Annotated in this window: 111 protein-coding genes, 14 tRNA genes, 3 rRNA genes and 1 riboswitch (2 of these 129 only partly in view); of the genes, 28 read left to right on the top strand and 100 right to left on the bottom strand. The window is 42.0% G+C overall.

The window, feature by feature from the left end:
• The 13 genes from FLK61_RS06605 to FLK61_RS06545 form a co-directional block, all read right to left on the bottom strand.
• A protein-coding gene (locus FLK61_RS06605; protein ID WP_176008698.1) for a carbohydrate ABC transporter permease crosses the window boundary here: on the bottom strand, positions 1-11 show its beginning. It extends 814 nt beyond the left edge of the window; 11 of the gene's 825 nt are visible here — the first part of the coding sequence; it begins with the start codon at positions 9-11; the stop codon falls past the left edge of the window.
• Positions 12-33: 22 nt separating this feature from the next.
• On the bottom strand, positions 34-876 hold the full coding sequence (locus FLK61_RS06600) for a carbohydrate ABC transporter permease (RefSeq protein ID WP_430708813.1): 843 nt from the start codon (positions 874-876) through the stop codon (positions 34-36).
• Between the two features lie 125 nt (positions 877-1,001).
• Positions 1,002-2,255, bottom strand: coding sequence for an ABC transporter substrate-binding protein (locus FLK61_RS06595; RefSeq protein ID WP_176008697.1), 1,254 nt, complete (start codon positions 2,253-2,255; stop codon positions 1,002-1,004).
• Between the two features lie 66 nt (positions 2,256-2,321).
• A complete protein-coding gene (locus FLK61_RS06590) occupies positions 2,322-4,418 on the bottom strand; it encodes an amylo-alpha-1,6-glucosidase (RefSeq protein ID WP_176008696.1) in 2,097 nt (698 codons plus the stop codon).
• 89 nt (positions 4,419-4,507) lie between these two features.
• Complete coding sequence (locus tag FLK61_RS06585) at positions 4,508-5,524, bottom strand: LacI family DNA-binding transcriptional regulator (RefSeq protein WP_176008695.1); 1,017 nt, start codon at positions 5,522-5,524, stop codon at positions 4,508-4,510.
• A gap of 158 nt (positions 5,525-5,682) precedes the next feature.
• Positions 5,683-6,195, bottom strand: a complete 513-nt coding sequence (locus FLK61_RS06580; RefSeq protein ID WP_176008694.1) for an AAA family ATPase — start codon at positions 6,193-6,195, stop codon at positions 5,683-5,685.
• Between the two features lie 206 nt (positions 6,196-6,401).
• Positions 6,402-9,386, bottom strand: a complete 2,985-nt coding sequence (locus tag FLK61_RS06575) for an alpha-amylase family glycosyl hydrolase (protein WP_176008693.1) — start codon at positions 9,384-9,386, stop codon at positions 6,402-6,404.
• A 267-nt stretch (positions 9,387-9,653) separates the two neighbouring features.
• Entirely contained in the window at positions 9,654-10,268 is a 615-nt protein-coding gene (gene wrbA, locus FLK61_RS06570) for an NAD(P)H:quinone oxidoreductase (RefSeq protein ID WP_176008692.1), read from the bottom strand.
• A 212-nt stretch (positions 10,269-10,480) separates the two neighbouring features.
• A complete protein-coding gene (locus tag FLK61_RS06565; protein WP_176008691.1) occupies positions 10,481-11,548 on the bottom strand; it encodes an ethanolamine utilization protein EutH in 1,068 nt (355 codons plus the stop codon).
• 85 nt (positions 11,549-11,633) lie between these two features.
• Entirely contained in the window at positions 11,634-12,101 is a 468-nt protein-coding gene (locus FLK61_RS06560) for a hypothetical protein (RefSeq protein ID WP_176008690.1), read from the bottom strand.
• An 88-nt stretch (positions 12,102-12,189) separates the two neighbouring features.
• Positions 12,190-14,010, bottom strand: coding sequence for a PAS domain-containing sensor histidine kinase (locus tag FLK61_RS06555; protein ID WP_176008689.1), 1,821 nt, complete (start codon positions 14,008-14,010; stop codon positions 12,190-12,192).
• A gap of 302 nt (positions 14,011-14,312) precedes the next feature.
• Positions 14,313-15,215 carry a manganese catalase family protein gene (locus FLK61_RS06550; RefSeq protein WP_176008688.1) on the bottom strand — a complete coding sequence of 301 codons (903 nt, stop codon included), beginning with the start codon at positions 15,213-15,215 and terminating at the stop codon, positions 14,313-14,315.
• A gap of 140 nt (positions 15,216-15,355) precedes the next feature.
• The gene (locus FLK61_RS06545) at positions 15,356-16,231 is read right to left on the bottom strand and encodes a DUF1028 domain-containing protein (protein ID WP_176008687.1); all 876 of its coding nucleotides are present in this window, start codon (positions 16,229-16,231) and stop codon (positions 15,356-15,358) included.
• Positions 16,232-16,357: 126 nt separating this feature from the next.
• Here FLK61_RS06545 and FLK61_RS06540 point away from each other — a divergent pair, with 126 nt between their 5' ends.
• On the top strand, positions 16,358-17,005 hold the full coding sequence (locus FLK61_RS06540; protein WP_176008686.1) for an SDR family oxidoreductase: 648 nt from the start codon (positions 16,358-16,360) through the stop codon (positions 17,003-17,005).
• A 132-nt stretch (positions 17,006-17,137) separates the two neighbouring features.
• On the top strand, positions 17,138-17,365 hold the full coding sequence (locus tag FLK61_RS06535) for a hypothetical protein (protein WP_176008685.1): 228 nt from the start codon (positions 17,138-17,140) through the stop codon (positions 17,363-17,365).
• A 45-nt stretch (positions 17,366-17,410) separates the two neighbouring features.
• Here the strand turns inward: FLK61_RS06535 and FLK61_RS20065 are convergent, their stop codons facing one another.
• Both FLK61_RS20065 and yhbH read right to left on the bottom strand, forming a co-directional pair.
• Positions 17,411-18,043: a peptidoglycan recognition protein family protein gene (locus tag FLK61_RS20065; protein ID WP_176008684.1), complete on the bottom strand. Its 633-nt coding sequence runs from the start codon at positions 18,041-18,043 to the stop codon at positions 17,411-17,413.
• 60 nt (positions 18,044-18,103) lie between these two features.
• Positions 18,104-19,234, bottom strand: a complete 1,131-nt coding sequence (gene yhbH, locus FLK61_RS06525; RefSeq protein ID WP_176008683.1) for a sporulation protein YhbH — start codon at positions 19,232-19,234, stop codon at positions 18,104-18,106.
• A 216-nt stretch (positions 19,235-19,450) separates the two neighbouring features.
• Here yhbH and FLK61_RS06520 point away from each other — a divergent pair, with 216 nt between their 5' ends.
• Positions 19,451-20,953, top strand: a complete 1,503-nt coding sequence (locus FLK61_RS06520) for a glycine betaine uptake BCCT transporter (RefSeq protein WP_176008682.1) — start codon at positions 19,451-19,453, stop codon at positions 20,951-20,953.
• 117 nt (positions 20,954-21,070) lie between these two features.
• On the opposite strand, the gene lepB is transcribed toward FLK61_RS06520, so the two are convergent.
• Complete coding sequence (gene lepB / locus FLK61_RS06515) at positions 21,071-21,646, bottom strand: signal peptidase I (RefSeq protein WP_176008681.1); 576 nt, start codon at positions 21,644-21,646, stop codon at positions 21,071-21,073.
• Positions 21,647-21,847: 201 nt separating this feature from the next.
• Positions 21,848-23,740 (bottom strand): PrkA family serine protein kinase, encoded by a 1,893-nt coding sequence (locus FLK61_RS06510; protein WP_176008680.1) that lies wholly within the window; start codon positions 23,738-23,740, stop codon positions 21,848-21,850.
• 110 nt (positions 23,741-23,850) lie between these two features.
• On the opposite strand from FLK61_RS06510, the gene FLK61_RS06505 reads away from it, so the two are divergent.
• Entirely contained in the window at positions 23,851-25,716 is a 1,866-nt protein-coding gene (locus FLK61_RS06505) for a transglycosylase domain-containing protein (protein WP_176008679.1), read from the top strand.
• Between the two features lie 51 nt (positions 25,717-25,767).
• Here the strand turns inward: FLK61_RS06505 and FLK61_RS06500 are convergent, their stop codons facing one another.
• The 24 genes from FLK61_RS06500 to FLK61_RS06385 form a co-directional block, all read right to left on the bottom strand.
• Positions 25,768-26,325, bottom strand: coding sequence for a DUF5366 family protein (locus FLK61_RS06500; RefSeq protein WP_176008678.1), 558 nt, complete (start codon positions 26,323-26,325; stop codon positions 25,768-25,770).
• 135 nt (positions 26,326-26,460) lie between these two features.
• A complete protein-coding gene (locus tag FLK61_RS06495) occupies positions 26,461-26,766 on the bottom strand; it encodes an antibiotic biosynthesis monooxygenase family protein (RefSeq protein WP_176008677.1) in 306 nt (101 codons plus the stop codon).
• 268 nt (positions 26,767-27,034) lie between these two features.
• Entirely contained in the window at positions 27,035-27,508 is a 474-nt protein-coding gene (trmL, locus tag FLK61_RS06490; RefSeq protein WP_176008676.1) for a tRNA (uridine(34)/cytosine(34)/5-carboxymethylaminomethyluridine(34)-2'-O)-methyltransferase TrmL, read from the bottom strand.
• A gap of 94 nt (positions 27,509-27,602) precedes the next feature.
• Complete coding sequence (locus tag FLK61_RS06485; RefSeq protein ID WP_249777693.1) at positions 27,603-28,397, bottom strand: amidase domain-containing protein; 795 nt, start codon at positions 28,395-28,397, stop codon at positions 27,603-27,605.
• 53 nt (positions 28,398-28,450) lie between these two features.
• Positions 28,451-28,963, bottom strand: coding sequence for a methylated-DNA--[protein]-cysteine S-methyltransferase (locus FLK61_RS06480; protein WP_176008674.1), 513 nt, complete (start codon positions 28,961-28,963; stop codon positions 28,451-28,453).
• Positions 28,964-28,988: 25 nt separating this feature from the next.
• Positions 28,989-30,113: a tRNA epoxyqueuosine(34) reductase QueG gene (gene queG, locus FLK61_RS06475; protein WP_176008673.1), complete on the bottom strand. Its 1,125-nt coding sequence runs from the start codon at positions 30,111-30,113 to the stop codon at positions 28,989-28,991.
• Positions 30,114-30,231: 118 nt separating this feature from the next.
• A tRNA-Leu gene (locus FLK61_RS06470) sits at positions 30,232-30,317 on the bottom strand.
• 33 nt (positions 30,318-30,350) lie between these two features.
• A tRNA-Leu gene (locus tag FLK61_RS06465) sits at positions 30,351-30,439 on the bottom strand.
• Between the two features lie 32 nt (positions 30,440-30,471).
• Positions 30,472-30,545, bottom strand: a tRNA-Cys gene (locus FLK61_RS06460).
• A gap of 9 nt (positions 30,546-30,554) precedes the next feature.
• Positions 30,555-30,629 (bottom strand) — tRNA-Gly (locus FLK61_RS06455).
• A gap of 7 nt (positions 30,630-30,636) precedes the next feature.
• Positions 30,637-30,711 (bottom strand) — tRNA-Gln (locus tag FLK61_RS06450).
• Positions 30,712-30,735: 24 nt separating this feature from the next.
• Positions 30,736-30,811: transfer RNA gene (locus FLK61_RS06445), tRNA-His, on the bottom strand.
• Between the two features lie 12 nt (positions 30,812-30,823).
• Positions 30,824-30,907, bottom strand: a tRNA-Tyr gene (locus FLK61_RS06440).
• A gap of 53 nt (positions 30,908-30,960) precedes the next feature.
• Positions 30,961-31,036 (bottom strand) — tRNA-Thr (locus tag FLK61_RS06435).
• 9 nt (positions 31,037-31,045) lie between these two features.
• Positions 31,046-31,121 (bottom strand) — tRNA-Phe (locus FLK61_RS06430).
• A 4-nt stretch (positions 31,122-31,125) separates the two neighbouring features.
• Positions 31,126-31,202: transfer RNA gene (locus tag FLK61_RS06425), tRNA-Met, on the bottom strand.
• Between the two features lie 10 nt (positions 31,203-31,212).
• Positions 31,213-31,288: transfer RNA gene (locus FLK61_RS06420), tRNA-Val, on the bottom strand.
• Positions 31,289-31,339: 51 nt separating this feature from the next.
• Positions 31,340-31,414 (bottom strand) — tRNA-Glu (locus FLK61_RS06415).
• Between the two features lie 9 nt (positions 31,415-31,423).
• A tRNA-Ser gene (locus FLK61_RS06410) sits at positions 31,424-31,515 on the bottom strand.
• 3 nt (positions 31,516-31,518) lie between these two features.
• Positions 31,519-31,593: transfer RNA gene (locus FLK61_RS06405), tRNA-Asn, on the bottom strand.
• A 38-nt stretch (positions 31,594-31,631) separates the two neighbouring features.
• Positions 31,632-31,748: ribosomal RNA gene (gene rrf / locus FLK61_RS06400) — 5S ribosomal RNA — on the bottom strand.
• 244 nt (positions 31,749-31,992) lie between these two features.
• Positions 31,993-34,930: ribosomal RNA gene (locus FLK61_RS06395) — 23S ribosomal RNA — on the bottom strand.
• Positions 34,931-35,170: 240 nt separating this feature from the next.
• Positions 35,171-36,737 (bottom strand): 16S ribosomal RNA (locus tag FLK61_RS06390).
• The 16S, 23S and 5S rRNA genes sit together here with 14 tRNA genes alongside, the layout of an rRNA operon.
• 462 nt (positions 36,738-37,199) lie before the next feature.
• Positions 37,200-38,063, bottom strand: a complete 864-nt coding sequence (locus FLK61_RS06385) for a nucleotidyltransferase-like protein (protein WP_176008672.1) — start codon at positions 38,061-38,063, stop codon at positions 37,200-37,202.
• Between the two features lie 158 nt (positions 38,064-38,221).
• On the opposite strand from FLK61_RS06385, the gene FLK61_RS06380 reads away from it, so the two are divergent.
• Positions 38,222-38,569: a YgzB family protein gene (locus FLK61_RS06380; RefSeq protein ID WP_176008671.1), complete on the top strand. Its 348-nt coding sequence runs from the start codon at positions 38,222-38,224 to the stop codon at positions 38,567-38,569.
• 501 nt (positions 38,570-39,070) lie between these two features.
• Here FLK61_RS06380 and perR read toward each other — a convergent pair.
• The 4 genes from perR to FLK61_RS06360 all read right to left on the bottom strand — a co-directional run bounded on the left by perR (position 39,071) and on the right by FLK61_RS06360 (position 41,420).
• Positions 39,071-39,508: a peroxide-responsive transcriptional repressor PerR gene (gene perR / locus FLK61_RS06375; RefSeq protein WP_176008670.1), complete on the bottom strand. Its 438-nt coding sequence runs from the start codon at positions 39,506-39,508 to the stop codon at positions 39,071-39,073.
• Positions 39,509-39,689: 181 nt separating this feature from the next.
• Complete coding sequence (locus tag FLK61_RS06370; RefSeq protein WP_176008669.1) at positions 39,690-39,986, bottom strand: cyclic-di-AMP receptor; 297 nt, start codon at positions 39,984-39,986, stop codon at positions 39,690-39,692.
• A gap of 14 nt (positions 39,987-40,000) precedes the next feature.
• Positions 40,001-40,951, bottom strand: a complete 951-nt coding sequence (locus FLK61_RS06365) for a D-2-hydroxyacid dehydrogenase (protein ID WP_176008668.1) — start codon at positions 40,949-40,951, stop codon at positions 40,001-40,003.
• A gap of 40 nt (positions 40,952-40,991) precedes the next feature.
• Positions 40,992-41,420 (bottom strand): hypothetical protein, encoded by a 429-nt coding sequence (locus FLK61_RS06360; protein ID WP_176008667.1) that lies wholly within the window; start codon positions 41,418-41,420, stop codon positions 40,992-40,994.
• A 125-nt stretch (positions 41,421-41,545) separates the two neighbouring features.
• Here FLK61_RS06360 and FLK61_RS06355 point away from each other — a divergent pair, with 125 nt between their 5' ends.
• On the top strand, positions 41,546-42,322 hold the full coding sequence (locus tag FLK61_RS06355) for a hypothetical protein (RefSeq protein ID WP_176008666.1): 777 nt from the start codon (positions 41,546-41,548) through the stop codon (positions 42,320-42,322).
• A gap of 53 nt (positions 42,323-42,375) precedes the next feature.
• On the opposite strand, the gene bcp is transcribed toward FLK61_RS06355, so the two are convergent.
• Genes bcp through FLK61_RS06330 form a run of 5 tightly spaced genes read right to left on the bottom strand, consistent with a single transcriptional unit; the run spans position 42,376 to position 45,923 of the window.
• On the bottom strand, positions 42,376-42,843 hold the full coding sequence (gene bcp, locus FLK61_RS06350) for a thioredoxin-dependent thiol peroxidase (protein ID WP_176008665.1): 468 nt from the start codon (positions 42,841-42,843) through the stop codon (positions 42,376-42,378).
• 46 nt (positions 42,844-42,889) lie between these two features.
• A complete protein-coding gene (locus FLK61_RS06345; RefSeq protein ID WP_176008664.1) occupies positions 42,890-43,276 on the bottom strand; it encodes a potassium channel family protein in 387 nt (128 codons plus the stop codon).
• A 48-nt stretch (positions 43,277-43,324) separates the two neighbouring features.
• A complete protein-coding gene (locus tag FLK61_RS06340) occupies positions 43,325-44,110 on the bottom strand; it encodes an ABC transporter permease (RefSeq protein ID WP_176008663.1) in 786 nt (261 codons plus the stop codon).
• 3 nt (positions 44,111-44,113) lie between these two features.
• Positions 44,114-44,905: an ABC transporter permease gene (locus FLK61_RS06335; protein ID WP_176011156.1), complete on the bottom strand. Its 792-nt coding sequence runs from the start codon at positions 44,903-44,905 to the stop codon at positions 44,114-44,116.
• Position 44,906: 1 nt separating this feature from the next.
• A complete protein-coding gene (locus FLK61_RS06330) occupies positions 44,907-45,923 on the bottom strand; it encodes an ABC transporter ATP-binding protein (protein WP_176008662.1) in 1,017 nt (338 codons plus the stop codon).
• Between the two features lie 108 nt (positions 45,924-46,031).
• On the opposite strand from FLK61_RS06330, the gene FLK61_RS06325 reads away from it, so the two are divergent.
• Both FLK61_RS06325 and FLK61_RS06320 read left to right on the top strand, forming a co-directional pair.
• Positions 46,032-47,321 carry a glutamate-1-semialdehyde 2,1-aminomutase gene (locus FLK61_RS06325; RefSeq protein WP_176008661.1) on the top strand — a complete coding sequence of 430 codons (1,290 nt, stop codon included), beginning with the start codon at positions 46,032-46,034 and terminating at the stop codon, positions 47,319-47,321.
• 86 nt (positions 47,322-47,407) lie between these two features.
• Positions 47,408-48,487, top strand: coding sequence for an FUSC family protein (locus FLK61_RS06320; RefSeq protein WP_176008660.1), 1,080 nt, complete (start codon positions 47,408-47,410; stop codon positions 48,485-48,487).
• A gap of 422 nt (positions 48,488-48,909) precedes the next feature.
• Here FLK61_RS06320 and FLK61_RS06315 read toward each other — a convergent pair whose 3' ends face one another.
• From FLK61_RS06315 to mutY, 12 genes are all read right to left on the bottom strand, one after another.
• Positions 48,910-50,649, bottom strand: a complete 1,740-nt coding sequence (locus FLK61_RS06315) for an ABC transporter ATP-binding protein (RefSeq protein ID WP_176008659.1) — start codon at positions 50,647-50,649, stop codon at positions 48,910-48,912.
• An 88-nt stretch (positions 50,650-50,737) separates the two neighbouring features.
• Positions 50,738-51,265, bottom strand: a complete 528-nt coding sequence (ntdP, locus tag FLK61_RS06310; RefSeq protein ID WP_176008658.1) for a nucleoside tri-diphosphate phosphatase — start codon at positions 51,263-51,265, stop codon at positions 50,738-50,740.
• 18 nt (positions 51,266-51,283) lie between these two features.
• The gene (locus FLK61_RS06305; RefSeq protein WP_176008657.1) at positions 51,284-51,736 is read right to left on the bottom strand and encodes a DUF3939 domain-containing protein; all 453 of its coding nucleotides are present in this window, start codon (positions 51,734-51,736) and stop codon (positions 51,284-51,286) included.
• Positions 51,737-51,910: 174 nt separating this feature from the next.
• Positions 51,911-52,090, bottom strand: a complete 180-nt coding sequence (locus tag FLK61_RS06300) for a gamma-type small acid-soluble spore protein (RefSeq protein WP_176008656.1) — start codon at positions 52,088-52,090, stop codon at positions 51,911-51,913.
• Positions 52,091-52,168: 78 nt separating this feature from the next.
• Positions 52,169-52,918, bottom strand: a complete 750-nt coding sequence (gene fabL, locus FLK61_RS06295; protein WP_176008655.1) for an enoyl-[acyl-carrier-protein] reductase FabL — start codon at positions 52,916-52,918, stop codon at positions 52,169-52,171.
• A gap of 68 nt (positions 52,919-52,986) precedes the next feature.
• Positions 52,987-53,517 (bottom strand): chromate transporter, encoded by a 531-nt coding sequence (locus FLK61_RS06290; RefSeq protein ID WP_176008654.1) that lies wholly within the window; start codon positions 53,515-53,517, stop codon positions 52,987-52,989.
• On the bottom strand, positions 53,514-54,065 hold the full coding sequence (locus FLK61_RS06285; protein ID WP_176008653.1) for a chromate transporter: 552 nt from the start codon (positions 54,063-54,065) through the stop codon (positions 53,514-53,516). The genes FLK61_RS06290 and FLK61_RS06285 overlap by 4 nt, the downstream gene beginning before the upstream one ends.
• Positions 54,066-54,100: 35 nt before the next feature.
• Positions 54,101-55,720 carry a gamma-glutamyltransferase family protein gene (locus tag FLK61_RS06280; protein WP_176008652.1) on the bottom strand — a complete coding sequence of 540 codons (1,620 nt, stop codon included), beginning with the start codon at positions 55,718-55,720 and terminating at the stop codon, positions 54,101-54,103.
• Positions 55,721-55,798: 78 nt separating this feature from the next.
• Positions 55,799-55,894 (bottom strand): putative holin-like toxin, encoded by a 96-nt coding sequence (locus tag FLK61_RS20060; RefSeq protein ID WP_249777692.1) that lies wholly within the window; start codon positions 55,892-55,894, stop codon positions 55,799-55,801.
• 40 nt (positions 55,895-55,934) lie between these two features.
• Positions 55,935-56,126 carry a hypothetical protein gene (locus tag FLK61_RS06270; protein ID WP_176008651.1) on the bottom strand — a complete coding sequence of 64 codons (192 nt, stop codon included), beginning with the start codon at positions 56,124-56,126 and terminating at the stop codon, positions 55,935-55,937.
• A 146-nt stretch (positions 56,127-56,272) separates the two neighbouring features.
• Positions 56,273-57,031 carry an SDR family NAD(P)-dependent oxidoreductase gene (locus FLK61_RS06265; RefSeq protein WP_176008650.1) on the bottom strand — a complete coding sequence of 253 codons (759 nt, stop codon included), beginning with the start codon at positions 57,029-57,031 and terminating at the stop codon, positions 56,273-56,275.
• 1 nt (position 57,032) lies between these two features.
• On the bottom strand, positions 57,033-58,085 hold the full coding sequence (gene mutY / locus FLK61_RS06260) for an A/G-specific adenine glycosylase (protein ID WP_430708794.1): 1,053 nt from the start codon (positions 58,083-58,085) through the stop codon (positions 57,033-57,035).
• Positions 58,086-58,166: 81 nt separating this feature from the next.
• Here mutY and FLK61_RS06255 point away from each other — a divergent pair, with 81 nt between their 5' ends.
• Positions 58,167-59,153, top strand: a complete 987-nt coding sequence (locus FLK61_RS06255; protein ID WP_176008648.1) for a metal-dependent hydrolase — start codon at positions 58,167-58,169, stop codon at positions 59,151-59,153.
• Positions 59,154-59,418: 265 nt separating this feature from the next.
• Here the strand turns inward: FLK61_RS06255 and FLK61_RS06250 are convergent, their stop codons facing one another.
• Genes FLK61_RS06250 through recX form a run of 3 tightly spaced genes read right to left on the bottom strand, consistent with a single transcriptional unit; the run spans position 59,419 to position 60,896 of the window.
• Positions 59,419-59,685 (bottom strand): YfhJ family protein, encoded by a 267-nt coding sequence (locus FLK61_RS06250; protein WP_176008647.1) that lies wholly within the window; start codon positions 59,683-59,685, stop codon positions 59,419-59,421.
• Positions 59,686-59,712: 27 nt separating this feature from the next.
• On the bottom strand, positions 59,713-60,033 hold the full coding sequence (locus FLK61_RS06245) for a YfhH family protein (RefSeq protein ID WP_176008646.1): 321 nt from the start codon (positions 60,031-60,033) through the stop codon (positions 59,713-59,715).
• A 59-nt stretch (positions 60,034-60,092) separates the two neighbouring features.
• On the bottom strand, positions 60,093-60,896 hold the full coding sequence (recX, locus tag FLK61_RS06240; RefSeq protein ID WP_176008645.1) for a recombination regulator RecX: 804 nt from the start codon (positions 60,894-60,896) through the stop codon (positions 60,093-60,095).
• A gap of 84 nt (positions 60,897-60,980) precedes the next feature.
• Here recX and FLK61_RS06235 point away from each other — a divergent pair, with 84 nt between their 5' ends.
• The 3 genes from FLK61_RS06235 (at position 60,981) to FLK61_RS06225 (ending at position 63,128) form a co-directional block, all read left to right on the top strand.
• Positions 60,981-61,877, top strand: coding sequence for a TIGR01777 family oxidoreductase (locus FLK61_RS06235; protein ID WP_176008644.1), 897 nt, complete (start codon positions 60,981-60,983; stop codon positions 61,875-61,877).
• A 139-nt stretch (positions 61,878-62,016) separates the two neighbouring features.
• Entirely contained in the window at positions 62,017-62,220 is a 204-nt protein-coding gene (locus tag FLK61_RS06230; RefSeq protein ID WP_176011154.1) for a PLDc N-terminal domain-containing protein, read from the top strand.
• A 29-nt stretch (positions 62,221-62,249) separates the two neighbouring features.
• Positions 62,250-63,128 (top strand): hypothetical protein, encoded by an 879-nt coding sequence (locus FLK61_RS06225; RefSeq protein WP_176008643.1) that lies wholly within the window; start codon positions 62,250-62,252, stop codon positions 63,126-63,128.
• 45 nt (positions 63,129-63,173) lie between these two features.
• Here the strand turns inward: FLK61_RS06225 and treR are convergent, their stop codons facing one another.
• From treR to FLK61_RS06185, 9 genes are all read right to left on the bottom strand, one after another.
• Positions 63,174-63,887, bottom strand: coding sequence for a trehalose operon repressor (treR, locus tag FLK61_RS06220; RefSeq protein ID WP_176008642.1), 714 nt, complete (start codon positions 63,885-63,887; stop codon positions 63,174-63,176).
• Between the two features lie 22 nt (positions 63,888-63,909).
• Positions 63,910-65,583, bottom strand: coding sequence for an alpha,alpha-phosphotrehalase (gene treC / locus FLK61_RS06215; protein ID WP_176011153.1), 1,674 nt, complete (start codon positions 65,581-65,583; stop codon positions 63,910-63,912).
• A 1,261-nt stretch (positions 65,584-66,844) separates the two neighbouring features.
• Positions 66,845-67,852, bottom strand: a complete 1,008-nt coding sequence (locus FLK61_RS06210; protein WP_176008641.1) for a FecCD family ABC transporter permease — start codon at positions 67,850-67,852, stop codon at positions 66,845-66,847.
• Complete coding sequence (locus FLK61_RS06205; RefSeq protein WP_176008640.1) at positions 67,849-68,841, bottom strand: FecCD family ABC transporter permease; 993 nt, start codon at positions 68,839-68,841, stop codon at positions 67,849-67,851. Before FLK61_RS06205 ends, FLK61_RS06210 begins: the two co-directional genes overlap by 4 nt.
• Before the next feature lie 24 nt (positions 68,842-68,865).
• Positions 68,866-69,870, bottom strand: coding sequence for an iron-hydroxamate ABC transporter substrate-binding protein (locus FLK61_RS06200; RefSeq protein WP_176008639.1), 1,005 nt, complete (start codon positions 69,868-69,870; stop codon positions 68,866-68,868).
• Positions 69,839-70,663: an ABC transporter ATP-binding protein gene (locus tag FLK61_RS06195; protein WP_283811892.1), complete on the bottom strand. Its 825-nt coding sequence runs from the start codon at positions 70,661-70,663 to the stop codon at positions 69,839-69,841. Before FLK61_RS06195 ends, FLK61_RS06200 begins: the two co-directional genes overlap by 32 nt.
• A 91-nt stretch (positions 70,664-70,754) precedes the next feature.
• A complete protein-coding gene (locus FLK61_RS20190; protein WP_283811891.1) occupies positions 70,755-70,886 on the bottom strand; it encodes a hypothetical protein in 132 nt (43 codons plus the stop codon).
• Positions 70,887-71,257: 371 nt separating this feature from the next.
• Positions 71,258-72,127: a methyl-accepting chemotaxis protein gene (locus FLK61_RS06190; protein WP_176008637.1), complete on the bottom strand. Its 870-nt coding sequence runs from the start codon at positions 72,125-72,127 to the stop codon at positions 71,258-71,260.
• A gap of 124 nt (positions 72,128-72,251) precedes the next feature.
• Entirely contained in the window at positions 72,252-72,449 is a 198-nt protein-coding gene (locus FLK61_RS06185; protein WP_176008636.1) for a hypothetical protein, read from the bottom strand.
• Positions 72,450-72,544: 95 nt separating this feature from the next.
• Here FLK61_RS06185 and FLK61_RS06180 point away from each other — a divergent pair, with 95 nt between their 5' ends.
• Together FLK61_RS06180 and FLK61_RS06175 are read left to right on the top strand one after the other, a co-directional pair.
• Positions 72,545-73,537, top strand: coding sequence for a Gfo/Idh/MocA family protein (locus tag FLK61_RS06180; protein ID WP_176008635.1), 993 nt, complete (start codon positions 72,545-72,547; stop codon positions 73,535-73,537).
• Between the two features lie 44 nt (positions 73,538-73,581).
• On the top strand, positions 73,582-73,893 hold the full coding sequence (locus FLK61_RS06175) for a TIGR04104 family putative zinc finger protein (RefSeq protein ID WP_176008634.1): 312 nt from the start codon (positions 73,582-73,584) through the stop codon (positions 73,891-73,893).
• A gap of 37 nt (positions 73,894-73,930) precedes the next feature.
• On the opposite strand, the gene FLK61_RS06170 is transcribed toward FLK61_RS06175, so the two are convergent.
• The 5 genes from FLK61_RS06170 to FLK61_RS06150 all read right to left on the bottom strand — a co-directional run bounded on the left by FLK61_RS06170 (position 73,931) and on the right by FLK61_RS06150 (position 79,341).
• Entirely contained in the window at positions 73,931-75,067 is a 1,137-nt protein-coding gene (locus FLK61_RS06170; RefSeq protein ID WP_249777691.1) for a DEAD/DEAH box helicase, read from the bottom strand.
• Between the two features lie 97 nt (positions 75,068-75,164).
• Entirely contained in the window at positions 75,165-75,560 is a 396-nt protein-coding gene (locus FLK61_RS06165; protein ID WP_176008633.1) for a hypothetical protein, read from the bottom strand.
• A gap of 32 nt (positions 75,561-75,592) precedes the next feature.
• Positions 75,593-76,060 carry a flavodoxin domain-containing protein gene (locus FLK61_RS06160; RefSeq protein WP_176008632.1) on the bottom strand — a complete coding sequence of 156 codons (468 nt, stop codon included), beginning with the start codon at positions 76,058-76,060 and terminating at the stop codon, positions 75,593-75,595.
• Positions 76,041-77,072: a ribonucleotide-diphosphate reductase subunit beta gene (locus tag FLK61_RS06155; RefSeq protein ID WP_176008631.1), complete on the bottom strand. Its 1,032-nt coding sequence runs from the start codon at positions 77,070-77,072 to the stop codon at positions 76,041-76,043. Before FLK61_RS06155 ends, FLK61_RS06160 begins: the two co-directional genes overlap by 20 nt.
• A 28-nt stretch (positions 77,073-77,100) precedes the next feature.
• Positions 77,101-79,341, bottom strand: a complete 2,241-nt coding sequence (locus tag FLK61_RS06150; protein ID WP_176008630.1) for a ribonucleoside-diphosphate reductase subunit alpha — start codon at positions 79,339-79,341, stop codon at positions 77,101-77,103.
• Positions 79,342-79,466: 125 nt separating this feature from the next.
• Positions 79,467-79,650, bottom strand: a riboswitch (cobalamin riboswitch).
• A gap of 483 nt (positions 79,651-80,133) precedes the next feature.
• Here FLK61_RS06150 and FLK61_RS06145 point away from each other — a divergent pair.
• From FLK61_RS06145 to FLK61_RS06130, 4 genes are read left to right on the top strand one after another with little or no spacing between them, the layout of a single operon-like run.
• Entirely contained in the window at positions 80,134-80,913 is a 780-nt protein-coding gene (locus tag FLK61_RS06145) for a two-component system sensor histidine kinase NtrB (protein ID WP_176008629.1), read from the top strand.
• Positions 80,914-80,920: 7 nt separating this feature from the next.
• On the top strand, positions 80,921-82,207 hold the full coding sequence (locus tag FLK61_RS06140; RefSeq protein WP_176008628.1) for a hypothetical protein: 1,287 nt from the start codon (positions 80,921-80,923) through the stop codon (positions 82,205-82,207).
• Between the two features lie 5 nt (positions 82,208-82,212).
• Positions 82,213-82,782 carry an accessory gene regulator ArgB-like protein gene (locus FLK61_RS06135; protein WP_176008627.1) on the top strand — a complete coding sequence of 190 codons (570 nt, stop codon included), beginning with the start codon at positions 82,213-82,215 and terminating at the stop codon, positions 82,780-82,782.
• Positions 82,779-82,901: an AgrD family cyclic lactone autoinducer peptide gene (locus tag FLK61_RS06130; RefSeq protein ID WP_176008626.1), complete on the top strand. Its 123-nt coding sequence runs from the start codon at positions 82,779-82,781 to the stop codon at positions 82,899-82,901. The genes FLK61_RS06135 and FLK61_RS06130 overlap by 4 nt, the downstream gene beginning before the upstream one ends.
• Before the next feature lie 517 nt (positions 82,902-83,418).
• On the opposite strand, the gene rlmD is transcribed toward FLK61_RS06130, so the two are convergent.
• Both rlmD and FLK61_RS06120 read right to left on the bottom strand, forming a co-directional pair.
• Entirely contained in the window at positions 83,419-84,822 is a 1,404-nt protein-coding gene (gene rlmD, locus FLK61_RS06125; RefSeq protein WP_430708812.1) for a 23S rRNA (uracil(1939)-C(5))-methyltransferase RlmD, read from the bottom strand.
• Positions 84,819-85,685, bottom strand: a complete 867-nt coding sequence (locus FLK61_RS06120) for a DNA-3-methyladenine glycosylase family protein (RefSeq protein ID WP_249777690.1) — start codon at positions 85,683-85,685, stop codon at positions 84,819-84,821. The genes rlmD and FLK61_RS06120 overlap by 4 nt, the downstream gene beginning before the upstream one ends.
• Before the next feature lie 116 nt (positions 85,686-85,801).
• Between FLK61_RS06120 and FLK61_RS06115 the strand changes: the two genes are divergently transcribed.
• Positions 85,802-86,170: a GAF domain-containing protein gene (locus FLK61_RS06115; protein ID WP_176008624.1), complete on the top strand. Its 369-nt coding sequence runs from the start codon at positions 85,802-85,804 to the stop codon at positions 86,168-86,170.
• Positions 86,171-86,185: 15 nt separating this feature from the next.
• Here FLK61_RS06115 and pdaA read toward each other — a convergent pair whose 3' ends face one another.
• The 3 genes from pdaA to FLK61_RS06100 form a co-directional block, all read right to left on the bottom strand.
• The gene (gene pdaA / locus FLK61_RS06110) at positions 86,186-86,932 is read right to left on the bottom strand and encodes a delta-lactam-biosynthetic de-N-acetylase (protein WP_249777689.1); all 747 of its coding nucleotides are present in this window, start codon (positions 86,930-86,932) and stop codon (positions 86,186-86,188) included.
• Positions 86,933-86,994: 62 nt separating this feature from the next.
• The gene (locus tag FLK61_RS06105) at positions 86,995-87,594 is read right to left on the bottom strand and encodes a histidine phosphatase family protein (protein ID WP_176008622.1); all 600 of its coding nucleotides are present in this window, start codon (positions 87,592-87,594) and stop codon (positions 86,995-86,997) included.
• 84 nt (positions 87,595-87,678) lie between these two features.
• A complete protein-coding gene (locus FLK61_RS06100; RefSeq protein WP_176008621.1) occupies positions 87,679-87,852 on the bottom strand; it encodes an SE1561 family protein in 174 nt (57 codons plus the stop codon).
• A 140-nt stretch (positions 87,853-87,992) separates the two neighbouring features.
• On the opposite strand from FLK61_RS06100, the gene yfkAB reads away from it, so the two are divergent.
• Complete coding sequence (gene yfkAB, locus FLK61_RS06095; protein WP_176008620.1) at positions 87,993-89,108, top strand: radical SAM/CxCxxxxC motif protein YfkAB; 1,116 nt, start codon at positions 87,993-87,995, stop codon at positions 89,106-89,108.
• Positions 89,109-89,437: 329 nt separating this feature from the next.
• Here the strand turns inward: yfkAB and FLK61_RS06090 are convergent, their stop codons facing one another.
• The 4 genes from FLK61_RS06090 to FLK61_RS06075 form a co-directional block, all read right to left on the bottom strand.
• Positions 89,438-90,211, bottom strand: a complete 774-nt coding sequence (locus FLK61_RS06090; protein ID WP_176008619.1) for a YfkD family protein — start codon at positions 90,209-90,211, stop codon at positions 89,438-89,440.
• Positions 90,212-90,355: 144 nt separating this feature from the next.
• The gene (locus FLK61_RS06085; protein ID WP_176008618.1) at positions 90,356-92,542 is read right to left on the bottom strand and encodes a tetratricopeptide repeat protein; all 2,187 of its coding nucleotides are present in this window, start codon (positions 92,540-92,542) and stop codon (positions 90,356-90,358) included.
• Between the two features lie 80 nt (positions 92,543-92,622).
• Entirely contained in the window at positions 92,623-93,975 is a 1,353-nt protein-coding gene (locus FLK61_RS06080) for an MATE family efflux transporter (protein WP_430708793.1), read from the bottom strand.
• Positions 93,976-94,043: 68 nt separating this feature from the next.
• Positions 94,044-94,424 (bottom strand): OsmC family protein, encoded by a 381-nt coding sequence (locus FLK61_RS06075; protein WP_249777688.1) that lies wholly within the window; start codon positions 94,422-94,424, stop codon positions 94,044-94,046.
• Between the two features lie 135 nt (positions 94,425-94,559).
• On the opposite strand from FLK61_RS06075, the gene FLK61_RS06070 reads away from it, so the two are divergent.
• A complete protein-coding gene (locus FLK61_RS06070) occupies positions 94,560-95,756 on the top strand; it encodes an MFS transporter (protein ID WP_176008615.1) in 1,197 nt (398 codons plus the stop codon).
• 39 nt (positions 95,757-95,795) lie between these two features.
• Here FLK61_RS06070 and FLK61_RS06065 read toward each other — a convergent pair whose 3' ends face one another.
• Both FLK61_RS06065 and FLK61_RS06060 read right to left on the bottom strand, forming a co-directional pair.
• Positions 95,796-96,590 carry a VLRF1 family aeRF1-type release factor gene (locus FLK61_RS06065; RefSeq protein ID WP_176008614.1) on the bottom strand — a complete coding sequence of 265 codons (795 nt, stop codon included), beginning with the start codon at positions 96,588-96,590 and terminating at the stop codon, positions 95,796-95,798.
• A gap of 940 nt (positions 96,591-97,530) precedes the next feature.
• Positions 97,531-97,974 carry a hypothetical protein gene (locus tag FLK61_RS06060; RefSeq protein WP_176008613.1) on the bottom strand — a complete coding sequence of 148 codons (444 nt, stop codon included), beginning with the start codon at positions 97,972-97,974 and terminating at the stop codon, positions 97,531-97,533.
• A gap of 205 nt (positions 97,975-98,179) precedes the next feature.
• On the opposite strand from FLK61_RS06060, the gene FLK61_RS06055 reads away from it, so the two are divergent.
• Positions 98,180-99,700, top strand: coding sequence for a BCCT family transporter (locus tag FLK61_RS06055; RefSeq protein WP_176008612.1), 1,521 nt, complete (start codon positions 98,180-98,182; stop codon positions 99,698-99,700).
• Positions 99,701-99,718: 18 nt separating this feature from the next.
• Here the strand turns inward: FLK61_RS06055 and FLK61_RS06050 are convergent, their stop codons facing one another.
• Entirely contained in the window at positions 99,719-100,684 is a 966-nt protein-coding gene (locus tag FLK61_RS06050; RefSeq protein ID WP_176008611.1) for an MBL fold metallo-hydrolase, read from the bottom strand.
• 112 nt (positions 100,685-100,796) lie between these two features.
• On the opposite strand from FLK61_RS06050, the gene FLK61_RS06045 reads away from it, so the two are divergent.
• The gene (locus tag FLK61_RS06045) at positions 100,797-100,931 is read left to right on the top strand and encodes an FbpB family small basic protein (RefSeq protein ID WP_176008610.1); all 135 of its coding nucleotides are present in this window, start codon (positions 100,797-100,799) and stop codon (positions 100,929-100,931) included.
• Positions 100,932-101,000: 69 nt separating this feature from the next.
• On the opposite strand, the gene FLK61_RS06040 is transcribed toward FLK61_RS06045, so the two are convergent.
• The 5 genes from FLK61_RS06040 to FLK61_RS06020 form a co-directional block, all read right to left on the bottom strand.
• Positions 101,001-101,321: an SCP2 sterol-binding domain-containing protein gene (locus tag FLK61_RS06040; RefSeq protein ID WP_176008609.1), complete on the bottom strand. Its 321-nt coding sequence runs from the start codon at positions 101,319-101,321 to the stop codon at positions 101,001-101,003.
• Positions 101,322-101,804: 483 nt separating this feature from the next.
• Positions 101,805-102,566 carry a lysophospholipid acyltransferase family protein gene (locus FLK61_RS06035; RefSeq protein WP_176008608.1) on the bottom strand — a complete coding sequence of 254 codons (762 nt, stop codon included), beginning with the start codon at positions 102,564-102,566 and terminating at the stop codon, positions 101,805-101,807.
• Positions 102,567-102,610: 44 nt separating this feature from the next.
• Entirely contained in the window at positions 102,611-103,750 is a 1,140-nt protein-coding gene (locus FLK61_RS06030) for a glycerate kinase (protein ID WP_176008607.1), read from the bottom strand.
• A gap of 29 nt (positions 103,751-103,779) precedes the next feature.
• Positions 103,780-105,039 carry a GntP family permease gene (locus FLK61_RS06025; RefSeq protein ID WP_176008606.1) on the bottom strand — a complete coding sequence of 420 codons (1,260 nt, stop codon included), beginning with the start codon at positions 105,037-105,039 and terminating at the stop codon, positions 103,780-103,782.
• A gap of 112 nt (positions 105,040-105,151) precedes the next feature.
• The gene (locus tag FLK61_RS06020) at positions 105,152-106,237 is read right to left on the bottom strand and encodes a CdaR family transcriptional regulator (protein WP_176008605.1); all 1,086 of its coding nucleotides are present in this window, start codon (positions 106,235-106,237) and stop codon (positions 105,152-105,154) included.
• 135 nt (positions 106,238-106,372) lie between these two features.
• On the opposite strand from FLK61_RS06020, the gene FLK61_RS06015 reads away from it, so the two are divergent.
• The 3 genes from FLK61_RS06015 to FLK61_RS06005 all read left to right on the top strand — a co-directional run bounded on the left by FLK61_RS06015 (position 106,373) and on the right by FLK61_RS06005 (position 107,968).
• On the top strand, positions 106,373-106,642 hold the full coding sequence (locus FLK61_RS06015; protein ID WP_176008604.1) for an acylphosphatase: 270 nt from the start codon (positions 106,373-106,375) through the stop codon (positions 106,640-106,642).
• A 145-nt stretch (positions 106,643-106,787) separates the two neighbouring features.
• Positions 106,788-107,081 (top strand): transposase, encoded by a 294-nt coding sequence (locus FLK61_RS06010; RefSeq protein WP_176008603.1) that lies wholly within the window; start codon positions 106,788-106,790, stop codon positions 107,079-107,081.
• Positions 107,078-107,968 (top strand): IS3 family transposase, encoded by an 891-nt coding sequence (locus tag FLK61_RS06005; protein ID WP_176008602.1) that lies wholly within the window; start codon positions 107,078-107,080, stop codon positions 107,966-107,968. The genes FLK61_RS06010 and FLK61_RS06005 overlap by 4 nt, the downstream gene beginning before the upstream one ends.
• A 694-nt stretch (positions 107,969-108,662) precedes the next feature.
• On the opposite strand, the gene FLK61_RS06000 is transcribed toward FLK61_RS06005, so the two are convergent.
• The 3 genes from FLK61_RS06000 to FLK61_RS05990 form a co-directional block, all read right to left on the bottom strand.
• Positions 108,663-109,589 carry a hypothetical protein gene (locus FLK61_RS06000; RefSeq protein ID WP_176008601.1) on the bottom strand — a complete coding sequence of 309 codons (927 nt, stop codon included), beginning with the start codon at positions 109,587-109,589 and terminating at the stop codon, positions 108,663-108,665.
• A 144-nt stretch (positions 109,590-109,733) separates the two neighbouring features.
• Positions 109,734-110,726 carry an LLM class flavin-dependent oxidoreductase gene (locus FLK61_RS05995; protein WP_176008600.1) on the bottom strand — a complete coding sequence of 331 codons (993 nt, stop codon included), beginning with the start codon at positions 110,724-110,726 and terminating at the stop codon, positions 109,734-109,736.
• Between the two features lie 43 nt (positions 110,727-110,769).
• Positions 110,770-112,071 carry a lysine N(6)-hydroxylase/L-ornithine N(5)-oxygenase family protein gene (locus FLK61_RS05990; protein ID WP_176008599.1) on the bottom strand — a complete coding sequence of 434 codons (1,302 nt, stop codon included), beginning with the start codon at positions 112,069-112,071 and terminating at the stop codon, positions 110,770-110,772.
• Positions 112,072-112,146: 75 nt separating this feature from the next.
• Here FLK61_RS05990 and FLK61_RS05985 point away from each other — a divergent pair, with 75 nt between their 5' ends.
• Positions 112,147-113,577: a cryptochrome/photolyase family protein gene (locus FLK61_RS05985; RefSeq protein WP_176011150.1), complete on the top strand. Its 1,431-nt coding sequence runs from the start codon at positions 112,147-112,149 to the stop codon at positions 113,575-113,577.
• 2 nt (positions 113,578-113,579) lie between these two features.
• Positions 113,580-114,761, top strand: a complete 1,182-nt coding sequence (locus tag FLK61_RS05980; protein WP_176008598.1) for a GNAT family N-acetyltransferase — start codon at positions 113,580-113,582, stop codon at positions 114,759-114,761.
• A gap of 120 nt (positions 114,762-114,881) precedes the next feature.
• Here FLK61_RS05980 and FLK61_RS05975 read toward each other — a convergent pair whose 3' ends face one another.
• Positions 114,882-115,343, bottom strand: the 3' portion of a protein-coding gene (locus FLK61_RS05975; RefSeq protein ID WP_176008597.1) for an aldehyde dehydrogenase. Its footprint extends 912 nt past the window's final position; 462 of the gene's 1,374 nt are visible here — the last part of the coding sequence; its start codon lies off the right edge, out of view; the stop codon is at positions 114,882-114,884.

The raw sequence follows: 115,343 nt of genomic DNA, 5'->3' as shown, positions 1-115,343 counted from the left end.
ATTTTTTTCATAGTTAAACACCTTCTCTCTTCTTTAGTAAATAGTTTCTTCTTTCGATAGCTTTCGTTGAATAACGGTTGCGATTAAAATAATGAACGCTAATGCAAATGCCAGAGCCGCTGCATATCCCATTCTGCCAATACCGTCAAAAGCATATTGATAAATAAGTAACACGACGGTTAAGGTAGAGTTACTTGGTCCCCCTGAGCCTCCAGAGAAAATATACGACTGATCAAATAGCTGGAATGTTCCGATTATCCCCATAATGACAACAAAGGATGTAATAGGTCGTAATTGTGGAACGGTAATATAGCGGAATTTTTGGAACGGTCCTGCCCCATCTAATTCTGCAGCTTCGTAAAGGGAATCTGGTATATCTTGAAGGGCCGCTAAATAAATAACCATGAAGAATGGTGCTGTAGCCCAAATATTCATAATCATAATGGCAAATAAGGCAACGTTAGGGTCGTTGATCCAGTTGTACGTAGGTAAACCAAATAAATCTAAAAACTGGTTGAATGCTCCTTCAGGGTTGTACATCCACATAAAAATCAATGTAAGTACAGCTGAAGAAGTTAACGTTGGTAAGAAATAAACGATTCGAAAGAATTTCTCCCCTTTAAGCCCCGCATTAAGTGTCGCTGCGAGCACTAAAGCTAATAATGTTTGAGTAGGTACAACGATAATGACGTACTGGAACGTATTCCATAAAGCAATACCTGCTCGGTAGTCATCGATCATTCTAGCAAAGTTATCAAAGCCGACAAATTCTAAATTAGTACCGCCTAATAGCTCTACTTGATGAAAGGATAAGAAGATGGCGTAAATGATTGGTAATAATACGAACACACCGATAGTAAATAGTGTCGGTGTCATAAATAAGTATCCTTGTCCGGATTCTATTAAGGCTCGCTTTGAGTATGTTGGTTCCTTTCTCATCACGTTAACTTCCCTTCTAAAAAGATCAGGGCGCACGTATTCGCATTACGCCCTGACACTTATTATTCTACTTCTCTATTTGCTACGTCTTGCGCTTCTTGTAAAGCGTCTTCTAACGACTTGTTTCCTAAGAATGCACTTAAGAATTCGTTATTAAAGTTATTGTTGATGATCGGTAAGTTCGTGTCATCTGCCCATACCGTTGCGTAAGCAGCTGCCTCAGCAAATGGTGCACGAATCTCATCTTCAAACAGACCAAGCTCTTCCGATACAGAGTTACGTGTAGGTAATGCAAATCCTCCACCAGTCCACTCCGCCATACCTTCTGGACCTGTTAACCAAGAGATAAGCTCCCAAGCTGCATCCTTCTTCTCTGACTCTGCATTCATGACATATGCTACTGTATATGCCATCGATCCTTCTTGACCATCAATAGTTGGTAGTTCAGCAGTGTCCCAATTTAAGTTCGGGAATGTGTCCTCTAGGAAGGAAATTGTCCAGTTACCTTCCATCATCATAGCCGCGCGACCTTGGCCAAACATCTCTCCACCCCAGTCAGCACCAACGTCTGCAGGTACAGCTGCATAACCAGCATCCTTTAAATCAATGATCGGCTGTAGCGCCTCCACTACTTCAGGAGAAGCAAAGCTCGCTAAGTTATCAGTAGCGATTTGTCCACCCTTAGACTCTGCAATATAGCGAAGTCTTGCCAAATCAGCCACGACTCCAAGTCCGAATGCGTCCGTTGAGTCTGTTAAAATTTGCGCGTACTCCTCCATTTGCTCCCATGTTTCTGGAGGACCTTCTAGCCCTGCAGCTTCAAACATATCTACGTTATAAAACATCGCTAATGTAGATGTATCTTTAGGTAGACCATATGTCGCTCCGTCTCTCTGGAATGCTTCTAACAACGGATCTTCAAAATCATCTATATTGAAATCGTCTGTAATATAATCATCTAATGGCTCAAGCACTCCCGTTTCCATAAGAGCTGGTGCCTCAAAAGCATCTAAGAAAAATACATCGGCCGCATTCCCGCCAATTAATCGTGTGCGCGTTACATCCATATATTGATCAGCAATGACATCAAAGTTGACGGTTATATGCGGGTGCTCTTCCATAAATTTTTCGAGCGTTGCATTAAAAATCTCTGACTCTGCTGGGGACGAGCCCCATCCACTCAATGTAAGCTCAATAGGCTCTGCGCTCGATGCCTCCGAACCATCGTTGGTTGTGTTATTTCCATCCCCATTGTTACCTCCACACGCTGCAAGCAATAACGCGACTGCACTAAATCCTACTAAATGCTTTTTCATCCTTGTAAAACCCCTCTCCATTTTTACTCTATAGTGATGAGACATGTAGCCTAAAGGCTCCCCTCATTAGGGACTAACTTGTTCAAGCGTCGAAATCGTACATCCTGTTGTATTTAACAAAATATCTGTTTTAAACGAATTGTCTTCTCTCATTACCTTTATATTTAACACCCCATCAGATATAGCCATATCGGTTACCGTTAACTCGTCGATTCCATCAGGCAAGTATGGTGCTAGTTGAATCGATTTGTTTAACGCATCAGGGAATAATCCTAGCATGGCCTGTGTACACATGAGCGGTGTGCCTGCTGCCCAAGCCTGAGGGGAACAAGCAACTGGATATTTCACTGCCTTCTTTTCATATCCACAGAAAAGCTCAGGCAAGCGATCATATTCGAACGATGGCGCTACATCCATTAACCCTTTAATTGCAACTGCTGCTTCTTTAAAAAAGAAAGCTTTACTCATCCCTAAAATGATCAAGCTATTATCGTGCGGCCAAATGGTTCCATTATGATAGCTAATCGGGTTATAACCCGCTTCTCCTTTAGCCATTGTCCGTATGCCAAATCCAGAAAACATTCGATCAGAAAGGAGCATATTTACTATCTTTTTCGCTCTATCTTCTTTGACCATTAACGCTCTTAGTACATGACCTGGATTGGATGTAATTGTCCCAACCTGATCGTTATGACCATCTAAGGCAAGCGCATAGTAATCGTGTTCCTTCATCCAAAAGCTTTCTTCAAATGCAGCTGCTAATTTTGTGGCTTCATCCTGTAGCTTGTTTGATAATTCTTTCTTTCCAAGGTGGATATAGATACTGGCAAGAGACGTTTTCGCTTCGTATACATACCCTTGCACTTCTGCTAATGCAATAGGTGCGACTGCTAAATCTCCATTGCGATGTACGATAGAGTCTCCGGAATCCTTCCACCCTTGATTAGCTATACCTTTTGCAGCCTCTTGGTGGTATTCAACAAATCCATCCTCATCTCGATCCCCATAAGAATCTATCCATTCCAATGCACGAGACACGTTCTCTTCGAGTTCATTAAACAGCTCTAAGTCACCAGTCCACTTCACATAATCAGTGAGTAATAGGAGGAAAAGTGGTGTAGCATCTATCGTCCCGTAGTAAGGTGTAAATGGTACTTGGCCCGTATTAGCTAATTCTCCAAATCTCATCTCATGCATAATTTTTCCTGGTTCTTCGTCTCGCCAAGGGTCCTTCTGCTTTCCCTGTTCACTTGCCATCGTGCGAAGTGTTCCTTTCGCTACTTCCGGTCGGAACGGGATTAGTTGCATAGCTGCTATAAGGCTATCCCGTCCAAATGGGACACCAAACCACGGAAGACCCGCTACAGGAAATTTCCCGTAGCCCATATCTGTGAGTAGCACGCGCATATCGTCTACGCCACGCTTGATCAATCGGTTAAATACATCATTATTTGAATGTATTTTTGTTGTCGTCGCTTCCCACTCGGCATAGCTATCTTTTAAGGCTTGAAGAGCCTTATCTGCTTGAATTGGCGTTGATTTTTCATCGCCAATTTCCGGACATATAGCAAAAGTAACTGTTTCTGTTTCGCTATGCGAAAGGCTACATGTGAAGCCGATTTCCCCTTCTTTTACATAAGAAGGCACTTTGTCCCACTCAATTCTAGTCGCTCGCTCGATGCTATCTGCACCGCTATAATGAAACGTCATTGATGATGTCGATACATCGGTTTTATTCTTCGTCCCAATTTCCCCGTGCTGAAATCCTCTTATAATAAACATGTCTTTGAAGTCCGCTTCAAAGGTCATTTCGAAATTAAACACGATCGGTTTAGGTGCGAATGACGTTAACTGAATCTGTTCATATAAAACGCCATCATGTATAAAGCGCTTTCTTTTTATTTCGATCGATTCTCTCCACAACAACAATTCTTCCTCTGTCTCTTGATGAGGGTTCGTCATGATAATTTCTGCTATGTAGTTCTCATCCGCAGCAGAGGAGAGCATGATAGGCTTTTCTTTATTGATAGTTAAGGTCATTTCACTTAAAAATCGTGTGTCCTTTGTGTATAAGCCAGGTCCATACGTATGATCCTTCGGTATATCTCCATTCTCATCTGTTAATAAAAATAAATCGTCTTCTTTAATGACTCGATAGCTCATAGTAAGCCCCTTCCTTCTTCCCGAAACGTTTTGGTTTTTATCTAATATAATACCCGAAACGTTTCGGGTATCGTGTAAAGAAAAACTGCTTATCTTTTTACAGGAGCAGTTGATCCTCTCTTTATTAGTTGATTATCTAAAATCGTTTTTCTAGCTTGATCTGAGTTGGTTAACATCCCAATTAACAGCTTTGCAGCAACGTACCCCATCTGATATTTATCTTGAGATACCGTTGTCAAAGGTGGCGACGTATATTGTGCAAGTGTAATATCATCAAATCCTACAATCGAAATATCCTCTGGAATTCGCAGTCCCTTTTGCTGGATTGCTCGCATGGCGCCTAATGCCATAAGATCACTTGCGCAAAAGAATGCTGTGATGTCCTGGTGTTTAGTTAAAATATCCCGAGCAACTATTTCAGCCTGCAACTCATTAAACTCTCCGTTCGCTATGAGCGATTCATCGATCGTGATTCCAGCCGATGTGAGCTCTTTCTCATAGCCTTCTCGGCGCTTTTTACTTACTAGAGCTTGATCATGTCCATTAATAAAGCCAATCTTCTTATGACCAAGATTAACTAAATGTTTGACTGCCATCTGTGCTCCAAATACATTGTCTGTAGAAACATAGCCAACACTGTCACCTTCTAATTCTACATCAATTAACACACATGGGATTTGACTATCCATAATTTCAGTTAAATACGTGTCATTCATTCGGACACCTTGCATAATGACGCCCTCTACCTGTCTTTCTTGGCATAGCTGTGTATACGTTTTGACTTGTTGTTTATCATGATTAGTGCTAAATAAAATTAAATCATAATCCTCATCAGATACGGAATCATTGATCCCACACATGACCTCGTACGTGAACATATCCTTCGCGCCCGCTCGGTTTAAATCAGAGACAAGTAAACCAATTGTTTTGGACTTATTCATAACAAGAGTACGTGCAACAGCGTTCGGGCTATACTTCAGCTCTTTTGCTACTTGCTCCACGCGAGACCTTGTTTTTTCACTTACGTCACTGTAGCCATTAAGTGCTCTCGAAACGGTTGTCACAGAGACTCCAGCAATTTTCGCTATATCTTTTATCGTCGCCATGTCAACCTCCAAAACGTTTTGGTTATTGAGTACACTTTAACATGTAACCCTTTTCATGCGCAAGAGATTTCTTCAAAAGAGCCAATTATTAAAAATTCTACTGCACTTTTCTATTGAGATTAATGAGAAAGTTATTACTATTCCAGATTAAACTTTGCCTAGAATATATCATCAGCCTTAACCCTATCTGTTACATGAATGAAATTACATTTTTCCTGTTGAAACGCCTTTAAAATTTTAGGCTTACTATCTCTTTCAAATATTCTATTCCATTTAAACATATCAATAAGCATGTTAAAGGATGGGGTGTAGTTAGCAGTTTCTAGCCTCAATACTTGCCGTACAAATCGTTTTAAAATTCTCACCTGCCTTATTGTATAAGGAGTGTCTAAGAAAATGATTAAATCTGCCGCTTCGAAGCTTCTGTTTACCCAAGAATTACTATGAGCACCTTCAATTATCCAACTCTCTGTAGCAATAATTTCTTCTAAACATCTATCTCTATGTGGGTATGATCTTTTTCTATCTCCACACTTATGTCTTTCCCATACCACATTATCTAATTCATAATGCTTCGTATTATATTTTTTCTCCAAGGATCTAGCTAAAGTAGTTTTGCCACTTCCTACTGAGCCTATAATATGTATTCTATTAGGTATATGTCTAACCACTTAGAACCTCCGTATAAATGATTGGTACTTGCCATAAACTAGCCTCCACTACTTATTCTTTTCTATCGCCTTGAAATCCTGTTTTAATCGATCGATGTCATAAAAAAGCCGATCAAAAAAGCTCCTGAGGTTTAATGGGATCTTCTGTATCCATATTTAAAAGCCAGCATCCACAAAGTGGACGCTGGCTCTCTTCTTGCCAACTCTTACATTCTACTTAAAAGTAACGCTAGCTCCACACGAGTAATAGGTGCCTGTGGATCAAAGACTTCGTTAGTACGCCCTTGAGCCATGCCGTTGCCTACTAAAATCGCAATTTCTTCTTCGAATTGATGCCCGACTGTATCTGCGAAACTACCGCTTTCTTCTGTAGCCTCCAATTCAAACGCTCGTACTAAAATTGCCGCTGCTTCTCCGCGAGTAAGACCATTACTTGGTAAAAATCTACCTTGGTCATCCCCTAAAAAGATTCCTTCTGCTTTTAATGCATGCAGAGAGTTAACGTATGGATGCGAAGTCGAAATATCAGTAAATGGTGCTGAGGTATCTCCTTCATTTTCTAACCCAAGCATACGCTCTAAGAGTAGTCCTGCATGTAATCTAGTAATCGTGTTTGTCGGTTTAAATGATCCGTCCTCAAAGCCTTTGATGACACCAGCCGCAAGTAAAGAGCGAACATCATCGTAATACATGGAGTCTGGACCAAAATCTGTGAACGTGATTTGTTCTGTTTGAGCATCACCAAATGATGCTTCTCCGTCAATTACGTAAAGACCGAATGCTTTATCTGCTAACGAAATCTCTGATACGACTTGTCCAGTGAAGGCATCTCGGATCGTTGCATCTCCCGATACCATTGGAAGTGTAACAGTTTCCCCCACGCTTGGGCGCTTAAGGAAAGCTACAAGTGTCTCCTCTTCATTTGACCGTTCGAATGCTAGAATATCTTGCCCAGCATATAGCTCTTCATAGTCTCCAGTTGAAAGTACAGAAGCATAATCTGCACGTACATCAAGTAACGACTGGTAATGAGTAAATAGATCTCTATTTTGATCAGCTTCGTCCCATACCATCATTTCGCGGTACCAACGATCCTGCCATTCTGTGAATGGACGGTGATCCTCAGATTGCGACATTCCTACCTCCGTACCGTAATAAATAATTGGTGCACCAGGTAATGCGAATTGCGTAAAGCTTGCAAGCTTCAGGGCATCCGTATCCTCATTTAATTCAAATAGAATACGTGATTCATCATGACTATCTAAGAAGGTATTCATGATGTACTCAGGGTGATAGCTTGCTTCGTTTTCTTCGACGTAGCGCGTGATTCCTTCAAAGCTTCGCTCATTAGGACCAAACGCATCAATCATTGTTCCACGGATCGAAAAGTCTAATGCTCCATCAAGCTTTCCTTGGTACTCAGAAATAACGTCGCGGTTATCCCAAATCTCGCCAAATAGATATAAATCTTCGTCAATCTCTTTGACTGTATGTCTAAAGTCTACCCAAAAGCTTTGACTTGGTCCTTTTGCGTAATCTAGTCTAAATCCGTCAAAGCCAATATCTTCAAGCCAAAATGGAATGACTTCATCCATCATGTAAGCTCTTGTTTCCTCGTTATCATTGTTTAACTGTGGTAGTTCTCCAATACCATAGAATGTCTCGTACGAGCCATCCTCATAAAACGTATACCAATCATAGTATGGGCTCTCTTCCCCATTTTCTAACGCGTCCTGGAAGAAAGGATGTTGATTAGACGTATGGTTTGGTACGAAGTCATAGATGATCTTCATATCGCGCTCGTGTACTTCATCCACTAGGTTACGAAGCACATCGATATCGCCAAAGTTTCGATCAACTTCAAAGAAATCAGCAGGGTGATAGCCATGTGAATATGGACCATCAAACACTGGTGAAATCCAAAGAGTATTAACGCCTAGCTCTTCGATATAATCTAGCTCATCAATAATTCCTTGAAGATCTCCACCCATCCAATCCTTCAGAGCCTCTTCTAAAGGTAGATCTGAGTCTACGTCAAAGTTAATGGACTCATCGCCATCTTTAAAACGATCGACAAAAATATGATAGATCGACGCTTCTTTTGCCCAGTCTGGAGACGTATAATTTTCTACGTAGTAGGCAAATTCTGTCGCATCAGTAGAATTTAGCGCATTTGTATCGGCAAACTGTGAGCCTTCCCCATCAGCATCCCATACATCGATGACATACTTTACGCGTGTATTCTCCGTTTGAGCCGGAACTGTACCTTGAAGGGTCGATTGCCACTCGCCATTCTCTTGCTCTTCTGTCTCAGTTATAGTCAGCTCCACAGCGTTCCCGTTTTGTACAGCTCCGCGCGCACCATCTGGACGCGTGCCATCAACAGTTACATATGCCGCGCCATTCGTGATAGGGCCAAAGTGATCAACGGTTACCGTGATCTCTACCTCTTCCCCCGGACTTACAACATAAGGCTCATGCTGGTAGTTATGCACAACATTACTCGCAACCGGAAGACCTGTCCAAGCATCAACTTGATCTGTCACGACCGTACCTTCTTCAGAAAATACAGCCGATCGTCTTTCTTCAGATAACTCTTGAAAGCGCGAACTACCTAATCCATAACGATACTCTATCTCTTCTCCAGCTGGTCCTGCAATCGTTAACTCGAATAGTCCATCCTCGATCCTTTCCATGGGTGAAATGTCGTAGTTAAAACGATTTAACGATGATGCAACAGTTGGAACAACCCAATTTGGTGTAGCATCAGAAAGCTCTAACTGTAACGTAATCGAGCCATCATACTCTGTTGCTGGTCGTACTTCTACTTGGCGTTCATTTGTTGGGTGGAACACGAATTCATAGTCGCCAGACTGTGGCGTAGTAAATGTTAAATTATCTCCATCCATCCAGTTACCATCTCGGACAAACTTGTATTCAATAGTTACTCCACCTTGAAAGGTAATTGGTGCACTAACCCATACTTCATTTATTTCATCATAGGTAAGTGGATGATCTTCTCCATCCCATCTAAGTGGCGCCTCACTTCCTCTTACCACAACCTCTTCAAAAGACGGTTGTGCAAATGAAGGCGTGCCTGTGTTAGCTGCTACCGGTGTAACCGCTACCAAAAAAGTACTTACTAAAAGGACAACTGCCATCACTAATGATCCTAGTTTTCTCCCGTTCATCTTGTTTCCTCCCCATATTATGTAGTTGGTGAATCTACTTAGCGCTTGGTACTAATCAATGCAAACGATTGCGCAAGCGCTTACAAATACTATGATACAGGAAAGTATTTAGATTATCAAAGTAATCGTGAAACTTTGTTCAATATCCTTCTAAAGTCTCAATTCCTTTACCTTTGGTTTGCACCTTCGCTTCCTTCATTTACTCTTCTTTATTTTCATAAAAAAAAGACCGAGGATTTCGCCTCAGCCTTTTACGACATCATGATATTAGCCTTGTTTTCCAGCTTTTACCCAGCCAGCTACTTGTACAGTACGCTTCGCTTGGTACTTAACGCCTTCTTCTACGTCTTCTACCATTTTACCATCTTGTCCTTGAGTAACACTTACACCGTATGGGTTTCCGCCAGCTGCGAATGTTACAGGATCAGAGTAACCTGGTGAAGCGATTAATGCGCCCCAGTGGTGCATCGTATTGTAAAGTGCTAAGATTGTTGCTTCTTGTCCACCGTGTGGATTACTTGCAGATGACATAGCGCTAACTACTTTGTTTACAAGCTTGCCGTTAGCCCATAGTCCACCAGTAGTGTCTAAGAACTGCTTCATTTGAGCAGGAACGTTACCGTAACGTGTTGGCACACTGAAGATAATTGCGTCTGCCCACTCAAGGTCATCGGTTGTTGCATCAGGAACATCTTTCGTTGCTTCTGCATGCTCTTTCCATGCTGGATTAGCATCAATTGCAGATTGTGGTGCAAGCTCTGGAGCTTTAACAAGCTTTACTTCCGCGCCTTCAGCTTCTGCTCCTGCTTTAGCCCACTGTGCTAACTGATAGTTCGTTCCTGTTGAACTGTAATAAATGACTGCTACTTTTACATTTGCCATTGTATCCGACTCCTTTTTTTGTCCAAATAGTTTTTGTAGAAAACTCATCTACCTTCACCTACATTCCTTTAGTTACAAAAGAGAGCAAGCAAAAACTTACCTCTAGACACATACTAACATAAAGTAACTAATAATAAAATATTTAATCACTTTATTTTTGAAAGTTTATGTAGTAGGACGAATTTTCTAAAGCTGGACATATACGGTATACCCTATTTAGTCAGTTTGTATGCAAGTAATATTGCGCAAATTCCTGCAACTGCTTTGCCAACCATCATAGGGACGACATAAGTAGGTTCTACAGCAGCCGTAAAACCTAAATGACCTCCTAAGATAAATGCTCCACTTACGGAGAAAGCGATATTCATTACTTTAGCTTGATCATCGAGCTCAGATAATTTTGCATACATGGGAATACTGTGAGCTAGCTGCGTAATAAATCCTGTCCATGCTTCATGTGAGACAGGAGTTTTATTTAGTAGTGGAGCTACTCTTGGAATACATACTGTGGATATAAATCGTACCAGTGGAAATGCTCCAGCAAGCGCTAATACGATGACACCTACGATTTCCATTGACTCACGAAATGGAGTAAACCCATTGATAAGAACTACTGGTGTAAGCTCTTGAATAGCCACGATAATTAATACGATACTAATGACCGCTGTCAGTATTCGTGCAACTACTAAAAAGATAGCAACCGTTATATTTTCTAAAAATCGAATCCCTAAAAAGATTACTAGTACAAACAGAATGACGGGTAACAAGTTTGTTAGTAAAAAGAAGGTCGGGAATCCAGCAACTACCCCAGCAAAATATGCTCCAATAGGAATTGGAATGATTCCGTACATGATCCCTTTTGCAAAAACAGGGGTATCTGACTTTGCTATAATACCTAATGCGACTGGAATCGTAAAAACGATTGTTGGTCCGAGTAAAGTGGCAAGAAATATTCCGGAAAAAATGGCGGCTTCCTGCGACTGTGCCATTTCAGATGCTAAAGCGTAGCCACCCATATCGATTGCAAGGAACATCCCAGCTATCATGGCTGGATCTGCTCCAAGCAGTCGAAATAATGGCGACAAGGTTGGGGTTAATAGTTGTGCTAATAGAGGAGCTATGGAAATCATCCCAACCATGACAAAGGCTAATGAACCCATCGTTTTAAACCCATCATCAAACGCCTTACCGTAACCGTATTTATTATGTAAAAACTTATCGACGATCCCTACGATGAAAAAGAGAAGTATAATAGCAACAATAAAGTAGTTAATCCACAACGTATAAGGGCCTCCTAAACTTTAATTCAAAAAAAGTGCCATGACTTTACGTCGTGGCACGGAAAAAGCACGTATACACCTAAAATTACTCAAAAAGAGATGGATCAAGCTCTTGAATACCGATCATTAAAAGAGCCTCTCGCTCTTCTTCCGTCAGTCTATCCATAAGCTTTTGTTCTACCTCTTTCCTCTCTGACTCCGTCATTCCACGAGAAGCTTGTTGAACAACCTCTGTAATTTCTCCCATCGAAAACTTCGACATAACTAGTTGAGTAGCTTCCGCTTTTGATTGAACAGGTAGGTCCTCTCGCGGAGTGTTAGCTGCCTGTGCTTGAAGCCTTGCAACCTCTTCTCTAACTGTTGGATTCTCAAGGGCATAGGCAAGCGCACCACCAGGAGCAAGCTCTGCTTCTACCTCTTGGAATACAGTATCAGACGCAACATTCATTAATAGCTGATACCCAGCATAAACTCCCACACCTAAAACTACTAATATAGCGAGTGGAATAACAATAAGACGACTTTTTTTACGTTTTTTTCTTCTTGATTTCACAGGATTCACCAAACCTTAAAGTTCCATTTCCCTCATTATATGATACACCTAACCATGCCGCAATAAGAAACATTTGGCGATTCGACGCTTACGAAGAAGTAGGTAATGTGACGGCACAGATTGTTCCAACATTCTCTTCGCTTGTAATCCGAAGCTCCCCACGGTGATCTCGAATGATTTGACTAGAAACCATTAAACCAAGGCCCGTTCCCTTTTCCTTCGTAGTAAAAAATGGTTCTCCTACTTTTTTCAATAGCTCTTTTGGTATTCCAGTACCATTGTCTTCGAAAAATACTGTGACGTCATCCGTATTCTCTTCAGCGACAACTTTAATTTGAATCGTACCACTTTCCATCGCTTCTATAGAGTTTTTAATAAAATTTACAAAAACCTGCTTAATCTGATTCTTAATGCATCTAATGTACACTTTATGTTCAGGCATATCGGTTGTGATATAGATATTCTTAATAATTGCCTGCGTATTTAAAAGTGTCACTATATCATTAATAATGTCTTGAACAACGGAATCCGAATAATGCATAGACGGAGGCTTCGACAAAACGAGTAGCTCTGTTAAAATCTGCTCAATACGATTAAATTCCGAATTCATAATATCAAAATACTCTTGCTTTCTTACTCCACTCATTTCCATTAACTGTAGAAAGCCTTTTAATGCAGTAAGTGGGTTTCGAATCTCGTGAGCGATCCCAGCAGCTAATTGTCCTACAGCAGACAGCTTATCTGACTGGTGTATAATCTCTTCCGTTTTCTTCTTTTCAGTCACATCACGAAACGTACATACGTGACCATAGATCTTGCCATTTGTACGAAGTGGAGAAATCGTACAATCAACGATTGCTAGCGTGCCGTCCTTGCGTACAATCGTCACGTTATTACTATTAATTACGGTAGAAGACGTTTTATTGTCGGTTCTATTTAACATTTTATGTAGAGCATCGGCCTGCATAAGTAGTTGATCAAAGGTGTTTTTCGATAACTCCACACGCTTATATCCAGTTATATCTTCAGCAGCAGCATTCCAAATTATTACTTCATTTCGGTCGTTAAAGCCTGCAATTCCCTCATCAATAGAATTAACAATGAGCTCATTAAGAGAAGACAACTCATCATACATATTTAAACTATGACGCTCGTCTGTTTGATCTTTTACAATGCCATAAACGCCTATAATCATTTCATCAATAATAATAGGAATAAAGCTAATAGATAGGTGCAACGCATTTCCTACCAAATCAGGCAAAATAAACGTAGCGCTTTGCGGGTTTCCGTTTTTAGCTTCATCAAATAATACTCCTAGAGAGCGATAATGATCTTTCGACATATACTGGATAAACTGTTCTCCTAAAATTTCTTCTTCAGTTACCTTAAACAGTTTATTAAAAGCGTCGTTTACCGCTAACAAATGACCATCTAAATTGATTGAACAAACGGCGTCAGGGTGCTTAGAAAACAGCGTCCGATAGCTCTCCCTTATCACATCTGACGAAACAAACCGTTCTCCAATAGCTCGAACTGTGATGATTACTTCATAAGAGCGGGGACGAACTTGTATGCTTAACCAACTTTTAAAGCAAGTATCGTACTCTTCTACTTCTACTACTTTTTGCCTTGCCAACGCTTCTGAAATTGCTGCAATTAACGAAGACTCCTTAATATGGGGGTGAATATCCCATAGAGATTGTTCAGTAAGTAGATTTACATTCTCGCCAAGTAGATGAACGGCTGCTTGATTAGCATACGTAATATTCCACTTTTCAGAGACAATCAGAACTGCATCGGTCACAAAATCCAACGCTTCCAATATGGGAAGTGACGGCACACGGGGCGTCTCAGTATGCTGAAGTAAGGAATCGTAAAAATCCCTTTTGATGTCCCTTCCTAATTTCATAGAATCTCCACCTCTATATAAATTCAATTTTCTGTCACATTCTTTATCCCCTATTTTACCAAAAATATGCTCATCTGTACGAAAAATAATGAGAAGATCAGAAAATACTTATCGTCAAATGTCGAGAAAATTCGAACGAACTTTCTTAAAAAGGGGATTGCAGGAAATTTTGCAATCCCTTCACACTATATCCACTACTTTTATGCGCCAGGTATAAAGTATTACAATTACCAAATAATAGTCTAATTATCAATATAACCCTTTGTAATATATGCCTTAAGATGCAATTATAAGAAGAATACTTATTTTGTTTTAAGTCCAGCTGCCCTTTGTAACTTTTCCGCTATCTTTAGGTAGTCTTCATCTGAAACTCCTGGTGAAAATGACTCAGGTATTGGCACTAAATCCGGAATTGGACCTCCAGGTGGCGTTCCTACAACAACCTCAAGCGTTCCTCCGTCAGGATGCTGTCCCTTCCATATTTGAGCTATTTGCTTATAATCGGTCGCACTCCATGTATAAAGCTTACGTTGGCTTCCCATCGCCTCATATTTTCTCGCTGTGTCAAACCTTGCATTTGCAAGATCTGGTATTGGTAGCATCTTTTTAATATCGACTCCGGTGATGATCTCAAGCGCCTTGGCATAAGCTAAAATATGCACACCACCTCGGACAAGCAGATACCCTACCATCTCTCTCGCAACGGGGTGATCGGTCATCTCATACACCCTCATTTTATGCGTTCTAGCCCCACATTCTAAGAAAAAGTTATGCAGTAAATCAAGTACAAGGTTACCACTTGAGAATACATAGTCACCCGTCCATGGCTTGCCCATGGAGTCGACTGGCAAAGCGGTTTGGGCAGAAGCAATAAAATGATAGGAATTCCTTAAGTCTTTGGCGTTTTGCATGGGAGTAGTATCTGGGTCTCCTGGAACAGTCGTCCCTGCGATCATTTGGTTAATCGCGTTCGAAACGAGCTCCACATGACCAAGCTCTTCGGCTGTTATACTTGCAATTAAATCATAAAAAGGTCGAAACTTCGTTTTTTGTCTAAAGTTAAACGATTGAAACAAGTAGTTGTTTAACGTCGACATTTCACCAAATTTCCCACCGAGTAATTCTTGCACTGCTGCCGCTCCGTTTGGATCCGGCGACGAAGACATAGGCAAATCGATTTGAAGTTTGTTAATACGAGTAAACATTCGATCCCCCCTCCCTTATATGTATTCAGAGGGGAATCAAAATATTTCTTTAAGTTATGTAGATCCGTCATAAAGTAAGTTGTCGGTAGAATATTAAAAAACGAACGGCAGATAGCCATTCGTTTTTTTGTGAGTCATGCTTATTTAATTGTAGCTCTCATGTACGTTAAAATTGCTTGGTCTAATCGATCATCCTCTTGCCAGCGTTCTTCAAAATTTTCTCTCATAAAGTAGGTTTGTAATGCTTCTTGGACATGATCAGAATAAGATGTATCCCGCTCTGCTAAGATTCCCTCTTTTTGCAGTAAATCCTGTACTTCTGAGAGCACATCTCCCTCAAGCTTTAAAAGACTATCCTCTGATGGTCGTGAAAAATAGAGTGTATGAAGATCGTGCAGACGAATTAATTCCTTGATAGGCTCCTTATGGTCATCAACTCGAAGGTCGAGCTTTCGATCATTGTACCCACCATATCCTCCTTCTTCTTGAACAACCAGAATAGCAGCTGACTGCTTACCTCGTGAGTCACCTCCAGCATCTTGAGCTTTATCAAGAGCTTCTAAGAGTCGCTCAGCTAATGAACCTTCTGTCTGTTCAAAGGTTTCTACTAAAGCTGTAACCGTATCCTCACTTACTAAAATATTTCCTTGAGCACTACAGTATTTCCCTAACTTATGGCCTGCATAATCATAACACTCTTCCCCAGTAAACGCGTGCGCTTCCCCGTTAGCATTCATGACGGCAAATTGTCGTAGCGCTTGGTCTTCATCTGCTTCAACGAGCTTATGTACAACCGCTTCTGGAGAAAGCCCTTGTTCGAGTAAGGCTAATCCGTCTGGACCAAACGCAGTATTCGCGTAGGATTGTGTAGCAATTGCACCTACTCCTGCTTTAGCCCAAGGTACGACAGCACCAACTCCTAAAAATTTTGATTGAACTGCAATCCCTAACTCTTGTGTCTCTGGATCAAATGCTACTATTGAAAATGTGGCTACTTTTGCCTGTTTCTTCTTCATCTCTCATCACTCCTCTTAGTTAATATCTTAATCTTCTGAAAGAATCACCGTCAAGCAGGAGATGTTTAATCCAGGTTTCCCACGGGAAGATATTTCGTAGCGAGAATTAAAAAAGGAGTGTTTCATGTGAATGTTTTAGTTATAGGAGCAAATGGACAAATCGGAAAGCATATAGTGAAAATGTTAGGACTAAGCACGCAACATAACGTTAAAGCAATGATTCGCAAAGAAGAACAAATTAGTACAATGGAGGAATTAGGCGCAGACAGCATCGTTATTGGCGACCTGGAAGAGGATTTCTCTCACGCTTTTTCAGACGTTGATGCTGTGATATTTACAGCTGGCTCAGGCGGAGATACAGGCAAAGATATGACTGAAAAAATTGACCGCGAAGCTGCCATCAAATCCGTTGAATATGCAGAGAATAGTAATGTTAAAAGATATGTTATGATCTCTAGTATCGGTGCAGATGCACCAGAGAAAGCAGATGATAATATTCGCCATTATATAGAAGCAAAACGTGCAGCTGACGATGCATTAAAAGAGAGTGGTCTTACGTACACAATTTTAAGACCAGGTCCGCTATCTAATGATGATGGTCAAGGTACAGTAAAAGCGACGAAAAAGCTCGATTCTTACGACGGTTCTATCCCACGTGAAGACGTAGCGAACGTGGCTGTTAATGTGCTGACATTAGATGAGACATATAATGAAATCATCGAGCTACTTTCAGGAGACACTGCAATTGGAGAAGCTCTTAAAACGTTTAAATAATCGTGACATAGGGTGGTGCTTACAAAGCACCACCCTTCTCTTTATCTATTAGCAGAAAGCTAATTGAAAAAAACGTTGAATAGAGCTATAATAATACAACCGTGTACCATCATTCATAAAGGAGGTAAACGCATGATAGCAGCTTGGAAAGAAAAAGAAAAACATGAGCAAGTTCACTTAATTATTACGTTTGCGATTATTGGTGTTGCAGCTATTATTGGGTTAATTGTAGGTGGAAATGAAGAATGGTTTGCTTCACGCAACTTTTCTGCTGGCTACATGGCAGGTTCATTACTGTCAGCTCTAGTTTTATTCTTAATTTATGTTCTAATTAGTCCACTATTTATAAAGAACAAATAAAAAACGCGTCAGTAAGCGCATGCTTACCGAACGCGTTTTTTATTATTACATCAAAGCTCGCCATGTTAATGGACCGACGATGCCATCCTGCATGAGATTCCGCTTTCCTTGGAAAGCTTTCACCCCACTTTCCGTCCTTGGACCAAATACACCATCAACTGTAAGTCCTCCAACAAAATACTGAAGATGTCTAACCAGTATTCCTTTACTAGACAGCTTTAAAATCGGTACCTTCCCTACTAGTTTACTTACAGGTAAGCCAGGACAAACAGTTTGTTGATTTGCATGATCCTTGTGACCCTTCACATGTTTAATCGAATATCTTATTTGTAATATCTTTACAAGCAGGGTCAATACATCCGTTTGTTGAGTAGTAAAAGATCCATTTCCAACTAGACAAATACCAATATTATAGGTGTTATGCAATCTTGTATGAATTCCGACGTTTTCGACTCCAAGACTCCATTCGATCGTGCCATCTCTTAAAATAACATAGTGATATCCAATCCCAGGCCATTTATTAAATCTTACGTGGTGATTCGCAAAGCTCGCTGCGCTACCCTCATCTGTCGCACTATGATGAATCGTGATCATATTCCATGCAGTTTGGCGCTTATACGTCCCTCTCCCTCTTGCTAATACACTCCTCTTGTCCTCACACAAAATAAATTCACCCAATATTTACTGCCCCCTTTTAACTGGAAAGTACAGATGTACTTTTATAAAAGGGGAGAATACCTATTCGCTAAAAAAGCTTTTTAACGTCTTATAAATATCCGTTCGATCCTTCATCAATTCTGACCTAAATCTTTCGTGATTGACGTCTTTATATAAATTCATCAACGTTGTTTTTCGCCCATACTGATTCACTTCCCCATACCCAAACATATTACTAATTCCAAGTAATTCCTCAATATAGTTTAAACAACGCGGATTATCAGAGTGCAAATTATCTCCGTCTGAAAAATGGATCGGATAGCTGTTATACCTGCTTTTTGGATATCTATCTTTTAAAATTGATAATGCAAGCTCGTAGGCAGACGAACAAATCGTTCCGCCACTTTCTCCTTTAGTGAAGAAGGCTTCCTCATCCACTTCCTTTGCCTGTGTATGATGAGCGATAAAAACAACTTCTACATGCTCATAAGTGGTACGTAAAAATCGTGTCATCCAAAAGAAAAAACTACGTGCCATATATTTTTCAAACGAACCCATACTACCTGAGGTGTCCATCATGGCAATGACAACTGCATTGGATTCAGGTCTTGTTTCCGTGGTCCACGTTTTGTAGCGAAGGTCCTCTTTTGTTATAGGTTGGATAGAGGTAACTCCTTGCTGAGCATTACGCTTTAACGCGGCTTTAATCGTTTGTCTTTTATCAATGTTGCCTAGGAGCCCGTGTCGCCTTATGTCGGTAAATGCAATATCGTCGACTAATAACTCATCTTGTTGACGCTTTTCCAAATAAGGAAGCTCAAGCTCACTAAAAAGTAATTCCTCCATCTCCGCAATGGACACTTCAACCTCTTGGAAATCCTCGCCTGCCTGGTCACCAGCTTCTCCTTTTCCACTCTTTTGTTTTTGCTTCCCTTGAGCAACGACATCGCCTACCTCCGATTCACCATTTCCTTGTCCTACATGGTCACTTTGACGATACCTTATTTTATATTCCTCTAAGGAACGTATCGGTATTTTAATTTTTTCTTTTCCTTTCGACATCACAATAGCTTCCTCAGTAATCATCTCCGGAAGGCGGTCTTTAAGCACCTGCTTAATCTTTTGCTCATGGCGCATTTGCGCTTCATGTCCCTTCCGATGTAAAGACCAATCCTCGTGCGAAACAGAGACGACATTCTCTTCAGATGGCATCTGCCCTCCACCTCACTTTTCTCTTTATGTTAAGCTTATGCATGGGTCAAGAGAAGTTGTCTATAATAATGGATAATTGCTTCCGACTTGATTTTAGTGACCAATCACGCGTATAATACGAAATTGTGGTCTTTCACGCCCCTTTTGTCCTAAATTGTCGTTTTCAATGAAAAAATTAGGGTAAATAACAAAAGATAGAGAGAGGAGATGTAAAAATTGAATAAAGTAACTATTGTATTTTGGGTAGCATTAGGAATATTACTATTATTTATTGGTTACGGTGTAATTGCACCAGATTCATTTTCAGAAGTAACTGGAGACATGACTAGTTGGATATCTGATTCTTTAGGGTGGTACTATCTACTCGCAGTCACAGGATTTGTCTTGGTTTGCTTATTCCTTGCGTTCAGTCCGTACGGAAAAATCAAGCTAGGAAAGCCGGACGATAAGCCGGACTATAGCTATTTAACATGGTTTGCTATGTTATTTAGTGCAGGTATGGGTATTGGGTTAGTCTTTTGGGGTGCCGCTGAACCAATTTCACACTATGCAATCAGTCCTGCAACACAAGAAGCTGGATCAGATGCCGCTGTAACAGAGTCACTACGCTATGCGTTCTTCCACTGGGGTATTCACGCTTGGGCTATATACGCGATTGTAGCGATGTCTCTTGCATACTTTAAATTCCGTCATAACGCCCCTGGTTTAATTAGTGGTGCTTTAACTCCTGTTCTAGGTAAGTATGCTAAAGGCCCAACAGGTAATGTGATTGATATTTTAGCAGTAACTGCTACAGTTGTTGGTGTTGCTGGTACACTTGGATTTGGTGCATCACAGATTAATGGTGGTTTAGATTTCTTATTCGGTATTGGTAACAATATTACGATTCAAGTCATCATTATTGCAGTTGTAACAGTGCTATTTATGCTTTCGGCATACACAGGATTAAATAAAGGAATTAAGATTTTATCTAACGTAAATATGGTTTTAGCTGGTCTCTTACTTCTCTTTATGTTTGTATTTGGACCAACTATCTTCAACCTAAACCTATTAACAAACACGATCGGAACATATATTCAACAGCTTCCATCGATGAGCTTCCGTATTTCACCACTTTCAGAAGATGAGCGTTCTTGGATTAACGGTTGGACAATCTTCTACTGGGCTTGGTGGATTGCATGGGCTCCATTTGTAGGTTCCTTTATCGCTCGTGTCTCTAAAGGGCGAACAATTCGCGAATTCGTTTTAGGGGTTCTATTAGTACCAGCTACACTGAGCTTCATATGGTTCTCTGTATTTGGTGGGTCCGCCATTTACTTAGAGACAAACGGTATTGCAATGATCTCCGAATTAGCTACTGAAGAAGCATTGTTTGGAGTACTAGAACAATACCCATTAGGTACGATTATGTCCTTCCTTGCGATTGCCTTAATTAGTACATTCTTTATCACGTCTGCCGATTCAGGTACATTTATTCTTGGAATGCAGACAACAAACGGCTCATTAACACCACCTAAGATGGTGAAGCTAGTATGGGGTCTTATTCTTTCCCTAACAGCTGCTATTCTCTTATACACAGGAGGACTTCAGGCCTTAGAGAATGCGATGATTATCGCAGCTCTTCCATTCTCCGTTATTATGATTATGATGGCCGTATCGTTAGTGAAGTCTCTTCGAACCGAGAAGCACTTAGTTACTAAAAAGAAAAAGAACGCATAAAGCTAATTCTTTTTAAACGAGTTAAAGGGCAGAGATCAACATGGTCTCTGCTCTTTGTTACTTAAAAAAGTCCCTCTAACAAGTAGATTACTCAACCTGTTAGAGGGACTTTTTCGTTTAAAAGAATCGAACGCTTTTAGGTGGCCAAAAAGCCATATTAACCCTACCTACAATTTCTTCTAGTGGGACAAATCCGATATCTCTAGAATCGACGCTATTTTGTCTATTATCACCTAAAACAAACACATGTCCATCAGGTACTACTGTCTCTGATGTTACTTCCTCTAACGTAAAATCTTCCGTAAAAGGCTCTCCGTCATACTGTTCTCTGTGATAATCGAGATAATCCTCTGAAATTGGCTCATCGTTTACATATAAAATGTCGTCTTCGTAGTAAAGCTCATCACCAGGTAGTCCTACTACACGTTTAATATAGTCAGATTCTTCGTTTGCGTGAAATATTATGAGATCGAATCGATTAGGTTGGTTGATTTCGTAGTTGAATTTATTTACGATAATACGCTCACCATCATGAATAGTTGGCATCATTGATTTACCGTAAACAATGTAGTTTGTAAATAAGAACTCTCGAGCAACGAAGGACAAGACGACTACAACAGCAATGATCCGAGCAACATTCCATACAGTTCTCTTGACGCTTCTGGATGCTTTCGCCGATGTATCACTCTTCATATTAGGTTCCTCCATTTAATGTCACTTACATCCTTTCTTTATGTTCTATTAAATAATATAGCCCGAAAGGATCAGTTTTAAACGGTCATCCTATTATTTAATCATTCTGTAACATTGTCATATCAGTGTGATTGATCTAAAAATTTGTACAACGCAAAAAGCCTATACACCATTGTGTATAGGCTTTTTGCTAACAACCAATTAGCGGTTTAATAAACTTCCTACATATTTTAATAGATCATTCGCTGAACGTGATGTATAACCGTGCTCATCAACTAACCTAGCAATAACCTCATTAATTCGCTTTAGCTGCGATTCGTCTGGTGTAGCCGAGGATGTCGTAATCTTAACTACATCCTTTAAATCAGCAAACAGCTTTTTTTGTATAGCTTCCTTTAGCCTCTCATGCGACTCATACTCAAATCGCTTCCCTTTTCGTGCAAATGCTGAGATGCGTATAAGAATTTCTTCTCTAAAAGCTTTCTTTGCGTTTTCTGATACGCCAATTTGCTCTTCGATGGACCGCATTAGTTTCTCATCTGGATGCAACTCCTCTCCAGTAAGTGGATCATGGAGCTTATTTTTATTACAATACGCCTCTACGTTATCTAAATAATTATTAAGAAGTGTTTTAGCGGATTCCTCATAAGAGTAAACAAATGCTTTTTGAACCTCGCGCTTTGCAAGATCGTCATATTCTTTACGCGCTAATGTAATAAATTGGAGATAGTCTTCTTTATCCTCTTCTTTGATAGACGCATGCTGATTAAGGCCGTCTTTTAGTGAACGAAGAATATCTAGCGCATGAATAGACGTTAAATTGTTGCGAATAATTGCGGATGAAATTCTATTTATGACGTAGCGAGGATCAATGCCACTCATCCCTTCATCAGCAAACTCTCGTTTAAGTTCAACAACATCCTGTTGGTGAAAGCCCTCTATACTCTGACCATCATATAGCTTGAGCTTTTTCATCACATCGACTTTATGTTTTTTTGATTCCTTGAGTCTTGTTAGTACACTAAACATGGCTGCTATACGTAATGCATGCGGCGCAATGTGTACGGAGGCTATATCTGATTGCTTAATCATTTTCTCGTATATTTTTTCTTCTGCAGATACTTTTAGATTATAAGGTACTGGCATGACGATCATACGCGAGTGAAGCGCCTCATTTTTGTTATTAGCAATAAACGACCGGTATTCCGCTTCATTCGTATGAGCAATGATCAGTTCGTCTGCAGATATAAGTGCAAATCGTCCTGCCTTAAAATTCCCTTCTTGCGTTAAGGAGAGCAGGTGCCACAGGAACTTTTCATCACACTTAAGCATTTCTTGGAATTCCATTAATCCTCTATTAGCTTTGTTTAACTCTCCATCAAAGCGGTAAGCACGAGGATCTGATTCAGATCCAAATTCAGCTATAGTTGAAAAATCAATGGACCCTGTTAAATCAGCAATATCCTGAGATTTGGGATCTGATGGGCTAAATGTTCCGATTCCAATGCGATTGTCTTCGGAGAAGAAAATTCGTTCCACAATCACATCCTCGATCCTGCCATCATATTCTTGCTCTACTCGTAATCGGTTAAGCGGAGATAACGCCCCTTCTACTTTAATTCCATAGCTCTCAAAAAACTGCTCACGCAAATGGAATGGTATTAAGTGCAGCGGGTCTTCATGCATGGGGCATCCTTTAATCGCATAAACTGCTCCGTTATCCGTCCTTGAATATTCCTCTAGACCACGTTTAAGCATACTCACGATCGTTGATTTCCCTCCGCTGACCGGCCCCATTAATAATAAAATCCGCTTCTTTACGTCAAGCCTTTTTGCTGCTGAATGAAAATATTCTTCGATAAGTCTCTCTAGACTGTCTTCTAATCCGAAGATACCCTCCTCAAAAAACTGATACGATTTTTTGCCGTCTTCCTTTATCCCTGCATCTTTAATCATATTGTACACGCGAGCATGAGCGGTTTGAGCGACATGAGGATGTTCTTTTATGAGCTCTAAGTATTCAGAGAAGGTTCCTTCCCACTTCAGCTTCTCGTTTACCTCTCTATAGTGAGAAATTTGTTCAATAATATCCATATGTGCCTCCTTCTTAGACAAGTATAATTCAGCCTATGCGCGAGTTTTACTTTTCACGCACGAAAATAAGAAGTAAACTAAAACTAATAACTAAAAAGGTAGGAAATGCTATGAGGCTGTTTGCCGGATCACTTTTAACTGTCTTTTTTATAGGGACATTCTTTCTTTTATTTACTCAAACGTCAAAAGAACTCTCTTCTGCTCAGACATTACATGAGGTGTTAGATGAACAAATTCGTTTTACAGAGATTGATTTGCCCGCTAACAGCGTCATGACAGACCGTAATGGGAATATCATTTCCGACATTTATTCGGATCAAAATCGCGTATTTATTGAGTATGACGACATTCCACAATCCATGATCGACTTATTTATAGCCGTTGAAGATAAGCTTTTTTATGAGCATGAAGGCTTTGACGTAAGCGGCATTGCAAGAGCGCTCATTGTTAATTTGCAAAGTGATGGGATTGAACAAGGGGCAAGTACCATCACCCAACAGGTTGCACGCAACTTATATTTATCTCATGAGCAATCGTATGAGCGTAAAATTACGGAGCTTCTTTACGCGTATCAGTTAGAGCGTGAAATGTCGAAAGAGGATATTCTTGAGCTTTATATAAATACCATTTACTTTGCTAATGGCGTTTACGGATTTGAAGCTGCAAGTCAGTATTATTTCTCCAAGTCCGTGCATGATCTGACATTGGCAGAAACAGCATTTTTAGGTGCTATTCCAAATAATCCAACTGTCTATAACCCTCTTACAAACGAAGATAATACCCATTCCAGAAAAGAATTTATGTTAAATCGAATGCTAAACGAAGGTTTTATCGCTGAAGAGGAAAGAGACGCTGCGCTGCAGGAATCGATTGTATTTTCGTCAAAGGAGAAGGTTGATGAATACCCTGACTATGTGACCTATATTTATCATGAGTTAGATGCGTTGATTGCTGAGTCAGAAGGATATAGAGATCAGCTGAAGCAGGCAACAACTCCAGAAGCACGCGAAGCCATAAACGAAACAATCCGAGAACGCAGGCAGACAATCTTACGAGCAGGAGTAACGATTGAAACAGCATTAGATCAACAAATCCAACGTCATCTCGTGACGACAATTAATACCCGTTTGGATGGATCTCCTGTAGAAGCTGCCGCTTCTGTTGTCGACCACCAATCAAACGAAATCGTTGCTCTTACGGGAGGTAAAAACTATCGTAAATTTGATTTCCATCGAGGCTATCAGGCAAAAAGACAGCCAGGTTCTGCAATCAAACCACTTCTATCATTCGCACCTTTCATCGAGGCTACTGGCCAAACGAGAACATCCATTGTGGATGCTGGACCTTTTAGTCGCAATGGATATTCGCCTACAAACTTTGGAGGGGGCGTGTATGGACTTGTCACCATGGAACAAGCATTTGTCCAGTCCTATAATACGGCTGCCGTAAGAATGCTTGATTCAATTGGCATTGATAGTGGGTTCTCCTACTTAAATCAATTCGATTTTAGCTCTATTGTTAATGATGATTATAGATTACCAGCGGCGCTTGGTGGCTTCACAAATGGGATGAGTGTTAATGAAATGACGCAGGCTTATACCGTTTTTCAAACAGAAGGAAATTATCTCTCTCCAAGAGCTATTAAACGAGTCGTTGATTTAGAGGGGAATGAGCTATACAGCTGGTCAAAGTCTCCAAAAGCTGTTTATTCAGCCGATACGGCTACGCAAATTAAGCGAATGATGCAGGAGAATGTAAATAGAGGGACGGGTAGAGAGGCCGGTAGAGGCGTTGCAGGCTATGTAGGCGGCAAAACCGGTACAACTAACACCTATCATGACCTATGGTTTGTCGGGGCAACAGAGGCCCATACAGTAGGGCTATGGATTGGTCAAGATCAACCAACACCATTGCAGTCAGAAAGTAGCGGTCAACTCCATACGAGGCTTTGGAATCAGCTCGTTCGTGGATTTTAAAAAAAGCACCATAGGCTTCTCGTAAAGAGCCAATGGTGCTTTTTTATGTGGTCAGAGTGGCAGACTAGCAATAACGCTATTATATAGTCGTAAGACTGAATAGCCGATAGCTAGTACAAAGCTAAACCAAAAGAATAGATGGAAAAAAACAAGTCCAAATAATGCCATTGCGCCGAGTGAATCACTAACGCGATACAAGAAATAAATAAAGTATAAAAAGCTTGCTATCGTAAAAGTCGCAACTAATGCTAGTAAGTCCACTATTGCAACAAGAGAAGCGATACTGCCTATTAAAAAGAACCAAGAGCCTCGCCTAATACTTCTTAAACCAACACCCTCTTCGTCCTTAGAGAAAAACAATAAAGAAAGCTCGTTAATTGTATCTGCGATAAGCTTTAATGCTGCAAAGAGCATAAAGTAAAATAACCATAAAACAAATAATAGCGTTAGAAGAATACCTCTCTCCGAGAAAAATTCTACCATTCCACTATATAAGCCAATCTCTTGTAAGTATGCGGTAGACAGATTTACTGTATAGATAGAAAACGATAAACTAAAAAGAATAATCGATATAAGTGGAAAATGACTTGTTAAATAAGCATTACGCATGCGGTAAATCTCCTACCTTCTGTAAAGAATCTCTTTTATTATAGCAAGGATTCATCCATAATAGCAGAGACTTTTGTTGAACGAAGAAAGAAGACATGCCTTCTTTATCATGGCATGTCTTCAAAAAACCTTAGCTTAAATAGAATGCTTTACTTCATAAGCAAATATTTCATTACTTTGAGTAGGACTCTTATCTAAATTATCTCGACGCTGTTTATGCGAATTTACAAATTCATCACTATGTATCCAGGCAAGGTAATCTTCTTTCGACTCCCATTTTGTAAGAACGACTGGATAATGAGACTCGTCCTCTGGATGTAAAAACATGAAGTCTAAACAACCGTTTATTCCCTTCATCTTTTCTCCGCTGTTTGCAAAGCGATTAGCCACATTCTCTCTGCCCTCAACTGGTACGTGTAGCTGATTCATCACAACATACATACGAAAACCCCCTATGCGTTTATGCTGTCATTATACGATACGACACATTAAATTCAAAGTTACTCGCACTGTAGTGCTTTTTTTTATATAGAAATAATGGTATATTGAGTAAAGACAACCTTGAAGGAGGTAGCAATATGGGACTAGCTCTAATTCTCGGCGTTTGTGCCGTATTCCTATTAGCTATTTTTACTGCAGGATACGATTCAAATCCGCATAAAAATTAATAAAAAAAGCCCTTATGAACATCCGTTCACAGGGGCTTTTTTTATTTTGTTAATGGGGCAAAGCTTTGTTGTCTTAATGCTTCATAAACAATGATTGCAGCTGTATTGGACAAATTCAACGATCGTACATGTGATGTTTGAGGGATTAAGAGGCAACGATCTGCATACTTATCCGTTATAGCTGTAGGCAGCCCCTTTGTCTCTTTACCAAAAACAAAAAAGTAATCCTTCTCACTATCTGCTAATGATACGTCTGTATAATTAGTTTCGCCAATTGTTTCGATAAAATAGAACTCTCCGTCAGGATATTTAGCAGTGAGCTCTTCAAATGCATCATAATGATGAACGTCGACATTTGGCCAGTAATCACAGCCAGCTCTTTTTAACATACGATCATCTGTAGAAAAACCTAGTGGATGGATCAAGTGAAGTCCAGTATTTGTCCCTGCACACGTTCTAGCAATGTTACCGGTATTAGCAGGAATCTCCGGCTCATGAAGTACGACATGTAGCACAGTCTTACACCTCTATTCTAAATTTTAAACAGTTAAATTGTAGCCTATCGTATTGTACCACTATCAGGCAAGACGTGCACAGCTTAGTATGAACTTAATCTTCTATATGAAAAAATACATAGCGACAATTTTCGGTCCAAGCAGTCGAATCCTCGTAGCTCCAGTGTCTCATCCTACTATCAGAGGTATGCGCGTTTACTAACGCTTCCCCGTCGGCTGTAAAGGCGACAATAATCGTCGTATGCTGAAAGCGGCCATTTCCATCAAAATCATAACAAATGATATCTCCCTCTGAGAGCTCCCTAACATCTTGCTTCTCAGATGCCCTAAGACCAGTGCGTGAGCTCTTTAAATACCACATCATACTATGGGCTACTGACCAGCTAAAACTCCAGAGGTTGCCATCGTACCACCATCCCTGCTCACGAGAAGGCATCCCCCTCATCGGCGCACCACCAGCTCTTAAGCACTGCGAGATAAAGTTCGTACAGTCATTTGTAAAAGCATGGTACTGAGGATTTCGTCCATCCCACCACATCTCCGCATACTGAACTGCCTTCACTCGATCATAATAGACTCGTTCAAGTGGATCTTGTCTGTCTTTTGGCTCCATCTCTACCTCTATATTTGATGAAATGACTTCATAATCGTCCAGCACCTGATCCTTCTCTACAATAACCGCACGATGGATCTTTTGCTGTTCCATATAGACGTGATCATGTTCCATTCGAACCTTTACTTCATGTACAAGACATTCCACATACTCTCTATCTTCGATCAGGAGATGCTTAAGAACGTCTACATGGACATCATGCTTGATCCAGCCCTTGGACTCTACCTGCATCTGCCGCCTGTATTTATCTTTTAAATATGTCTCTAAAGAAAACATGGATGTGCCCTCCATCCTTCACGATATCTTCTTTAGAATATGGTGCCACCTCTCTAAATAGACCCTTCCATTTTTAAGAGGTGTTCTTTTATTGGTAACCCGCCTCCATAGCCTACCATAGAACCATTTGATCCAATAACTCGGTGACATGGAACAACTATTGGAATAGGATTTTTATTGTTGGCCCCTCCTACTGCTCGCACAGCCTTAGGAGCACCTATTTGTTGAGCAATGTCTTTATATGACCTTGTTTCCCCAAAAGGAATCGAGCTGACTGCCTCCCACACAAGCTTTTGAAATGGCGTACCATGATAGTGCAGTTCAAGCTCGAATGCTCTTAACTCATGATTAAAATAAGCCTCTAGCTGCTCTATACTGTTAGTTAACGCCTCTCTCGATTCGTATAAATCAATCCCTTCATTGCGAGCTCGACTCTTTCTAGTAATACTCTGATGAGCATCCTTCGCTTCTCCAAATTCAATATAGTGCAACGCATTGTCCGATCCGACAACCGTTAATACACCGATCGGCGATGAGATCTCTGTATAGGCGAGTTTGACTGACATAAACTTCTCTCCCTTTTACCCCTTTTTATGATGAAAATATAGCATCGAGCTCATCAATCATAATGGACTCATTACATGTTTCTCTAAGCTCTCGTAAAAATATCATCGTATTTTCAGATTGGTCAATTTGAGCGATGGACCATATAGCAGTTGCTCGAATATCAGGTCTTGGATCCTCCAAGGCAACTTTTTTTAAGTCTTCCAATGCATAGGCATCCTTAAAATTACCTAAAGCTAAAATAGCATTGCGCTGAATAGGTTTTTTCCCACGCCAAGAACCTGACATATACCCATACTTTGCCTTAAAATCTCGATTGGACATAGTAAGAAGAGGAATTAAAGATGGCTTCACTAACTCAGGATCTGGTTCTAGTTCTTCGTGCCTGTGCTCATCTACGCCTTTATTTTTAGGACACACTACTTGGCACGTATCACATCCGTATAACCTGTTACCAAGCTTTTTTCGGAACTCCACCGGTAATACATCCTTAGTTTGTGTGAGAAAAGCGACACATTTTTTTGCGTCAAGTTTCCCTCCCTCAAGAAGCGCTCCAGTCGGACAAGCATCTATACATTTATTGCAACTTCCGCACTGATCCTCCATTGCAACATCTGGTTCTAATGGAATCGTAGTGATCATGTCTCCTAAGTAGACATAAGATCCAAACTCAGGAGTAATAATAGCGCAGTTTTTAGCACTCCATCCTATACCTGCTCGTTCAGCTACGGCACGGTCAATTAGTTCTCCCGTATCAACCATAGAGGCGCATTTTGCATCAGGTACTTTAGATAAAATAAATTGCTCTAATTTATCTAAACGACGCCGTAACACATGATGATAGTCTTCTCCCCAGGAAGCTCGGCAAAAAATACCCTTTCGATCCCCGCGAACACTTTTAGGAGCATTCTTCATTTTAGAAGGGTAAGCAACGGCAATAGAAATAATTGTTTTCGCTTCTGGCAAGAGCTGCGATGGCTCCGTTCGCTCGTCGATGGTTCCTTTTTCAAATCCAGATTGAAGTCCAGATTCCTGTTGCGTTTTTAAACGTTCTTTCATAAGTTGAAACGGATCTGCAGTAGCAAAGCCAATTTTATCAATACCAATCTTTTTACTATATGCAACAATCTCTTGTTTGAGCGTTTCATTCATTTAATACCGTCCTCCCTTCTAAAATGTGATTTATGTTTTGTTGCTTCAGCTTTTCTATAAGTTATTATCTCAAAAAGACAATAAAAAAACGACCCAAAAGGTCGTATTAGTAGTAAAATGGTACCGGAGGCGGGACTTGAACCCGCACGCCCGTGAAGGCATCGGATTTTGAGTCCGACGTGTCTGCCATTCCACCACTCCGGCAAAGATATATGTAAAAGAAATTCAAGTTTTAATTGGTGCCGAGGGCCGGACTTGAACCGGCACGGTAATCACTTACCGCAGGATTTTAAGTCCTGTGTGTCTGCCAATTCCACCACCCCGGCATTTACAAACAGAAGCATAATCATAATTTAATTGGAGGCGACAACCGGATTCGAACCGGTGATAAAGGTTTTGCAGACCTCTGCCTTACCACTTGGCTATGCCGCCTAACTAAAATGGAGCGGAAAACGGGATTCGAACCCGCGACCCCCACCTTGGCAAGGTGGTGCTCTACCACTGAGCTATTTCCGCAAAAAAATGGCAGGGCTAGCAGGATTCGAACCTGCGAGTCACGGAATCAAAATCCGATGCCTTACCGCTTGGCTATAGCCCTATATAAATGATAGTAAGTTTAAAATGGGGCGACTGATGGGAATTGAACCCACGAGTGCCGGAATCACAATCCGGTGCGTTAACCACTTCGCCACAATCGCCACAAAAGAAACTGGTGGAGGGGGGCAGATTCGAACTGCCGAACCCGAGGGAGCGGATTTACAGTCCGCCGCGTTTAGCCACTTCGCTACCCCTCCAAAACATAGTATTCATATTAACAAATCCTGTGACAGAAAGTCAATATAAATAGTGGTGCTGGCCAGAGGACTTGAACCCCCAACCTACTGATTACAAGTCAGTTGCTCTACCAATTGAGCTAGGCCAGCAAAAAAACATGGTGGCTCGGGACGGAATCGAACCGCCGACACACGGATTTTCAGTCCGTTGCTCTACCGACTGAGCTACCGAGCCAATTTGGTTGCGGGGGGCGGATTTGAACCACCGACCTTTGGGTTATGAGCCCAACGAGCTACCAGACTGCTCCACCCCGCGATAATAATAATGGTGGAGGATGACGGGCTCGAACCGCCGACCCCCTGCTTGTAAGGCAGGTGCTCTCCCAACTGAGCTAATCCTCCATATTGGATAAATAAACTATGAATCTCTTCGTCATTATGTTAAATAAACAGTGGTGACCCGTACGGGATTCGAACCCGTGTTACCGCCGTGAAAGGGCGGTGTCTTAACCACTTGACCAACGGGCCAATAAATACTGGCGGAGAGCGAGGGATTCGAACCCTCGGTACGGCTTTGACCGCACACACGATTTCCAATCGTGCTCCTTCGACCACTCGGACAGCTCTCCATATGGCTCCACAGGTAGGATTCGAACCTACGACCGATCGGTTAACAGCCGATAGCTCTACCACTGAGCTACTGTGGAATAGTAAAAATAATCTTTTTGTATAATATGTATGTATAGCCCAGCAACGTCCTACTCTCACAGGGGGACAGCCCCCAACTACCATCGGCGCTAGAGAGCTTAACTTCCGTGTTCGGCATGGGAACGGGTGTGACCTCTCTGCTATCGTCACTAGACTATGATTTTTTCCTAATAAGCATCGAATCTCTGCGTCCATTGCCCTCATTCGAATCCTCACGTGTCCAAACACGCTCCGGTTCTCTTTCGGTCATGTCCTTGATCTTCTTGCTTCTTACGAAAAAATATTTCTTTAACAGGTTTTTGTCTGTCAAAGTAAAGGTCGTTGACCTTTCAAAACTGGATAGTGAACATGTAGAAGAAGAATCGTCTTAGTTGACGCCTTCTGTAAAACTATATATCTTGGTTAAGCCCTCGATCGATTAGTATCTCTCAGCTCCGCATATCGCTATGCTTCCACACGAGACCTATCTACCTCATCATCTCTAAGGGATCTTACTCACTATAAGTGATGGGAAATCTCATCTTGAGGGGGGCTTCATGCTTAGATGCTTTCAGCACTTATCCCGTCCACACGTAGCTACCCAGCTATGCTCCTGGCGGAACAACTGGTACACCAGCGGTGTGTCCATCCCGGTCCTCTCGTACTAAGGACAGCTCCTCTCAAATTTCCAACGCCCGCGACGGATAGGGACCGAACTGTCTCACGACGTTCTGAACCCAGCTCGCGTGCCGCTTTAATGGGCGAACAGCCCAACCCTTGGGACCTACTTCAGCCCCAGGATGCGACGAGCCGACATCGAGGTGCCAAACCTCCCCGTCGATGTGGACTCTTGGGAGAGATTAGCCTGTTATCCCCAGGGTAGCTTTTATCCGTTGAGCGACGGCCCTTCCATACGGTGCCGCCGGATCACTAAGCCCGACTTTCGTCCCTGCTCGACCTGTATGTCTCGCAGTCAAGCTCCCTTATGCCTTTGCACTCTGCGAATGATTTCCAACCATTCTGAGGGAACCTTTGGGCGCCTCCGTTACTTTTTAGGAGGCGACCGCCCCAGTCAAACTGCCCACCTGACACTGTCCCTGAACCGGATCACGGTTCGAGGTTAGAATGTCAAAACAGCCAGGGTAGTATCCCACCAATGCCTCCACCGAAGCTAGCGCTCCGGTTTCCAAGGCTCCTACCTATCCTGTACAAGCTGTTCCAACATCCAATATCAAGCTACAGTAAAGCTCCATGGGGTCTTTCCGTCCTGTCGCGGGTAACCTGCATCTTCACAGGTAATATAATTTCACCGGGTCTCTCGTTGAGACAGTGCCCAAATCGTTGCACCTTTCGTGCGGGTCGGAACTTACCCGACAAGGAATTTCGCTACCTTAGGACCGTTATAGTTACGGCCGCCGTTTACTGGGGCTTCAATTCAGAGCTTCTCCCGTAAGGGATAACCCCTCCTCTTAACCTTCCAGCACCGGGCAGGTGTCAGCCCCTATACTTCGCCTTGCGGCTTCGCAGAGACCTGTGTTTTTGATAAACAGTCGTTTGGGCCTATTCACTGCGGCTCTCTCGGGCTTGCACCCTAATAGAGCACTCCTTCTCCCGAAGTTACGGAGTCATTTTGCCGAGTTCCTTAACGAGAGTTCTCCCGCGCGTCTTAGAATTCTCTTCCCGCCTACCTGTGTCGGTTTGCGGTACGGGCACCAGCTTTCTCACTAGAGGCTTTTCTTGGCAGTGTAGGATCGGGAACTTCGCTACTAAATTTCGCTCGTGATCACAGCTCAACCTTACGGTAGACGGATTTGCCTATCTACCAGCCTCACTGCTTCAGCGCACACTTCCAATCGTGCGCATTCCCTACCTTCCTGCGTCCCCCCATTGCTCAAACAAAAGCGTGGTGGTACAGGAATATCAACCTGTTTGCCATCGCCTACGCCTTTCGGCCTCGGCTTAGGTCCCGACTAACCCTGAGTGGACGAGCCTTCCTCAGGAACCCTTAGGCTTTCGACGGAGGGGATTCTCACCCCTCTTTTCGCTACTCATACCGGCATTCTCACTTCCAAGCGCTCCACAAGTCCTTCCGGTCTTGCTTCGCAGCCCTTGGAACGCTCCCCTACCATTAACACCTAAGGTGTTAATCCATAGCTTCGGTGATACGTTTAGCCCCGGTACATTTTCGGCGCAGAGTCACTCGACCAGTGAGCTATTACGCACTCTTTCAATGATGGCTGCTTCTAAGCCAACATCCTGGTTGTCTAAGCAACTCCACATCCTTTTCCACTTAACGTATACTTTGGGACCTTAGCTGATGGTCTGGGCTGTTTCCCTTTTGACTACGGATCTTAGCACTCGCAGTCTGACTCCCGAGGATAAGTAATTGGCATTCGGAGTTTGACTGAATTCGGTAATCCTGTGGGGACCCCTAGTCCAATCAGTGCTCTACCTCCAATACTCTTCCCTCGAGGCTAGCCCTAAAGCTATTTCGGGGAGAACCAGCTATTTCCGAGTTCGATTGGCATTTCACCCCTACCCACACCTCATCCCCGCACTTTTCAACGTGCGTGGGTTCGGGCCTCCATCCAGTGTTACCTGGACTTCACCCTGGACATGGGTAGATCACCCGGTTTCGGGTCTACAACCACGTACTATGTCGCCCTATTCAGACTCGCTTTCGCTGCGGCTCCGTCTCTTCAACTTAACCTTGCACGTAATCGTAACTCGCCGGTTCATTCTACAAAAGGCACGCTGTCACCCATTAACGGGCTCCAACTACTTGTAGGCACACGGTTTCAAGATCTCTTTCACTCCCCTCTCGGGGTGCTTTTCACCTTTCCCTCACGGTACTGGTTCACTATCGGTCACTAGGGAGTATTTAGCCTTGGGAGATGGTCCTCCCAGATTCCGACGGGGTTTCACGTGTCCCGCCGTACTCAGGATACACTCCGGAGGAGGGAGTCTTTTGACTACAGGGCTGTTACCTTGTACCGCGGATCTTTCCAGATCGCTTCGTCTAGACTCTCTCTTTCTTACTCCGTATGGAATGTCCTACAACCCCAAAAGGCAAGCCTTTTGGTTTGGGCTAATTCCGTTTCGCTCGCCGCTACTAAGGAAATCGCATTTGCTTTCTCTTCCTCCAGGTACTAAGATGTTTCAGTTCCCTGGGTCTGCCTTCTCATATCCTATGGATTCAGATATGGATCCTACCCCATTACGGGTAGTGGGTTCCCCCATTCGGAAATCTCCGGATCAACGCTTACTTACAGCTCCCCGAAGCATATCGGTGTTCGTCCCGTCCTTCATCGGCTCCTAGTGCCAAGGTATCCACCGTGCGCCCTTATTCGCTTAACCTAACTTACTGTTAGGACGTCGTTTTACTTCTTGGCTATCTTCTAAGACACTCGGAAAAACCTTTCGTTTGTTTCCAAACGGATTGATTTTCCGGTGATTCTTTTCTACATGTTCTTACTATCCAGTTTTCAAAGGTCAACTCGGAATAGACCCACAAGGGGTTCTTCCGGAGAGGCTTACCCTCTCAAAACTAAACAAAAGGATCGAATGCGAAGTTCGATTGAGCTTAATGCTCCTTAGAAAGGAGGTGATCCATCCCCACCTTCCGGTAGGGATACCTTGTTACGACTTCACCCCAATCATCTGTCCCACCTTCGGCGGCTGGCTCCATAAAGGTTACCTCACCGACTTCGGGTGTTACAAACTCTCGTGGTGTGACGGGCGGTGTGTACAAGGCCCGGGAACGTATTCACCGCGGCATGCTGATCCGCGATTACTAGCAATTCCGGCTTCATGTAGGCGAGTTGCAGCCTACAATCCGAACTGAGAATGGCTTTATGGGATTTGCTCAACCTCGCGGTTTTGCTGCCCTTTGTACCATCCATTGTAGCACGTGTGTAGCCCAGGTCATAAGGGGCATGATGATTTGACGTCGTCCCCACCTTCCTCCGGTTTGTCACCGGCAGTCACCTTAGAGTGCCCAACTAAATGCTGGCAACTAAGGTCAAGGGTTGCGCTCGTTGCGGGACTTAACCCAACATCTCACGACACGAGCTGACGACAACCATGCACCACCTGTCACTCTGTCCCCCGAAGGGGAACGTCCTATCTCTAGGAGTGGCAGAGGATGTCAAGACCTGGTAAGGTTCTTCGCGTTGCTTCGAATTAAACCACATGCTCCACTGCTTGTGCGGGCCCCCGTCAATTCCTTTGAGTTTCAGCCTTGCGGCCGTACTCCCCAGGCGGAGTGCTTAATGTGTTAACTTCGGCACTAAGGGCATCGAAACCCCTAACACCTAGCACTCATCGTTTACGGCGTGGACTACCAGGGTATCTAATCCTGTTTGCTCCCCACGCTTTCGCGCCTCAGCGTCAGTTGTAAGCCAGAAAGTCGCCTTCGCCACTGGTGTTCCTCCATATATCTACGCATTTCACCGCTACACATGGAATTCCACTTTCCTCTCTTACACTCAAGTCTCCCAGTTTCCAATGACCCTCCACGGTTGAGCCGTGGGCTTTCACATCAGACTTAAGAGACCGCCTGCGCGCGCTTTACGCCCAATAATTCCGGACAACGCTTGCCCCCTACGTATTACCGCGGCTGCTGGCACGTAGTTAGCCGGGGCTTTCTCGTGAGGTACCGTCAAGGTGCCGGTCTATTCGTGCGGCACTTGTTCTTCCCTCATAACAGAACTTTACGATCCGAAGACCTTCATCGTTCACGCGGCATTGCACCGTCAGGCTTTCGCCCATTGCGGATGATTCCCTACTGCTGCCTCCCGTAGGAGTCTGGGCCGTGTCTCAGTCCCAGTGTGGCCGATCACCCTCTCAGGTCGGCTACGCATCGTCGCCTTGGTAAGCCATTACCTTACCAACTAGCTAATGCGCCGCGGGCCCATCCTGTAGTGTTAGGTAAAACCCAACTTTTACAAGGGAACCATGCGGTTCCTTTGATTATCCGGTATTAGCTTCGGTTTCCCGAAGTTATCCCAGTCTACAGGGCAGGTTGCCCACGTGTTACTCACCCGTCCGCCGCTCATTCCACATCATTCACTCCGAAGAGATCGTGATGCTTCCTGCGCTCGACTTGCATGTATTAGGCATGCCGCCAGCGTTCGTCCTGAGCCAGGATCAAACTCTCCGATAAATCGTCGAAGTTTGAACTTCTGACTAACGTTCGAGTAAACTCGAACAACGAATCTAGCGATTCATTTTGAAGAACTAGGTTCTTCATTTAAAAAAATTGACGAGATGGTTTTCATCTCTTTTAATTCCTTCGCTTCGTCTTTTGTTTAGTTTTCAAAGAGCAATTTCTTGCTTGTCGCTCGTTTTGGCGACTTTATTAGAATAACACGGTGACTCGTTAGAGTCAACAACTTTTTTTAAGTTTGTTTTTTGTGTTACTGTCACCTCGTTGGCGACAAGTAATAATATATCACCATAATAATTAATCGTCAATACATTTTAGAATTTTTTCTAAGAAAAGTTTACCCATTAAAACCCTAGCTAAACTTCTTCCTATTAATTAAGGTGACACAGTCGCTAACTCCAGCCTTTTTAAAGAGCTGGAGTTAAAACAAAAAAACCAGCTCCTTATTAAAGGATGAACTTAGTAAGAGAGTTGATAATAACGGTGATGAATCATTCTTCCCTTTGTCTCGTGTAATGATACTTGGACAATATCTTTTTGAACGAGGTATTCAACGAGCATGCTCAAGTCTAATGAGTATTCGCTCATGCCAACTATTGTTTTTAATTCATCGATCGTCCACGTTTCTTTCTCTCTCATTAACTGTATGAGGTGTGCACTCCCAAGTCTTGTTTTTGTCATAAGTTCAAATTCACTCGCCAATAATAAAAGCTCTAATCGTTTTTCAACTGGCTCTGATCCTGTAGCTAGCTCCGAATACAGTTTATGAATTTCTGGTTCTATCTTTTTTACTTGTTGCCAAACGGTTACTTCTGGGTAAAGCCCGTGTTCAATTACAGCAAGTCTTGCCAGGTGATGAAGAGCGTGTACGATTTGATTATACGAATCTAAATAATGCCCTTGTGAGAACAAAGCCTTCCCATCAGCAAATCGCCTCACAAGTTTAGAAAATTCAATTCCGATCTTCTTCTTTCTCTCTTCCTGTGGAAATTCTGTAAGCTTATAGCGCAGTTCCTTCATATACTCATTGCGATCAAACAGAACTTTACCGTTAATCATCCATTCAATCACTCGGCGGTTAGAGCTATGTAAAAGCCACTCTTGTATTTGTTCTTTATTAACGATATGCATCGCTAGTATAGAACCCTCATGCTCATAATGCTTAACCTCCCAAAGCTTATGACCATCAATAATTACTAATAGCACTCCATCAAAGTAATCCGTTGATGAATCTTCTTTATTACGTCGTTCGACAGAAATGACCGCCTGTGTCGTTGCATCATAAGCTCTGTCCTGATATAGCTGCCTGATGAAATCATCCATAGTAGCTCCTCCTCCGTTACGTCTATCCCGCCTATTACTATAAGTCTTTCGACGCTACTTAATCAAATCCTTTTGAAAGTAAGAGAAAATATTGTTCCTATCTTTTTGTTCTACACACCCCTATGATATAATTATCTGTAAGAAAGGCGTGATGTAACTTGCTAAGCTTTACTAGTAAAATTAATAAGATCCGGACGTTTGCTTTAGCTTTAGTATTCGCCGGAATAGTCATTATGTATATTGGTTTGTTCTTTCGAGTAAATCAATTCGTTATGTCTGCATTCATGATTCTAGGCTTCCTCGCAATTATAGCTAGTACGATCATTTATTTTTGGATTGGGATGCTTTCATCTAAGACCATTCAAGTTACCTGTCCGGAATGTAATAAACCGACTAAAATGCTTGGCCGAGTCGATGCATGTATGCACTGCAATGAACCTTTAACGTTAGACAAATCGTTAGAAGGAAAAGAATTCGATCAAGCATACAATAAAAAAAGACCTTAACAAAAATTCATTATTACTAAAACAAGAGGCGAACGCTATGAGCGTTTGCCTCTTGTTTTAGTTGCGTCAATTTAGCGAACGGCCTTACATGAATGATTATAGCGAAAAGCAAACTTGAGAGTTTCAGGTGACGCCTTTTGTGAGACGCAGTGAAGTTCTCATATATACGACTTTCTTTTTTGTGGTAGTGGTGGTCCGGACCTTAATGTGAAGCGTTCACAGCATTTAAGTCGTCAGTTATATTTGTTGCTTTGTGTCAAGTGAAGGTCCTTTTGCATCGAATCAAACGTCGTTTACATCCGACAACTTTCTTTCAGTCATGTCCACATTGCCTTCCGTTTTGCATTAGCTAATTAGGTTTTATTAAGAGTTAGTTGATATAATGCTGACTAACTAGATGCCCCTTACTCGTAATAAATAGTTATCACAGAACTAAAGGCATTATCTTTTTTAAACAAAAGCAAAGACAGCCCTTATAAAGAGCTGCCTTTATTCTTTTTATTAATGTTGCGTTTGATTCTTACAAGTTGGGCACTTTCCATAGATCTCCATGCGATGATTTGTTACTTTAAAACCTGTAACGTGTTCTGCAAGTGTCTCTACTTCATTTAGCCCAGGATAGTGGAAGTCAACAATCTTTCCACAGCTCTCACAAATAACATGATAGTGGTCTGTTGTTACACTATCAAATCGACTTGATGCATCCCCATACGTCAATTCTTTGACAAGACCAACATCTTTAAACACTCTCAGGTTATTATAAACAGTAGCAACACTCATATTAGGAAATTTGTCTTCGAGCGCTTTATAAATATCATCTGCTGTAGGATGGCTCTCTGAACTAAATAAAAACTCTAAAATGGCATAACGCTGAGGTGTCATTCGAACTTTCGTACTTTTCAAAGACTGGAGCGCATGATGTAATCGTTCATTTTCCATTTCCTTCACCTCGTTTACGTAAACTACACTCCACTAGCTTTTTATCTAAATCCCCATAAAGTCAAGCGTAATTATTACTTTATAATAGTTACAATAAGTATACCGAAGGCGCTAAAAGATTGTCAACGAATGACTGCTACGAAAGTGTGACTATGCAGTGACGATAACTTAGTGAGAAATATTACTGCTTATTGAGAAAGGGAAGACTATCCTTTGCATGGATAAGAAAACTAATGTAACGATGTGATTTATCACTCGATTTCCCACGCTTCTGTTCATACTCCAAACAGATCGCTTTCATCGTTTCATGTAAAGAGGAAACATCCTCTTCCTTTACGCCAATTAAAAAAGTCGTGCTCCCTTTCCGCAAAAATCCACCACTACTTGCTAGCTCCGTCATTCGATAGTTAGTATTTTTAAGTCCCGTTTCCATCGCTTCTCTGTAGCGGTTTTGAACAACACACACCATTAGCTTCATAAGTCGCGCCCCCTTTAATAACCTTTTTTAGGATCAACTAGATTTGTATACGTCTTCTCATTGTTTAAATAAATATCTAGATTTGACGTGAAAATATCAATGGCTCTTGGTTGATACATTGGCGAGATACCAGAAAGATGCGGTGTCACAGTTATATGTGGATGTGCCCAAAATGGATGCTCTGCTGACAACGGCTCCTCATTAAACACATCTAATACGGCATGGTGGAAGTCTCTATTATCCAATGCCTCTATCATATCTTCTTCATGAACCACATTTCCTCGACCAATATTTATAATAGTCGCTGAATGTTTCATCTTTGTAAAAATAGCTTTATCCAATAAATTCGATGTAGCATCTGTTTTAGGCAGGATAGATACTAAAAAGTCCCACTTACCTACCTCTTCAGCTAAATTTTCTATCGGAATAATGGTATCAAACGGCTCCACATGATCTCCGCTTCGATTGACACCTACAACATTCATTCGGAACGCCTTAGCGAGCCTTGCAACCTCTTTGCCGATCGCTCCTGCACCTAGGATACCAATTGTTTGACTGTGCAGCTCATTCATAACTGGAGATCGATCCCAAACGTGCGCTTCCTCTTGCTCAAGGACAACCTCTGTTTGCCTAGAGACAAACAGCATCATGTGCATGACATACTCCGCCATCGGAATAGCATGGATTCCTCTAGCATTCGTTACCATAATATCCCTTTTAGCTATCGCCTCAAACGGCATTTCATCCATTCCTGCCGAGATAACCATAATCCATTTTAAATTCGTTGCAATCTCTATTTCCTTCTCTGTCAAATCCTCACCATATGTGATTAGGACATCCGCCCGAGGTAAGTCGTCCGCTGCGGCTTCTATGTCGGGATAGAAAAGAAAGTCGAGGTCTTGATAGGACTGCTTTAACTGATCTTCTATATCTTTTTGTAAATTAGCTGATGAGAGTATAATCATGGCTACCTCCTTTTACTAGTAATTTTATCATATTGCCCCTTTAAGAAGGCTCCTCTATCTGAAGATTGAATGAATAGGTAGCGCTATACACCTCTCCACGCTCCTTAAAATTCACTCGCACTATGGGACGGTAGTCATTTTCTTCACACAGGCAACTTTGACGCTTTGTTACGCTCCCATTAAACTCATTCATGACTAAGTCTTGATAATAAAACGTGGTTGCGATGCCATCAACAAAAAACTCTAGCTCCGATATCGTATTCATTCGTCTCATGTCCTGTAAATCAAGTCTTAAACCAATTTCTCTCTCTTCTCCCGCACCGTCTATAAAAAACGTAGCCGTAAAATCTTGATCAGATATTGCCTGCGCGAAATCTGCTTCAAGCGGGCGTGGATAATCATCTTGCAAAAAGTACAGCACTCCTATAATAATGAGACCTATTAACCCTAAAGGCAGTATATGCTTCATTTGCATCCCCTCTCCTTCTTATTTTACCAGTAAACTGCCCATAGCTACTACAACGACAAATTGAGATAGCCGTGCTAAACTAATGACAAAAACTACTCTCCTTAGAGACAAAGGTTGGGATGTAGATGAAATACGTACTCTTTCTTTGTATGAGTGCACTTTTACTCTCCTGCTCGCAAAATCAAGCAGATGAATCTATTAATGGTAGGTATTTAACCGGCTCTGAGCATACAGACATGTTTCTATTGTTTGTATCAGACAACTACTCAGGCACTAGTGTACGTGAGCTAAGCGGTCACAATGATCTCCTCCCGACTCCTTATGAGAGAGAAGCGTATCGCATCGCCGTAACAAATGAGACAACCTTTTCTCTTGTCGAAAATACAGAAGTGCTAGCTTATGAAGATATCTCCCTATTCCCTAATCAACCGATACAAGTTACTGTCATGGAGGACGTCGAGCAATTCATTAGTAGTGTTGAGAACGAAGGTGAGGTCACAGAGAAGCTCCTGCCCATCTATACGGCTTCGCACGTAAAGGTTGGTTCTTATACAGAAGAGCATTTAATTGAGACCTATACGCCAGTATTGGAAGATCATTACGTAGTACAGATTTTTGATGGCGACTTTAATTTAACGTATTTTTCCTTATTAATGGAGTACTTTACGCAGCTAGAAGACCGATACGATATACGCGTCATTGTAGAATTAAGAAATGGAGCGGGGTACGGTAGGTTTCGTGAAGTAACTCCTGAATTTGATTATTTGTTTTTATCAAATGACGGTGTGGAGTTTAAGGGCGATGATTACGAAGAGCTTCAACTCGTCGTGGAAGAAGAGACAGGGTTCGCGATGCCTAGAGAAGGCGATGACGCTTGGTATCAACTTCTCTTTTATGACTAAAACGAAAGAGGGTGTATGTCGCCATTTGCCGACACACACCCTCTTTTAATTTGTTATGCGTTCTCTTTTACATATTCAAGAGCCGACTCTACGTGACCTTTTACTTTCACGCTACGCCACTCCTTTACAAGCTCCCCATCTGGATTAATGATGAAGGTAGAGCGTACAATTCCCATGTATTCTTTACCAAAATTCTTTTTAAGTTGCCAAACGCCAAATGCCTCAGCAAGCTCATTATTTTCGTCAGAAATCAGCTCGAAAGGTAAGTCGTACTTATTAATAAAGGATTCGTGTTTTTTTAATGGGTCTGGGCTAACGCCTAAAATCACCGCGTTTAAGTCATTAAATTCCGCGTGGTGATCACGGAAATCACATGCCTGCGTCGTACAACCAGGTGTCATATCCTTCGGGTAAAAATAAAGAACAACTGTTTTACCTTTAAAATCTTCAAAGCTACGTGTTTCGCCTTCTTGCGTTGAAAATGAATGAGATGGTACTTTATCTCCAATTTGAATGGTCATAGTAATCCCTCCTGTCGCTTATTGTAGCCTGAAAAGGGATCTTTGATCAACGATTATGAAGACTCGTTACAACAAAAGAGGCTGGCAGTAAATATCCGATTAAGGCTTGTACAACAACAATCCACCTTGCAAGACCAAGTGGAACAATATCACCATACCCTATTGTCAAGAGCGTCACCGCACTAAAATAGATAGTATCCTCGAGCATATGATAGATCGTTGCTGTATGCGGGGAATGGTCGATTAACTGAAGCAACCCCCACTCTGACAAACAAAAATAAATGATTCCGAAGCCTACGATTGTATGAGCATAGACGAATAGGAACAGGAAAAAATGCTTGATGGAGTCTCTCGATGTTTCTAACGGATATAAAAAGATCGTGATACTTATGATCATCCCAGCTATCGCTAACGTACATAGTATAACTAACATAGGCCCCACCTCCTCATTATCCTATGAGTGATAGGGCTTGTTTAGTCGTTAATTACCTGCTCCACGGTACCGCTTTACACCCTCATTCCAAAGTAAAATGGCTATACTTAAGAAGATAATCCCCATGACGGGAGTTAAAAAGGCGTATGTATACCACTCGGAGCGTTGCAGGAAAAAGGCGGCCGGGTAAACACCAACGAAGGCAAACGGCAAGATCCACGTAAGGACGAATCGGATTACCTGATTATAAATATCAACAGGGTAACGTCCGTAGTTGCCGATATTGTACATCATAGGTAGAATGTCCGTTTTACTATCCGACCAAAAACTGATGCTCGCAAGACTTATAAAGATGCCGGCATAAATGAGCGCACCACCACTCACCATCAGTAAAAAGACGAAGGGATGATACCACATAAATGGGAGCCCTAATTGGCTACCTGCATAAAACATAATTGCAACACCAGTAATAACACCAAATAACGATTCAAGCTCCATGCGTTCAATGATAATTTGAAAAAGGCTGTGGATAGGACGTGTTAGAACCCGATCCATCTCTCCCTTTACAATATAACGTTCATTAAAGTCCCATATATTAAAGAAGGACGAAAAAATGGCATAAGGAACGAGGAAAAAGCCGTAAATAAAGATAATTTCTTCGCGACTCCAGCCTGCTAATAAGTTGGTATGGGAAAATACGACCAAGATAAAAATTAAATTAACTGCTTGAAATAAAAGATCAGACACAATTTCAACGACGAGATCGGAGCGATAGCTCATCCTTGTTTTCATATATTGAGATGCATAGCGAAAAAAGATCGATATATAAAACATTGGCTATCCTCCTTGTACAATTAGACGTTTTTTAGCTAACATCCACATAAGCTGGATGGGAATAAATAATAAAATGGACCAAAACAACTGTGTAGCAAGAGCCACATAAATTTCGCTACCTTCGAAGCCTTCTGTAAATATCATAGAAGGGATGTAGCTGATTGATTGGAAAGGCAAAAATGCCATAACCTGTTGGGCCCAGAGAGGGTAAAAAGAAATTGGTAAAAGTAAGCCACTAAAGAGATCAATAACGACCCGCTTCGCTCGAATGAGTCCCGTATTATAGAGGAGGAAGAATGTTAATATTCCTGTAATAAGATTTAGCTGTGTGTTGACAATAAAAGCAAATAGTAAAGATAACGCAAATAGTAGCCACGTTGATACATTACTAGTGAATTCTAATGGGAGGACGAGCCAAATGACGACCATTCCTGGTACGGAGAAGAATAAAAGTCGGAAGATCCCCTCACCCAAGCCTTGCATTGTCTTAACGCCTAAATAACTATATGGACGAATCATTTCGACTGCTACTTTCCCCTCCTGTATTTCCTGGGAAATTTCGCGGTCAATATTATTAAAATAAAAGGCTCTTGCCATCCAAGCCACTGCTATGTAAGTTGTCATTTGAGTAACCGATAGCCCTTGAATAGAATCTTGCGCGCCATATATTGCCTGCCATAAAAAATAATACGCTCCGATATTTATAGAATAGATAAGAATACCACTGTAATAGTTCGTTCGATATGCAAGCATCATTAAAAATCGAATGCGAATCATTTCTACATACATCGATATATTAGACATGCCGAATGCCCTCTTCATAAATATGACGAATAATCTCCTCTGTGGAGACCTTATTTATCTTCACGTCAGAAATCGCACGTGAGCTAATGACTCGCGCAACAAATACAGATAAGTCGACTTCTGACTCATCCGCGATTGTCGCTCGGAGCAGGAGAGGCTTATCGCCCTCTTCCCAATGTGCTTCATTAAACTCCGTAGACAGTTCGCCTATATGAATCTCTTCCTCAAACGTAAACTCCACTCGCTTTTCCTGTAGCCAAGAATGTTGAAGTGCTTCTAATTCCCCGTCATAAATCACGTTCCCTTTATCTAATAGGATGACGCGGTCGCACAGCGCTTCGATATCCGCCAAGTCATGAGTGGTAAGGAGAATCGTCGTTCCGTACTCCTTATTAATTCGCTTTAAAAACTCTCGTATTTTAACCTTCACTAATACATCTAGTCCGATCGTAGGCTCGTCTAAAAATAGAAGCGGAGGATTATGGATAAGCGCAGCCGCCAATTCACAGCGCATCCGCTGTCCGAGCGAAAGCTTACGGACTGGTTTATCGAGAAGGTCGTGAATCTCTAATGTGTCGATAATATCCTTCATGTGCGCCTCAAACTGCTCATCCGGTACTTTATATACCTTTTTTAACAGACGGAACGATTCCTGAACGGCAATATCCCACCATAGCTGAGAACGTTGTCCAAACACGACACCTATCTTTCGTACAAATTTTTCTCGTTCTTTATGAGGATCCATCCCAAGTATAGAGATATCCCCTTCTGTGGGCGTCAAAATCCCCGTGAGCATTTTAATCGTTGTTGATTTTCCTGCCCCATTTTCACCAATATAACCAACCATTTCGCCCTGCTTTATTTGTAAATTTACGTCATCAACTGCGCGGAGTATTTTATAGTTACGGGTAAAAAGGTCGCGAAAAGCACCCTTCAGTCCACTTCTACTCGAATACGATTTAAACTCCTTGCGTAAATGGCGAACGTTAATTGCATACTGCTCTTCCATCTGCTGTACCTCCTTCAAGTTGCCGCTATTAAGTGTAATCAAAACGGTGCAGACATTCAACAAAATCATTTCCGTGGTACAATCGGTAATGAATAAGGAGGAGATTAGATGAATTACACAACATCTGAACAACTATATAAAGAAGCACAGGAAGTTATTTTAGGCGGTGTTAACAGCCCTTCGAGAGCCTTCAAAGGGGTTGGTGGCGGGACGCCTGTTTTTATGGAAAAAGCAAAAGGGGCAAAGTTTTGGGATGTCGACGGTAACGAATATATTGATTACCTTGCAGCCTATGGACCGATTGTAACAGGACACGCTCATCCACATATTACAAAAGCGATTCAAACTGCAGCTGAAGACGGCGTTCTTTTTGGAACTCCTACTCGTTACGAAAGCCAGTTCGCGGAAATGCTACGAGATGCTATTCCTTCTCTAGAACGAGTGCGCTTTGTAAACTCTGGTACAGAAGCAGTCATGACGACTATTCGAGTTGCAAGGGCCTATACAGGTCGTGATAAAATTATTAAGTTTGCTGGCTGCTATCATGGACATTCTGATCTGGTGCTTGTCGCAGCAGGTTCCGGTCCAGCGACAACTGGTAACCCCGATTCTGCTGGAGTAACAAAAAGCATTGCATCCGAGGTCATTACTGTTCCGTTTAATGATGTAGGGTCATTTAAAGAAGCATTAGATCACTTTGGTGATGAAATTGCTGCTGTTTTAGTAGAACCGATTGTTGGTAACTTCGGTATCGTAGAGCCAGAGCCTGGATTTTTAGAAGCGGTGAACGAGCTTGCTCACGAGTCAGGGGCACTTGTCATCTATGACGAGGTCATCACAGCATTCCGTTTTATGTACGGCGGCGCTCAAAATTTCGTTGGTGTTGAGCCTGATTTAACTGCAATGGGGAAGGTTATTGGTGGCGGCTTACCTATCGGTGCTTACGGCGGTAAGAGAGCAATTATGGAGCAAGTGTCTCCTTTAGGGCCCGCTTATCAAGCCGGAACGATGGCTGGGAACCCTGCCTCTATTCGAGCAGGAATTGCTTGCTTAGAAGTGTTAAAAGAAGAAGGTATTTATGATGAGTTGGACCGCCTCGGTGCAAAGCTCGAAGATGGCATCCATGCTGCAGCTCGCAAACATAATGTTCCGATCTGCATCAATCGTCTTAAAGGGGCACTAACGGTATTCTTTGACGTGAAAGAGGTTAAAAATTACGCAGACGCCGAAGCTAGTAATACAGAGATGTTTGGTTCGTTCTTTAAAAAGCTGTTAAAACGCGGTGTCAATTTAGCTCCTTCTAAATATGAAGCATGGTTTTTAACGACTGCTCATACAGAGGAAGATATCGAACAGACGATCAAACTTGTTGAGGAGGTTTTCGAGGAGGGTCTCTAACTCCTCGGATTCTTCCTTGAAATAGGAAGTGCATAGGTGTATGATACGTTAGTGCATTCTTAATATAGAAGGGAATTAATTGAACTATGAGGCTAGGAGCCCGTATTTTTAAAACTGGTTTAGCCGTCACCTTAGCGCTTTATGTCGGAATGTGGCTACAATTTTCTACACCAGCATTTGCTGCCTTAGCGGCATTTTTATCTGTTCAGCCATCTGTCCGCAAAAGTATTATGTCTATTTGGGATCAGATTCAAGCTAACGTCATTAGTGCGTTGCTTGCTATTGTATTTGTTTTAACATTTGGTCACGAGCCATTTGTCGTTGGGGTTGTCGTCTTACTCATTATTGCTATTCATATCAAATGGAAAAAAGAGGGCATTATCCCACTAGCTGTTGTTACAGCTATCTTAATCATGGGTAGCCCGACAGACGATTTCTCGAGCTTTGCTTTAGACCGCTTCTTATTGATTATGGTCGGCGTCTTTTCTGCATTTATTGTTAACCTTATTTTCTTACCGCCGAAGCATGAAAATCTCCTTTATCACAAGGTGACTGGGACAAACGAGCAAATCTTACAGTGGATTCGCTTGATATTGCATCATGAAATTGACCATCGCACGTTTAAGCAGGATCAACAGACGATTGCTACACAACTCGGCAAGCTTGATACGCTGTTTGATTTGTATAAGGATGAGCGCACAATCAATCGTAAGAATGAGTATGCTCGCTTGCGTAAAGTCGTGTTGTTTAGACAGATGATTATAGCGACGAAAAAGGCAGAAGATATTTTAGTGAGTTTGAGTAAGCATGATAATGTGACACACAACCTCCCTGAAGAGATTGAATGTCAAATGCGCAGTCAGCTAGACGAACTAACAAATTATCACGATCGTATTTTGCTAAAATACGCCGGAAAAGTCCGTCCACAGTCAATGGAGGAATACCACGAAGAGATTGCGCAAGGAAAAAGGCAGCTGGTGGATGTATTTATGTCCTATCAGCAGAAAGCATCGTTTGAGTACGAGGCTTGGATGCACTTCTTCCCCGTTATTGCTCTAGTGATCGAATACTCGGAGGAGCTTGAGCACTTGGATAAATTAGTAGATGGCTTCTTTACGTACCATACCGAGGATAATGAGGTTGAAGTAACGGATAGAGAGATTTAATAGGATATAGAGGAAGAGCGTGGGCCTGAAGTTGGGCCTGCGCTTTTTTTAGGTTTTCGATTGGAGTGAAGGAGCCAATAGAGTGGGGAGTTTGTTTATATGGTGGAGGGGGTGGGGGTTTTTGAAGGCCTACTTCTTTGCGTCAAATGAATGTCTGTTTGCTTCAAGTCGAGTGGCATTTGCACCACATAGTCCTTTGTATGCGTCAAGTCATTTAGCTTTGCGTCAAACCTAGGTAGTTTTGCATCAAACAGCCGTGTGTATGCGTCAAAGCAGACTCGGTTTGCATCAAAGCATATTTTCACCAAAACCATTAGCTACTTCCTAACAGCCTTCCTATCTAAAAGCTATTTATTAAAGCAAAAAGCCAGAGCATCTCTCCTGCTCTGGCTCTTCCCCATGCTCTTGCTCTTGCTCTTCCACTACAAATACTGAATATTATACAACTTCGCATAGGCTCCATCGCGTTCAATGAGCTCAGCGTGTGTACCTACTTCAGCAATGCGACCATGATCCATCACGATGATTTTATCAGCGTGAGTCACTGTTGATAAACGATGCGCCACGATAAATGTCGTGCGATTCTTCGCTAGCTTCTCTAACGAATCCTGAATTAACTTCTCGCTTTCTAAATCAAGCGCACTCGTTGCCTCGTCAAAGATTAAAATCTCTGGGTTCTTTAGGAATACGCGAGTGATCGCGAGGCGTTGCTTTTGTCCACCGGACAGCTTTACTCCGCGCTCTCCGATTTTCGTATCGTAGCCGTCAGGCAATTTTGAAATAAAGTCGTGCGCATTAGCAGCTTTTGCGGCAGCATACACCTCTTCGTTCGTTGCCTCTGGCTTTCCCATTTTAATGTTAAACAAAATGGAATCACTAAAGATAATATTATCCTGCAGGACCATTCCAATTTGATCGCGCAAGCTGTGCACTTCATAGTCACGAATGTCCTTGCCATCAATCACGATTCGACCCGACGTGACGTCGTAAAACCGTGGGATTAAGCTCATAATCGTACTCTTACCCCCGCCGCTCATTCCGACAATTGCAACTGTCTCTCCCCGCTCTGCTCGGAACGACACGTCATGCAGGACCATCTCATGATCATCTTCATAGGAGAACGAGACATTATCAAACACCACTTCTCCTTGAGGAAAACGATACGGGACTGCATCTTTACGGTTCGTAATATCATACTTTTCGTCAACAAGCTCAAACATACGATCCATCGAAGCAATCGACTGCACAAGCTGAGTAGATGAGTTCACAAGACGGCGGAGTGGAGCATAAAGTCGCTCCATATATGTAGCAAAGGCTACCATCGTCCCTACCGTAACGTCACCTTGAATAACAAAAATACCTGCAACTAAAATAACTAATAGTGGCGCAATATCTGTAATCGTATTTATAACAGCAAATGTTTTGGCATTCCACTTCGTATGATCGATTGCTCGATTTAAAAAGTTACCATTCTGTTCGCCGAAGGCTGCCTGCTCCTCTTTTTCGATCGCAAAGCTTTTAATAACGCTAATCCCTTGCAGGCGCTCGTGCAGATGCCCCTGCACATCCGCTAGGGCTTGAGACCTTTGTCTTGTTAAGTCACGTAGCTTGCCGTAAAAGAATCGAATCGCGAAGCCATAGAGTGGCAATAATGCGATTGCGACTAAAGTTAGCATCGGATCTAGTGTGAGCATGATGATGATAGCGGCTGTAATTGTAAATAGATCAAGCCAAATATTCATCATCCCGGTCATGATAAAGTTTTTCGTTTGCTCGACGTCGTTTATGACTCGGGAAATAATTTCGCCAGCTTTACGGTTCGCATAAAACCTTAGACTCAGCTTCTGTAAGTGAGTAAATAGCTGATCACGAATGTCGAAGAGAATTTTATTCCCTGTCCATTGCGCAAAGTATTGGCGGTAATATTCTACAGGCGGTCTCACAATTAAAAAGAGAAAGAATACGCCTCCCATCAGCCATAAAAGCGTCGTCATTTGGTCGCTTTGTGTGCCTCCGCCGCCAATAATATCATCGATAACATATTTAAGGATGAGTGGCACCGTAAGAGGGATACCGAACTTTACCATACCAATTAGGACGGTTATCAAGATTTCTTTCCAATATGGTTTTACAAACTGCATATAGCGCTTAATACTATTCATGTTTTACACTCCTTGATACACGCAAAGGAGGCTGTCCCAATTTATAAAAGGGGACAACCTCCTCCTACAACGCTTGCTATTCGCTAGCTTAACGATGTGTGAGAAATCGTTCATACCAGTACTCTACAAAGCCTGGCTCAAATGGTCCTTTTTGCTGACTGATCCATGAAACAAGCTCATCGACAGTCCTTCTTAAAATAACCTCTACTTCATCCGGATAGTTCATCTGCTTTTTATGGACTGCAAATTCATCCTCATCAAGAAGTTTATAGGTCATATCCGGGAATACCTTAATGTCTAAATCATAATCAATATACTTCAACGCTTCTTGATCGTAGGTGAAGGGAGTTCCTAAATTACAATAGTAGTAAATACCATCATTTCGAATCATCCCGATCACATTAAACCAGTGATTAGCAGTAAAGTAGCAGATGGCAGGTTCTCGCGTTCTCCATTGTCTGCCGTCTGATTCTTGCACAATAATGCGGTCGTTCCCACCAATTACTTCTTGAGTGGTTCCTTTTAAAATCACCGTCTCTTCCCAGACACGATGTAGCGTTGCATTATGCTTGTAGCTTTGTACTTCAATCGTACTTCCAACCATCGGAAATTTCACAACAAGAACTCCTTTCTCTTACATTTCCACTGGATTAGATAGCGTAACCATCCGATCTCGTGGATCTAAATATAAGTCGAAGGGAGGCTTATGAGGGAGATAGTTTCTCAATTTAAAATAACTGATTTTACCGGTGCGATCACCTGCTGTAGTAGGGAATTCCCCCGTTTCTAAAAAATATTGATCACAGGCTATCTGACACCGATCAATATGATAGGCATAATCAGGTTCTTCAAAAAGATCAAATGTTTCTTTTGACATATAAAAGGGGCGATTTGGTATTCCTCCTAGATATCTTTCTAGGAGCTCCGTTTGTAATTCATTATCCTTATTTACTAACGTACGTAGAGATATGCCAGGAGCGGCATCTCTCGCAAAGGCGTCGACTGCCTTTTTTACATCGGTAAGCGTACAGGACACTATGCGCACTTCTTTTACAGAACGCTCCTTTCGACGTTTACGGAACACCATGTCCTCCCCTTCCATTTGTTAATCGTCCACTCTAGCCATAACCTACACAACGACCTTCACAAAATTCTTTACTCCCTTTTAGTATACTACTTTTCCACTTATTTTCACACGGAATATGTATGATAATAGACAGAAGGTGCTGCACCGAACGATTCGGGCAACACCTTCATGTAATTAGCGCTGTTGATTTTTAGAAGAAGCCTGTTGTTTACGCTCGTTAGCCTGCTGGTTTTGCTGTCTAACCTCTTGAGCGTCTGTTTCACTAGCAAATTCGTAGTTTTCCTGCCCGTTTGCAGACTGCGCATTTTGCTTTTTAACCTCTTCAGCGTTTGTTTTAGAAGCTGATTTTTTCATGTGTATCACCTCCACAAACGTTACTATGCGCAACTTACGATCAGGATATACACACTCCATAAAATTTTTGCACATTCATTACGTAAGGATCGAGATGCCACCATCGACGATAATTGTTTGTCCACAAATCATCGCTGCATCCTCTGACACAAGGAAGCGTACCGTATTAGCCAAGTCCTTAGGCTCGACGATTCGTCCCGCTGGCGTTCGGTCTTTCGCGTCCCCAAGCAATTCTTCTCGGTTAGGAAAATGCGTTAACGCATCGGTATCAACCGCACCGCCTGACACTGCATTGACACGAATTTTGTAAGGTGCAAGCTCGACCGCTAAATAGCGAGTCAAGGCTTCAACAGCCGCTTTTGATACTCCAACAGTCGTATAATTTGGTAAGTATCTCATCGCACCAAGCGAGCTTAAGCTGACAATTGCACCGCCAGACTGCTTCATTCTTTCAGCAGCAAGCTGTGAACAAAATAGCATCGCTTTATTATTAATATTCATGGTCCAGTCCCAATGACTCTCCTCGACTTCCAAAATCGGGCGTAGGACGCCTGATGCCGCATTATTGACGAGAACATCAAGTCTGCCAAACGTTTCATCAATTTGCGCAAACATCTCTTCCACTTTGTCTTTCTTAGCAACATTTGCTTTCACAGTTAAAACGTTTCTCCCTAAAGCACGAATTTCATCTGCTGTCTCTTCTGCTTTTGTTTTGCTTCTCGCGTAGTTAATAACAATATCGTATCCTTCTTTTGCAAGCTGTAGCGCTATTTCTTTCCCAATCCCTCTACTACTTCCTGTGATTAAAGCTACTTTTTGTTCAGACATTATTTGCCTCCAAGTCGTTTTTTATCTCGACTCCTATTTTAGCAGGAAAAACGGGGGAATGAACGTCCTTATCCAAGAAAAATACCGCCGTAAAGCAATGCGAGTAAAATAACAAAGGCTGGATGCATGCGCCGAACTTCCATTAAATAATAACTACTTCCAAGTAAAAATATTGTTTGGAGCCAGCCATTATCAAAGTAAGAAGTCTCAATAAAGCGAACGGTCATCGCACCGAGTAAAACAGCAATAGTAGGGCGTACAAATGCCGATAGCTTTTTTACCTTAGGAGAGTCCTTGAAGCGCATCAGGATACTAAGCATAATGATCATTAAAATTAAGGATGGCATCACAGTAGCAAATAATGCAACTCCTGCACCCAGCACTCCAGCCTCTGCAAAGCCAATATATCCTGCCATCTTTGTCGCAATTGGTCCAGGTAAAGCATTACTTAGCGCAACCACCTCACCGAACTCTTCAACTGTCATCCAGCCGTATCTTGTGACCACTTCATATTCGACTAACGGAATAGTGGCGGGACCTCCTCCGTACCCAACGATGTTTGCAATAAAGAACGCCACAAACAGTTCCCAATAAATCATGATACAACACCCGCCTTTTTAATCGGCTTTATTAATACGTAAAGAATAAGTGCACCAATTACAATAGCTGGGTGAATAGAAAACATTTCAATAATAATGATTGATGCGATGACAAGAAAGACTACTTTTAACCAGCCTAAATCATCGTTCGCTTTTTTAACAAACCCCCACGTTAACACGCCTAACATAACGGCGACAACTGGTAGCACGCCATTTGTCATCCCTTGAACAAAGCTATATTCACGAAACGATGCTAAAAACGTTAAAAATACGATAACTAAAATAACCGTTGGAATAACCGATGCGATAATGGCATTAATCATTCCACCTATTCCAGCGACACGATAGCCTATGTAGCCTGCCATTTTTGTTGCAATCGGTCCTGGTAGTGTGTTGCCTATCGCTAAAATATCGGAGAATTCATCATCATTCATCCACTTGTATTTCGTCACGGCCTCCCGTTGAATAAGAGGAATAGAGGCTGGTCCGCCTCCATATCCTAATAATCCAACGCGCAAAAAGGCCATAAAAAGCTCCTGCTGTACCATGGTTTTTATTCCTTCCTAAAGCTCATTGCCGCAAATTAATATGCAGCAATTGCCCCATCCGTTCTTGGCTCAGTCCCACCTTGTAGGACGCCTGTTTTAGGGTCTCTCCAAATAATTTGGCCTCGACCAAAGCTACCTGATTGATGCGTCACTTGAATCTCATGTCCACGAGCTGCGAGTGCCAGGGCAATATGATTCGGCACAGACTGCTCAAGCAGGACCTGCTTCCCTTTCATCCACTGCCAGCGTGGGGCATCTAAAGCTGCTTGCGGATTTAAGTGGAAATCAACCGTGTTCATAACAACCTGCATGTGCCCTTGAGGTTGCATAAATCCACCCATCACACCAAATGGTCCAACTGCTTCTCCATTTTTTGATAAGAAACCTGGAATAATTGTATGGTAGGTCCGCTTCCCTGGAGCTAACGCATTATCATGCTCGGCATCTAAACTAAAGTTATGTCCTCTATTTTGCAAAGAAATACCTGTTCCTGGGATAACAATACCTGACCCGAAGCCCATATAATTACTTTGTATAAAGCTAACCATATTTCCCTCTCCATCAGCGGTAGATAAATACACCGTTCCAGACCCCTTTGGATCACCAGCCTCTGGTGTTAGTGCCTCTTCACCGATAAGAGCACGTCTCTTCTTTGCGTAAGAGTCGCTTAATAATTCGTCAACGGACGTCGACATGTGCTGTTCTTCTGTTATATATTTTTCGCCATCAGCAAAGGCTAGCTTCATCGCCTCAATTTGCTTATGGTAAGATGCCTCGTCCTCTCGCACTGTTTGCGTGTCGTCTTTAAGCATCTGCAGTGCCATGAGAGCGATCATGCCTTGGCCATTCGGCGGAATTTCCCAGACGTCATAGCCTTTATAGGTAACGTTAATTGGATCAACCCACTCTGGCTCATAGTTCTCCAAGTCTTTTTTACGGATAAATCCACCGTGCTCCTTCGAGAATGCGTGAATAGCATCGGCAAGCTCTCCCTGATAAAATGCGTTCGCATCTGTCTCACCAATTTTCTCAAGCGTTGATGCATGCCCCTCCGACTTCCACATCTCTCCGACCTCAGGCGCTTTACCAGTTGGAGCAAATGTATCAAACCAAGCTTTAAATTGCTCTTCTTTGAGCTCTTTAGAAAACACTTCGAAGGCCTTCTGCCAATAAAAACTTAATGTCGGACTTACTGGGAATCCATCGCGGGCAAGCTTTACAGCTGGCGCAAGCGTCTGTTTTAGAGATAGTTTACCAAACTTCTTAGATAGGCTTGCCCACGCAGCCGGAGCTCCTGGTACCGTAACTGGCGTAAGACCAAATTTCGGCATTTCCTTCTCATAGCCAAGTTTATTGACAGCATCGAGTGACAGTTTGCTTGGAGCTTGTCCGCTAGCATTTAAACCGTGTATTTCTTTATCTTTCGTCCAAACTATCGCAAACGCATCGCTACCAATTCCATTAGAGGTAGGTTCTACGACCGTCAAACAAGCAGCAGTTGCAATCGCTGCATCTATAGCATTTCCACCTTGTTTTAAGATATCGAGTCCAGCCTGTGCCGCAAGTGGCTGAGACGTTGCTACCATTCCATTCCGAGCGAACTGAACGTTACGTTGTGACGCATAAGGGTAGTGAAGTGCTTCTTTTTGATTCATTTGATTAGCTCCTTTTCGTCTTTTTGTTCATTTTAACATAGTAAAGATTACTAATTGAACAACAAAAGACGATTTTCCTTACTTTTTTGTCATCTTTTCAATCAGTAAGACAATTAACGTAAGCATTGCAATGAAAAACAAACCACCTTGAAATAAGAGTGTAAGAGACTCCATGCAAATCCCTCCTTTTTATAAGAACAAACGTTCTCATATATCATAGCACAAATTGACAATTAGAGGGAGTCACAACGCTTATATCAATCTTTTTGCCTAAATTCGGAGAGTTTAACGAGTTGGTGGATGGGTAAAAGTTTTGATCTTCAGAAGTTGAGCCTGCTAAGAGTTGGTTTGTTCCTTCGTCGGTCTCGTTTGCTCTTCTTGCGTGGTGGTTTGCATGTCCTGGCACTTGGTTTGTCCCTCCTGCATGATGGTTTGCACGTCCCCAAACCTTATTCCTCCGGCTTCTGCTTCCCACTCCTCTCTTCAAACAAAAAAAGCGTAGCACTACCCTCTCAGGCAGTACTCCGCTCTCCAACTACTTATCAAAAACCCTTAAAAATTACTCTTTGATTGACCGCCGTCTACGTTTAGCGTAGCGCCGACCACCCAGCTCGCTTTTTCTGACGCTAAAAAGACGACGACATTGCTCACTTCCTCCACCGTCCCAAAACGACCGGCAGGAATCTGATCCTGGACGAACTGCTCCATCTTCTCCGGATCCTGCTCGATTCGCTTCTGCCAATTACCTGTGGGGTGCAGAATGGATCCAGGAGCCACTCCGTTCACGCGAATACCATCCTTAATCACTTCATCCGCAAGCGACTTCGTCATACTAATCATCGCCGCCTTTGCGCTATTATACGTCGGCTTTCCGCCTGACTCACGTCCAAATACAGACGAAATATTAATAATCGATCCGCTTCCCGCTTTCTGCATTGCTGGGATACATAGCTTGCTCATATGCACAGCCGAAAAGTAATTCAACTGCATCGCATCCTCAAAGTCCGTCATTGATGTATCCATCGTCGTTGAACCGTTACTGCCCCCAGCATTGTTTACCAAAATATCAACACCACCAAGTAGCTCGCATGCCTTCTCATACACGCCCTCTCGATCCGATGCACTCATTAAATCCGCACTAATCGTGTGCACCTCTGGCAGTTCTTCACCCGCCGTAGCTAGCGCCTCTTCTCCTCGCGCTACAATTGCAACGCTTGCACCTTCACGTAAGAATGCCGCCGCAATCCCTTTACCTATACCCTTTGATCCACCAGTCACAAGTACTCGCTTCCCTTTAAGTTGTAAATCCATCTCAACCTTCTCCTTTCAACGTCTCTTTAATAATTTTTTGGTGAGAAACCGGGAAAGCCTTCTCGCTAATCTCCTCTAACGTTACTAGCTCTTGGCGATCCATCAGCTTCGGCTGCCCACTAATTTGCACACGGTACACATCCATTTCCCAAATAATATGGGAAAAAACGTGGCGAACTCGTTGCGTATTTTCAGATTTGATAATATCTACACCGTAGTTTTCTAAGAACTTTTCCATTGTTTCTCCATCAAGAGCAGTTGGGAACTGCCATAAATTCGCAAGGAGTCCGGTTTCAGGACGTTTTTCGACAATAAAGCGACCATCCTCCGTAATAAGCACATATGCTTGTAATGTGACACTCTTTGGCTTCTTTTTCTTCGCCTTAACAGGCAAAAGCTCTTGGACACCTTGCTCCCTTGCCTGGCAATGAGCTTGCACAGGGCATAAAAGACAGGCAGGTTTTGTTGGCGTACAGATCATCGCACCGAGCTCCATTAACGCTTGATTATAATCAGAGGCACGTGAGGTAGAAATTATTTCACGAATAATTGTCTCAAACCTTTTACGTGTAGCAGGCTTTGCGATATCATCGTAGATAGCAAAGATTCTAGATAAAACACGCATGACGTTTCCATCTACTGCAGGGGCGGGAATATTGTAAGCAATGGAGAGAATCGCACCTGCCGTATAAGGTCCTACTCCTCGTAGCTTATGTATCTCTTCTTCAGAATTAGGTACAACACCGCCGTATGCAGACTGCACTTCCTTCACAGCTGCGTGTAAATTTCTCGCACGCGAGTAATATCCTAAGCCTTCCCAAGCTTTTAAGACTTGCTCTTCATCTGCATCTGCAAGAGCATCAACAGTTGGAAATTGAGACATAAAACGCTCGTAGTAAGGGATGACCGTATCTACTTTTGTTTGCTGTAGCATGATCTCTGACACCCAGATTCGATACGGATCACGTTCTCGCCTCCAGGGTAAATCTCTTTTTTCACGATCGTACCATTCCAGTAGATCGTGCTCATATTCATATTTATCAAATGGTTGCAATATTGTCACTCCTTTTGAAACATTAAAAAAAAGGGTAGAATAAAAGAATACTATGCCACTCCGAGCAGGGAGGAACTTAACATGGATTCGGCAACACACGTTGTCATGGGGGTTGCCTTAGGCGGTTTAGCCACGCTTGATCCAGTTGTATCAAGCGATCCAAACTTACAGCAAGCTGTCATGGTTGCTGCAATTGTCGGATCACAGGCACCCGATTTTGACACAGTACTCAAACTTAAGAATAACGCAGTTTATATAAAAAATCATCGAGGAGTCACTCACTCCGTGCCCTTTTGGTTTATTTGGCCGACTCTTATTACTTTAACACTCGCATTTATTATGCCGCCAGTAAATCTATTTCATCTCTGGTTATGGGCTTTCTTTGCTGTTTTCTTACATGTATTTGTTGATATTTTTAATGCTTACGGAACAAAAGCGTTTGATCCAATCAATAGGCGATGGCTGGCATTAGGTGTTATTAATATCTTTGATCCATTTATCTTTATTGCTCATATTGTAGCTATAGTGAGCTGGCGCTTCGGTACAGATCCTGGCTGGACATTTTTAACGATGTTTATCATTATTGCTATGTATTATGTTTGGCGAATACGTGTTCAACAAAAGGTTCACGATGCCTTTTTAGAACGCCATCCAGATGCTACACATGTATTTACTTCGCCAACATTTAAGTGGAATCTCTGGCACGTGGTTATCCGCACCGATAAGCATATGTTCGTAGCAGAATCTCGCAATCATACCATTACGTATTTTGAAGACTATCCATTTGAACCAATTCCACCAGATCCAGTTATTGATGCAGCACGTAAGGACGCAAATTTACAAGCCTTCCTATCCTTTTCACCCGCCTACAGATGGGCAGTATCAATTGAAGAACACGGTTATTCCGTTAAGTTTGTCGATCTAAGATATCGCTCTAAAGGGTACTACCCATTCGTAGCAATTGTCCGACTTGACGAGGATTTAGAGATTTTAAGCTCTTATACTGGCTGGATTTACAACTCCGATTCCTTACGAAGAAAGCTACATTACGTATCTCCTGATGCGTAATGTAGCTTGTTTTTTGAGGATGGTGAAGATAGATCTACGTTGCCTCGATTTGCGCGATCACTGCTTTTTTCCGCGCAGTTTGCTATTCAACTTGCGCGGTTTTTTTTGCTCGCGCAATGGCATGCTTAACTCGCGCGATTTCCTCTCACTTTCGCTCAGTTCCACGTTCCGCTCGCACAATCAACATATCAACTCACCCCTCCTCAACTACCCACTTAAAAAATCCAAACAAAAGAGGCCAGGAAACCTTCCTGCCCTCTCTTTTTTAATGATAAAACCGCTTTGTCTCAAACCACTTTTGATAGCGTGGATTTTCTTTTAAAATTTCATGAAGCCTAGAGCCGTAGTTGTCAATCCACTGTACTAGCACCTTTTCTGTCATCTCTTTTCCTTTATAAGAGTATCCTGCTTTTGCATAGGTTGATTCAAAATCTTCCCATAAAAGCTCGACCCACGTTCTTGCATCTGCGTAGGATAATTGATCATTGCTTTCTAATAGACGATTAGTAAGTCGGTCAAAATAGTCCTGCATCGCGACTCTCCTCCTTTTATTTGTAAGTTAATCTAGCTGTTGATCCAGGATGGAAATCGGTACGGCCTCGAGTTTTGTATGTCCACTTCGGTGTCCCCATGCAAAAATGCCGTTCATGTAGCTAATTGTAAACGTCTCACCAGCATCGTTATCCTTTAACAAATACGTTTGTTTTGATTTGTACGCTTTAGGATCCATCATATACGCTTCCGCCATAAGGATTTTACGCTCGTGTACCGCGTATTCATTAATCATGCCTTTTGCTTCTGCCTTTTGAGCAAGGACTCTAAGCTCCCTTATTTCTGCTTGTAACTCCTGATTTGTCATGCGACTGTACTGCTCACCCATGTAACCAAACTCCCCCTGTATTCTTTCTTCTATTATAACTTTTTTTGACGAATATGAAACTATTCCTGCTCATCAAACCAGGCTTGAATCGTATCCTGAGAGAACCCTTTTCGATACAAGAACTCTTTTATTTTTCGATTACGCTCGTAGGGCTCTTTACCTTCGTATTTACGCCATGCTTTTTCTGCCCACTGCCTTAGTGCCTCAAGCTCAACATCGTCGTCCTCTTCAATTGTTGCTTCCCTCAATGCTTCTGCTGCAAGTGTATGATCAAAGCCACGCTGAATTAAAAATTGCATCAGCTTTTGTTCTTTCGAACGCTGCGACTCCCTACCATAAGAATTTTGCTTTTTTTCTACAAGCGTAATCGCATTATCGAGCTGCTCTTCTCTAGGGTATTGCGCCATGGCCGCCTCAATAACATTGTCAGCGATCCCCTTCTGCTTTAGCTCCTGCCTTATCACGAGTGGTCCCTTTGTCGACTGGTCCCGCTTCGTGCGAACAAACGCCTCTGCAAACCGCTCATCTTGCAGGAAATCGAGGGCAATTAACTTTTCGACCATAGAATCAATAATATCCGCTGGCATCTCCTGATCTTTAATGTATTGTCTCAACTCTTTTTCTGAACGCATTCTAAAAGCAAGGTATCCTAACGCCTTTTGATACACTTTGTCTATCTCATCTTGCCCCTTCAGCCGATTAATATCTTCTTTCGAGAGCTCCTTCCCCTTCACAAGCTCCTCTTTAATTAACAAATCCTCTGAGACAGAAAATGCGTATTCATCCTGCCCATTTATCATTAAGTGAATATGATAGCGCTGCTTTGTTTTTTTGGCCGCTGTTACTTTTGTAATTTTATACATGCTTTGCCTCCTACAGCTTTTACGTTTAGATCATCCTTTTATAAGGAATGGTGGTAGTAAAAGCATAAACCAGGAGTGATAATTATGAAAGTAGCGATTACAGGCGGTACAGGTTTAGTCGGAAGCACTCTCACTAAAGAGCTTTTATATAGAGGCCATGAGGTTTTTATCCTCACTAGAAGCGCTGATAAAAAAGATCAGCATGGAGTAACCTTTGTCGAATGGCTCAAAGACGGTTCAAAACCAGAACTTGAGCTTGAAGGTATTGATGCACTGATTAATTTAGCGGGCGAAAATTTAAACAGTGGTCGTTGGACAGACGAGAAGAAAAAATCTATCTTATCAAGTCGTATTGATGTGACCCGAGAATCCGTTCGTATTCTTCACGCATTGAATAAAAAACCATCTGTGTTTATTAGCGGTTCCGCTGTCGGCTACTACGGAACATCATTCACGGAGACCTTTACAGAAGAACACACGACTCCAGGAGATGACTTTTTAGCTGACGTAGTCGTACAGTGGGAAGCTGAAACAAAGGGTGCACCAGAAGAAGTTCGCACCGTATTATCACGATTTGGTATTATATTATCTGGTGAAGACGGCGCACTTAAAAAAATGCTCCCCCCATTCAAAATGGGCATAGGTGGCAAGCTCGGAACCGGCGAACAGTGGATGTCGTGGATTCACGTAGAGGATGTCGCAAAGGCACTAATTTATTGTCTCGAACACGATAGTATTTCCGGTCCGGTGAACTTTACCGCTCCAAACGCAAAGCGTATGGAAGACTTCGGTAAAACCCTATCTGATGTGCTAAATAAACCATTTTGGGCGCCTGTCCCAAGTAATGTATTAAAGCTTATGTTAGGTGAAATGAGCGTACTTATCTTAGAGGGGCAACACGTAGTCCCACAAAAATTACTCGATCATGGATATAAATTCACGCATCCAGAATTATATGAAGCACTGGAAGAATTACTGTAATAACCACGCCCTGTAGGCATTTTACAGGGCGCTTCTTTGATTTTACCAACGTTCTATTCGCCATGAGCCCTATCCAAGAGAGCTTAAAAGAGGTATGATGGAAGAAGGACGAAAAAAAGGAGTTAAAAAAACAATGATGATGGACGGTTTTTTCCCTTTAGGATTTGCCTTGATCGTACTTGTTTTATTTTTGCTTAACATTTTTACAAGTATCTGGGCTTACCGCGATTCAACGCGTAAAGGGAATAGTAAAGAGTTCAGTGCGATTATGCTAATTGGCACCCTTTTCTTTCCTATTATTGGACTCATTGTCTACCTAGTAATCCGGAACGATACTCGCTAGGTTTAAAACCACGAGAAAGGAATGGTAACATGACTGTACTACCACCGAGCTTCCTAGGTAAAAAAGTATTTTTAGATGGAGAAAAGACGAAGTATTATACGCTGAAATATGAGGAGCCAGCCGGCAAAGCAAGTATGCACGCATTACTTTTTGATCATGAAGTACCCGTCATTTTTGCAACTCTCGATCATAGCGGTAAATTTTTAGATTCCTTTTATCTTTCGAACAAATCTACAAAGGCTTCTGAAGAAGTCCTGCATCGGTATAAGCACATGGCTGATCGTAAAAAGCAGCATCGTATGACACAGGAGGATATTAAAGATTCTCTTCGTTCAAAGGAAGCTGCTAAAATGAAGAACGAAAATATTACGAAACTTTTAAAGGACGAGCACCTAGAAGATATAAAACACCTGTGGTCATCTCGACTCTTAACTCTTCAAAAGTCTGATGGCACAGCATCTGATTCCCTCATCATGACGACGCTTCAAGAAGCAATAGATGAAGCTAACCCCATGAAATCCTTTCACTTCTTAGTAAAGCACCGTCAAGATTCCCTCATCATTGACCTCGCTAGCAAGATTAATGAGAATGTAAAGCTTCTTGATGGCGTTTATGATTATTATTACTACCATCAAAAAGGCGCGATCGTAGAGAACTTTGTTGTACGGGCCGGTCAAGTAGCCGACTTAACAAACTCAGAACTTATTGAGAACTTACTTTTAATGGCAAAAAACTTAGAGGACCAGTATAGTCGTCCTGTTTTACGCCCAGTTTTATCTAGACTGTTAAAGCGAGTAAAGACAGAGACAGATGAGACAGTAAAAGAATGGCTTAATAATGTGATCACGAATAGTCGCTTAAGACATTCCGTCTTAATGGAACTAAAGCGACCTAAAACAAGTGTATAACAATTAAAGAGAGTGCTTGGCGTAATGCGCCATGCACTCTCTTTTTTAATGTGTTCGTCTTGCGAAATCAACGAATTTAAATTTGTCAGGCCTGTGTCTAGATTCCGTGTATTGAAAGAGACTCGCATCATCGAAGTAAACAAAGTTCTTTACGACAACAATTGTTTGAAAGCCTTCTAAATCTAAAAACTGACGGTCCTCTTCCGTTGGTTCAATCACGGTAATCTCTTTTTTAGCAAAGCTAATTGTCATCGCTAAATCATTTTCAATAAACTCATAGATTGAATTCTTACAAACCTCATACGTTAATTCATCAATATAAACAGGGTTAAAGTAATCTTTATCAAAGATAATTTTTTCCCCGTCAATCTCCCTAACTCGATGAACCTCCCAGACGAGCTGGTCGCTCCGCACTTTAAGGTTTTGTTGCACCTCGCGTGACGGTTTTACTTTTTCTACCTTCTCCACGTGCGTTTGAAAATTCTCCCCAAGCTTTGTAGCAAGCTCTTTGAAGCTAACTAGCCCTGATACAGGAAAGTCAAATTTACGTGCATCTAGCACGATAGATCCTTTTCCTTGTACTTTTTGAATAAATCCGTTTTGCGCTAATAAATTTAATGCTTTTCGGATCGTTTCACGAGAAGTATCAAAATCTTTAACGAGATCATGCTCTGAAGGAAGCTTCTCTCCAGCAGCATACTCTCCCTGCTGTACTTTTTCTGCGATTTCTCTATAAATCGTTAAATACTTATTCTGCATGGTCATCACCAATTCAAGTTTATCATGATTGCGTTAAATGATAAACAAAAGACTCGTAAGCCCTTACACTGGTTGAAGATGCAAGATTTGTATCCTCATAGTTGGAAAGTAAAAGCGACGCTTCGTATCCTTCTAATTCTTTAGGCAGTTCAAACGTTGTTTCTCCCTGATAAAAATGGTTTACAACTAGTAGCTTCTCGCCTTTGTATGATCTCGTGTAGGTGAATAAGCGAGTATTATCAGGATCTACTAATTCATAGTCCCCGTACGTGACAATATCAAGCTCTCGGCGTAGCTTAATGAGCGCTTTGTAGTGATAGAAAATCGAATCTTTATCCGCTAGAGCAGCCTCTGCGTTGATTGTCGTATAGTTGTCCGCAACCGGAATCCAAGGCGTACCCGTAGTAAAGCCACCGTGCTCGGAATCATCCCACTGAACGGGTGTGCGAGAGTTGTCTCGAGATTTCGCCTTTAGTAAAGGCATGATCTCCTCGTCTGACATTCCTTGCTCACGCTTTTCTTTATAGAGATTGAGTGATTCAACGTCACGATATTGGTCAATCGAATCAAACTTAGGATTTGTCATCCCAAATTCTTCGCCTTGATAAATATACGGCGTTCCCTGCATCATATGCACCGTCGTAGCAAGCATCTTTGCTGATTCCTTATGGTACTTCCCGTCATTACCGTAACGCGATACAACGCGTGGCTGGTCATGGTTGCACCAAAACAGCGCGTTCCAGCCGCCACCTTCATGCATGCGAACCTGCCAAGTCGATAAAATATCCTTCAGCTGTAGAAAATCGAATGGAGCCACTGACCATTTTTCGCCGTTCGGATAGTCAACTTTTAAGTGATGGAAGTTAAACGTCATGCTAAGCTCATTTCGCTCAGGATTCGTGTATTTAATACAGTGATCAATGGACGTCGAACTCATCTCACCAACTGTCATAGCATCATATTTAGAGAAAACCTCTTGGTTCATCTCCTGCATAAATTCGTGCACGCGTGGTCCGTCTGTATAAAACTTTCGACCATCACCAGGTGCTACGGAGCCATCGTCATTTGGGAAATCCTGATTTTTAGAAATCAGGTTAATGACGTCTAATCTAAATCCGTCAACACCCTTCTTAAACCAAAAGTGCATCATATCGTAAACGTCTTGACGCACCTGCTCATTTTCCCAATTTAGATCCGCTTGGGTAACATCAAATAAGTGCAGGTAATACTGGCCAGTTGCTTCATCATACTGCCATGCATTACCGCCAAACTTGGACTGCCAGTTCGTAGGCTCAGCGCCATCAATCGGGTCCTTCCAAATATAATAAGAGCGATATTTGTCGTCTTTGGACTGCTGAGACTGTTTAAACCATTCGTGCTCAGTTGATGTGTGGTTTACGACAATGTCCATGATGACTTTAATGCCTTTGCTGTGGGCTTTTTCTAATAGCTCATCAAAGTCCTCCATCGTTCCATATTCGTGGTGGATAGAGAAGTAATCGCTAATGTCGTAGCCATTATCCTTTTGAGGGGAAGCGTATACGGGAGTTAGCCAGATGACATCGACTCCAAGCTCGTTTAAATAATCGAGCTTTTCGATGATTCCTTGAATGTTCCCTACTCCTTTTCCTTCTGTATCGTTGAAGCTTTTTGGGTAAATTTGATAGACGACGGCTCGTCGCCACCATTCGTTCATTGTTGGCATGAAAACCCTCCTGTTCGGTGTCATAATGGTTTTAGTTTATCTTGTATATACAAGTTTGTAAAGGGATACAAGGCTCGTTCTGTTGTGGGTGAGATTCCCTATTCAGGAGGTTTTGAATCGTGACTTTGTATGGGGATATGTATGAGAGCTCTTTAAGCTTCGATTGCTTAAGTGCTAATTAGTTTAGTGCCTAGCTCTACGAGCTAGATTACTAAGTGCCAACTAGTTTAAATCGGCACTTCTAGCTGTCAGCCCTCCAGACACTCTACGACATCCATTGACCGTGTGGTCTTCTGCGGTCTGAAAAGCATCACAAAAAGTTTGCGTTTTTTGCGAACATTTTGAGCTAGCCTTGCAGTTGGAAAGCAGTGGGTGCTTTTCCCGCTGATTTCAGGCTAGAGGTTGATGCTTAACATTAAAGGAAAGCCATCCACTCCAAGCCGTCAGCCCTACGGACACTCTACGACATCCATGGGGTCGGCCTTGGAGCTTCCTCGTCGGCAAGGGCCGCGTACTTTGCGGTCTGAGCTAGCATCGCAGAATGCGCTCTTTGCAGTCTGAGCTAGTCTTGCACTTAGGGAACAGTGGGTGATTTTGCCGCTGTTCCCAGGCTAGCGGTCGATGCTCCATTAATTTGCGCCTCCTGTGGGATCTCCAAAACCTCCTACTCCCATGGATTGTCTCCGAATGTCCTTCGGGTCTGCCAGCTCTGCGTGTGATTTAAAGTGAATCTCATACTTTTTAACGCAAGACGGCTTTTATTATGTAATAAATCAGATAGATGGTGTATGAAGGTTAAACCGAAGATAAAGTAGAGTTTAGTTTATACATATTATTAAAATTCGAGCAAAAAAAATGACCTCATGATAAGGTTACTTAGATCATTCACATCGCTGATTTAGATTGTTCCTTAGTTGTATTAATATACTGCATCAATAATACAGTCCCTGCTATATTGGAAATTATACTTATTCCAAGAGTTACTGCTAATAATAATGTTATTGAAGTAAAAAATGATACCATTAAGAAAATGGAACCTACCGTTATAAAGACAAGGCCTATAGATCTTTTATCCAATAAAGCCACCACCCTTCCAAGTATATGATAACATAATTTGGTTTATTAATTTAATAACTGGATAATTCCATTTTCGATACTCCTTTAGAAAGGTTTATTACAATGTTAATGTTGGCATTTTAAGCTTTTTGCAATTATACATAACAAAAAAGACCCTCCTAAGAGAGTCTCGATATTATTTTCTTGAAAGAAGGTAAAGAAAATAGGGTGCTCCTATGCAGGCGGCTATGATTCCGGCTGGAATGCCTGCTGGCGGCACGATGTTGCGTCCGATCGTGTCTGCTATCAGTAAGAGCATTCCGCCTATGAGCATCGCAAATGGGAGCATGCGCTGGTGCTTATTGCCGACGATCGCACGGGCTAGGTGAGGTGCCATAAGTCCAATAAAGGCGATTCCACCTGATACCGATACAGCGGATGCTGCGAGTGCTGTTGCCATCGTGAGAAGCACGATACGCGTTCGCTTTACGTGAACGCCAGTACCTGTTGCGACTGGACTGCCTAATCGTAAAATATTTAAGTGCTTCGCAAAATAGAGAACGATAGGAAGTAGGATCACAAGCCAAGGTAGTAGCGCTAAAATAAAGGGCCAATCCGTGCCCCAGACTCCTCCAGCAAGCCATGTGGCAATAAACTCTACTTGCTGCCTGTCCGATGAGGAGATGAGCACAATCATAAGACCTGAGAGAGCAAGGGAGAAGCCTACACCAGTTAAGATGAACTGGGTTGGCATTAACCCTTGTTCTTTATTATATGAAAAGGCATAGATAGTAAGTGCCGTAAGCATAGCTCCTCCAAAAGCAGCTAAAGGTAGTAAATAAGCAAACGTCTCTGCGTTAGCAGGGATGAATAAAAAGAATAATGTAACAGCAACTCCAGCACCAGAGTTAATTCCGACGATTCCTGGATCTGCTAAATCATTTTTTGTAATACCTTGTAGGATCGCTCCAGATGTCGCTAACGCTACACCACATAAAAAGGTAATAATGATACGCGGTAGACGCAAGGAATAGAAGACAAACTCATCTTGGAATGTTCCGTTCCCCATCAAAGTTGGCACAAGGCGTGTTATATTAATCGAGGAGGAGCCAGTACTTAGACTAATGAGTGCTGTGGTCACGATCATTGCAATAACAATGATGAATGCGAGTCTTGTTTTATTTTTCGTTGCCTGCACAATCATGCGAACTCTCTCCCTTGCGTTTTAACTACCCATAGGAAAAATGGAAGTCCACACACAGAGATAATGGCTACGACTGGCGTTTCGATCGGAGCAAACATCACGCGCGCTAATGTATCAGCACCAACCATAAAGGCTCCACCAACGAGGGCTGACATCGGGATAATCATGCGATAATCTGTGCCGACCAACTTCCGTACGATATGAGGGATCATTAATCCAACAAATGCTATGTTACCAACGAGCGCAACAGAGGATCCTGCTAGTATGATTACAAAGAAAAATAACCACAGCTTCACTTTTGTGACAGATGCACCGAGACCTGTTGCAACGTCTTCATCTAAGCTCAGTAATGTCACTTGACGAGCTAGCATAAGAACGATAATTAAGCTTACGATAATGGTCGGTACAATAATGTAAAGTTGCGTCCAAGTCGTTCCAATGAGACCCCCAGCGGTCCAAGCGGAAACCTCTCGGGTAATTTGGAATACTAAACCGATTGCTTCTGCTATGGCAACTAATAACGCAGTAACAGCAGCTCCTGCTAATACAAGACGAAATGGCTTGAAGCCACCCTTTCTAGTAGAAGCGATCCCGATCACTAAAAAGGCGCCGAATGCGGCGCCAATCCAACCACTAAACATGTAGCCAACGTATCCTACTGAGGGAATGAAAGCAAGAGAGAATGCAAGTGCTACGTTTGCTCCTGCTGTAATGCCAAGTAACCCTGGATCTGCTAGAGGATTACGTGTTATACCTTGCATAACGGCTCCAGCAACAGCGAGCGCTGCACCGACAAATACCGCTCCTATTTCCCTTGGTAGACGAATTTCACGGATGATAAGCGCCTGATCCGTTACAGTCGGACTTGTAAGGGCGCTCCATGCATCCTGCCATGTCGTCTGAGCTGCACCGAACAGAATCGATGCCGCAAACGTGACAAGAAGAAAGAGTAGGGCAAGGATTAAAGATGCCACATCACCAATCTTCATCCTAAAAACCTCAAATCTAATGGATTAGTTTAAAAATGCTTCTTCGAAAGTACCTAATAGTAGATCGATTGTAATTGGATCGTTAAAGAATCCTGATTCCGCCGGGAACTCAATCACATTTCCATTTTGTACAGCTGGAATCGACTGATACGTTTCTGTTTGCTGATACTCGCTTTCTTGATCTGATGGCTGACTGATTACAAGGTAGTCTCCAACGTACTCAGATAGCACCTCTGTAGAGATCGCATAAAATCCATCTTCAGACACGACGTCTTGAACGGCTTCTGGCATTTCTAGCTCCATCTCTTGATAAAGAATTTCTGTACCGCGAGCAAAGTTATCGCCAAAGATGTACAGTTGCTTATCAAAGTTCTCGACAACTGTGACTGTTGTATCTTCTCCGATTTCTTCTCGTACGGAATCTCCAGCAGCCTGAGCGCGTGCTTCGTAATCCTCTACCCATTCGCGCGCTTCGTCTTCTTTATTTAAGAGCTTGCCAATCTCAATGTGCTGCTCTTTATAATCTAGCTCGCCGTATGTGTATGTGACTGTCGGTGCGATTTGAGAAAACTGGTCAATATTCTCTGTCGTCGAAAGCCCAATGATTAAGTCTGGCTCAAGCTCTAAAACAGACTCGACATTTGTCTCATCGACTGCTTCCACACCGTCTAAGTAAGAAGAATATTCTGGATTGCTCATTGCCCATGAGTCTACCCCGACTAGGTTTGCGTCAAGTGCCATTGCATTCCCTGCAAACGTTGCTAGTACAACAACACGCTGAGGATCTGCTGGTACTTCGATTGGGCCACTTTCTGATTCATATGTGACAGTGCCGTTTGCTGCTTCATTTGATTCGTTTTCGTTCGCTGGCTCTTCATTACCTGCTTCTTCGTTCGTTGTTGTATTCGTATCTGCCGTATTTTCTTCAACAGCAGTGTTAGTATTTGTCGTATTCTCCGTATTATCGTCCGTGCCACAAGCTCCTAAAAGAATAGCACTAGCCGCGATTAACCCAAAAAGTCTTTTCATCTTTCTCATCCTCCATCAAATGATAACTCATTAAAATCGGTTTTTTTGTACGTGGGTCTCTGCCGATTAAGGCATCGATATGATATAGCTCCGCAAGCATCTCCGGCTGCATAATATCCTCCGGACCACCCTGCTTCACGATTCGACCATCTTTCATCGCAATGATTGTATCGGAATATCTCGCTGCTTGATTGAGGTCATGTAAAACCATAATGATTGTTCGGTTTTCAAGCTTATTCAGTTTATCCAGTAGCTCTAGCACTTCAAGCTGGTGGGCCATATCAAGGTACGTCGTTGGCTCATCTAAAAAGATCACTTCCGTCTCCTGAGCTAAAGCCATCGCAATCCACACTCTCTGCCTTTGACCACCGGATAGTGCATCGACCGGGTGATGTTTAAACTGTTGCATAGAAGTCGCTTCAAGCGCCCAATCAATCATTTCCTTATCATGCTTCGACAAGCGCCCAAACCCTTTTTGGTAGGGGAAACGACCGTAAGACACTAATTCAGCCACCGTTAAACCATTCGTATCCTCTTGCATTTGAGGTAAAATCGCCATCTTTTGAGCAAGCTTTTTCGTAGGCTCCTCTTTAATCGATTTCCCGTCAAGTAAGACTGCCCCATTTGAGGGTGCCATAATACGAGTTAATGATTTTAGTAATGTTGATTTGCCACATCCATTAGGTCCGATAATCGTCGTCAATTGATTGACCGGTAATTCTACCGTTATATTATGAACGATTGTTTTATCGCCGTAGCTTACGCTTAGATTCGCTGCTTCTAGCTTCATCACCTATCACCCTTATCTATTAATCGATAATGATTCTCAATATCAATACAAGTACTAGAGTATTACTTCTTATTCAAAATGTCAAACAATTTTCTTATGTAAGTGAGTGCTTGGCTGCGTTGTTTGCTATCATGTCGTTTTTCTTTCGAATGTGTCTGCTTGATTGCTTTGCGCCTCCGATGACCTCGTATGCGCGTCCTACCTTTCTCTTTGCGCGTTCTGGCACATCGTTTGCTCGTTCTCATTTCCAAGACCCTCTTCGACCGCATTACCTCCCCAAAACAAAAAGCAGGCCGGTAAAGGGAACAACCTTTACCGGCCTGCTTTTTATAAGTTTTACATGTAAGTGTATAGTTAGTATGCTACGTTAAGCTCTCTCTCTTATCGAAACAAAATAAACAGCAACAATCGTCACTACTGCTAGGATAATTAATGATATCATGTTTGCCCCTCTCACTACGCTAAATTGTGCCTAGCTAATAGGATACGCTGAATCTACAAAAATCTCAATCGCAATATTTGGAAGTTAGCGTTTTGTGGGGGTAAATGCAGAACTGTTACACACTATTCACCTAGCCGTAATAAAGTAGTAAATGCTTATGCTGTCGGGGAATAATCTAGTAACTTCGTCAACGAATCATTCATGCCAACGTGAATTTCTTTCAGCTCTGAACTAACCTCAGTAAAATTATTTACAACATCTGCATTCGAATCGACCGACTTCGTCACGTACTCAAGCGAAGCGATTAACTCCTCTACGCTACCTTTGATCATCGTAACGTCTTTGCGGATTCTTTCTGAGGCCTTTACCGTCTCTTGCGCAAGTTTTCTGACTTCATCCGCAACTACTCCAAATCCTCTGCCATGCTCCCCTGCTCGAGCAGCCTCAATAGATGCGTTTAATCCTAAAATATTTGTTTGTGACGAAACCTTGTCAATAACACTCAGCACATTATCAATGTTTTGAACGCCTTCACTAACTTTACGAGAGCTGGCATCAAGTCCATTATTAGATTTTTCTAAGTCTGTAGAAGAATCATCAATCTGATTAATATATGATTGTACTTTTTCTAAAACACGTTCTGTTTTTTCGAGATTTTGTTCAATTGCAATTAAATGATCAATATTATAACCGATCCCGAGTGCTCCAATCACCGTACCTTGGCAATTTTTAATTGGCACCGTCTTACCTAAAAAGTGTGCTTGATACACCTCAAAAGGCGGTCTCCCTGCCTGAGGAATGCCTTTTAAAGCGCTCTGCATAACGTGGTCGTCTTCTGGTACCGGTTGTCCAATTTGAACATCTACATCAATTGATTTACCTGGGAAGTGGGCAATCCACTTTTCGTGAGTGACTACATCCATCATAAAATCCTCTTTTGCAATTGCTTGGAAAAGAGGGATAGCTGCAACTAAAGACTGTAATATTTCTTGGTCTGACATTTCTTGTAAGCGCTTTATTTCCATAAACCTTTCACCTCTAAGTATACTAATAACTAATAATAAAGTCCTATTCTATTGTAGTATACTTATGCGTATCTGTCCATTTTAATAAAAGTTAACTCCTTAACACGAGTAAAATAGGGACTATTTAACCTCTATTCGTAAGAAGCATTTCCGCACACTGTTTGGGTGAACAATGATCCGCTAGAGATGGCACCATTTTAAGGCGTTCTTTTACTCTATTTTCTCGAATAAGATTAAACGCCTCTCGTTCATTAAGAGATTCTACACGCATAATAAACGCTGCTACACTCATAAGATACATATCTACTTCCTTGGCATTCATAGGTTGTTCCCCCTAACCCTTTTACGTTCCATTATGGCCTAGATAAGCGTATACTAGCAAACAAGTAGAAAATTCTAACATAAAGAGGTGCTTATATGAGCAACATCACAAATTGGGGAATATTAAGTGGAGCTAATATTGCCCGTAGTCAGCTAGTCCCTGCTATTAAAGAAGCACATAACGCGACATTAGTTGCAGTTGCAACGAGAAGAGACGCGGAGGCTCTCAAAGAGGAATGGGGCGCAGAGAAAGGTTATGGGACCTATGACGAACTTTTAAATGATTCCTCTATAGATGCTGTTTATATTCCACTTCCAAACGCGTTACATAAAGAATGGGTGATAAAAGCCTTAGAGAAAGGAAAGCACGTGCTTGTGGAGAAACCCGCTGCCATCTCTTCTGCTGATATTGAGGAGATGCAAGAAGCAAGTGAGCGAACAGGCAAGCTTTGGATGGAGGCATTTATGTATCGTTTCCACCCGCAGCACGCGCACGTAAAACAACTTATTGCAGACAAAGCAATTGGTGAAGTAAAGCGTATTCGTTCTTCCTTCTCTTTTAATATGGACCTTACAAAAGATGACATTCGCCTTGATCCTAGTTTAGGAGGCGGTAGCTTATTTGACGTAGGGAGCTACTGTGTGAATGTGAGTCGCTACCTTTTAGATGAGGAACCGATCCATGTCTTTGCAGCTTCTAGACAAGTAGAAGGAATTAAAGTAGATATTTCTACGTCTGCTTTACTAACATTTTCAAACGTAGATGTAAATCTTGAATCAAGTTTTGATGAAGTTCAAGTGAATCGCTATGAGGTAATCGGGACATCAGGTAGAATAGAGGTACCTTTTGCCTTTAGACCCGACCAAAATCCGAACAACGGTAAAGGCGAAGTCTTCTTGCGTGGCGCCGATGGATCCGTCTTAGAATATAAAACGTTCAGTGGAAATCAGTATACGCTTCAAGTAGAGCACTTCTCTGAATGTATCCAAACTGGTGCGACGCCATCCTACACAATGGAAGATACAAAAAATAACATGATCGTTATTGAACGTTTGTATGAAGCAAGCAAATCATATTCTAGCAAGTAGCCCTATCCTTCCCTTGTTAAATTCGGTAAGATGAGAGGGAAGGAGTGAATATTGTGTTACCTAAATGTGCTACCTGTGGCTATCAATTTAAACGACATCAGCTTTTAGCTTTTGTTTACTCAAAAAAATGTCCGTCTTGCCAAGCGGAGAATTTTGTTACGAAAAAAAGCCGCTTAAAGTCTGGCGGATTTAATGTTGCTATGCTTATTTTATTTTTGATCGTTAGTCGCATACCTGTTGGATCTGCTTTGTATGTTTTTGTTTGTTTAGGAGTGGTGCTTCTAGCTATCGTATATACGCATCCAAGACTCCTTAGGTTTACTAAGACTGATCAGGATATTTTTTCAAACAAATAAAAAAAGCTCGTGCCACTGCGGCATGAGCTTTTTTTAGTTAAACGAGCTTTCCTCTAGATAATGATTTTTGTACGATATCAATGCCGAGCTTCTCACCAAACTTTAATAGACGCTCTCGTTCACCATCTGTCACGATGGAAACGACTGTTCCAGATTTACCAGCTCGTCCTGTCCGTCCAGATCGATGCACGTATTGGTGAATGTCATTGGCTAAATCTAACTGTACGACATGTGTGACATCATCAATATCGAGCCCTCTAGATGCTACATCCGTTGCCATCAGCATCGGCACTGCGCCTTCTCTAAAGCCTCTCATTGCAAGCTCTCTTTCAAGCTTCGACGTTGTTCCATGGAGCACCCCAATAGAATTCCCTCTAAACTCAAGTCTTTCTGCAAATTTCTCCAGCTCGTGGATATCATTACAAAAGCCTAGCCCATAAAAGCCTTCTAAATGAATCAGCTTTGCTAATAGCTTCGATTTATCTCTGCGCTCTGCAATAAGATAAACGTGCTCGACGTTTTGCTTTTCTTCTTCTGAGCGAGATACACGAACAATTTCCGCTTCCATTCGTTCGACCACTAGTTCTTCTACATGTGGTGGAATGGTTGCCGAACACACGATGCGCTGACAATCACGCACGACTGCCTTCATTAAGGCATCTACTTCTTTTATATGCTCCTTTGCAAACAACTGATCTGCTTCATCAAAGATGAGTGTTGATACTTCATGTAGCTTTAGTTTCTTTGACTGTAGGAGCTCGATTAATCGGCCTGGTGTTCCTATAATAATGTGAGGCTTTTTCTTTAGCTTTTCTTGCTGACGCTTGACATTGGCACCACCGATCATGGATGCGACAGTAATTCCGCTTCCTTGTGTCCATTCTTGCGCGTCTTCAAGCTGCTGCATTGCAAGCTCTCGTGAGGAAACAACGATTAGCACCTGAGCTTGTTTCTTGGCTGGATCAACCTTATTTAAAGCAGGCAATAAATAAGCAAGGGTTTTACCGGAACCCGTTGGCGCCTCCATGATAAGATTTTCTCCAGTTAGCGCCTTAGGAATAGCTTCCTCTTGAATCTTTGTCCACTCTGTAAATCCTGCACGTCCAAACGCTTCCTGTACATAATCAGGTAAGGACGTAAGTAATGTATGTTCAACCATGTAGATCACCTTCATTCTTAGACTCCCACCATTTTACCCTATGCCAAGCATAGATGCTATCTCCGATTTAGTAGGGCATAGAAAAAACACGCCACTTTAAGGGCGTGCTTTCTTATAAATCAACAATAACCGATTTTGTATCAACCATATATAATCCGAGAAATTCATCATAAGGCAGGTTGCCTTCTAAATAATCGCTTAGTAATAAATCAATCGTTACATCTGTCTCATTTGGAGTTGCTGACTGTAGGGCACGTCTGGATAAATATTGGCCATATGGGTCACGTATATCTAAATCATCGGTTATATAAATGCCTACTGCATGATACACTCCCTCGTCCGCTCCCGCAGCTTCTGCTACAGATTCTATGGATACTTGCAAATAGTCATGATGAACGATATCTAATTTGCCTGATACAGTCGTTGGCTCTTCAGGCTCTTCACGATTGCACGCTGCAACTAGTATGACCAGTATAATAGCTAGTACTGCTAACATATACGTTTTCATTGTGTCACCTCTATAAGAGGTATGGTAATTTATTACTGGGAGACAGTCAAGGCTTGCTTGGCTCGATCGTGCAATTTATGAACAAATTTTTCACACGTTAAAGCATCGTGCTGCTGAGGTAGTAGCTCCACCTTCATGGTAACCGCTAAGTTAGAAATCGGCTGGATCAATTGGACAAGTTGATCTACTGCTCCACAAAAGTTCGGATAAAACCGATCACCGGTACCAAAAATTCCCGTTACCGTATGCTTACTAACCTGCATGCTTGATACCATCTCGCTCATCGCACGCGGAATATCTCCATTCCCCCACGAATAGGTGCCAAATAAAATAGCATCCTCCGTAAACTCTCTCTGTTGATACCTGTCGGCTTCCTTCTCTACATCGTGCATAACAACTTTAACATGCGTCTTCTCTAAAGAATCTTTTAATAGAAGCGCAAGCTGTGCCGTATTCCCCGTCTTTGACGTATAGACTATCCTACAGCTCGTCAAAGCCATTTTGCTCTGTCACCTTCGCATACGTACGAGCCTTTTGCTCGAAGAAATCCGACTTCGTATCATTCATCATGCTATCGCTAAAGACGTGAATCCACGGCATTGGATTATCTATTTCAGGGAAGGCGTTTTGAAGCCCTAGCTGACGGCAACGCTTGTTCGCTAAATATTCCACATAGCGCTCATATTCATCTAGATTAATTCCTGTATCCTTTAAAATGTCACGAGCCCATTCCTGCTCTAATGCTGTTGCTTGTTTAATAGAAGAATAAATATAGTCCAGATGAGCTTCATTTTTTAATTCCGGATGCTCCTCCATTAGGAGCTGCAAAAATTGCGACATAAAGTAGGCGTGTTGCATTTCATCACGCTGAATATAACTAATCATCGTACTTGATTTCAGCATTTTTTGCTGTCTGGCTAAATGATAGAAGAAAGCAAAACCAGCGTAGAAATAAATACCTTCTAAATTAATTGACTGAACTGCAAGTCGGAACAAGGTATCAACAGATGGTTTCTCGTGAAATTCATCGTAGGCTTCTACGATAATCGCATTTCGCTTGCGAACGAGTGGGTCCGCCTTAGCGCCTTCAAATCTGCGCTTCTGCTCGTCTGTTGAAACTAACGAGCTTAATATATATGAATATGATTCGTTGTGAACGGCCTCTTGCTGGGCGATAACAGCTAAGATTGCCTGAAAGCTAGGATCTGATACATAATCCATCACGAGTGTCATCGTTGGTGTTTGTAAACTATCGAGTGACGCTAGCTGGGTATTTATTCGAAGGAACACATCCTTTTCGTTATCTGATAAATGGTCCCACTGCTTAATATCGTCTTGCATATTGATTTCTTGCGCCTTCCAAAAATTTGATAAAAGCGCCTGATACAGATCATACATATGTGGGTACGTAATATCATTCCAATTTAATAATCCTGAGGCTTTCCCGTTCAGTAAGGACGGCGATTTCATTGGTTCTGATGGTTCATATAGCTTTCTCTTCGTTATTAACATCTGTAACCCCTCCTGTCGTTGACATTCATTAGCTTTGGCACGCTTCGCACGCTTCAATCTCAGCTTGAGACGTACTTCTTACGTAATAAGTTGTTTTAAGTCCATTCCTCCAAGCCTCTACATGTAAATCTAAGAGCTCTTTAGCCGCAATCGTGTGTGGCACGTACAGATTAAAGCTAATTCCCTGATCAACATGTCGTTGTCTAGCAGCGTTTTGACGAATACTAAAGTTTTGGTCTAACTGATGACGCGCCTTAAGGTAGTAAGGGTATGTGTGATGCGTTAAATCAGGTGGAGTAACCTTTAGCTTAAAGTTTTTCTTTTCCTCCGCATACTCTAACGAATAAATAGGATCAATTCCATCTGTTGAACCAGCGATTTTAGCCGTTGAAGAGTTTGGTGCTACAGCCATCATCCAGCCGTTTCGGACGCCTGTATGAGCTACACGATCACGAAGCTCTTTCCACTTCTCTGACGTGTAAGATCTTCTAGTAAAGTACGTTCCGTTTTCCCACTCAGAGTCTTTAAACGCGTGATACGTTCCTTTTTCTTCTGCTAACTCGTTAGAAGCTTTAATGGTGTAATACGCGATATCTTCGTAAAGCTCATCCGCGTATTGAACAGCCTCCTCACTCTCCCACTGAATATGTTTTTTAGCGAGGAGATGGTGCCAACCAAATGTGCCAAGACCAACCGCACGATAACGCTGATTCGTAAGCTGCGCCTGTCCAACCGAAATCGTATTTAAATCAATAACGTTATCAAGCATTCTCATTTGAATGGAGATGACACGCTCAAGCTCTTCCGCTTCTACAACGTTAGGTAAATGGAGAGACGATAAATTACATACGACAAACTCTCCCGGTTTTCTTACAATAACGAGATCCCCATCCGCATTTACATACTCTTCTTTAATTGTTGTAGAGGACATATTTTGGGCAATCTCTGTACACAAGTTACTGCAATAAACAGAGGTACGACCAAGCTCCTTTTTATTAGGGTTTTGACGGTTCACTTCATCGCGATAAAACATGTACGGCGTACCAGTTTCAAGCTGTGATACCATAATACGCTTCATGATTTCCATTGCTCGATACGATTTACGCGGTAGGAGCGGATGCGCAACTGCCTCTTCGTACTTTTTAGAGAAGTGGCGAACATCCGTCTCATCATAGAAGTCCTCGAGTCCAAGTGCATTGCCGGCTTCGTCCTTCCACCCCATCACTTTTTTCACCTCATGCGGGCAAAACGTATGCCACATGCCAACGCTCTTACCATCAGCATCTTTCTCCTGGAGCTTGTGCATAAACAGGTCTGGAATCGATACTCCTGGGAACACATCGTGCGCTTTACGACGCTCGTCTCCATTATTCGTCTTTAAGTCTAAAAATCCATTCATAATATCTCGATGGAAAAGATCGAGATAGACTGCCACTGCGCCTTGTCGTTGACCAAGCTGATCAACGCTCACAGCGGTATCATTAACAAGACGAATCCACGGGATAACACCAGACGAATTGCCTTTAAAGCCTTTAATATCTGATCCAAGCGCACGTACTTTACCAAAATAAAGACCAATTCCGCCTCCGTCTTTACTTAATCTAGCTACGTCCCAATTAGATGTATAAATCCCGTCTAGTGAATCATCGACAGTATCTATAAAACAAGAAGATAACTGTCCATAGCTCTTACCAGCGTTAGAAAGCGTAGGTGTAGCAACAGTCATATATAAATTACTTAACGCCCAGTAAGCTTCTTGAATACGCTCCATCCGCTTTTCCTTATTCTCTTTTTGCATAAGTGTCATAGCAATAATTAAAAAGCGTTCCTGCGGGAGCTCCATCGTATTTTTATCATAGTCACGAGCTAGATAACGATCGGCTAATAGGAATAATCCCATAAAGGTAAATTTTTTATCTTTAGATGGATCAATTAACTTCCCAAGCTCATCAATTTCTTTTTTAGAATAACTCTCAAGAAGTTTTTTATCGTATATTCCTTTTTCCGTCAAAAGTTGAATAAGAGAATAAAAATCTCCGTATATGGTTCCTTCCCGCTCCTTGCGGTTAACCTGAGCCTTTTCGTATAGCTCTTCTAAGTAGTATCTTGCAGCAACAAACGTCCAATCAGGCTGGTCCATCGCTACTCTATCAAGTGCATAGGACATGGCATCCTGCCTTGAAAGTGTATGTATAACCTCTTTATCATGATCAGGTAGCTGAAACTCCTCCAACCAATTCTCTTTGACTTGCACCGATATTTTTTCCATTCAAATCCCTACCCTTCCATCAATAGTAAAACCCCTTCGGAATACGAAGGGGTTAGATAGAAGACGAGTCCGAAGCAAGTGCTTCTATTAGGGCTCGTCTCCTATTTTCACACCCCGAAAAATAGAAGCTTGTAGATCATAAGGTAGGTCTCCTGACTTGTGCGTCACTCTACTAGAAGGCCTTCCCATATCGAATTGATACAGTGGTTCCCTTCGGTCGTCAGCACTTACAGTTGCGGGGGCAGCTCTGGTTTTACACCAGATTCCCTTTTAAGCTCTTCGTTGAGCACCTTACAATCTTTTAGCTTATATAGTTGTTGAAATCTATTCCCAATACTACATATTGATAAACATACCGCATTCACAAAAAAAATCAAGACTTGATTTCACGAATTCTTCTTAATGTTTTATTGTAATTTAAACAACTTTCTTAGTCTGACACAGGATGGTCCTTATGTAAATAATCAGCTCAGAATGGTCGCGCTTTCGATATAAAATTGTAATTACATAAATTGTCGAAATAGTTCGAACGATTCTTATATCTTTTTTCAGCAAGATATGTAATTATCTATGTTAAGCAACTGATTTTTTACACGAATTGACAAAGTATTCGTAACGATCCTCTTTCACCCATATTAGTTACTATTTATTTTCAGTACCATTGTCTATCTCACTCACCACTTAAACCCTATAAAGTATATCTAATTGGTATAATAGACCTCTCATGTCTGCTATACTTAAGATGTCGAATTAACAACAGTTTAAGGTATCTTACTTTGTGGAGTGAGTCGAATGAACCTACCATTTTTTAGCCGATTTTTAAAAACAAAGCACACATCTTCTACTTTCCAGCAAGAAAGTACTTCCACTAACGCTAAGTCTGATGATTATCACAAATCAATTGGTAAGATGTCTGCGTTCTTTGCTCATGAGATACGCAATCCTCTAACTACAATTAATGGCTTCATACAAATGATGGAGCGCGAGCCAGTGATTCAAACAGATGACAAACTCTCTACCTACATTTCCATTATGAAAGACGAGTCAAAACGAATCGAACTTTTAATTGAAGAACTATTGAATCTGTCTCACGCTAACAAAGGCATCGAAAACTTTTCTATCATCGATGTAAGGAAGAGTTTAGAGAAGGTTTTGTATGTATTCCGTAATCAATACGGGGAAGATAGACTTCTTTTTAAAACTAAAATTGAAGATTCAATTTATGTGATGGGGAATGAGAGCGGATTTGAGCGTACCTTAATCAATATGATTAAAAATGCTGTGGAAGCAATGAATGGTAAAGGTACCATATTTATTGAGCTGGAAAAACTAGATTCTAACGTCATACTTAAAATTATAGATTCCGGCCCTGGTATATCTGAAAAAGATCTAGAACACATTTTTTATCCATTTTATACAACGAAGGACGATGGAACTGGCATTGGTTTATCCATCTGTAAAACCATTGTTGAATCTATGCAAGGTACTATTTCGATCAGCAACCACATTAAGTATGGCGCTGAAGTGCTGATATCCCTTCCGGAGAGCAAACATGCCTCATACAAAAGCTAGGTGATGAATGATGACAGTATTAAGTAGTTTGTCTTATATCATGTCTATCTTTGAATGGAGTGCACTCTTATTGTTTCCGCTTATTCTACTTGGGTACATGAATGCAAATCGATTCAAAAAGACAATTATCATTGCCGTTATAATGAGTACAATATCTTTATTACTACACACGACCTCACTCTCACTTGGCATGATCGTGAGCATACAAATGATTCTTTTCATCCTATTTATTTTCATTATTTTTCAAACGAACATAATGGAGCTTTTTGTTATCTCAAGTATTGGATATGGCTTTTATATTCTCATCCAGCTTGTGTTTATTGAATCTTTCACGATTCTTTCCTCTTACGAATACTTTGAAATTTTACTATCATCAAGCTACTTATCCATCGGTATTCAATTGATGACTGTTGCAATATGCGGCTCTTTAGGATTCTTTATTTGGAAAAACAAATACTTCCTAGCTGAACTTAGGGAGCATTTACATTCTAAACACATCCCTACAAAAATTAAGGTCATGATCTTTAGCAGTAGCCTTTTAACATTCGGATTCATCGTATTGGCAGCCGTTGCGATGCTCTCACAAGATATTACCTTTAAAAGTACATTAGTACTTTTATCCATTGTCATTCTTGTGTTAGTAATGTCTTTTTACCATATTCTATATACGCAGTTTCAAGTTCGCAGACTCATTGAAGCAAAAAAGTTTTATTTAGATCAAGACGAGCAGTCTGTCAATATGATGGAACGTTTAGAGAACGATGCAAGCTCACACTTTCAAGCCATTTGGAAGCTAAGTGACGTCGGCTCCTTGGAATCTATCCGCTCTTACATGAAACAGGCAAACCTTCCTAGTCCATCTACTAAACATTTCTTTAATACAAATCAAATTGATTCTTCTAATGGAATTGATGAGTTAATGCGCGCACTTCTTATTAATAAACGTCGCATGGCCAAGCTCTTTCAAATCCAAATTGATATTCACATTGATTTAGATCACCCTATGCAAATGACGTTCCAACAAATTAAACAGTTAAGTACCTTACTGAATGATTTGCTTTTTGTTTACTACGAAAAACAAACGTCAGAGGAAAAAATAATCACACTAACCATCCACTCTAACGGAGAATTTATGGAGTTTAAAGTGGAGTGTCCGGTGGATATAAATCCAATTCATGTAGAGAACCGTAATCTTATTAATTCGATCTCTTCTTTTGAGACCGGATACTCTAAAATAGTTGCTACTTACCAGCCATTCACGTCTACCATTATCTTTTCCCAACAAGGGGGATGATTGTCATGGTTTATCGACTAGCGCATGCGATAGCAATTCGAGTCAAAGATGCCAATCCAGATGATACAGAACCGATTGATGTTTTAACCTTTGGGTTTATTCTGATGCTAAATTTGCTCGTTACGTGGGGATTGCTGATAGGATTTGCAATAGCATTGCAAGAGATTATTCTAATTATGGCAACAGGGGTCTCCTTTATGATTATTCGCATTTTTACTGGAGGCGCTCATTTTAGTACCGCTATCGCATGTACGTTAGTCAGTGTTGGCTTTATTGTTGGAGTAAGCTTTTTGCCGGCTGCACCCATTATTTATACGATCCTAGCGTTTGTTTGCGTTTTATCTTACGCACCTTATTACGAAGAGGATCAAGTGGTGCACAGCCAGGCTTGGGAACGAAAAAAGAAATTGGTTGGAGTGCTCTGGATCATCATTGCCTCATCTGTTGCACTGCTCTTTGACTTTCACGCTCTCGTGCACGGCGTGTTTTTACAAGGAGTGCTGTTAACACCTATTGGGACGAGATTGATTCTTACACTAAATAAATGGATAAATAATGAGGAGGCAACAAAATGAAACGAACTGCAAAAGCAATGTCCACTGTCTCAAAGGCACTTGGTGCAACTTTCGTTCAAGCTTCTAGTCCACTTATTCATATGCCAAAGATTCCTTCGTCGCTCAGGAAGCAAAAGTAAGCTCGGTAATGAAAAAGATACTTTAGCATCCATAAAAAGACGAGCCAACGGTTGGCTCGTTTTTTCTATTTATTGAATACGCAACATGTATGATAGGTCTCCTAACATGGCGAAGAAGAGATGGGACAAAAGGTGTTTATAGGGTTATTTATTAGGAGGGGACAGATACAAAATCGAGATAACTCATTTTTACGCAGATAAGGAAGTCTGAATACTTAGAGTGGACCGGAATGGAGTCTGTGCATGAAGTTACCATATTCTATCTTGTGATAACTTAGCTGCGTTTTCCGGATAGTTAAAGATCGGGAAACGATAACGGAGCATCGTTTCTTTATAACTGAATGCCTTGAACAGATCATAGAATTACATCTCCGGGTAACTGTAGACCGCGACCGAATAGCCCTACCTCATTTCCGGATTGTCTCCTCGCGCAAGTGGATAACCGCTCATGATCCATTAAAAAAGACAAGGACAAATGAATCGCTTTTGTCCTTGCCTCTTGTGTCTATCATTCTAATTACTCCACTTCTAGTACTGCAACTGCCTCAACTTGGCTTGTTTGTGGGAACATATCCACAGGCTGTAGGCTCTTTAATCGATATCCACCTCGAGCTAATTCCTTCACGTTTTTAGCTAAGGTTGATGGATTACAAGATACATACACAATGCGTTTAATTTTTGAGCGCGTTAATGTGCGAATTAAGCTTTGATCAAGTCCAGATCTAGGCGGATCGACAAACACGACGTCAGCTTGATAGCCTTGGTCCTTCCAATCAGGAATAACTTCCTCTGCGCGACCTGTCACAAATTGAGCATTTGCTCCGATTCGCTCTGCATTTTGGTTGGCATCAAGGATTGCTTCCTCGACCGTATCCATCCCTCTAACTTCTGATGCCTGATCAGCTACCCAAAGTCCAATAGTTCCAACTCCACTATAAGCATCAATGACTTTTTCCGTGCCTGTTAATTCAGCAGCCTCTTTAGCTGTATCATAAAGTACCTTCGTTTGCGCAGGATTTAGTTGGAAAAATGCGCGAGCTGAAAGCTCAAATGATAAATCGTTTAACGTTTCATGAATCTTTTCTTTGCCATGAAGTACAACCGTCTCTTCGCCAAAAACAAGCGGTGTCTTATCCGGTTGAACGTTTTGAACGATCGATGTAATATTCGGCATACGATTGACAATCGCCTTTACTAAATCCTCTTTTTGTGGGAAGTCTAATTCCGTCGTGACTAACACAAGCTGGTACTCATCCGTTTCAAAACCAACTCGTGTAACTAGCGTACGGAGAACACCCTTATGCTTTTTACTATTGTAAGGCTCAATGCCTAAGCGATTCACGATTTTTTTGACGATATTCGTTACTTTTTCCGTTTGAGGGTGTTGGACGATACATTCTTTAATATCGATTAAACGGTTTGTACCCTCTTCGTATAAACCTGCGATGACATCGTTATCCTTGCGTCCAACCTGCATTTGGCTTTTGTTACGATAACGCCAAGGGTTTTCCATTCCGATTGTATCTCCAAATGGGAGTGAATCGAGATCAATTCGTGTATAACGCTCAAATGCTTGTCTAACAATATCCTTCTTTTCACGTAGCTGAGCTTCGTACGTCATATGCTGTAGCTGACATCCTCCACATCGATCATACACAGGACAGGGAGCTTCTACCCGATCATCTGATGCCTTACGAATGTTAACAATTTTCGCAGTTGTATATTTTGCCGTTACATTTACCGCTTCACACACAACTTCTTCTCCTGGAAGTGCACCTGGAACAAATACGACCTTTCGTTTAAAAAATCCTACGCCTTCCCCATCAATTCCTAGTCGTTTTATTGTTAATGGGAATTGTTGTCCTTTGTCTAACATGACATCGTTTCTGTTTGGTTGCTTACTTGAGTCCATTTTTTTCATCCATTCGTTTCTATACTTTCCCATAAATATAATGCTGCATACGTACGATAAGGTTGCCAGTTTATCGCCAGTTCATCAAGCTCTGCTACAGTTGGCTTTGTAGCCAGGCCTTTTAGGATCTTGACCGTATTTTGGATACCGATGTCTTGGACTGGGAATAGATCCATTCGTCCGTAACCAAACATTAAAATATTTTCTGCTGTCCAACGACCTATACCACGAATCGCGATTAACTCTTTTAACATCTCATCGTCCATTTTCTTGCCAAGCTCGTGTAAATCAAGGGCCCCTGAAGCAATGAGCTTCGCTGTATCAATCACGTACTCTGCTTTCCTACCACTAAACTGTAGCTCTCGTAGTTGCTCTACAGTAAGAGTTGCCACTTTTTCAGGCGAAGGATAAAACCATGCTCCGTGTTGATTAAATCCAAATGTTTTAACAAAGCGTTCTGATAGTGTATACGCAAACTTCATATTAAGCTGCTGATGAATAATCGTTTTTGCTATGCAGCCAAAAAGGGAGGGTTCACAGACAAAAGGCGTCCCTTTTAACTCGTTAAAAATTGGCGCAAGCTCTGTATTACTAAAAAAAGCATGTATCTCTGTTAATGGGGTCTCTAAATGAAAGATACGTGTGATTTCAGCTTTAACAAGTTCCGATGGTGCTTCATCTAGCATCGTAACGTCAAGCTTTGGCTCCATCACTGTGCCAATTTGAGTAACAACAGCTACAACTGGTTTATCTTGAATAATAAGAGGCATTTTGATACGTTCTGCCTCTACATCGATCGTGAGTAGCGGATCTATAGAAAGGCGCTTTAACGCTTGCTCAAAGCGATACGGTCCTTTTAGAGTGATAATCAATCAAAATCCCTCCTTGTCTCGTCCATCATACCATGCATCCTGTATTTGCCACACCACACAGGATATAATTTTTGATACAATGTTGACTGCAAACACCTATGTTAGGGGAGATTCAATTGTCTATAGCAACTGATATTGTATCATTAAAGATCATGGCAGAGGTATATAAAAAACAGGATGTATCAAAGATTTTGGAGGCCGCTACTTCTCTCTTAGTTGAGGAAGTATCTTATATTGATTGGTGCGGTATTTATTTAATGGAAACAGAAAAAGAGGCTACATTGATTGCAGCCTCGAGCGAACAGGATTCTAACTGGATGCAAAATTCCGAGCTTCGCTTTCAGATTCCAGGAAATAACTTACATGAAGCAGTCCTAGTTGTTAGGTCAGAAGAAAGAATTGCGTTTGACACTCGAGATATTCATACATTAGAGAATTTATCAGCCGCTTTAGGTGATCTCTGGTTCGCAGAGCTTTCCCACTAATTAGGGAGGGCTTTTTTAATGTGTTAGAGGCTCTAACTCCTCTCGAAGCTTCCAATCGTCTAAGTGTTTAAACGTAAGACCAGATTGTTTAACGTGATCAATGACGTCTGGTAAAGCTTGCGCATTATCTGAAGAAACAGAGTGAAGTAATAGCACAGCTCCTGGAGAAACACGCTTTGTGATTTGCTCAAAAGCAAAGGATTTACCCTTTTGATGATCAACCTCCCAGTCCTTATAGGCCATTGACCAAAAAATCGACGAGTAGCCGAGTTCTTTACAAGCAAGTAAAGCTTCTCGGTTAAACTCTCCTCTTGGTGGTCTCACATAGATCATCTCATAGGTTGGATCAAGCTTTTTCACTTCTTTCTCTACGTCTTCAAGCTCTTGTTTAATTTGATCAAAGGACAATCGTGCAAAGCTTGGATGATGATTGGAATGATTGCCAACCACATGTCCTTCTTTAATCATTCTTAAGACTAGCTCTGGCTCTTCTCGTACATAATGACCAGTGACAAAGAAGGCGGCAGGCACTTGCTTCTCTTTTAAGGTATCTAAAATTTGAGCTGTGTACCCATTTTCATAGCCATTATCGAAGGTTAAATATACTTCCCTTTGAGTTGAATCACCAACGTACATCCCACCAACCTCCTCTAACAGCTCCTCATGAACAGAAGATGCAGGTGTAGTCGGAGTGCCATGGTCGAAGCTCCATTGCATAAAACTTGTAGCAAGTATAAAAGACGCCATAATTGCATGTAACATGATCCTCACCTCTTTCATGTTAGCATGCTCGTAAAAGCCTCGTTTCATTCAGGAAGCAAAGGCTAATTAGCAAGATGAGACGTATTGTTTACATAGTCAAAATAAACATTATCGCCTTCTATTCGAACTCGCGTAATCCCAGTGTTCCCAATTCTAAATGGGCGGTGCAGTGTGTGCCAATTTTCCTTCGCAAATAAATACATGAGGAAAATACTAATAAACCCTCCATGAGAAACCGCAATAATCGTCTCACTCGCATGGTATTTCTTCCACTTCTTAAGTTGCGTATGGCACCGTTCTGTCAACGCTTCGATCGTTTCAGTCCCTTCCACACCAGATGTGACGATTTGGTTAATGTGAGGATAGCTTGTTAATATATCCTCTCTCGTACGATTTTCTAAAGGACCTAAGAAGACTTCGCGTAATAATGTACTCTCCACAGCCTTTTTACCTTGAAGAGCTGCGATTGGCTTTGCTGTATTTTTCGCTCGCGCCAAGTCAGAAGTATAAATAGTGCTCGCACCCACATCATGTAATGCCTGCGCCACCTGCTTTGCCTGATTCTCACCAGTTTGTGTCAAAGGGTACTCTGACTGTCCTTGAATCATTGCTTTTTTATTGCCTTCTGATTCCCCATGTCTTACAAAGTAAATAATCATCATATACTCTCCTCTATCAGCTTCTAATACGTTTATTATAATCAAAAAAGCCGAGAGATAGCATCAACTATCCCTCGGCATCATCGTTTATTCGTATTGTTGTCTATAACGCTTGCACTGCTCTTCTAAGTCGTCTAGCATCGAGATGATCTGATCAATATCAGAGACGTCCGTTTTCTCTGGATCCAGAGAATCGAGAATCGATACAAGCTTTTCCATACGCTCATGAAGAGTTTGAAGCTTTAGCTTTTTGTCGTCCATCGTGTCACCCTCTCATCGTTCGCTTTTACCATTGTAACAGAAAATGTGGAGCGTGAAAGGGATAATTCTCGCCATCCTCTATCTATTAGCCGAGGAGACTGGTATCATTATAGACGGTTTAATGGAAAGGAATGAACGGAATGAGAACACTTGAAAAGATTCGCCCTTCGTACGATCCTTGGGAAGCGTACCTCGATATAAAAGACTTTGGTAAATCTACTCTCACTAATATTGAATTTACCACCACAAATCTATGTAATATGCGCTGTGAACATTGCGCGGTTGGATACTCCCTTACAACGAAGGACCCTGATCCTTTGCCTATTGATATCTTTATAAAGCGTCTTGATGAGATTCCTCATCTACGAGCATTGAGCATTACTGGCGGTGAGCCAATGCTCTCGATGAAGTCTGTCAAAGGCTATGTCGTACCACTCTTAAAATATGCGCATGAGCGAGGCGTTCGCACGCAAATAAATTCGAACTTGACGATGCCGTTAGAGCGTTATAAATTAATTACACCTTACTTAGATGTGCTTCATATTTCTCATAACTACGGTAGCGTAGAGGATTTTAAAGAAATTGGTTTTGCTGTAATGGATAAAAAACCATCTGACAAGATTCGTGCTGATTATTTTAATCGTATGGTCGAAAATAGTAAAGCGCTAGCTGCAGAAGGCGTGATGATCTCAGCTGAGACAATGCTCAATAAACGTACCTTGCCACACCTAGAAGCTATTCATGATCAAATTGTTGCAATGGGTTGCACGAGACACGAAGTTCACCCTATGTACCCAACATCATTTGCTACGCATTTAGAAACTGCGAAGCTTGACGAGATCCGTGAGGGCATTCACCGTCTTTTAGACCATCGCGACCCTGATACATGGATGCTGTTCGGTACTCTGCCCTTCTACCCATGTAATGAATCTGAAGAGGATTTAGCGCTACAAAAACGCTTATATGAAACGAAAAATGTGACTGTCCGTAATGATCCGGACGGACGCTCCCGTTTAAATGTGAACATTTTTGATGGCTCGATTCATGTCACTGATTTTCACGCGGATGGAAACTTAGGTAATGTTCAGGACCGATCGTTAGTAGATGCATTTGATGCTTGGCAACAAACAGAGCTTGCCAAATCCGTCTCCTGTCACTGTCCGGCTGTCGAATGTTTAGGACCAAACTTACTTGTGAAAAATGCTTATTATAAAGATGCCGATTTTATGGCAAGAGAAGCTAAGATAACGAAATAATCGGTTGAGGCTGGGACAAGTGTAAGTTGACTGTCCTAGCCTTTTTTTGTGGGGAGGTGGGGTTCATTTAGGTATGATTATCCGAATTCCTCGCTTCACTATCCAGATTTGGCCTTTCATTATCCGGATTCCTCGCTTCATTATCCACTTTCAGCCTTTCATTATCCGAATTCCTCGATCATTATCCACTTTTGGCCTTCCATTATCCGAATTCCTCGCTTCATTATCCACTTTTGGCCTTTCATTATCCGAATTCCTCGCTTCATTATCCACTTTCAGCCTTTCATTATCCGAATTCCTTGCTCAATTATACATTCTTTCTTTTAACGTCACCTCGGTTGCTTTGATTGTTGCAACTCTAAAAACAGCATATTTTGAATCGGCAGCTGTGCTTGTACTGCCACCTCTGTCACATCCTGAATATCAAGCGTTGCCTCTCCGTGCTCAATGGAGATATAAACTTCCCCATATGTGATCGTCCCTGTTTCAGCGACAGTTGGTAAATATGCATACAGATATCCGATTTGTCCTGGCGCTACAGAGAAGGATGACGCTGCCTCTGTTCCAAATCCTACTACTGCTTGAGTACCGAGTGGCACTTTTGTTCGTTGTTGGGTGTCACGTAATAAAAGTTGCATAACCATCTCTTTTTGTTTTAAACCTTCTGTAAGTAAAGCCTTTGCTTGCTTTTGCTGTTGTTGCGTGTGAGAAATGGAGCGAGCTGAGGCTCCTCCTCGATTATCGAGCATGTTCATATTTATTTTTTCCTGCTTCCAATCAATTTCAGAGGAAGTGGATGTATATGAAAGGGGCCAACTCCCTAAATAAATGCTTCCTTTAAAACCAAACGATAGCTTGGAGCGATTCCATGAGGATTCATTTAACTGCTGTAAGAGAGCGAGGTTATGAATAGGTACGTCTGTAGTTTCTAAAAGAGAGGTAGTAGATGATTTTGGCTTTAAAGAGGTCATTTCAATCTGGGCGTTCCGATACGTATTTTCTTTGGCGATAGAAACGGCACCAGCTGGTTGCTCAGCTGCAAAAACAGTCGTGGTTGACATGACGATACAACATGCCAGTAATAAAGCAAAGACAGCTTTCATACGTCATCCTCCATTCATTCTTATTTCTTCTATGTTGTCCTCGAAATGGGGAATTATGCGTAAAGTTGAGATATGTGAAAGTAGCTCATTAAGCTTACAGAATAACGAAGAGGCCTAGGAAATCCTAAGCCTCTATCCTATATCTTATTCCATTACGTCTTGCCTATCTCCTAACAAATGTGCACACTGCTTTTGACGAAGGTCAAAGATTTTTAATGGATCATAGAATTTCTCCGGATGCTCTCGTAATTCCTGAAGCTCAATCTCTGTTTGTTCAAGAGCTTCCTCATAAGAAGCAATTAAATCATCAATGTGATCGATAAGATCGGTAAACGCAGCATCCACGTCCGATTTAATGGCCTTTTCAAACAGATCAAACTCAAAGAACAGCTTATGAGAAATTGACTCTGCTACTTCTTCAAAGGAATCGTTTTGAATATAGCTTCTATACTGTTTAATTAAGAACTGTCGATTTTGTTGCATGTCGCCAAATAGCTTCCCAACATTACGCAGCAATAGTTGCTTTGGCTCCAAACGATTCATAATATTTTCGTCTTGGAATTCAGCTCGATTCACCATACGACGTAAATCGCGCTTCCAATCAGCGAATAGCTGTGCATCTAGGTGAAGCTTCAGACGCTCCTCATTAAACTGATTGTTAAAACTCTCATTCATCTCATCAAAATACTGCTGTGTATCTTTAAATTCTGCTTCGACATTTTGCGTCCATCGCTCTAGCGACTGCTTGAAAACAGGAAGCAGTTGAACATTTGCAAACTCATAAATGCGGTTGTTCATCTCATCGTTGAGCTCTTCGTGAATGGTACGAATACTTCTGTCTTCATCATCTAACAACGATTCTGTATCCTTAATAATCCGAGGAATGGCTTCCATTAATTGTTCCTTTTGCATATCTTTCATGCGTTGGTAGGTTTCTATAACGGACTCTTTTTTCTCTTCGCGTAAATCTTCTACGCTTGTTTTTAAACCACGGAGCTTTGTCAGCATTTCATTAAAGAATGTAATCTGTTGCTCTAATCCACCTTCAGCCGCTACCTGCTGATTTAAGAGGCGCTGTAAGAAGCGCTGGATGGTTGATGAAAGTTCTCGCGCCATTTGTCTCGCTTTTTCGCCTTCTGCATCGTTTGCATTTCTTCTTAATGCTTCTAGCCATTTCACACGATCAAAGGTTAAATCAGAAGATGTAACAAATTGTGCACCGACTCCTGGTAGTTGCGAGAGATCTTCACGTAGTTTGATAAGAACCGTCTCGTCAACTTGCGCATCCTCCGACCAGATCACGACGTCTTCTAGAAGCTTTAGCATCTCTTCTACTGCAAGCGCTGCGTCTTCTTTTTGCTCTACCATCGTTTCATTTTTTAAATCTGGATACGTATCCTGCCACGCTACTCTGGCAGCAGTACTCAACGTTTGACCAGATCCTGATCGTATAGCGAGCTCTTCCCAATGTTGCACGAGGTAAGGAAGGATAGGCTCGATCTCGCGCTCTAAATAGGCTCCTGAGGTTAAATCTAAATAAATGTCATGGTGAAGGGCTGCTAAGAGCTCCCAGTCCATCGTGGTGTCTAACTCGATCGTCGCAAAGATGGTGTTGAGAGTTCCGACCCAATAAAGATACGTATCTTTATTACGATACGTTTTAGTGAGCGCCGCGATGAGCTGAATAAACAAGTCGCGGTCCAGGGTGTACACGTGCTTCATTGCGCTCTCAAAGTATTCAGGTGTGAAGCCTGCTGTGTACCCTGCTTCGACATATCGTAGGAGATAACGATACCAATCCGTTTCGTTTGTCCGTTCTCCTTCTGATAGCGCGAGGTCGATTGCTTTTGGCCAGTCCTCATAATCCTCGTAAACGGTTTTAGCTAAGTCTGTTACATTCGGATAATCTGGATTGATCGCAAGTGCGCGGCTTGTGTAATGATAAACCTGCTCTTTATTGCTCTCTTCTGCATAGATAGAAAGGAGCTGTAAGGCTACTTCTACGCTCAGCACATCGTCCTCTGACTCAATTGCTTTGTAGGTTTGCTTGGCGTCTTCTGTGAGCCTTAGATCATAGTAGGTGTCACCAATATTTTTTTGAGCCCATCCAGAAAGCTCATTTGTGACGTTTTGCCATTTATAAATAGCTGTTTCTAAATCCAATTGATGATAGTACATTTCTCCTTGTGCAAAACGAATTTGAGATAGCTCTGCTTCCCCATCCTGTTGCGCTGCATGCAGGAGCTTGCCTAAGCTTTGCACGGGATTCATATTTTCTTCATCAGATAAAATCGACTGATAATAGGTTTTATTGACAAATGATATAGTCATTACGTTCATCCCTTCGACGTTCATTCTCCAACTTATTCTTTCGATGTGGTCGCCACGTTTACGTCCTTCATTCTTTTATTCTACTTAGATTCCTTCTGTTTTTCCATAATCTTTATTTCCTTCCAGTTCCCAAAGCGATAGTAAAGGACGGCTATCGCAGCACTCAACACGAGGCTCACTCCCATTCCAATACCTATTCCACGCTCACCAAACCACTCTGAGAAAAGATAGGTTAATGGATAGCGGAGGATCCAAAAGGAAATGACATTTAAAACAAACACTTGGAACATGGCACCAGCAGCACGCACAACTCCGTTCAATACAAAGTTAATTCCGAGGAATGGATAAAAGAATGCAACAGTCTGTACGTACATTGTACCAAATGCAACCGTGTCTGGGTCTTGTACAAACAGAGAAACAGTCCATTCTGCGCTAAAAAAGACGATAGCGCTTAAACTCACTGAGACAATTGCAATTAAGAGAAGTCCACTTCGAGTAATTTCACCTACTCGATTCCATTTATCTGCACCAATATTTTGACCCGCCATACTATTGATCGCAGAACCAAGTGTCAGTGCTGGTAGCATAATCAAGCTATCTAATCGTTGCGCAGCGCCAAACCCGGCCACTGCCTCTTCTCCAAAGCTTGTTACTACCGACATAATCGCAAGCACGCCACCCGAGATAACCATCATGGAGAGTCCAGATGGTAGACCTAGTTTAAAGATTTTTCTCGTCTGCACCATTGCTGGAATTGTTGGGACAGAAAATGGGACGTTTGCCTTTCTAATTGAATAAATAAGTCCATATACAAACGCAAAACCTTGCGAAAGGACTGTCGCATAGGCAGCACCTGCAATCCCTAAATCGAGTACTGCTATGAAGATTGGGTCTAAGATTGTATTTAAAATAACGGCAATAAGAACAAATCTGATTGGGGTTTTACTATCCCCTAATGCTCGTAGAACGGTTGCGATAAAGTTGTAGCCAAATAAAAATAAAATACCTATAAAATTAATGCGTAAATAAAGGGTTGCTAGTGGTAGCGTATTTTCTGGCGTACCTAAAATAACAAGCACTCGTTCGGCAACAACGAAGCCGACAATACCGAGCACAATAGCCAGTGCTCCAAGGATGACGACAAAACCATTTAATGCTCTCTTTAATCCTTCATCGTCCTTTGCGCCCTTATACTGAGATAATACGGTAAGAGCAGCCGTATTCATTCCAATAATAAACGAGAGAATGGTAAAAATAACGGTACCAGATATAGCTGTGGCACCAAGCGCGCTCGGGCCAAGTAAATTTCCTACCCATATCGAATCAATCACTTGATAAGAGGTTTGCAGGATGTTTGTAATAAAGATCGGAGATGAAAATAAGATCATCTTCTTTATGATGCTACCTTCTGTAAAGTCGTACTGCTTACTCACTGTCCTGCCTCCTCTATAATGTAGCTGATGGAAGAAGAGCCCGACCATTTAGCCGGGCTCTTCATGCACTACACAATTTCAAACGTTTCTGTTAGCTCGACAACTCCCTCGACGGTTTGCGCCATCGGACAATTTTTTGCCGCTACCTTGACTGCCTTCTCGACCTTGTCAGCATTTAATTCCTCGCCTTTAATCGTATAGTGTAGGGCAATAGCAGAGATTCTGTTGGCTTTAGACTCATCTCGAGTGACGTCTGCGTCAACGGAAAGCTCTGTCACTGTCATGCGCTGCTTTTCTAAAACCTGTCGTAAAACAGATGCACTGCACACGGCAATGGAGCTTACCATTAGTTGAAATGGTCGAAAGCCTTTTGTTTCGTCGCCTGACACTGTTAAATTACCGTAGTTAAATTCTCCTTCGAACGCTTCACCATTCCAAGTAAAATTCATTTCTATCATCTCCAATCTCTTCTATTGTACAAAATGAGTCCGGCATTCGTCACTTAAAAAGAATTTCTTGCATTCCATTTTTAGGAGGCTACAATGAAATAGGATAACGCTTAGGTCAATGTGGAGGAATACATCATGTCAACTAAACAAAACAACCCTATTTTTCGCTATTGGGTACTCGTTTTTATGGTTTTAATTGCAGGGTTCTCGCAAGGGATGCTTTTACCAGTGCTTGCGATTATGCTGGAGGGTACTGGAGTTTCGTCAGCAGCCAATGGATTAAATGCTGCCGCACTTTATATCGGAATTATTCTCGTTTCACCTTTTATTGAACAGCCAGTGAGGAAATTTGGCTATAAGCCCGTCATTTTAGTCGGACTTATAATTGTAACGGTCGCGTTACTCTTTTTCCCAGTTTGGCAAATCTTTTGGCTATGGTTTATCCTTCGGATGATCGTCGGGGTAGCGGATAATCTCATTCACTTCTCTACGCAGGTGTGGATAAGTACGACAGCAGATCCAAAAAAGCGAGGCAGACAGCTATCTTTATATGGTTTATCATTTGGACTGGGCTTTGGGCTTGGACCAATGATGGCGCAGTTTTTAGAGATCAATGAATATCTACCATTTATAATCGCTGCATCAGTCAGTGCATTTGCCTTTATACTTATGCTCTTCATTCGTAACGAATGGCCAGAGCGTGAAATCGAAACTGCCTCCAAGCTTGGCACATTTGGGCGTTACAAGCAGGTCATTAAGCTTGCATGGTTTGCTCTTCTTCCTGGATTCGTATTCGGTTATTTAGAAGCATCTATTCACGGGAATTTCCCTGTCTACTCCATTCGTATGGGACTAGACCTTTCGTTCACCACTGCTTATTTATTACCTGGATTTGTATTTGGAAGCCTGATTACACAGCTTCCTTTAGGAATGTTAAGTGACCGCGTTGGTCGAAGTAGAGTGTTGCTTGGTCTTTTAGCATTTGGCCTAGTCATCTTCATGGTCATGCCATTTATCGAACAAAACCAAGCTTTATTACTCACTGGCTTCGTACTCGCCGGAATGCTTTTAGGGTCCCTCTTTTCACTCGGAATTGCGTATTTAGCCGATCTCGTGCCAGCAAACCTCTTACCGACAGGTAACGTGATGACCGCGGTTCTGTTCGCGTTAGGTAGCATGATCGGACCAATCGTCGGTGGCTTCTTAATTGAGATAATTGGGGATGGCGCGCTGTACTATTCCATCAGCTTTATGCTTGCCTCAACATTAATCGCCGGAATCTTTTTTCACAGAAAATCCAATCAAGCCGTCAGTTATGCGAAGGCTAGCTAAAAAAGAGACCTGGACAGCGATACTGTCCAGGTCTTTGTGTTAAGAAAATACTTCATCAAGTACTTTAGTTGCACTTGCTTTATTTAAGTTTTTCTCTACTCGGCTAGCAACTTCTTTTCGAAGCCCACTCTCAAAGTTGCGCACCATTTCGGCTTCGCCTACAAGGTGAATCTCTTCCCAGTTTTGCTTCTTCTTTAAATTCTCAACTTTTGTCGCCATTTCTTTATAGAAACGCTGAAGATTCTCTTCGAATCGTTGTTGGAATTTATCTACGTGCGTTGCTCCTGAAGCAATACGATCGCCTGAAGCCATGCCGTCACTAAGTGACCACTCTTCTTTACCGGAATCAAACGTATACGTCCACTCGTTGTTTATTTCTCCAAGCGACGTTTCAATAATCTTCACTTCATCCATATTCGGTAGTACAATCCCAGCTAGTGGGTAATGCTTCTCAAGCATCTCAAGCTGGTCCACTTGCGCTGTCTTTTCCCATTGGAAATCAGTCTCGACAGCAATTGGCAAGTAGTGAACGGACCATAAATCCTCTTCGTCTGAAGCAAAAATCACAACGCTTTTTGTTAAATTTGTTCGATTGCCATTAATTTCGTCGTCTACTTTTTTACGTAGCTTTTTATAGCTTTTAAGCTCTTCTGTTTCACCAGAAGCCTCGATATATTCTTCTAATCGTTTTAGTCCATTTTTAAGTCGGATCTTCCATTCCCCTTTTTGCTGGTCTGGATTAGCTGGATCCGTGTTTAAGTATACAGATAGTACGCACTTTCCTTCCGAGCACTCTAATTCTCTTAGCTTGTGGATTTCTTCTGTTAATGTCATAACGAGTATCCCCTCCTAAAAAAATGGTGTAGGTTTCTTGTTTCCTAGAATGCGGTTGTTAAAACTGGTTTTTTTGTCGAGATGGTGTTGAATTAGTTCTAGCTAGTTTTGTGCCTAGCTCTTTGAGCTAGATTGATTAAGTGCTAACTAGTTTCTTTCACGTGCTTCAGCCTTCGAGCTTTAATTGCTAAAGTACCAAACAGTTTAAATCTGCTCTCCGAGCTGTCAGCCCTCCGGACACTCTACGACGTTAAAGGAAAATCAGTCACTCCAAGCCGTCAGCCCTCCAGACACTCTACGACATCAATGGGGTCTGCCTTGGAGCTTCCTCGGAGGCAAAGGTCGCCTCCTGTGGGATCTCCAAAACCTCCAACTCCATGGATTGTCTCCGAATGTCCTTCGGGTCTGCCAGCTCTGCGTTTGATTTAAAAAGTGATTGTGGAACACTTACTTTTGAGAACAGGTTTTCTTTGATGGAAGTAAGCGACAATTGACGTGCTGGTTTATCGTTGAATGCTTTAAAGTGATGGTTGATTGTGTTGGGCATTTTGTTTGCTTCACTTTGAATTCTGTTTGCATCAAATCAAAGAGGAAGTGCGTCAATTAGGTCTTCGTATGCGTCGGTTCAAATAGCTTTGCGTCAAAAGGCGATCTGTTTACTTCAACTTGCCATTCGTATGCTTCAAACAAGTGATCCGTTGCTTCACTTGAGCATTCGTTTGCGTCAAGCTTATTGGTTTGCGTCAAACCGAAGAAATTATCACTACATTAGAGCCAGATCGCTTCAATATGACGGATGATTGAGTCACTTAGAGCTGCTTCTATGACGTATGTATCTGCATCAGATTAGATTTACTTGAGACTGATCACTTGCACCAACTAAGTTTTTTTTACCTTCTCCAACTAAAACAAAAAACAGCTCAGCAGAGCTGCTTTTGTTTTATAGCTTATCTTTTTCGTCTAGATCTAGCTGTTCAGATAGCGGTGGCTGATCTGGAACGTGGTTAATTTCTACGTTACTCTCCCCGATTCGCTTTGGCTTTTCGACATTCTCATCGATAAAGTTCTTCCACTCAGAGTTAACGTCTTTTAATACGTCCATCACATCATCTAGGTGATAGCGCATTTTTTGACCAGCCTGTACCATTTCTTTTACGTCGTCGGACGCGCGGTCGAAGATTGTGGATAAACGAGAGCCTGATTCACGTAGTTTCTCTACGACTGTCTCGCGGTTTTCAGCAAAAGCTTGAATCACCTTTTTCGGTTGAGGTTGATTAGGGTCTACATACCCTTCGTGAGATGTACCTTTATTTTTTGAAAGATACATGGCTCCTCCAATAATTCCTGCTACAGTTCCACCAATAATCCATTTTGCACTACTCATAGCTTGTAAGCCTCCATTTCTATTCGTATCTACATTGTAGTGTATCAATAATCGGAAAAAACAGCCAAATTTTTACGTGACGCTAGTCTGACTTTTTGGAATACGAGTAAATCCCTTTCTATTTTTCGTACATTTAGTATAATCTAATACTTGTGCTAGTCGACATCACTCGACACACTTGATTAACTATTTACAGGAGGTAGAAGTGAACACTTCTCATAAAATTGATTGGCCAGTTACGATTATAAGCGGAGGTCTCCTCGTGCTGTTCGTTCTGGCGTCATTAATAAATGCAGAAGCAGTAAGAGAATTCGTTGATGTCACTTTTGTGTTATCAGCTGATTACTTTGGTGCATTCTGGCAAGTATTAATGTTACTTACGTTTGTTATCGCAATGGTTTTGGCATTTTCTAAATACGGCAATATTAAGTTAGGTAAAAAAGATTCACCCGAATTTAGTACGTTTAAGTGGATCTCGATCATCATGTGTACATTACTCGCAGGAGGTGGCGTTTTTTGGGCGGCTGCGGAGCCCGTGTATCACTTTTTAGATACACCTCCAATGTACGATGCCGAGCCAGGCACGGAAGCAGCTGTAATACCAGCTTTGGCGCAGTCTTACCTTGACTGGGGATTCCTCGGCTGGGCGATACTTGGTACACTTGCTGGCATTATCCTTATGTATGGACATTACCATAGAGGGATGCCTCTTAAACCTCGTACGCTACTATACCCTATTTTTGGAGAAAAAATCGCAAAGAATAGCATAATTGGTACTGCTGCCGATGCATTTTCCATTATTGCTGTAGCAGCTGGGACAATTGGACCTATCGGATTTTTAGGATTACAGGCCGCATACGGCTTAAACACGTTGTTTGGAATTCCAAACACAATTGTCACGCAGATACTCATCGTAGTTGGATTAATTACAATTGCCTCTATCTCTGCGCTTACAGGACTCCATCGCGGAATTCAGTTTTTAAGCAGATGGAATATTGTTTTAACACTTGTATTAATGGCTGTTGTGTTGCTGATTGGACCAGGTCGATTTATTATTGACCAATTTATTAATTCGATGGGGGTTTACATGCGTGACCTCTTACCAATTAGCTTATACAGAGGAGATACTGTCTGGCTCTCGTTTTGGACATTATTCTTCTGGGGTTGGTTTATTGGTTTCGGTCCGATTATGGCTACGTTTATTGCGCGAATTTCTCGGGGAAGGACGCTACGAGAGCTCGTTATTGCAATTGCGGTAATCGCGCCAATCGTAACAAATTTCTGGTTCACGATTGTTGGTGGTTCAGGTATTTACTTCGAGTTACAAAATCCAGGTGTTATCTCGGATCCATTAAATGCTGACGGATTACCTGCATCCATGATCGCAATCATGACACAAATGCCAATGGGTACCTTTATGGCACTTGCGTTCTTGTTTATTACGGTTATCTTCGTATCCACGACGGCTGACTCGATGAGCTATACGATCGCAGTTGCTATCACTGGTAATGAGACCCCTAAAAAAGCGTTACGCGTTTTTTGGGCGCTCCTTATGGGTGCTGTTGCATCGATCCTTCTTTTCATCGGAGAAAGCAGTGTAGACGCGTTACAATCCTTTATTGTAGCAACTGCCGTTCCTGTGTCTATTTTGCTACTACCTACATTATGGTTAGCGCCACGAGTAGCAAAAGAGCTTTACCACGAGCAATTCCCTACAAAGAAATAAATGTATAAAAAGCTAGGGCTAATTTTGTGCCTTAGCTTTTTTATATCGAATAATGCCTTCGTTATCCTTTTTGAACTCAACGAGCCCTTGTTCCTCTAAAAGCTCGACGTGCCCAAGTGTTTCAGAAAACGTTAAGTCTGGTTGTTTATCAACGAGTCGCTTATATACTAGCTTCGTCAACTCAAAAATAGATAGTTCGCTGTCTCCTAGTTTATCTAAAAACATGATAGCCTTCTCGTCCTGCTGCTTGATTCGCTCCTGAATGAGGATCGTAGGATCGTCTATTTGTTCACCGTGACCTGGTAACACACAAGATACATCTTTAATTTTAAGCAGGGCGTCACGATATTGAAGGAGCGTTTTAGCACGATTTTCGCCCGAAGAATAAGGGGCTTCAATAATAGCATTTGATGATATATGCGCGATAAGGTGATCACCGGCTATGAGGGTGCCATCCTTAGACAGGAGTGAAATGTGCGTTTGTGCGTGCCCAGGAGTCTCTAGTACCGTATAGTCACCAATGCGGTCGCCCTCTCTGACTGTTCGTGTGAGGGATGTTTTTTCGGTATAGGTCAGATAGGCCTGATGAGTCGTGACCATCTGATTAACTAGCTCTTCAGGGACGCCATTTTGGGCGAAAAAAGGGCGGAAGAAAGCGTATATTTGGTCAAAAAATGCTTGATCCTTTACAAGCCAAGGCTGCATCTTTTCGTGCCCAATGATTTCAGCGTCCTTGAATAGATGAACGAGTCCGACATGATCAGGATGATGGTGAGTGGTAACGACAGTGTGAATATCCTCCGGAGTTAGCTGTAGTTGCTGAAGTCCATGACGTAAGACCTCTTCCGCTTCCTTCGTTGCTGGTCCCGTATCTACCAATATATGTTTGTCACCTGTAAGAACATATACATTGACTGGACCTACAGCAAATGGTGTCGGAATAGTGATTTTATGGATGTTTTTTAACGCTGTTGACACTGCCATTCATGAAACCCCTTTCTGTAGTCGAAATTTTGTCACAATTTCGTGTATATTTCGATAGAATTAGTAGTATACTATAATTGTTAGAAAATTATGATTAAAGGGTGAAGCTTGCATGCGTAAAGCAAATCGTAAAAGTTTCGAAGAACTGGTTCAGCAGAACAAGCAGGAGATTTTAGCAGATCCACAGGCTATTGACCAGATCGAAGAAAAATTAGAAGAAAGACACGAACAGCATTCTGCTAATTAATATTCGTGTTTTTTTCTTCCCTTAAATGCTCGGGCTGCTCAATGCAATATTGAACAGCCCTTTTTGCGTTTACTGATATTTTTTTAATAGCTGGGAGAATTTAAGGGCATGGCCGATCTCTCCTTTGATTTTTAGCTTGCCAGTCATATAGGCTGTCGTAGGATTCAGATCATCATTCGCCATCTTCACGAAGTTCTCATCTGAGATTTCAATAACTAGTTTAGGCTCTCTAGTTGGTTCTGTTAGTTCAGCCTTGCCATTTTCAATGTGCAGCTGACGCACTCCGCTATCCGTTAAGCGAAATTCGTACGTGTAAGTTAAATCCTGAATATGCTCAGGGTTCGTATTCATTTTAGTCACGACTTCTTGCATTTTTTGCTCTGCTTGCATGGTTGGCCTCCTGTAAATGATGGTTTAGTTAGGGTTGATCATTGACTAAGAACAAGGATGTTAATGGATGATACAGTGATTTGGTGGAATGATCAAGTGATGAATCAGTGAGTAAATTCATGGTTCAGTGATTCAAATAATGAATGATTGTTCATTCATTAATTATACGTGAAATTCGCTCATTTGAACAGAGATATCGGAGAGATAAATAAAATTTAATGGCGACTGGAAAAGAGTATTCTGTTGCTTTCGGCGGAGGATTTTCTGAGTGGTTTTTAGTAATACGCGGTTTTGTTTGTTTTTCACGCGACCCACGCTGACTTTCGCGCGGTTGATCCCTCCACTTACGCAGTTCTCCCTCCAACTTGCGCGGTTTTTTCCGCCTTACGCAGTCCTTCCGCTTTTCCCCCAACTTTCCCACACAGCATCCCTATGAAAAAAGAAGACTGAGATTCGCCTCAGCCTCCAACCTATTAACTCTATTTAAGACAGTACTTCTTCCACCACTTGCTCTTTAGGCGCAACATACTTCGCATCCAAATTCTCTTCTACCTTCTGTTGTACGTATTCCGCTAATTCATCCAGCTTCATATCCGGATTTTCTTGATGAATACGGATAGGTTCTCCGAACGTAATGGATGCATCAGCTGGCTTCATTTTGCCACCGTTTGCTTCCATCATACGATACGTACCATTCATTGAGACTGGTACTATCGTAACCTTTGAAAGTGTCGCTAGCTTAAAGCTACCTTTTTTAAACTGTTGGACCGGCTTCCCTTTGCTACGCGTGCCTTCAGGGAAAATCACAAGGCTCGCCCCAGCAACTAACCGATCAGAGCCTGAACGAATCGCTTTCACTGCTTGGCGACGATCTTTTCTGTCAAGAAACACGCAGTCTAAAAGCTCCATCCAGCTTCGGATCAAAGGAATCTTCTTAACCTCTACTTTTGAAATAAACCCCGTTTTGCGACCTGTACTCGAAAGCAGGATAGGGATGTCAAAGTTACCTTGGTGGTTACTGACAAAAAGTACAGGTTCGTTCGGGATATTATCAAAGCCGTGGACCGTAATACGTCCTCCAGCTAGTTTAATTAATCGACGTGCCCAGGTCGACGACTTCTGTTGAACGAAAGCGTCCGCTCTCTCATCTCCACTCTCCTTTAAACGACGACCTTTAGGTATCGCTGGTGAGATGACGAGTAAATATAAAAAGAAATAAATAAACCATATTGTAGTGCGAATCATGTTGTTCCTCCGACTCATTTTAGTCCTATTATAGCACGGGAGGCCTACAGATTGAGTCGAATTTTCAACAATCGTGCGACATTGCGAGCTGTTTTTTGGATGTGCTGTGGCGTTGTTTCAGCCAAGGTCTCGAGATCTGTAAGTTCTGTTAGGGTACTAAAAACAGCGTCAATTCCTCCCTCAAACACTGTCTCATAGCCATTTGAGACGCTTCCGCAAAGTGCGATAACTGGTAAATCAAAGCTTTTAGCCACTTTAGCTACGTGAATAGGTGTCTTACCGTAAATCGTTTGATGATTGACCCCACCTTCGCCTGTAATGACAAGATCGGCGTGGGAGATGTGCTGCTTTAATCCTACTACGTCCGAAACAATGGTAGCTCCTCGCTCCAACGTGGCTGGCAAATACGCAAGGAATGCTGCTCCGAGTCCTCCGGCTGCGCCTGCGCCTTTGGCAGAGCGAATGTCGTGACCGCAGTCTGGTTCGACGAGATCAGCAAAATTTTCTAACGCACGGTCCAATAAAACAATATCCTCGCTCGTTGCTCCTTTTTGAGGGCCGTAAATTGCGGATGCTCCCGTTTCTCCTAGTAGAGGATTATCAACGTCACATGCCACGCGAATCTTTACGTCTTTTAGTCGTGAATCAAGTCCAGTCGCATCAATTCGTGCTAGCTGACCTAAAGCAGCTCCACCGGGACCAAGCTCTAGACCTGCTTCGTCATAAAAATGCACGCCTAGTGCTTGAAGCATCCCAGCCCCAGCATCATTTGTTGCACTTCCACCGATACCGACAATAAATTTCTCCACTCCAGCATCAAGGGCATGACGAATCAATTCACCTGTACCAAAGCTTGTCGTAATCTTAGGGTCCTTTACATCGCGGTCGACTAAGTGGATACCAGATGCTTCGGCCATCTCAATGACTGCCGTTTGGTGATCTCCTAAAATGCCGTAGGTCGCTTCTACCGGTTGACCAACAGGGCCTGTAACCTGAGTCGTAACGAGTTTACCTACTGTTGCATCCACAAGAGACTGTACCGTCCCTTCTCCACCATCTGCCATCGGACACTTTATAATAGTCGCATCAGGTAGCTCCGGCTTTAAACCTGCTTCAATCGCCGTTGCTACCTCCATTGCTGTCGCTGTCTCTTTAAATGAATCTGGTGCAATCACTATTCTCATCTGAAAAACCCCTTTTTAAGCATGTGCATTTAAAATAACTGGAAGACACCAAAGATTAATGTCGATACTGCCGCAAGCGTTAGTCCGACAATTGTTTCGTAAGGAATAAGCTTGAGACGCTCTTGAATGCTCATTAATACACTACCTGCTGTCGCATGGAAGAAACTCCCGTGAGGCATATGGTCAATAACGGTTGCCCCTGCATGAATCATAGCTGCACCAGCTAATGCCGATACTCCAAGCTCCATCAAGGTGCCACTGAATACTTCACTAGCAACAACAGCCCCAGCAGTTGTCGATGCCGTTGCACCAGACATAAAGATACCAGAAGCCGGCGCTAATGCGTAGCTAGGCAGTCCGAGTGCGTCGATCGTATCGATTAGCACAAACTGTAGTCCTGAGTTTGTAATAATTCCAGCTAGTGCGCCAGTACCTAATAACAGCACGGCCACAGCAGACATTTTAGATAATCCGGAGATAATAAATCCGTTAATTTTCGTAATCTTACCCATTACAAGTGCACCAACTAGTCCACCTGCAGGTAACGCGATCATTGGATCGACTACAATATCAAATAGCGGACGCATAACAAGCAGCGCAATCGCTACGAGCGGTGCGATGATCGCAAGTCCGACCGGTGGTAGCTTCTCGACACCAGATTCTTCTACGTCTTCAGAAGAAACAAATGTCCCTTTTTGTGCAAGTCGTTTTGCCATCCAATATGTGATCGTAACACCAAAGATTGCTGGAATAATACCCGCTGCCATAACAGAGGTCAATGGAACGTTGAATGCCTCAGATACGGCGATTGTGTTCGGGTTTGGTGACATAATATTACCAGCCTTACCCCCACCAACCATGGCAAGTAGGATCGCTGTTTTAGATAGCTTTGCTTTATGTGCAATAGCAAGTGCGATAGACGCGACGGTAATAACAGCAACATCAACAAATACTCCTGATGCAGTCAGAGCCATTGTGGCAAGTACTAAAGCAAGTAATGCCTTCTTTTCCCCGAGCCTTTTTACCACTGCTCGAGCGATCGAAGAAGCGGCTCCAGATTCAATCAAAACGCCGGCTAACACCCCTGCTGCTAAAATTCGAAGCACAGCAGGTATAATTCCCTGTGCACCCTCTATCATAAATTCGACGGTCATAGCGAGGCTTGCGCCACCGATAAGACCACCAGCTAAAGCTCCTGCTACTAATGCGTAAACGGGTGGAACCTTTCTTAAGATAAGTACAATTGATAAGACAAGTCCGATAATGGCACCTATTGCAGAAATCGGCATGGTACACACTCCTTTATAGTTGTAATCGCTTACCTTCTATCATAAAGATGAAAACGCCTACAGTCTTTGTGCATTTGCACAAATGTAAGCGTTTTTAATGTAGGTATTTTAGTTAATTTGACAGTTTTTCAGCAAGGACAACCGTTGCATACAAATAAAAGAGATCAGACAGCTTTTTAGGATTCTTACCTGTTAGTATCTCTATGCGTTCTAAACGATAAGACATCGTGTTTCTGTGGATAAAAAGAGCATCTGCCGCTTCTTGAATAGATCCATCGTGCTCGACATATGTTTGTAGGGTTGATACAAGCTCTTTTGACAACGCCGTTCCCACTACTTTTTCACCTGCAAAAAGCTTATACAATAAGCGCTCAAGCGATTTATCTTGGTAGGTAGCAAAGCTCATAGAATCCTCCAACTTCTCCATGACAATTGAGGTATGTAGTGCTTCGATGTAAGACGTGTGCGCAGCATGATAATCTGATTGAAGCGAGCCAACTGCAATCGTTACGCTCGTTTTAAAGGCATGCACCCACGCTTTTGCGCGATCGTTTAGCTCTTCTTCCGTATTAGCATGAATAAGAATGACAAGTCTACCTTCGAGTACGCTTAGGACATCCTGCTCCCCTAAATCCCTTTTAACGATCTCTTCAATATGATTAATTTTTACACGCTTACTTAGCTCGCGCTCTGGGATCGCAATAATAACGGCTCCCCTCGCTATCTCCAAATTAATGGCTAATGCTTTTGCTCTCTCTATAAATCGTTTGGAGGATGTCGCTTCCCCACGGATCCATTCGTTCACAAGCTCGCGCGTTATCCTCTCATCTAGCTGCATTTGGTTTAATAAAAATGATTGATCGAGAATAATTTCCGCTGTCATTTTAACAAGCTCTCCAAATGGCCTTACGACTCGTGGATCTCCTGTTATGCCAATCGTTCCGACAATTGTCCCTTGAAACGTGATTGGTAGGTTGATTCCGGGTCGAACTCCTTCAAGCTCATCCGCTAACTCAGATGTTATCTCAATTGCTTCTTCGGCCACGATCGCCTGTCTCGCTATTTCATGAGCAGTTCCTATTCGGTCTCGTGTACCAGACCCTATAATCATTCCTTTTTCATTCATCACATTAATATTATATGGCAGGATCTTCATCGTACGCTCCACAATTTCCTGCGCTATTTCCGCTGATAGCACACACGCCACCCCTTTTTTTAACTCCTTCAATCATAGCATGACCCTACTTCTACATAATAATTTGTTTTACTAACATGATTCTTCCTTTTTTGGGGAAAAGATAGTGGGGAAGACTTTATTTGAAGGAGAGATACAATGATTCGCTATGAAGCTATAATTTCTGGTCGCGTCCAAGGCGTCGGCTTTCGCGTTTTTACACAAGCCCAAGCAGTAGAGCGCTCTCTCACAGGTTGGGTTAAAAACGAAGCAAACGGTGACGTTCATCTTGAGGTACAAGGCGAGGAAGCAACAGTCTATCGATTTTTAGATAGAGTCAAACAAGCCCAATTCCCAGCTAAAGTAGACAGCTTTCAAACAACAAAGCTTGATACAGTTGAGAATGAAAAAGACTTTAAAATTAAATAAGTGCACGTTTAAAGCCAGTCCATTCCGTTAAAAGAGTGGGCTGGGTTTTGCAATTGTGATAGAATTTAGAGGTAGTATAAAAAGTAGACACGAACCTAGTGGGAAAAGCTATACTAAAACTACTATTAAAAAGGACGTGTTGAATATGAAAAAGAGACCGGATCAAGAGTTTAAAGACTATGCGGTGAAACTGGTTGTAGAGGAAGGGCGTAAGATGACGGATGTAGGACATGAGTTAAATATTTCGTCCTCGTCTTTAGGGAGATGGAAGAAAGATTACTTGGAAAGAGTAAATCCAAGTGAAGAAAAGGAAACGCACTACACGCCCTCTGAAGTGGCAGCGATGAAAAAGAAACACGAAAAAGAGATGGCAGCGATGAAAACGGAGAATGAAATCTTAAAAAAGGCTATGCACTACTTCACAAAAGACCACGAGTGATATATGCATTTATTCAGGAGAATGTAGATACGTTTACGGTTGTGGACATGTGCAGAGTAATGGGAGTATCAAAAGCTGGATACTACAAATGGTTAAAGAGAAAAGACCTTCCTGAAACAGAAAGAGAAAAGCGTAAGAAAGAAATCGTAAAGAAGATCAAACAGTCTTTCCATGAAAGTCAAGGGACGTACGGAAGTCCACGAGTCTTAGAAGATTTAGATGATTGGGGGTATAAGATATCCCTTAAAACAGTCGCAAATATTATGAGAGAGCATGAGCTAAGTGCGCTGCCAGAGCGTCAATACCAAGTCACAACGGACTCCGAACACGACATGCCAGTTGCCCCAAATTTGTTAGATCGTAACTTCCATGTGGAGGCTCCAGATATGGTATGGGTAACGGATATTACATACATACGAACCTTGGAGGGTTGGTTATATCTCGCTACGGTTATGGACTTATTTTCACGTAAGATTATTGGATTGGCCATTGATAAAGAGATGAAGACAGAGCTTGCGCTCTCTGCATTACGAATGGCGCTACATACAAGACAACCTTCAGACAAGTTGATTCACCATTCCGATCGTGGTTCTCAGTACTGTTCGAGAGCGTATCAAGAAGTATTATACGAATATGGAATCCAAGTAAGCATGAGTCGAAAAGGAGATCCTTATGATAATGCTTGTATCGAATCTTTTCATGCGACGATCAAGAAAGAGCTTATTTATCGTCGAAGATATCAAACTCGCGAAGAAGGAAAGAAGTCCGTCCGTTACTATATTATGAACAGATACAACGAACGTAGGAGACATTCTACACTTGATTATGTGTCCCCAAATCAATTTGAGCGTCAATACGTCGAATCTATTGTATCCTATACGTCATAAATAACCCATTATCATGTCAATATGGTGGAGGGCTATTTATCCACCATATTGACATGACCCAGCAAGCGAAGCGCGGTAGGCGTTCCGAATATAAAATGGCTTTTTTTCGTGTCTACTTTATTGACAGAAGTCCAAATTTTGTTCGGTTCCGCCTTCTACGTGTGCTGTTTTTTCCATCTTACGCAGTCGTGCCTTATTTTCGCGCGATTCATGCTGACTTTTGCGCGATTGACTGCTCAACTTGCGCAGTTCAACCTCTAACTTGCGCGTTTTTTTCCACCTCGCGCAGTCGCACCCTATTTTCGCGCGTTCCTCACTGACTTTCGCGCGATTGACTGCTCAACTTGCGCAGTTACCCCTCCAACTTGCGCGTTTTTTTCTACCTCGCGCAGTCGCACCTTATTTTCGCGCGATTCACGCTGACTTTCGCGCGATTGGCTGCTCAACTTGCGCAGTTACCCCTCCGACTTGCGCGATTTTTTTCACTTTACGCAGTCGTGCCTTATTTTCGCGCGATTCATGCTGACTTTTGCGCGATTGACTGCTCAACTTGCGCAGTTCAACCTCTAACTTGCGCGATTAACTCTTACTTCATAATTAAAGACCGATAATTATATTTCTCATAGCAGGAAGCATCCATACAACCTTTCAATCAATTGCAACTCTGAGTCAAGTCAGTTGCCGATTATGCTCCCTACTCTACTTTTATAGATTTTCTCTGCTTTAGCTGAAATGTAACTAGCGTTTCTCTATTTTCAAAAGCAAATGCGGAAAGCATATGCATGGCATATGGATCGGTTGTATCTATCTCTGCTTCCAATACATCCACCCCATGCTGATACGCAATCTCTATCTGCGCCTGCGTAAGCTCTTCTATATCACGTATGTATGTTGTATCTCTAGCTCCTCGCCAGCCTAATTCATAAGAGGCATCAATATCCCCTTCATGTAGCATCGCAAACGATCTAACCCCTAATTCATCCACGTATATAAAACTGCCCGTTTTAATAAGGTCGCTACTAAATATGAGGTCCTCCCACTGATCCAGAGTTAAGGCAGCTACTTGATTACCAAGGTGCGCCCTCTCATAGCAATCCTTCACAAGTATCACCAACTGTTCTCTCAAATCTTTATTATTCGCAATACTAGTAAGATCGATCATGCCATTTTTTATGTGAAAACTATTGGTAGACTTTACTTCTTTTATTGCTAAAGACGGTAAATACGTTTTGCGAAGAACAGTAAATTGTCGCGATCGGTAGAAGTTTACTATTTCATATTCCTCTTCCAACACAGTAGTTTGCAAAGGGAAGCGAACACCATCATTTCTTCGAAGTTCTTCTATAAGTAGAGCTTTTATGTAGGTATGCTCATTTTCTGATGAAATAATGGATACATATGTACAGGCAGGATGAATGCTAGACGTCCAAGCGATTAAAAAGCCTTTAGGTTGCTCGTCCTCCAATATAGCCAGTTGAGCTTTTGGCTGAGGACTTTTCATTCCCCGCGAGAAATAACTCATTGAATACGTGTCATTCCTCGTCCATTCATTTATGTAAGTTTCTACTATACTCGTGTCAAGATCCACTAATGGGACGATTTTAGTTGTATTTTGGCTCATCAAAGTACCTCCAATATCGAAGCTTTAACTAGTTTAACATTACTATATAAAGAAATAGTTGTATGTATACACTAGTATATATACAAACCTCTCAAATAAAGAGACCAAGCCCCTTCCCCGCTTGGTCTCTTACCCTATACCTTATTAAAACATCTCTGAGATTAACTCGTAGGAACGTAATCGATCTTGGTGGTCATAGGTAATGGTACATACCATCACTTCATCTGTTTGATAACGTTTTGCATAATCCTCAAGCTCTGCCTTCACTATTTCAGGCCCACCGATAATCATACGACGTCGATTTTCTTCTACTCGCGAAAGTTCGTATGGTGTAAATTCATACTGGGAGGCTTGAGCAGGATCTGGCGTACCGTGCAACGGCATTCCTTTTTCGAGCTGTAGCATCGTTAGATCCAAACTGGAGGCAATATAGTTTGCCTGCTCATCTGTATCCGCACACACGACAAACACTGCGACCATATGCTGTGGCTTCTCTGCTTGTTCACTCGGCGTAAAGTTATTTACGTAATGATTAACGAAACGCTCTCCCCCGTCTGCATTGATAAAATGCGCAAACGTATACGGAAGACCTTTTTGTGCAGCGAGCTGCGCACTAGAGCCACTTGATCCTAGAATCCATACCGGTGGTGGTGTGTCTACAATCGGTGCTGCTTTAGCACCACCATATGGATATTCTGGGATTGGCTCGCCGCGTAAATAACGTAAAAGGTCATCTATTTGAGTTGGAAAACGCTCCGCATGGCGTGGGTTCCCTTCACTTAATGCTAGCGTAGCGCGAGGCATACCACCTGGCGCACGCCCCATTCCAGCATCTATTCGATCAGGGTATAGGGCTTCAAGCATTTTAAAGTTCTCCGCAACCTTAAATGGACTATAGTGCGGTAGCATAACGCCTCCGCTACCGAGTCTTATTGAAGACGTATGAGCTCCTATATGTGAGAGCAGAATTTCAGGCGTCGTTCCAGCTAGAGATTCAGAGTCATGATGCTCGGAGATCCAAAAGCGATGGTATCCCCACTTCTCTGCTTTTTGTGCTAAATCTAATGTATGTTTCAGAGCCTGCGTTGCCGTTTGACCTTGGGCTACAGGCGACTGATCAAGTATACTAAGTTTCATTGTTTCGTCCTCCTTCAGCTATTAGTATGAAGGAGGAATGATTCTACTGTCCATTTTCCTGCTCAATATGAAACGATTGAAACACATTATCACGAACGTCTTTGTAAAGCTCACGTCCAGCTATTTCGTTGATGATAACAATGTTTCGGTGTACGCTTAAAGCTAGATTAGTTGCACCCGCACCATGTGAATGTTCGAGGTTTGTTAAGGAATAAATTTGGTGCTTACGCGAATCCTTAAAGACAAGCTTATAGTCGCGTGTTACCTTAAAGCGATCTTCGTCTTCAAACTCTACTTTGTCATAAAAATCTTTTAAGAACGCTGGAATATTAGGCTTATAGCCTGTACCTAAAATCACCTTATCTACTTTAAGCTCAAAGCTTTGCTCAAGCTGTGATTGGTAACAGGTTGCTACATAACCTTCGTCAACCTTTTTTAGAGACGTGATCTCACTATTCGTTTGTAGCGTGGAATTAGTCGGCTCACCAGCTACGGAACGATGATATAAAAGGTCATATATTTGATGAAGCGTAGCTTGCTCCACACCATTACGAAGCTGCGATAAATTTGGGAGCTCCTCTACCCGTTTTTTGAAAGGGAGAGCTTGAAAATAATCAATATAGTCCGGTGAGAATACCTCCTGACCTAGCTTACCTGCCTCCAGTTGAAAGAAGCCTGAGGATCTCGTGAGCCAATAGAGATTTGTCGTGTGACCCTGCTGCTGTAGCCGCTCGAGGAATACCTCCGCTGCGCTCTGACCGGAGCCTACAACTAAAATACGATCTGCTTCCATGAGCGTCTTTTCATGAAAATGATATTGACTTGTGTGCAGTACGTCTTCCTCCGGAAAGCCTTCAAGGTCTTTTGGAATCATTGGTGTAGTACCCGTTCCAACGACGATATGTTTGGCAAAGTAATGACTAGTCATTTGTGTTTCACTGTCTTCGACTTTAATTTCGTAGTGGTCTTTGTGATCAATTAGGTCGGTTACCTTACGACCAAACTGAAGGCTCGAAAGCTTGTCAGCAACCCACTTCGCATAGTCGTTGTACTCTCTTCGTGGAATATCAAATCGATTAAAAAAGAAGAAAGAAAACATTCTACCTTTTTCGTGAATGTAGTTTAAAAAAGTAAAGCGGCTTGTCGGATCGGCAAATGTTACAAGATCGGCAAGAAAGGGAACTTGTAAATCAGCGCCTTCAATGAGCATACCAGGATGCCACTGGAAGGTAGGAGATTCATCAAAAAAGAGTGCTTTTACATCCTCTTGGTCTTCAAGTAAAGCCGCCATTCCTAAATTGGATGGTCCAATTCCTATTCCAATAATATCGTATAAATTGTCCATGTTTTCCCCAGCTTTCTTCGCAAAATTTGCAGTCTATCTAGTTAATTACCCTAATTTGATGAGGTGACACACGTGATGAAAAAAATTCATGCAATTTGGTTACGCAATGACTTTCGTATTCAAGATAACCCCGCAGTTTGGAATGCCTATAATCAGGCAGAGGGAGATGACGGTGAGCTGTTATTTTTCTTTCACCTTCATCCAGACTTTTTATCCTCTATTACGCAAAGCAACGACTATTTCTTTCAAACGTTACAGACGTTTAGAGAGTATTTAAAAGAGAATAACATTCGTCTTCAATTTTTACATGGAGACCCCGAGAAGGCCTTTAAAAAGCTCTTAGATGTCAAAGGCTTAGCCTCTGTTTCATACGCAAAAGACTATACACCTTTCGCAAAAAAACGTGATGAGCTTGTGACGGAGATGCTTCGTAAAAAAGAGATTGATGTCCACGCATGTCGCGGCAACTATATTCACGAGCCGTTCGAAATAACAAAAAAAGACGGTACTCCATATAAGGTATATACCCCTTATTCCAAACAATGGATGCAGCAGGATAAAAATGAGATAATAAAGCTTGAGATAGAAGAGCTGGCAGCACTCTCCCCTCAAAAAGCTTACTTAGATAAAGAGGCTGTCGCTTATTTTGATGAGCAGGTACTTCCAAAATGTAAAAGGAATTGGAAGCGACTTGGCGAAGAAGAAGCACAAAAAAGAATGAAGCATTTTCTTAGCGGTCGAGTCGATCATTATGACGACATGCGAGATACACCAAGCAAAGCAGGAACGAGCCGACTCTCTCCTTATCTTCGCACCGGTGCTATTTCAGCTAGGCAAATCGAACAGGCGATAGCAAGAAAGCAGTCACAGACAAAAGGTGCTGAGACTTATATAAAAGAGCTCGCTTGGCGTGATTTTTATGCGATGATCCTTCATCACTTCCCTGAGACAGAGACAAAAGAGTTTCAAGAAAAGTTTCGATCATTAGATTGGAACAAAGATGAGGATCTGTTGCAGGCATGGAAGGATGGTAAGACAGGCTTTCCTATAGTAGATGCAGGAATGAGGCAATTAAATGCTATTGGATGGATGCACAATAGACTTCGAATGATCACTGCCTCGTTTTTGACGAAGGACTTTCAAATTGATTGGCGAGAAGGCGAAGCATATTTTCGCGAGAAGTTGATTGACCACGACCCTGGATCAAATATTGGTGGCTGGCAGTGGGCTGGATCGGTTGGTACGGATGCCGTTCCATACTTCCGTGTGTTTAATCCGACTACACAGTCGAAGCGGTTTGATAAAGAGGGAGAATACATTAAAAAATATGTGCCAGAGCTAAAGGACGTGCCTAAAAAGTACATTCATGAGCCTCATACGATGCCTGAGTCCGTGCAAAAAGAAGCAGGTTGTATTATTGGCGAAGACTATCCAGATCCGATTGTCGATCATAGTGAAATGAGAAAACGGGCCATTGCACTTTACGAGGAGGCCAAGGGGGACTGACCATGATTCGAAAGCTTAAAAAAAGCGAGTTAGAAGCATCTATACGAATGAGTGAATTTGCCTTTCAATATGATATGACCGACAAAGAGCGCCAAGAGCGCTTAGGTGAAATGAAAGCAGAGCAAACACTCGTGATCGAAGAAGATGGACAGATCGTATCAAAGCTTACTGTTTTGCCACTTTATACGTATTTACATGGACTCATGATTCCTATGGGCGGCGTCTCAGGAGTTGTTACGTTACCTGAGCATCGCCGTCGTGGGCATGTAGCTAAACTGTTGCATCACGCTTTTAGTCAAATGAAGCAGGAAGGCCAACTGCTAAGCTTTTTATATCCATTTTCTGTCCCATTTTATCGTCGATTTGGCTATGAGCTTTTTGCCGATCAGCAAAAAATTACGCTTACTCGCGCGCAGCTACCAGCTAAGCAACCGTATAAGGGGAGCTATCAGGTTGTGGAGAAGGGGCAGGCAATCGAGCTACTAGATAAGGTGTATCAGGAGTGGGCTACTGATAAAAATGGTCCATTGGTACGTGATAAAAAGTGGTGGAAGCAAAGTATTTTTAAGCGTAAAAAAGGACGTATGGTTGTTTATAAGAATGACAATGATACGCCTCGCGGCTATATGATTTATGAGGTAAAAAATGATCATATGACTGTAAGTGAGATCATTTGGCTCGACCCAGAAGCTAGAGAAGCTCTCTTTACGTTAATGAGTCAGCACGATTCGATGGCTGAGACGTTTACGTTAACTCTAGCTCACGACGAAATGCCGTTTTTACTTCCAGATCCGAAAGTAAAACGGGAAGTGAATTCCTACTTTATGGCACGAATTATTGATGTAGAATCGCTTTTAACATTAGTACGATTTCATTTTAAAGAAGGTGAGCGCGTCTTACTCTCCATCCATGATGAGCTTTGTCCATGGAATACGGGTATTTTCCAATTAGAGGCATCCTCTGCCCCACCGACGAAGGTCACGCGAATTAGCGATCGGGAGCATGAAGAGTCCCTCTCCTCTTGTCTGCTTCTTGATATTCAAACGCTCGCTGTCATCATTTTAAACGCACATCGTCCGCATGCTTTGTACAAAGAAGGATTGATTCGAGGTGATAAGGGAGCGGTGGATATTTTAGAGCGGGCTACACCTAATAAAGAAGTCTTCTTTTATGATTTCTTTTAAAGACGACGATTTTTTATAAAGTTCAACTAACTTTCTAGCAACAAAAAAGATGCTATCTCTTTCGCACAAGAGATAGCATCTTTTTGAATCATGAGAGCTTCTTAAAGAACGCTTTTGCTTTTACTCCCACATCTTTTTTAATGTTTTAATTGTATTCGCTGAGTTCCCGTACCTAATAGGTAAATCGAACGATGTTGTCTGTTTTAAAATACTTTTCTGATGCGTAAATGTATCAAACGTATGCTTTCCGTGATAAGCTCCGTGTCCGCTCTCTCCAATACCACCGAAAGGTAAGTAAGGTGTTGTGATATGCATCATTACATCGTTGACACAGCCCCCACCAAAGCCAATATTATTTAAGATAAAGTCCTCTGTGTCACTTGACTCGGTAAATAAATATAAAGATAGTGGATTTGGGTGCTGGCGGACTATATCAATAATCTCGTGCTCATACTGATAGGACAAAATCGGTAAAATCGGACCAAAAATTTCATCCTCCATCACTGCATCTTCAAGTGTGACGTCCATCATTATCGTTGGTTCTATGATGCGCGACTCCTGATCCGCACTTCCTCCATGCAC

This window comes from Paenalkalicoccus suaedae (assembly GCF_006965545.2).
In the GTDB taxonomy this organism is placed as follows: Bacteria; Bacillota; Bacilli; order Bacillales; family Salisediminibacteriaceae; genus Paenalkalicoccus; species Paenalkalicoccus suaedae.
The sequence above is the reverse complement of the archived record's forward strand: the minus strand, read 5'-3'. Positions and strand labels throughout refer to the sequence as shown.

Excerpts from the sequence above, each read along its gene's own strand:
- FLK61_RS06600 (WP_430708813.1), bottom strand. The coding sequence starts at position 876 with ATGACACCGACACTATTTACTATCGGTGTGTTCGTATTATTACCAATC.
- FLK61_RS06595 (WP_176008697.1), bottom strand. The coding sequence starts at position 2,255 with ATGAAAAAGCATTTAGTAGGATTTAGTGCAGTCGCGTTATTGCTTGCA.
- FLK61_RS06590 (WP_176008696.1), bottom strand. The coding sequence starts at position 4,418 with ATGAGCTATCGAGTCATTAAAGAAGACGATTTATTTTTATTAACAGAT.
- FLK61_RS06585 (WP_176008695.1), bottom strand. The coding sequence starts at position 5,524 with ATGGCGACGATAAAAGATATAGCGAAAATTGCTGGAGTCTCTGTGACA.
- FLK61_RS06575 (WP_176008693.1), bottom strand. The coding sequence starts at position 9,386 with ATGAACGGGAGAAAACTAGGATCATTAGTGATGGCAGTTGTCCTTTTA.
- wrbA (WP_176008692.1), bottom strand. The coding sequence starts at position 10,268 with ATGGCAAATGTAAAAGTAGCAGTCATTTATTACAGTTCAACAGGAACG.
- FLK61_RS06555 (WP_176008689.1), bottom strand. The coding sequence starts at position 14,010 with ATGAAATTAGGAAGGGACATCAAAAGGGATTTTTACGATTCCTTACTT.
- FLK61_RS06550 (WP_176008688.1), bottom strand. The coding sequence starts at position 15,215 with ATGTTTACTCGTATTAACAAACTTCAAATCGATTTGCCTATGTCTTCG.
- FLK61_RS06545 (WP_176008687.1), bottom strand. The coding sequence starts at position 16,231 with ATGAAGAAGAAACAGGCAAAAGTAGCCACATTTTCAATAGTAGCATTT.
- FLK61_RS06535 (WP_176008685.1), top strand. The coding sequence starts at position 17,138 with ATGATAGCAGCTTGGAAAGAAAAAGAAAAACATGAGCAAGTTCACTTA.
- yhbH (WP_176008683.1), bottom strand. The coding sequence starts at position 19,234 with ATGCCATCTGAAGAGAATGTCGTCTCTGTTTCGCACGAGGATTGGTCT.
- lepB (WP_176008681.1), bottom strand. The coding sequence starts at position 21,646 with ATGAAGAGTGATACATCGGCGAAAGCATCCAGAAGCGTCAAGAGAACT.
- FLK61_RS06510 (WP_176008680.1), bottom strand. The coding sequence starts at position 23,740 with ATGGATATTATTGAACAAATTTCTCACTATAGAGAGGTAAACGAGAAG.
- FLK61_RS06505 (WP_176008679.1), top strand. The coding sequence starts at position 23,851 with ATGAGGCTGTTTGCCGGATCACTTTTAACTGTCTTTTTTATAGGGACA.
- FLK61_RS06500 (WP_176008678.1), bottom strand. The coding sequence starts at position 26,325 with ATGCGTAATGCTTATTTAACAAGTCATTTTCCACTTATATCGATTATT.
- FLK61_RS06495 (WP_176008677.1), bottom strand. The coding sequence starts at position 26,766 with ATGTATGTTGTGATGAATCAGCTACACGTACCAGTTGAGGGCAGAGAG.
- FLK61_RS06485 (WP_249777693.1), bottom strand. The coding sequence starts at position 28,397 with ATGTTTTCTTTAGAGACATATTTAAAAGATAAATACAGGCGGCAGATG.
- FLK61_RS06480 (WP_176008674.1), bottom strand. The coding sequence starts at position 28,963 with ATGTCAGTCAAACTCGCCTATACAGAGATCTCATCGCCGATCGGTGTA.
- queG (WP_176008673.1), bottom strand. The coding sequence starts at position 30,113 with ATGAATGAAACGCTCAAACAAGAGATTGTTGCATATAGTAAAAAGATT.
- FLK61_RS06385 (WP_176008672.1), bottom strand. The coding sequence starts at position 38,063 with ATGGATGATTTCATCAGGCAGCTATATCAGGACAGAGCTTATGATGCA.
- perR (WP_176008670.1), bottom strand. The coding sequence starts at position 39,508 with ATGGAAAATGAACGATTACATCATGCGCTCCAGTCTTTGAAAAGTACG.
- FLK61_RS06370 (WP_176008669.1), bottom strand. The coding sequence starts at position 39,986 with ATGAAGCTAATGGTGTGTGTTGTTCAAAACCGCTACAGAGAAGCGATG.
- FLK61_RS06365 (WP_176008668.1), bottom strand. The coding sequence starts at position 40,951 with ATGATTATACTCTCATCAGCTAATTTACAAAAAGATATAGAAGATCAG.
- FLK61_RS06360 (WP_176008667.1), bottom strand. The coding sequence starts at position 41,420 with ATGAAGCATATACTGCCTTTAGGGTTAATAGGTCTCATTATTATAGGA.
- FLK61_RS06355 (WP_176008666.1), top strand. The coding sequence starts at position 41,546 with ATGAAATACGTACTCTTTCTTTGTATGAGTGCACTTTTACTCTCCTGC.
- bcp (WP_176008665.1), bottom strand. The coding sequence starts at position 42,843 with ATGACCATTCAAATTGGAGATAAAGTACCATCTCATTCATTTTCAACG.
- FLK61_RS06345 (WP_176008664.1), bottom strand. The coding sequence starts at position 43,276 with ATGTTAGTTATACTATGTACGTTAGCGATAGCTGGGATGATCATAAGT.
- FLK61_RS06340 (WP_176008663.1), bottom strand. The coding sequence starts at position 44,110 with ATGTTTTATATATCGATCTTTTTTCGCTATGCATCTCAATATATGAAA.
- FLK61_RS06330 (WP_176008662.1), bottom strand. The coding sequence starts at position 45,923 with ATGGAAGAGCAGTATGCAATTAACGTTCGCCATTTACGCAAGGAGTTT.
- FLK61_RS06325 (WP_176008661.1), top strand. The coding sequence starts at position 46,032 with ATGAATTACACAACATCTGAACAACTATATAAAGAAGCACAGGAAGTT.
- FLK61_RS06320 (WP_176008660.1), top strand. The coding sequence starts at position 47,408 with ATGAGGCTAGGAGCCCGTATTTTTAAAACTGGTTTAGCCGTCACCTTA.
- FLK61_RS06315 (WP_176008659.1), bottom strand. The coding sequence starts at position 50,649 with ATGAATAGTATTAAGCGCTATATGCAGTTTGTAAAACCATATTGGAAA.
- FLK61_RS06305 (WP_176008657.1), bottom strand. The coding sequence starts at position 51,736 with ATGGTGTTCCGTAAACGTCGAAAGGAGCGTTCTGTAAAAGAAGTGCGC.
- FLK61_RS06300 (WP_176008656.1), bottom strand. The coding sequence starts at position 52,090 with ATGAAAAAATCAGCTTCTAAAACAAACGCTGAAGAGGTTAAAAAGCAA.
- fabL (WP_176008655.1), bottom strand. The coding sequence starts at position 52,918 with ATGTCTGAACAAAAAGTAGCTTTAATCACAGGAAGTAGTAGAGGGATT.
- FLK61_RS06290 (WP_176008654.1), bottom strand. The coding sequence starts at position 53,517 with ATGATTTATTGGGAACTGTTTGTGGCGTTCTTTATTGCAAACATCGTT.
- FLK61_RS06285 (WP_176008653.1), bottom strand. The coding sequence starts at position 54,065 with ATGGTACAGCAGGAGCTTTTTATGGCCTTTTTGCGCGTTGGATTATTA.
- FLK61_RS06280 (WP_176008652.1), bottom strand. The coding sequence starts at position 55,720 with ATGAATCAAAAAGAAGCACTTCACTACCCTTATGCGTCACAACGTAAC.
- FLK61_RS20060 (WP_249777692.1), bottom strand. The coding sequence starts at position 55,894 with ATGGAGTCTCTTACACTCTTATTTCAAGGTGGTTTGTTTTTCATTGCA.
- FLK61_RS06265 (WP_176008650.1), bottom strand. The coding sequence starts at position 57,031 with ATGGATTTACAACTTAAAGGGAAGCGAGTACTTGTGACTGGTGGATCA.
- FLK61_RS06255 (WP_176008648.1), top strand. The coding sequence starts at position 58,167 with ATGGATTCGGCAACACACGTTGTCATGGGGGTTGCCTTAGGCGGTTTA.
- FLK61_RS06250 (WP_176008647.1), bottom strand. The coding sequence starts at position 59,685 with ATGCAGGACTATTTTGACCGACTTACTAATCGTCTATTAGAAAGCAAT.
- FLK61_RS06245 (WP_176008646.1), bottom strand. The coding sequence starts at position 60,033 with ATGGGTGAGCAGTACAGTCGCATGACAAATCAGGAGTTACAAGCAGAA.
- recX (WP_176008645.1), bottom strand. The coding sequence starts at position 60,896 with ATGTATAAAATTACAAAAGTAACAGCGGCCAAAAAAACAAAGCAGCGC.
- FLK61_RS06235 (WP_176008644.1), top strand. The coding sequence starts at position 60,981 with ATGAAAGTAGCGATTACAGGCGGTACAGGTTTAGTCGGAAGCACTCTC.
- FLK61_RS06230 (WP_176011154.1), top strand. The coding sequence starts at position 62,017 with ATGGACGGTTTTTTCCCTTTAGGATTTGCCTTGATCGTACTTGTTTTA.
- FLK61_RS06225 (WP_176008643.1), top strand. The coding sequence starts at position 62,250 with ATGACTGTACTACCACCGAGCTTCCTAGGTAAAAAAGTATTTTTAGAT.
- treR (WP_176008642.1), bottom strand. The coding sequence starts at position 63,887 with ATGCAGAATAAGTATTTAACGATTTATAGAGAAATCGCAGAAAAAGTA.
- treC (WP_176011153.1), bottom strand. The coding sequence starts at position 65,583 with ATGAACGAATGGTGGCGACGAGCCGTCGTCTATCAAATTTACCCAAAA.
- FLK61_RS06210 (WP_176008641.1), bottom strand. The coding sequence starts at position 67,852 with ATGATTGTGCAGGCAACGAAAAATAAAACAAGACTCGCATTCATCATT.
- FLK61_RS06205 (WP_176008640.1), bottom strand. The coding sequence starts at position 68,841 with ATGAAGATTGGTGATGTGGCATCTTTAATCCTTGCCCTACTCTTTCTT.
- FLK61_RS06200 (WP_176008639.1), bottom strand. The coding sequence starts at position 69,870 with ATGAAAAGACTTTTTGGGTTAATCGCGGCTAGTGCTATTCTTTTAGGA.
- FLK61_RS06190 (WP_176008637.1), bottom strand. The coding sequence starts at position 72,127 with ATGGAAATAAAGCGCTTACAAGAAATGTCAGACCAAGAAATATTACAG.
- FLK61_RS06185 (WP_176008636.1), bottom strand. The coding sequence starts at position 72,449 with ATGAATGCCAAGGAAGTAGATATGTATCTTATGAGTGTAGCAGCGTTT.
- FLK61_RS06180 (WP_176008635.1), top strand. The coding sequence starts at position 72,545 with ATGAGCAACATCACAAATTGGGGAATATTAAGTGGAGCTAATATTGCC.
- FLK61_RS06170 (WP_249777691.1), bottom strand. The coding sequence starts at position 75,067 with ATGAAGGTGATCTACATGGTTGAACATACATTACTTACGTCCTTACCT.
- FLK61_RS06165 (WP_176008633.1), bottom strand. The coding sequence starts at position 75,560 with ATGAAAACGTATATGTTAGCAGTACTAGCTATTATACTGGTCATACTA.
- FLK61_RS06160 (WP_176008632.1), bottom strand. The coding sequence starts at position 76,060 with ATGGCTTTGACGAGCTGTAGGATAGTCTATACGTCAAAGACGGGGAAT.
- FLK61_RS06155 (WP_176008631.1), bottom strand. The coding sequence starts at position 77,072 with ATGTTAATAACGAAGAGAAAGCTATATGAACCATCAGAACCAATGAAA.
- FLK61_RS06150 (WP_176008630.1), bottom strand. The coding sequence starts at position 79,341 with ATGGAAAAAATATCGGTGCAAGTCAAAGAGAATTGGTTGGAGGAGTTT.
- FLK61_RS06145 (WP_176008629.1), top strand. The coding sequence starts at position 80,134 with ATGAACCTACCATTTTTTAGCCGATTTTTAAAAACAAAGCACACATCT.
- FLK61_RS06140 (WP_176008628.1), top strand. The coding sequence starts at position 80,921 with ATGATGACAGTATTAAGTAGTTTGTCTTATATCATGTCTATCTTTGAA.
- FLK61_RS06135 (WP_176008627.1), top strand. The coding sequence starts at position 82,213 with ATGGTTTATCGACTAGCGCATGCGATAGCAATTCGAGTCAAAGATGCC.
- FLK61_RS06130 (WP_176008626.1), top strand. The coding sequence starts at position 82,779 with ATGAAACGAACTGCAAAAGCAATGTCCACTGTCTCAAAGGCACTTGGT.
- rlmD (WP_430708812.1), bottom strand. The coding sequence starts at position 84,822 with ATGAAAAAAATGGACTCAAGTAAGCAACCAAACAGAAACGATGTCATG.
- pdaA (WP_249777689.1), bottom strand. The coding sequence starts at position 86,932 with ATGTTACATGCAATTATGGCGTCTTTTATACTTGCTACAAGTTTTATG.
- FLK61_RS06105 (WP_176008622.1), bottom strand. The coding sequence starts at position 87,594 with ATGATGATTATTTACTTTGTAAGACATGGGGAATCAGAAGGCAATAAA.
- FLK61_RS06100 (WP_176008621.1), bottom strand. The coding sequence starts at position 87,852 with ATGGACGACAAAAAGCTAAAGCTTCAAACTCTTCATGAGCGTATGGAA.
- yfkAB (WP_176008620.1), top strand. The coding sequence starts at position 87,993 with ATGAGAACACTTGAAAAGATTCGCCCTTCGTACGATCCTTGGGAAGCG.
- FLK61_RS06090 (WP_176008619.1), bottom strand. The coding sequence starts at position 90,211 with ATGAAAGCTGTCTTTGCTTTATTACTGGCATGTTGTATCGTCATGTCA.
- FLK61_RS06085 (WP_176008618.1), bottom strand. The coding sequence starts at position 92,542 with ATGACTATATCATTTGTCAATAAAACCTATTATCAGTCGATTTTATCT.
- FLK61_RS06075 (WP_249777688.1), bottom strand. The coding sequence starts at position 94,424 with ATGAATTTTACTTGGAATGGTGAAGCGTTCGAAGGAGAATTTAACTAC.
- FLK61_RS06070 (WP_176008615.1), top strand. The coding sequence starts at position 94,560 with ATGTCAACTAAACAAAACAACCCTATTTTTCGCTATTGGGTACTCGTT.
- FLK61_RS06065 (WP_176008614.1), bottom strand. The coding sequence starts at position 96,590 with ATGACATTAACAGAAGAAATCCACAAGCTAAGAGAATTAGAGTGCTCG.
- FLK61_RS06060 (WP_176008613.1), bottom strand. The coding sequence starts at position 97,974 with ATGAGTAGTGCAAAATGGATTATTGGTGGAACTGTAGCAGGAATTATT.
- FLK61_RS06050 (WP_176008611.1), bottom strand. The coding sequence starts at position 100,684 with ATGGCAGTGTCAACAGCGTTAAAAAACATCCATAAAATCACTATTCCG.
- FLK61_RS06045 (WP_176008610.1), top strand. The coding sequence starts at position 100,797 with ATGCGTAAAGCAAATCGTAAAAGTTTCGAAGAACTGGTTCAGCAGAAC.
- FLK61_RS06040 (WP_176008609.1), bottom strand. The coding sequence starts at position 101,321 with ATGCAAGCAGAGCAAAAAATGCAAGAAGTCGTGACTAAAATGAATACG.
- FLK61_RS06035 (WP_176008608.1), bottom strand. The coding sequence starts at position 102,566 with ATGATTCGCACTACAATATGGTTTATTTATTTCTTTTTATATTTACTC.
- FLK61_RS06030 (WP_176008607.1), bottom strand. The coding sequence starts at position 103,750 with ATGAGAATAGTGATTGCACCAGATTCATTTAAAGAGACAGCGACAGCA.
- FLK61_RS06025 (WP_176008606.1), bottom strand. The coding sequence starts at position 105,039 with ATGCCGATTTCTGCAATAGGTGCCATTATCGGACTTGTCTTATCAATT.
- FLK61_RS06015 (WP_176008604.1), top strand. The coding sequence starts at position 106,373 with ATGATTCGCTATGAAGCTATAATTTCTGGTCGCGTCCAAGGCGTCGGC.
- FLK61_RS06010 (WP_176008603.1), top strand. The coding sequence starts at position 106,788 with ATGAAAAAGAGACCGGATCAAGAGTTTAAAGACTATGCGGTGAAACTG.
- FLK61_RS06000 (WP_176008601.1), bottom strand. The coding sequence starts at position 109,589 with ATGAGCCAAAATACAACTAAAATCGTCCCATTAGTGGATCTTGACACG.
- FLK61_RS05995 (WP_176008600.1), bottom strand. The coding sequence starts at position 110,726 with ATGAAACTTAGTATACTTGATCAGTCGCCTGTAGCCCAAGGTCAAACG.
- FLK61_RS05990 (WP_176008599.1), bottom strand. The coding sequence starts at position 112,071 with ATGGACAATTTATACGATATTATTGGAATAGGAATTGGACCATCCAAT.
- FLK61_RS05985 (WP_176011150.1), top strand. The coding sequence starts at position 112,147 with ATGAAAAAAATTCATGCAATTTGGTTACGCAATGACTTTCGTATTCAA.
- FLK61_RS05980 (WP_176008598.1), top strand. The coding sequence starts at position 113,580 with ATGATTCGAAAGCTTAAAAAAAGCGAGTTAGAAGCATCTATACGAATG.